Source organism: Kerstersia similis, assembly GCF_965139615.1.
Lineage (GTDB): Bacteria > Pseudomonadota > Gammaproteobacteria > Burkholderiales > Burkholderiaceae_B > Kerstersia > Kerstersia similis.
Window position 1 is genome coordinate 1 of the sequence record NZ_CBCSIQ010000015.1, and the last position, 101,192, is coordinate 101,192.

Here is a 101,192-nt window from a genome sequence, read left to right on the forward strand (position 1 = left end):
CGAGCGCCATGGAAAACCAAGGCTGCCGTGGAGTTGGCAACGTTGGAATGGGTCGCCTGGTACAACCATCAGCGTCTGCTCGGGTCCATCGGGTATATTCCTCCTGCGCAGGCGGAGGAGGTCTACTATCGGACTCAATCTGAATCTGTGCCGATCAACGCGTTACTTTAACCAAACAGCCTCCTCGATTCCCGGGACGATTCACAGGCCTTGGCCTACAGAGCCGTGATGGCAGGCATCAAAACTCGTTTCATGACCGCTGCTGACCTGATGATGCAACTGGCCACGGCCCATAAACAGGAACGTCTCCAACAATATTTCAATCGCGCGATCATCGGACCTAGACTGCTGATTATCGACGAGATCGGCTATTTGCCCTTCGGGCGCGAAGAGGCCACCCTGTTCTTCAACGTGGTGGCACAGCGCTACGAGCGAACCAGCATCATCGTCACCAGCAATTTGTCATTCAGCCAATGGGCTTCATGCTTTGCCGAGGATCAGACGCTTACCGCAGCCTTGCTTGACCGCTTGCTGCACCACGCACACATCGTGCAGATCGCAGGGGAAAGCTACCGGCTCAAGGACAAACGCAAGGCGGGAAATATCAAGGTAAGAAACTAGTTTTTCGGATGCCGGGGTGGGTCAGTTTTACTCCGACGATTCCGACAAAAGTGGGTCAGTTTTCAACCGACGTTGACACTTCCTCTACGAACCACTGGTAATTCGATACAACGTGCAAGGATAAGTGCATACACTCACCGTTTTTCAGAACAATCCGTCTTGGGTCAGAGCCTCTACATGAGCAGCCGCCTCCGGCCCGGGCGGGTCGTTGATATAATGCGCTGCATGATCTCCGCACCGCGAGCCGATGCATTAGCGAAGCGACAACAGCCCCGAGGTCATCGGTACCCAGCTTGCCGTGAGCGGTGGATGAACCATCTGGGAGTGTAAGGCTCTAAGCCGGAGAACTCTGGCAGAACGGCACCCATGGAAGCCTCGGTGTCGCAGGTCGGGATGCATGCTTTTCAATGGAATGGTTCTACAGCCGCCTCGAAACGCGGGTGATTGCAAAGGCTGGCAGCACCACCACGATAATAGGGTGCGGCCGTTGTCAGACAGGGCTTCCTGGCACACCGCCGTTCGTGGAAACGCTAAACAATGATTGAATAACCATGACATGCGTTTCCAATTCCAGTTGCTGGGAAATTTCCAGGTGGGTTAACGGCTTTCGTCTGTTACTTGCCTGGTTCACAAGTAGTAAATAGAGCTGCTAATACAGCATTTTGAGGAAATGATGGATGCTTGGGTCCCTTTAGCCTTAGGTACGATAAAGTTCATTGTGCTGGGCACATGCTGTTTCTTCGCCATCAAGTCTCATCGCGATGGGGCAAGAAAGGAGAAGGAAGAGGAGAAGGAAAGAGAGAGAAAGATGAAGGGATTGCAGTAGGAACCCGTTCCCGGTGTTCTGGCCACAAGGCTTGTGGCTCTCTGATGGGGGGGAATCCTCCCGAGGGCCTGGCAAGACCAGACCCGTGTGTCTAGATCGTGCATGCCGCCTTCAAGCAGCAGACGGTGCAGATGATTCGGGAACGGGGTCTGAGTATCGGGCAGCTTGGTCGAGGCCAGTCCCTGGTTGAGAGCGCTGTGCACTGCGGGTTGTGGCCTATTTCAATGCTGAACAAGCGGGCCAGGTCTTCCACGGTCGTCAAGATGTGACCTGTCGCAGTGACTGAAGCGCCCGAATCGACAGGCTGCGCTAGGACCCACGGGGCCAGCATCAAAAAACAAGCCCGTCTGCACCTGCCTGAACTATTTCGATCAGGCAGGTGCAGGCGGGCTTGTTTGTGTTTGGGCAGCCATGGAGAATCCGATGTTTCATCGTATTCTCCATGGCTGCCCCAACTTCGGTTCTTAGGTCGTCAGTTCTCGTCGAACGATTTCTGCACCCGCGCTCAAGGCGTGCAGCTTGCCTCGAGCCACCTGGCGAGGCAGAGGGGCCATACCGCAGTTGGTCGAAGGATAGAGTTTGTCGGCATCGACAAACTTGAGTGCTTTGCGCAGGGTGTTGGCAACTTCTTCCGGCGTTTCGACATTGTTGGTTGCGACGTCAATCGCGCCAACCATCACTTTCTTGCCACGGATGAGTTCGATCAGATCCATGGGAACATGGGAGTTCTGGCATTCCAGAGAGATGATGTCAATGCCGGATTTTTGCAGTTTCGGAAAGGATTCCTCGTATTGCAGCCATTCGGATCCGAGGGTTTTTTTCCAGTCAGTGTTGGCCTTGATGCCATAGCCATAGCAAATGTGCACGGCGGTTTCGCATTTCAGACCTTCAATGGCGCGCTCCAGGGTGGCAACGCCCCAGTCATTCACTTCATCGAAGAAGACGTTGAATGCCGGTTCATCGAATTGAATGATATCGACGCCAGCCGCTTCCAGTTCGCGGGCTTCCTGGTTGAGAATGATGGCAAATTCCCAGGCCAGTTTTTCACGGCTTTTGTAGTGGCTGTCATACAGCGTGTCGATCATCGTCATGGGGCCAGGCAGGGCCCATTTGATGGGCTGCTTGGTTTGCTGACGCAGGAATTTTGCGTCTTCAACGAAGACAGGCTTTTGCCGGGACACCGCACCAACGACCGTCGGTACGCTGGCGTCATAGCGATTGCGAATTCTGACGGTTTCACGCTTCTCGAAATCAACACCGCTGAGGTGTTCGATGAACGTCGTGACAAAGTGCTGGCGCGTTTGTTCGCCATCGCTGACGATGTCGATGCCTGCTTGCAGCTGTTCTTGTAACGAGACGCGCAAGGCATCCTGTTTGCCTTCAATCAGTTCTTCGCCTTGAAGTTTCCAGGGCGACCACAGTGTTTCCGGTTGTGCCAGCCAGGAGGGTTTGGGCAGGCTGCCGGCAGTGGAAGTGGGGAGCAATTTTTTCATGAGAGATGATTTTTTCGAGAATCAAAGGGCGTAATTGGCGGCAGACCACTGTTCAAGCGTGGCATGGTGGGGTTTGATGAAGTGTTCTTCAACAAACTTTCCTTGTTCAATGGCCAGGCGGTTACGTTCTTCTCGATCATAGAAAATTCGAGTGAGCGAATAGTCCTGATGCTTCAGGCTGGGCTGATAGGATTTGCCTGCCGCGGCGTTCGCATTATAAATCTCAGGCCGGTAAATCTTCTGGAAGGTGTCCATCGTGCTGATGGTGCTGATAAGTTCCAGATTGGTGTAGTCATTCAGCAAGTCGCCGGAGAAATAGAACGCCAGCGGAGCGACGCTGCTGGGCGGCATGAAGTAGCGTACCTTCAGGCCCATCTTGCTGAAATACTCATCAGTCAGGGAGTACTCATCCTGCTTGTATTCAACGCCCAGAACCGGGTGTTGATTTTCAGTCCGGTGGTAGGTACGGCTGCTGGACACGCTCAAGCAGATGACAGGCGCTTTCTTGAAATGACTCGTGTAAGTGCTCGAGTTGATGAAATGCTTGAACAGCTTGCCATGCAGATCCCCAAAATTTTCTGGGGTGCTGAATGCAGGCTTGTTTTTGTTGTGATCCAAGAGCAATACGCTGAAATCATAGTCGCGCACATAGGAGGAGAAACTATTTCCTACAATGCCGTCAATGCGTGTATGGGTTTTGGTGTCCAGGATATTGATTTTCAGTATTTCGATCAGGGGCAGGGAATTGCCGGCGCTGATCGTACCGATGTTCATTCCAATGGAAATGATTTCCAGCTCGACCTGGTAGCGGTCGCTCGTCGGGTTGTCCCAGCTTGCCATGGAATTGAAACGATTGTTGATCATCCTCAAGGTGTTGCGCAGGTTTTCCTGGCGGCTGCTTCCCCGTGCCAGATTGGCAAAGTTGGTCGTGAGACGCGTGTTGTCTGCGGGGTGATAGTTTTCGTCGAAACTAATGCTCTTGAGGGTAAATGTGAAATCGTTATTCATTGCGGCCGGAAATCCTAAGTCCTGAGATGAAATCTAAATCTATTTATTGTGTCGCCAGAATGTTTCGTTTTTATTTTCCGGCTTTTCACTTGAAATTGTTTAGATTGTCTATAATTGAAAACCAAGCCGCATTGTATGCCGAGTTATTGCTTGAGTAAAAGCGAATTAATTTCACCTTAGTATTAGTTCTGCTCATAGTGTGCTGGCGGGTCCCGCCTGGCGCGACCAGGCAGGCCAGGCTTCTTCTTCATGCTGCAGCGAGCGCAGCCAGATGCCGTTTCCATCCATCCATCCGTGTCACTGTAGTGCGACCTTGGCAGGCTGCTATTTGAGATTGCGCAGCGCGCGTTGGCAGATGCGGCGGGTGGCTTCACTGGTGTTGTGTTGTTGCCATTGGGCACAGATATGGCGCACCCAGTCTGCTTGATCTTTGGCGGCGTCGTTCAGCCAGTTGGCGACGGAGTCCTGCACGTAAGGGCTCGGGTCGCTGCGTAACGGTGTGAGGATGGGGAGCGCCAGTTCGGGGTGCTGTTTGAGCGGCGTGATGTGCGCACACCAGACGCCACGCGGTCGTATGGCTTCGCTGGCGAAGCGCCGTTGATTGGCTGAGCTTGAATTCGTCCATTCCGTCAGGTGTTCGATGGCATGGGGCAGCTGCTTCGCCAAATGCGGGCGGACGGACATCCAGGACCATTCGCGTACGCCGAAATGCGGGTCGTCAGCGAATATGCGGATGGCGGCCAGTCGGCTGGCGAGATCCGGGTAGGGGTGGAGGCCAACCATAAAGCATGCCCATCCGCGTACCGTGTCAGAGGGATGAGCCTGGCATTGTTCGATGCCGGCTTCTCCCAAGGCTTTGTACAGGATGGCAGCAATGCCGGACATCCGTTTCAGGATGCCGAGCTGGCTGGCCGTATCGGCAGCTTCCAGGGCGTCCGCTGGCAGCCTTGGAAAGGCCATGCGCAACAAGACGGATTGATCCAGTGCCAATCCTTCCGCCAAGGTGGCGCTGGCCAGGGTGCCGTGGGAGAGTGCTGCCAAGATGTCGGCAGGGATGTCTGCCGTGCGAGTGGCGCCTTTGCGCTGCGTGGTGGTGTTCATGATGTGGCTTCCTGCATGGCCGAGTTCAAGTTTCCTGCAACTTTGTTCAGGAGCGCGGAGAGTTGCGCGCGTTCACCGGGTGTCAGGGGGCCAAAGAGTCCCGCTATCCAGGCACTATGCTGACGGAAAACCGTTTTGGCAGTCTGTTTGCCTGCTGCGGTGAGATGGATGCGCAAGGCACGGCGATCTGTCGGGTCTGCTTGCCGTTCGATCAGGGATGCGCGTTCCAGGCCATCCAGTAAGCCGGTCACTGTGGCGCGGGTGATGCCTGCCTGTTCAGCCAGTGCATTGGGTGCCAACCCTCCGGGGGCTGCGTCCAGCAGAAACAGCAGCACAAACCGTCCTTCGGATAAGCCATGTGGGGCAAGCAAGGCAGCACAGGCTTTGTCGATGGCATTGGTGAGAGATAGTGTTTGGAAACATAGCCGGATACCTGCGACATCTGGCAACTGACGGCGAGTGGCTTCGTTCAAGAGTGCCTGATATTTTTCTTCCAGATCCATTTATTTGCTGCCATATAGTATGGTGGCTAATTATATGGGATGGCGCGCATCATGTGTAGCGGATGGGGGGCTGTCTGCTTGCAAGACACTGCCGGAGGCTATGCGGGGCGGCGGCTGGCTGTCGAATCAAGCATATCCAGCACGTATTCGGCGCGTTCCAGGACGCTGAACTTGGGCAGCACATGGACGGTGTAGCCCAAGGCGGGGTAGCTCAGCAGCAGTCTTTGATATTCCTCTTGTGCCGCCTGGAGGTCATGGCGGCGTTCAGGATCCTGTACGTAGATTTCCGGCCATGGCGGCGTCAGGAATACATGGGGATAGTAGCGATAGTTCTCGGTTACGCGCTGCAGCGCCTCGGGATCGGCTGGGAAATGCAGGGCCGTGGCAGCGTCGATCAGGCTGCGGTCAAAGAATACCCAGTGGCCGGTATGGCGGAGGGCATGGGTATAGTCCTCTTGCGCCAAGGTGATGGTACGGCGCAGAAAGGCTGGCATATCCTGCCAGGGCAAAGCATGGCCACCTCGGCGGATTTCTTCTTGAACGATACGCCTGCCGGGCTCGGGAATTACCGTGTGGCCACGTCGTGACAGTTCATCCAGCAGGACGGATTTCCCGCCGCCGGAGCAGCCGGAAAGAATGACGAATGGAATCATGGGGAGTGTTGTCTGGATAACCTTAGGGTGAATGGGGGATAGTGATCCGATGCTTGATGTTTCGGAAATTAGGATGCATGCTGGGGCGTTTCCCGGCGCGTCACACCCGTGGCGTTCGGGTTGTTTGCGGTATGTCAGACCGCTATTCCATCCAGGAAAAGGAGACGGATATGAGCAAGACTACGCTATACACCACGGCAGCGACTTCGACAGGAGATGGCCGTAACGGCCATGTTCGCAGTGAGGACGGGTTGCTGAATCTGGATCTTGCATTTCCCAAGGAGTTGGGCGGAGCGGGCGGAAAGACCAACCCCGAGCAGCTGTTTGGCGCCGGTTACGCCGCCTGCTTTCATTCCGCGCTGAATCTGGTGGCTTCCAAGGCAAAGGCGCCGGTGGGCAGTTCCACGGTGACAGCCCGCGTCAGCCTGCACCCGACGGATACCGGCGGTTTTCAACTGAGCGTCGTGTTGCAGGTGGAAGTTGCCGGGGTCGATCAGGCGACTGCCCAGGCGCTGGTGGAAAAGGCGCACCAGATTTGCCCTTACTCCAATGCTGTGCGTGGCAATATCGACGTCAGCCTGGACGTCAAGGCTGCCTGACGTTTGAGGGGATGTGAGTTGTTTTACAGGGCATGAGTTCGCCCCGTAGTTGATGCAATTGACTGCCGGTTTTTGTTGAACGGCAGTCAATTGCTGGCAGTTGATTGCTCGGTGATCAGTACAGAGAACCGAGTACCGACCGATCAAAGTCATGCAGGGCATCGGTGCGGCCTTCACGGATTTTATTGATCCATTGAGGATCGGCCAATAGGGCACGGCCCACGGCGATCAGATCAAATTCGTCACGCTCCAGCCGGCGCAGGAGATCATCCAGGCCGACGGCATGAGAGCGTTCGCCCTTGAAGGCGGCCAGGAATTCACCGGAGAGTCCGACGGAGCCGACGGAAATCGTCGGGGCTCCTGTCAGTTTTTTTGCCCAGCCTGCGAAATTCAGCCCTTGCTCGCCATCAATGTCGGGAAATTCGGCCTCCCAGAAGCGCCGTTGCGAGCAATGCAGGATATCCGCACCGGCATCGACCAATGGCTGTAGCCATTGCGCCATTTCATCAGGCGTTTTTGCCAGTTTGCAGGCGTAATCCTGTTGCTTCCACTGGCTCAGACGCAGCAGGATGGGAAAATCGGGGCCGACGGCCTGGCGTACGGCGGTCAGTATCTCCGCAGCGAAGCGCGAACGTTCGCGCAAACTCGCGCCGCCATAACGATCACTGCGTTGATTGCTTCCATGCCAGAAGAACTGGTCGATCAGATAGCCGTGGGCGCCATGGATTTCAGCGACATCGAAGCCCAAGCGTTGGGCGTCCGCAGCGGCACGGGCAAAAGCGGAGATGGTGTCAGCAATGTCCTCGTCACTCATTGCGACACCATTGGGATCGTTCGGGCCGTTCAGGCCTGACGGGCTTTCGACTGGGGCATCTGCTTGCCAGCCGCTGCTGCTGCGAGTAGCGCCGGTATGCCAAAGCTGGGGGCCCATGCGGCCGCCCGCCGCATGAACCGCCTGGATCACGGCTTGCCATCCGGCCAGTGCCGCTGCGCCATGAAAGAAGGGGATGCGCGCTTCATTGCGGGAGGCGGGGCGATCTATGACCGTGCCTTCCGAGAGAATCAGGCCGACACCGCCTTCGGCGCGGCGTTGGTAGTAGGCCGCGACGTCGGGGCCGGGGATGCCTTCGGGAGAAAAGTTGCGCGTCATGGGGGCCATGACGATGCGGTTGGGCAACTGCAGGGATTTGTACTGGAAGGGGCGAAACAGGAGGTCTAAGGCGGGCTTGGACATGGAACGGCAACTCCAGATTAAAGGGAAAAGATCGGAACCCGCAGTACCTGCCATGGCGGCGGGGCGGGCCTAATACTTTCAGTATATCTGGGGTGCCGTGGGGCGGGGTCAGCCAGTTTCAGCAATGTAATGAGCAGAGAATCCGGCAGGCTGGCGCATGTCAAGCGGCAGGCGGCTGCGCGATTTTCCAAAGCCCGGGCAGGAAGCATTCCGAGACCAGCAAAGGCTCTTGTTGCAGGCGGAAGAGAGAGCGTCTGGCCCAGAGCAGGGTTTGCGGATTCGCCTGTGCGGCATGCCCCGAGGGCGCTGACTGCTGCGTATGCGTGGTGCTGCGGCGCGGTTCCGGGAGCGGAATACTCCGGTGTGCCAGTTGTGCAATTGGATGGCGGGCATGCGGTTGCGCATACTCGAACGCGGTACGTGTAATGCGTGGGTCTTCATACAGCAGAACACCCAGCGGCGTGCTGCTGAGCGTGCGCACGTCCTGCCAGGCGTGGGCGCCGGGGTGGTCGGGCGTCAGGCTGCGGCCCAGGACGGCGGGCGTGCCATTGACGCTCATGAGTACTTCCCTCAGCCAGCAAGAGGTATCGAGTGGAACGCCCAAGGCCTGGGCTTCATCGGCAGCAGGCAGCGTATGGCCTTCATGCAGCACGGCCAGTTGAAAATCGCCCTGGGCGCGCAGGGCCCGGGTCAGTGAGCCGGGCAGGGATAGCCATTGTGTCTGAAGCAGGGAGAGGGGAGGCGAGGGAAGGCTGGCAGTCCACACGGGCTTGGGGCAGTGGCGGGCAGGCGCGCTGGGAGGCGAATGAGCCGACGGCCGCCTGCGGGGTTCTAGGATGTGGCAGATTGTACTAGCATGGGTGCGGCCGCTGTTTGGTGGTGGGCCGTGGAGGGCAGCGGCATGCTGGTGTCGTCGTTTCGCCTTGTGTACGTGATTCTGAACAGGAAACCTTATGTTGCTTGATGCCAAACATTCCCAGGTGGTGCTGGTGGATTACCAGACGAAACTGATGACAGTGATCCATGAGGCGGATTTTGTGTTGGCAAACGCCTTGCGGCTGGCAAAGATCGCGCAGTTGATGCAGGTGCCTGTCTGGGGGACGGAGCAGATTCCTGAGAAACTGGGCCACAACGAGCCGGAACTGCGGGAGTTATGCCTGAAAACGCTGAGCAAAACGCACTTCAGTGGTGTACCCGATGGGTTGCTGCCGCTGCTGCAGGGGGAAGAGGCCGTAGCTGGGCAGGGCCCAGGAAGCGTGGCTTGCCATCAGGATGGAGTGATGGCACTGCAGACCTTGCCTGAGCGCGCAAGTATTGTCGTGGCGGGTTGCGAGGCGCATATCTGCTTGCTCCAGACGGCGTTGGATCTGCTTGCCGCCGGGCTGGAGGTCTGGGTAGTGACGGACGCCTGCAGTTCTCGCACGGAACGCAATCGTGATGCGGCGTTTGATCGTCTGGCCGCAGCGGGCGCGGAATTGGTCACGACCGAAATGGTGGCCTTTGAGTGGATGCGGGATTGCCGGCATGAAGCCTTCCGGAATGTACAGCGTCTGATCAAGTAGGCAGCAGAGGCTGGATTGGCCGGTTTCGATGTGTACGCGCGGCTTACCGGCGGGGGGCGTTTGCGGGCGATACGCCAGACAGGCGCCGAGCGCGATGACGTTATGTGCGTAAGGTAGGGTGCGGCTTGTGGTGCGGGGTACTCCGACTGTTCAGCCGCGAGCCAGACGATTAGTATCTTTGTTCCGGTGTGGGCCGCATCGCTGGTGTGCGTGAATGGCGGCTCTCTCTTTTCTCCTGATGCTTCAAGGTGCATAAATGACTGTGCAGGCGACGACCGTGAATATTTCCATCAATTCACCGGACTGGCGTGGCCAGGCGCTCTCCAATTTCGGCTTGTCGCCATTCGTTTTCCATGGCCAGTTGTTTGCTTCTATTGAAGGCTTCATTCAGGGCATCAAGTTTCCTGAGTCGGATCCGCGCCGGGCGCGTGCGTTTTGCTTGAGCGGCTGGGATGCGAAGCAGCTGGGAGACGAGGCGGATCGTAGCGGCGCGTATTGGAATCAAGCGCGTCTGGCCTATGGTTCCGCGCAGCATCATCAGTTGATCGGTGATGCGATCCGGGCGCGCATTGCGCAGTCCCCTGGTTTGCAGGCGGTTCTGCATTCTACGGCCGGAGCCACGCTGGTACACGAAACTGGGCACGTAGAATCTCCGACCACCTCCTTGCCGGCGACGGTGTTTCTTGGCGTGCTCAATGAAATTCGGGATGCGCTCCTGCAAGAAGCTGCTCGCGCTTAAGCGGTATTCGTTGCCTTTGAGGCCGCGTGTTGCGCACCGGCCTGGCTGATGCCTGCGTGCAGGGCATCCAGCGTGGCGAGGAACACCTGATCCGGGTCGATGTGACTGAGTTGCGGGGCAATGCGGCGGGTAAGCGGGTACTGCGCTGCCGGCAATGTGGTGATATCCGTCAATTCTTCCGGCGTCGCGCGGCGGATAAGACCACCGATCTCTGCCATGGATAAGCCATAAACCGTGGCGTACCAGCCCAGGCAAACCGTAGGCAGCCTGTGTTCAGGCACGCCCGCCTGCGCCAGGGCGCGATAGACCATTTCAATGTGCAGGAAGTCGGAAATGCCGGTATGCAAAAAACGCTGCAGCAAGCCGAATGTCTGCGGATAGGCCAGTGCCAGTTGGCGGTATTGGTTCGCCAGGTCACATAAGCGCTGCTGCCAGGGCTGGGCTTCATCCACGGCGCGCAACCGGGCCGTCAGCCAGTCTGCCATGGCGCGTTGCAGGCCCTCTTTGGATTTGAAGTGATACATCAGGGCCATCGGGTCGCAGTGGGCCCGTTCGCCCAGCTTGCGCAGGGAAAATCCGCTTTCCTGGGCGCTTTCCATCAGGGCAATGGCCGCCTCGACCAGCGCGTCCTTATCCAGGCCGCGTGGCCCGGGCGCTGCACGTGATTTCGTGACGATAGACATGTCGCCATTCTTTCAAAACTACGCTCGGCGGGCAAGCCGCTGCCATGCAGGCCGTAACCAGACGGTAGGGAACAAGACATGCTTGAAGTGTGGCCTGCAACGCGGCGGCAGTGCTGCGTATGAAGTCTCCACCGGCTGCGCAGTTTGCTGTGCAGCGCTCTCTTGTCCGCTCTCTGTGAGCTTGGGAAAAACTAATTCTACAGTGTAGAATTAGTGGGGCTTGCCATAGAAACCTTGTCAGATCGTTCCATCCTCTTCTGGATCGGGGGCCAAGGGCGGTGGAGAGGCTGGTATGGGAAAAATAGGGAATTCGGGCGCGATATGTTGAGTTGGGTGTTTCTGCTGCTATCCAGCGGGCTGGAAGTGATGTGGGCGGCGGGCTTGAAATATGCAGCGACTCCTTTGCAGTGGACGCTGACGGTGTTTTGCATGGTGGGGAGTTTTGTCTTCATGCTGCTGGCATCGCGGCGCATGGGGGCGGCGCTGGCCTATGTGTTTTTCGTGACTTTCGGTGCGGTGGGTACGTATTTGCTGGATGTGGCCTATTTCGGCAAAGAGCCCAGGCTGCTGGCAGTAGCGGCCATTGCCGTCATCCTCTGGGCGGTAGCCCGGCTGCATCAGGTGAAATGAAATGAACTGGGTGTATCTGCTGCTGGCGGGTTTGCTGGAAATATTCGTGGTTGCCGGCATCCGGGATATGGCGCTGAAACGCTATGCGCGCGGCATTGTGGTGTATGCATTGGGCATCAGCACCTCTTTGTCCTTTCTCTATCTGGCCATGCGCAGCATTGATATGTCGGTGGCCTATACGGCCTACACCGGTATTGGCGTGATAGGCACGGTACTTGCTGGCATTCTGTTCTGGGGGGATAAGAGTGGCGCCAGGAAGTTCATCTACCTGGCCCTGATTGTGGGCGGAATCGTTGTACTGAAGCTGGCGGGCTGAGCCTGAAAGGCTGTGCCGCCAGCGGCATGGACGCCCCGTTCTTCAGTGGCCGTCATGTCACAGGCCGTCACTGATCTTATCCAGCGCGGTTGGCAGCTAGGCTCGCACGGCTGTGTTTGATAGGCCGCCAGAGCCAGGGGTGGTGTGGCGTTTTAGACGATGTCATCCACCACGCCGCCATCCACGCGCAGTGCTGCGCCCGATGTCGCACTGGCCTGTTGCGAGCAAACATAGACCACCATATTGGCGACTTCTTCTACGGTAGCTGTGCGCTGGATGATAGAACTGGGGCGGTGTGTCATGACGAACTCGCGCGCCAGCACTTCCAGCGGCTTGCCGGTGCGGGCGACTTCTTCCTTCATCATTTCGGCGAAACCATCCGACAGCGTCGGGCCAGGCAGCACGCTGTTTACCGTTACGCCTGTGCCAGCCATGCGTTTGGCCAGGCCGCGAGACAAAGAAAGCTGTGCGGTTTTGGACACGCCGTAATGCACCATATCCGCAGGAATATTGCGTGCAGATTCCGAGGCGATGAACACCACCCGACCCCAGGTCTTTTCTGCCATGGCAGGCAGCAGCGCCCGCGCCAACCGGACACCGCTCATGACATTGGTCTGCCAGTATTCTTCCCAGATATCATCGGCAGTGTCGAAGAAATCCCTGGGGCCATAGATGCCGGCGTTATTGACCAGAATATCGACGTGTCCAGGCAGTCCATCCAGCAAGGACTGGACGCCGGCCGCACTGCCTAGATCGGCCGCGACGCCGTGTACCTGAGCCTGGGGTTGTTCGGCCAGCAGGCGTTCGCGCGCCCGGCTGATGCTGGCCGTGCTGCGACCATTGAGAATCACGCTGGCACCGCTGGCCGCCAGGCCTTGGGCAATGGCGAAACCGATGCCGCCGGTCGAAGCGGTAACCAGTGCAGATTTGCCGGAAAGGTTGATGTTCATGTGATTGCTGTCTCCGTTAGCATGCTGACCCCTCAAGGAGGTCAGGGGCAAGCTTGAGCATAGCAGCTTGTCGAGCGAGAGAATCGGCCCGGGCTGCGCCAACCCCGGTGCAGCGAACCGTGTATCGCACTGTTGCCTGGTGTCAGTGCATGGGTCTGTAGCAGTTCGTGCGGAATGTGGGGGGTATGCCAGGCGGATTGCTTCGGGGGGATCCAGAACGCTGCCGAGCGCACGTTCCGGGTGGGGCCGGAGAAGCCTGGGAACGGCATGGCGGGCGATGGGCGTGTAAGGCTTGGGGCGGGGCGACTGAGGGCGTGCCAGGAAAAACCGCCAGGAAAAATAAAACCCTTGATTCTCTATTGAAAATCAAGGGTCTGTAAATTCTGGTGGCGCATCCCTGATTCGAACAGGGGACCTGCGGATTATGATTCCGTCGCTCTAACCGGCTGAGCTAATGCGCCTTTCCATCGCCACTGCCTTGAATTGCTTGCGGCAGTGAAGAATAGAAAATAATTCTACCATGAAATTTTTATCTTTGTGCAAGCCTTTGCGCGTACGGGTTCAGGCAGCGTCCATGCCGTGAGCTTGTTTGGTTGCGGTGGTGGCATCGGAGGCCAGATACGCCAGCAGTTGTCGGCCAGCTTCGGCCTGTTGGGAGCTTGCAGCAATACCGCCGGAGAAGGTCGTGACGATGGCCATGTCGTCAGGCAGCGGGCCGAGGATGTCTATGCCGGCCAGAGGCAGGAGTTCGCTCAATTGCTGGAAGCCCAGTTCCACTTCCCCTTTGGCGACCAGGCTGCCGACCGGGACGCCCGGAGGCGCCTGGATGATGCGGTCTTGCAGGTCGTCGGCAATACCCCATTGCTCGAAACGCTTGGCAAGCTGCACGCCGCTGGGGCCGGTGGAGTAGCTCAGGCTTTTGGCAGCCAGGACGGCGGCACGCACGGCGGCTTCATTGCTGATGTCCGGGTGGGAGGCGCCTGCCCGTACCGCCACAGCGGTGCTGGAGCGAACCAGGTCGGTACGGGTGCCAGCGACGATGTGCTGCTGACTGCTCAGTTTGTCGATGGCGTCGGCAGCGAGGACGACGATATCGAAACTTTCTCCTGCCGCGACCCGCTGCGCGGCAGTGACGCCACCGACCGATTCAACGCGGACGGAAATGCCGGTTTGCCGTTCAAAGTCCGCGGCCAGATCCTGCAGAATGGATTTGGTCGCCATGGATGAAATCAGATGCAGGGATGTCGCCATGGTGATAGGTCTGTTTGTCTTTTAAGTGGGGATATCAATGCGGCGGCCGTGACCACCGCCCAGTGAGGGCAACAGCATAGCGCAAGTTGAATGGGATTCCATGGGAATCAGGCAAAGGCGCCTGCGGGAGCGGGCGCCTTTGCGGGGCGGGTATCTGTGTCAGCGTTTGCTTTCAGCTGGCGGGATGGGGACCAGCTGGCCATCGGCCGAGATGCGTATCGAGCGTCCTGCGCACCAGCCGGCATAGATCAGGGTGGCGCTCAGCAGGCAGCAGACCAGCAGCGGCATGCTCCAGTTGCCCGAGAGGTCATGAATGCTGCCCAGCAGGCTGGGGCCGGTGCAGGCCAGCAGGTAGCCAGCGCTTTGCGCCATGCCGGATAGCGAGGCCGCCTGGCCAGCCGTGCTGACCCGGGTACCCATGAAAGACAGCGCCAGGATGAAGACGCCGCCGTTGCCCATGCCGAAGAGCGTTGCCCAGAAGGTGCTCCAGGAGGGGAACAGCCACAGGCCTGCCAGGCTGACTAGTGATAGCGCGCTGATGGCGACGGCCAGTTTGCGCTGGTCTGCGCTGCGGCGCACGATGGGCATCATCAGCAGCCCGATAATGGAGGCGCCGAACTGCATGATGCCGTGCGCCGTGCCTGCCGCCGCCGGGCTGTAGCCGGCGTCATGCATGATCGCGGGCAGCCAGCTCATGACGGAATAGAACAGGAAGGAGTTCATGCCCAGGAAAAAGGTGACCTGCCAGCTGATGGCATGGCGCCAGACCGGTGTGCGAGTCTGGTTGACTGCCGGGCTTGCCACCTTGTCCGTGCGTGGCCGGCGCGCCAGGGGCAACCAGCAGATCAGGCTGATGGCGGGGATCACACCGGTACACAACAGGGCGAAACGCCAGCCCAGGCCGGTCAGGTCGGCCAGCGGAATGGCGATGCTGGAGCTGAAGGCCGCGACGGTGCCCATGGTCAGGGCATAGACAGAGGTCAGAACTGCAATCTGGCCGGGGAAGTCGCGTTTGAGCAGGCTGGGCAGGAGCACGTTGCCGATGGCGATTCCGATGCCGATGGCAGCCGTGCCGGCAAAGAGCAGGGCCAACGAGCCAGCAGAGCGTACTGCGACACCTAGCAGAATCAAAACCAGGGCACCGACCAGTGCGCGTTCCAGGCCAACGCGCCGGGCTAGCAAGGGGGCCAGCGGCGAAACAATGCCGAAGACCAGCAGCGGGATGGCGGTGATGGTGCCTGCCGTGGCGGCGTTCAGGCCGAAACTTTCTTGAATCTGGGTGAGCAAGGGTGCCAGCGAAGTCATCGGCGCCCGCAGGTTGCAGGCAAACAGCAGAATGCAGATGATGAGCAACAGGCGCCCGCGAGAATCAGGATCCTGCGAGGAGGATAGTCGGGCCAGCATGCGTCCCAGACGGCTGGACGATGGCTGCGGTGCAGAGGTGGTGGACATGGAACCGTATGCAGAAAATAGGAGGATCAGCGTGAGGAATACTCTACCTTGTATTCTTCTGCATGAATTTCGATAAAATGACTTTCAATATCTAAAAACTGCCATTAGTGTTCGGCTCTGCCAAAGATAGGGCTGGCAAGGTTCAAGGCGGGCGCTGGGCCTGGAACCAGGCCCGCGTCTGGTGCCTCGGATCGTGGGCAGTATGCAAGGAAGGAATATGTATTGTCCGCAATACTTTGACCCGGACGCGGCCTCAGATGCGCTGAGCGCCTTGCGCCTGGATGTTGATGGTCATGAGCAGGAATTGCCGCTGCACCGTCATCGCAAAGGCCAGCTGGTGCTGGCGCTCAAGGGCGCGGTGGTTTGCCGTGAGCCACGCGGGTTCTGGATGTTGCCGGCCAATAGTGCAATGTGGATTCCTGGCGGCGTTGCGCATAGCAATCGCGCCCTGGGCGAGACACAGGTGTATTTCCTGTTTGTCGAGCCTTGCGCTGTCCCCATGCCTGATCAATGCTGCATGTTGCGCATGACCCCTTTGGCGCGGGAAATGGTGCTGTATCTGGCCGATGGCCGTGCTGGCGAGCCGGATAGCGTGGTGCGCCAGAGTTTTGTGCAGGTGTTGCTGGACCAGTTGTCGCGTCTGCCGGTGCAGTCGCTGTATTGTCCGGTTTCTGAAGATGGACGTTTGCAGTATATTGCGCGCTCTTTACTGGCCGATCCGGGGGATCGCAGTACCTTGCCGCAGTGGGCGGCACGAGTGGCGATGAGCGAACGCACGTTGGCGCGGCGCACCCGGGAGCTGACCGGGATGACATTTGGCCGGTGGCGCCAGCAGTTGCAGTTGCTGCACGCAGTGCAGCGCCTGGCGGTGGGAACATCCGTACAGGCGGTGGCGGCAGAGCTGGGGTATGAGTCGGTTCATGCTTTTATTACTATGTTCAAAGGGCGTATCGGCCAGTCGCCCGGACGTTTCAGCCAGAACCGGCGAATGGGGGGCGCAGCATGAGTTTCAAGGTATTCGATCTGGAATGTGAACACGGCCATGTGTTCGAGGGCTGGTTCCGTTCGCACGAGGACTATGCGGCGCAGCAGGAGCAGGGCATGGTGCAGTGTCCGGTCTGCCAGAGCACAGCGGTCAATCGGCGCTTATCGGCGCCCAGCGTTCATACGGCCAAGCGTACCGGGGCGGCCGTGCCGGCCATCAGCAGCGAGCAGGCCGAGCAGCAGCGTATCGTCAAAGAGATTTTCACCAAGGTGCGCGAACATTTGCGCCAGGTGGAAAATGTCGGGGATGATTTTGTCAGCGAAGCGCGCCGTATTCATGCTGGCGAAGCCGTGGAGCGGCCCATCCGCGGGACGGCGACGGTGGCGGAGCGTCAGGCACTGGCCGAAGAGGGCATAGACGCCCTGGCCGTGCCATTTCCTTTGGATGACGAGCCTTTGCACTGATTGGCCCGGCAAGCGCAGGCTTGATCACCAGGCCTTCAGCGTGCCTGGCCTGATGGGCAGGCACGCTGTGAGGCGCAGCGGATAATTCCGTGGCTGGAATCAGTCTTCGTGTGTATCGTGCGTTGCGCTCTTGCCGGGTTTCCAGTAGCCGGAAGCACGGATCCATTTTGCCTGCGCCGCGCGTTCGCCCAGCAGGTACTGGCGCAGCGTCTTGGCCGTTGCGCTTTCGCAGGCGACCCAGGCGTAGTAGTCGCCAGCCGGGAAGTCCAGCGTTTTCAGAACATTGAGCATGGCATCGCTTTGCCCGGCCGGCGTGCCACGGCGAAAGGCCCAGTGCACTTCCGCCCGTGCACCTGCCGTCAGCGGCAACTGGTGTTCTTCCGAATCGACTTCGATGACGGCAATGGCGCGCGCGTCGTCAGGCAGTTCTTCCAGGCGGCGGGAAATTGCAGGAATGGCGGTTTCGTCACCGACCAGCAGATGCCAGTCGAAATTCGTGGGGACGAGGAAAGAGCCACGCGGTCCGGCGATGCCGAGTTCGTCGCCGGGCTCAGCCTTGCGCGCCCAGTCGGTAGCGACGCCTTCATCATGCAGGGCAAAGTCGATGGTCAGCAGGCGTTCGGCGGCATCGAAACTGCGCGGCGTGTAATCGCGTGCCAGCGGACGCTTGCCGTCAGGCCAGGCAATGCCTTCTTCCGTAACGGTGGGGCGCGGAATTTCACCAGTGTCGGGATCTGGAAAAATCAGTTTGGCGTGATCATCGAAACCGGGGCTAAAGAAGCCTTGCAGTTCGTCGCCAGTGAAAGTCAGGCGCAGCAGGCTGGGGCTGAGCAGTTCACGGCTGACGACGGTGACGAGCCGGAAGCGCAGCGGATGCCGTTGGCGTTGGGGCTTGCGATCGTCGCTATTCGGAGAAGCAGGAATGGAATTCGTCACGGGATTGCCTTGTATGGAAATAGCGGAACAAAACTGAAGAATACGAAAAATTCCGGGTCAGCATGGCCTTGCCCAGTGCTGACAGCGTGTGCGTGATCAACCCGGCTGATGAGACAGCCATCCTGGTCATCAGCCTGGCGGCTATCCGTGGCAGGTCTGGGGATGGCGCAGAGCGGGCGAGTGCTCTCATGCGGGCGGGCCCGTGCGTTTTGCCGTCATCGTATCGCTTGCCCGTTTATCGAGAAATGCGGGCAGGCGCTGATCAGATGAGCGCATGCTGGCATGGCCGTGCCTGATGAGCCGGTGTCAAAATCATCCGTAACACTAACAGTTATTCTTATTCTCGTCTCGCTTAACCCTGGGCTGGCAAGGTTAAGGATTTGTTTCGTTGCGTATCAGTCGCCGGGACGGCCGGGAAAAAATCGCCGGAGTCATTGACAGAAGGACGCAGACAGAAGGACGCGTTGGGCAGACGGACGCGACGCCGAGCCGGGCGCGGGCAGTTCAGCGTTTGGGGAGCAGTGAGCGCGGATCAACGACACGGCCGTCTTGCCGGACTTCAAAGTACAAGGACGGCTGAGTGGTTTCGGTCTGCCCCATTTCCGCGATGGTTTGGCCCTGGCGTACCGTGGCGCCTTCATTCACCAGCAGTTTGCGGTTGTGGGCGTACACGCTGAGAAAGCCATTGGCATGGCGGATGATCAGCATATTGCCATAGCCGCGCAGCGTGTTGCCGGCATAGGCGACCGTACCGGCGGCGGCGGCCACGACTGGCGTGCCAGGCGTATTGCCAATGGTGATGCCATTGGAGCGTGCCTGGCCGAATTGCCGGATGATGTTGCCTTGCGCGGGCCAGACCAGTGCAATTTTCTTGGTGGGGGCTGTCGAAGCCGAGCTGCCGCTGGGACGGCTGGTGTTGCTGGTTGCGGGGGCCGTCGCAGTGCTGCGGGAGCCTGAGGCCGTTTTGCTGGTGCCTGTCGAGGCCGTGCCGCCAGTTGGCGCCGTGACACGCAGCACCTGGCCGACATGGATCTGGTTCGGATTGGACAGATTGTTCCAGCGCACCAGGCTGGCAACACTTTGTTTATTGGCGCGGGCAATCTGGTTGAGGGTATCGCCGGGCTGGACGCGGTAATGTCCGGCAGGTACCGGGCCGCTGGCGTTGTCGGAACCGGTTGTGCCGCAGGCGGCGAGCAGGGCTGCCGATAGCAGGACAGCGCTTACCTTGGGGCGCAGGTAACGCAGGCGGGACAGAAAGGTGGGGAAAGACCAGGATGTCATGGCGCGGCCAGCGACGGCACGATTGGATAACCCGTACAAGAGTAACAAGGCCTCTCGCCCTCATGCAATGAGTGTGGCGCCTTGCTGTTTTCCAGGTGTTACCTTTCAGGCGGCCGCAGGTTGCGGCGGGTGGTTGGGGTGCCCTGGCCCGTCCGGGTCGTTATCGGCTTCAGGGCGGCCACGCAGGGGGGCCAGGCCCAGCGCCAGACGCAGGCGCTGGCAGTCCGGATTGGGGCTGCCGTCCGCTTCCCACAGACTGAAATCGCGGCAGGGGCTGGGGCGTTGCGTGTAGATGGCACAGGAAATGCCGGGTTCGCCGACGGTGCCTTGCAGCGCCACGCAGCGTACCGGCGCATGCTCGGTGCCTTTCATGCAGACGCGGTGCGGTGTAACGGGTGTCGTCAGTTCCGCCGGCACCCAGCCGCCATTGCCGCCATCGAGCTCGCCAAAATAGAAAGAGACGCGGTAATGGGAGCAACAGGCGCCGCAATGCAGGCAGGGGTTGCTGTCAGGGTTGTCGTCGCGCAACTCTGAAGCGGCGAGATCGGCCAGCGGCAGCGGCGTGTAGGTGAGACTGTTGCTCATGGTCGGGGAGGCGTGTGCCCGTTGCGGGCCGTCGCGCCAGCGATAAGTGGGAGCAGATTTTATTGCGCAGTGCCGCGCTGGAAAACAGCTTTTTTTGTCGCGGGCCGGCAGTGTTGTGCCGTGACAGCATCCGCACCCGGCCAGGCACGGGGATGTGAAAACGGCACCGGAGCGCAGCGTGGAAGTGCTGTCTGCCGGTGCCGGGAGCGGGCGGGGGTAGGAAGGCCAGGGTTTACATCAGGCCCAGCCAGCGCCAGTAGGTCATGCCGAAGACCAACATGAGCAGGTAGCCGATCAGCGTGATGATGATGCCGACTTTGGCGAACTGGCGGGCATTGAAGGTGTCGGTGCCCAGGCACACCATGTTTTGGGGCGCGTTAATAGGCAGGATGAAGCCATAGCTCACCACAAAGCCCAGCAGCATGGACATGCCCAAGCGGTTGAATTCACCGGGCAGGGTCTGCAGCACGGTGATCAGGATGGGCAGCATGGCCGAGGTGAGGGCGGTAGCGCTGGCAAAGCCCAGGTGAATGATGATCAGGAAGGCTGCCAGGATAGCGAAAATCGCCAGCGGGCCGATCTGGTCCAGCCCGGTGTGGTTGACGACCTGGGCGCCCAGCCATTGGCCGGCCTGTGTGCTCAGCAGTGCAGTGCCCAGGCTGATGCCGACGCCAAATACGATCACGGTGCCCCAGGGAATGCGGGATTGCACATCCTTCCAGGTCATGATGCCGACGCGCGGCAGCATCAGCAGCACCAGGCCGGCATAGGTGGTCGTCGTCGTATCGAGATTGTGCAGCTTGTTCTCGGATGCCCAGGCCAGTAGCAAGAGAATCGAAACTCCCATCAGGCGTTTCTGGGCGCTTGTGATCGGCCCCAGCGCCTGCAGGGATTCCTTCACGGCCTGATCGCCGCCGGGAACCTGCTTGGTTTCCGGGGGCAGCAGCTTGAGCACCGTGACCAGCAAGACCAGCGACATGATCAATGACCACGGTGCGCCGGCGATCAGCCAGTCCGCCCAGCTGACGCGTTCGCCCAGGATCTGCTGCATGAAGCCTGCCGTCAGCAGGTTCTGGGCTGCGGCGGTCTGGATCCCGACGTTCCAGATGCTGGTGGCCTGGGCCACGACGATCATGATGCCGGCAGCGATGTTGGAGCGTTTATCAACGCCGAATGCAGCAATGACGCCCATCATGATGGGGACAACGCAGGCGCTGCGGGCGGTGGCGCTGGGCACTACCAGGCTGAGAATAATGGTGACCGCAATGGCACCGATCAGGATTCTTTTCGTGCTGGTGCCGATGCGGGACAGCGTGACCAGTGCGATGCGCCGGTCCAGCCCCGTATGCGTCATGGCTGCCGCGATGAATAAGGCGCCCGCTACCAGTGCCAGCGCACTATTGGAGAAACCTTGCAGCGCCATATTGATGGCAGATGAGGTCCCGATCAGGGTATCGGGGTCATTGATCTTGGGCGCCGTCCCCAGCAGGATTGCCATGAGCGCGGTAATCATGATGGCGCTGGCTTCGTAGGAGACGGCTTCGGTGATCCAGACGACGACGGCAAAGACCAGAATGGCCAGCATGCGGTGGCCGGCAATCGGCAGCTCGGCCGGCGTGGGCAACAGCAGCACCACGATCATCGCGATAATGCCGCCGATGAAGGCGATGGGCATGGGTTTTGGGGCTGGGCCTGGCGGGGCGGCTTGAGGGGCGGCCTGAGGGGAGGCAGATGAGACGTTCATGCGACGGCTCCTTTTGCGACGAGGTAAATGGGAATGAGTCCGCGGCAAGTGTACGCTGCGGCCGGGTTGGCGTGGGGGGCTGCCCGTGACATAAATTTGGCCTGGATCATGGCGGGCTGAACTTCATGGCCTCCGGCGGAAGGGGGGCAGGCGAGCGAGGATAGGAGGGGCTGGCATGTCTGCAGTGGGCGTGGCCCTTGGGCAAGCCGGGGGAATCGCTCTACAATGTCCCTCTTGTGCATGACGGCGGCAGGCATGGCTGGCGCACCGGGAATTCTTCCCATTAGTGCCCGGTCGGCTGTGGCCGCTGTTTTGTCCCGCTGTTTTTTCTACTTCTGACTGCTTTCCTGCACCATGGCAACCATCCTTCAGCATATTCCCGTCGGCCAGAAGGTCGGCATCGCTTTTTCCGGCGGACTGGACACCAGCGCGGCGCTGCACTGGATGCGCGCCAAGGGCGCTATTCCCTACGCCTACACGGCCAATCTGGGTCAGCCCGATGAAACCGATTATGACGACATTCCCCGCCGCGCCATGCAATATGGCGCCGAAGCGGCCCGTCTGATCGACTGCCGCGCACAGTTGGCCGCCGAAGGCATCGCCGCCTTGCAAGCCGGCGCTTTCCATATTTCGTCTGCTGGCGCCACGTATTTCAATACCACCCCCATCGGCCGCGCCGTGACCGGCACGATGCTGGTTGCCGCAATGAAGGAAGATGGCGTCAATATCTGGGGCGACGGCAGCACCTTCAAGGGTAACGACATCGAGCGTTTCTACCGCTACGGTCTGCTGACCAACCCGGCGCTGAAGATCTACAAGCCCTGGCTGGATCAGGACTTCATCGACGAGCTGGGCGGCCGCGCCGAAATGTCCGAGTACATGAATCAGGCCGGCTTCGCCTACAAGATGAGCGCCGAAAAAGCCTATTCGACCGATTCGAACATGTTGGGCGCTACCCATGAAGCCAAGGACCTGGAGCACCTGGATACCGGTATCCATATCGTCCAGCCGATCATGGGCGTGGCGTTCTGGCGCGACGAAGTCGTGATCAAGCGTGAGGAAGTGACGATCCGCTTTGAGGAAGGCGTGCCGGTGGCGATCAACGGCGAAACCTTCGGCGACCTGGTCGAACTGATTCTGGAAGCCAACCGCATCGGCGGCCGTCACGGCCTGGGCATGAGCGACCAGATCGAGAACCGCATCATCGAAGCCAAGAGCCGTGGCATCTACGAGGCACCGGGGCTGGCGCTGCTGTTCATCGCCTACGAGCGCCTGGTGAACGGTATTCACAACGAAGATACCATCGAGCAGTACCGTGAAAACGGCCGCCGCCTGGGCCGCCTGCTGTATCAAGGCCGCTGGTTCGATCCGCAAGCCATCATGCTGCGCGAAGCCAGCCAGCGCTGGGTGGCGCGCGCCGTGACCGGTGAGGTCACGCTGGAGCTGCGTCGTGGCAACGATTACTCCATTCTCAATACGGTGTCGCCCAACCTGACGTATCAGCCCGAGCGCCTGAGCATGGAAAAGGTGGAAGATGCGCCGTTCTCGCCGGCTGACCGTATTGGTCAACTGACGATGCGTAACCTGGATATCGTCGATACCCGTGACAAGCTGATGATCTATACGCAGTCCGGCCTGCTGCTGCCTGCTGGCGCAGGGGTGCCGCAATTGAAGGACAATCGCGAGGAATAAGCGTTGCCAGCGGGCCGCTCTGCCTGAGCGGCCCAGGCCTGAGCGCTGATATCTGTTGCAAGCCTGCCCCCGCAAGGGGCAGGCTTTTTTTATGGCGGGGCGGCGGCGTGAAAGTGGAGCAGGGGGGGACGTGCCGGGCTGCGGGGCGGAACAGAGTGTGCTGGTTTTTGCACACCTTTCACTGTGTTTTTATCCAGTTTTCTCTATGATTAAGACATTGCCAGATCAGCAATGTATTTTTCTTTACTTTATGCCAGGCTGGCAATGAAGACTGGAAATTCCCTGAAGTTCTCAGGTACTTGCACTTTATCTACAGAATTTTCCTTGGGCCGCCATGTATTTTCCTTCTCTCTTGCCAAGCGTTTCGTGTTTTTTTCTGAAATCACCGGATCGCCCTTATCTGGCGACAGGATGCCGGGTAGATTGCAGCCATCAATGGCCTTCCCCCGCAGATGTAATGCACACGATTCTTATTATAGAAAAATTGCCCGTCGTGCGTCTTGGCGTGCGCAATCTTCTGATCAACAGCGGTTTTCCGCAGGAGATCATCGAGTCGGTCAGCCTGCAGGCAGTGCCTGCCGAGTTGAGCCAGCCGGTGTCCCTGATCATTATTGACCCTGCCCAGGCAAGCGAAAGCGGCGACCGGCTGGTCTATCGCATTCGTCGCCGTTTTCCCGGCGTGCCTGTGCTGTTTTTCTGCGGTCGGGATATCGACATCTATTCGCCGCTGGCGGTACGTCTGGGCATCAGTGGGTTCATTGCCAAAGATGGCGATGAGGCAACGGTTGCCGCGGCGGTGCGCATGGTTCTGGCCGGGATGCAGTGCTTTCCTGTGCTGGATCCGGCAGCAGTGGAACGGCCGCGCTACCACGACCTGTCCCGGCTGTCAGTCAGGGAATTGGCTGTGCTGCGCTTGCTGCGGCAGGGTATGCGGAACAAGGAAGTGTCAGCACGTCTGTGCCTGAGTGAAAAGACGGTCAGTGCCCATAAACAGAATCTGTTCAGAAAGCTGGGGGTGCGTTCGGTGCTGCAGATATCCATCGCACCCGAAGAGGAGGGCAAGCAGGCCCTGCGCCTGGATACGCCTGCGGGCGAGGGGCAGGCACACCCAAGCTCGACCCCAGCTCCCTGAACGGCCTGGGCTTGCCTGATGGGCTATTTGAAAAATTTGACGCTCCCCACCAGATGATTCCTGAGGTTAGGCAGGGTATGGCAGCCAGCATTTTCTAATTTCATGAGAGAAGCAGATCGCCAGGTACAGCAAGGTACATAATGAATCCCGGTCGCAAGCGGTGCCTATGACGCAAGCGGCCCGGCATCCTCAGGGATGCCGTTTTTTTTGGATGAACGGTAGATAATTGCGGCTGTGCGGAGGGTGTCAACAGCCCGGCAGCCGGGATGAGGTCGCTCGGCAGTCAGAGGAAAACAGACAGGAAATCGCTTCATTGACGGTAGAAACGATGCTCTTTCTAGTTTCCGGTAAAATGCTCTGCTAAGCTTTCCGCTTTCACTCCATACTTCAGAAAAATAGGTTTTTCATGCAGCCTGTGGTTGAAACCCTCTCCGGCCTCGAGCGCCGTATTGATCTGGCCGTTACTGTGGCCGACATCGAAAAGGAAGTGCAGGCGCAAATCAAGCGTCTTGCCCGCACGGCGAAGCTGCCGGGCTTCCGTCCCGGCAAAGTGCCGCTGAACCTGCTTGAGCGCAGCCACGGCCCGAGCATCCGCTACGATGCCATCAACGCCGAAGTCGGCCGTGCGTTCGAACAAGCGGTTCGCACCGCTGAACTGCGCGTCGCCGGCCAGCCCACCCTGGAGCCCAAGGCCGAAGGCGAAGGCCAGGAAGGCGTGCTGGCTTTCAGCGCCACCTTCGAGGTCTATCCCGAAGTCAAGATTCCCGAGCTGGGCGCGCTGGAAATCACGCGTACGCTGGCCGAAGTCGGCGACGCCGAAGTCGATCGCACCATCGAAGTGCTGCGCAAGCAACGCGCAACCTACGAAGCTCGTGCCGACCGCGCCGCCACTGACGATGATCGCGTCACGCTGGATTTCAGCGGCAGCATCGACGGCGAACTGTTCGAAGGTGGCCAGGCCACCGACTTCCCGTTCGTGCTGGGCCAGGGCCGCATGCTGCCCGAGTTCGAAACCGCCGTGCGCGGTCTGAAGGCTGGCGAAAGCAAGACGTTCCCGCTGGCCTTCCCGGAGGATTACCCGGGGAAGGAAGTCGCTGGCAAAACGGCTGAATTCACCATTACCGTGAAGGAAGTTGCCGAGCCCGTGCTGCCGGAACTGAACGCCGAATTCGCCATCTCACTGGGTCAGGCAGAAGGCGATGTGGCCAAGCTGCGCGAAGACATTCGCGTCAACCTGGAACGCGAAGTCAAGCTGCGCGCCCAGGGCCGCACCAAGTCCAGCGTTATGGACGCCCTGGTTGCTGCTGCTGAATTCGATGTGCCCAAGGCCCTGGTCAACCAGGACGCACAAAGCCGCGTGCAAGCTGCCCGCGAAGACCTGAAGCAACGTGGCGTGCCCAATGCCGAGTCGCTCAATATCCCGGTTGAAGCATTCGCCGAAGAATCCACGCGCCGTGTGCGTCTGGGTCTGCTGGTGTCGGAACTGGTGAAACAGGCTGCCCTGCAAGCCAAGCCGGAACAAGTGCGTGCCCGTATCGAAGAGTTCGCTCAGAACTACGAGCAGCCGGCACAGGTGGTGGCCTACTACCTGGCCGACAAGCAGCGCCGTGGTGAAATCGAAGCGGTGGTGGTGGAAGACAACGTGGTGGAACACGTGCTGTCCCAAGCCAAGGTCACCGATGAGAACGTATCTTTCGAGCAATTGATGGGAACGGCCTGATATGCAGCGATTTACCGATTTCTATGCGTCCATGTACGGCGGTTCGTCCGTCACGCCCACCGGGCTGGGGTACATCCCCATGGTCGTCGAACAGTCCGGGCGCGGCGAGCGTTCGTACGACATCTATTCGCGCCTGCTGAAGGAGCGTCTGGTGTTTCTTGTCGGTCCTGTGAACGACAACAGCGCCAACCTGATCGTCGCCCAACTGCTGTTCCTGGAATCGGAAAATCCTGACAAGGACATCTCCCTCTACATCAACTCGCCTGGCGGATCGGTGTATGCCGGCATGGCCATCTATGACACCATGCAGTTCGTCAAGCCAGATGTGTCCACGTTGTGCACTGGCCTGGCAGCCAGCATGGGTGCGTTCCTGCTGGCGGCGGGCAAGCGCGGCAAGCGCTTCTCGCTGCCCAATTCGCGCATCATGATTCACCAGCCTTCGGGCGGTGCGCAGGGTCAGGCTACCGATATCCAAATTCAGGCGCGTGAAATCCTTGATTTGCGTGCCCGCCTGAACCGCATTCTGGCGGACAACACGGGACAACCCGTGGAGCGTATCGAGGTTGATACCGAACGCGACAATTTCATGTCTGCGGAAGATGCCGCAGCCTATGGTCTGGTCGATAAGGTGTTGAGTACGCGGGAGTGATCCTCGTCACCCGGATGGGTTCAGCCCCTCCGGGTGCGGCTGTGCTGACAGGGCCAGCCAGGCGAGACATGTTTAATAGGGAGCCCCAGGCTCCTCCCAGTGGTGTCGGAGAATGTCAGGCCTGAGGGCCCGGTGTTCTTCACTACCGATACAGAGTCCATGACTGATAAAAAAGACCTGCTTGATGCGCGCGCGCCGCGCTGCTCGTTCTGCAACAAGAGCCAGCATGAAGTCAAAAAGCTGATCAAGGGTGAGGGTTCGGTTTATATCTGCAACGAATGCATAGATCTGTCGCGCGATATCATCCGCGAAGAGTTGCAGCAGGAAGCCCGCCAGAATCAGCGCGATGAATTGCCGACGCCAGCGGAAATCAAGACTTTCATGGACCAATATGTCATTGGCCAGGATGCGCCCAAGCGCATGCTGGCAGTGGCGGTCTATAACCATTACAAGCGCATCCGTCACCGTGATCATCTTGAGGATGGCGGTGTGGAGCTGGCCAAGAGCAACATTCTGCTGATCGGGCCGACCGGCTCGGGCAAGACCTTGCTGGCCCAAACCCTGGCGCGACAACTGAACGTGCCCTTCGTGATGGCTGATGCCACCACGCTGACGGAAGCCGGCTATGTCGGTGAAGACGTCGAAAACATTATTCAGAAGCTGCTGCAAAGCTGCGATTACGATGTTGAAAAGGCACAGCGTGCCATCGTCTATATCGACGAAATCGACAAGATTTCGCGCAAGGCAGACAATCCCTCCATCACCCGTGATGTGTCGGGTGAGGGTGTGCAGCAGGCCTTGCTCAAACTCATTGAAGGGACTGTGGCATCGGTGCCGCCGCAAGGCGGGCGCAAGCATCCCAACCAGGATTTTGTGCAGGTGGATACCACCAATATCCTGTTCATCGTCGGCGGTGCCTTCGATGGCCTGGAAAAGGTGATCCGCAACCGTACGGAAAAGTCGGGCATCGGTTTCTCGGCGGATGTGAAGCAGAAGTCCGAGCGTTCGGTCGGTGAAGTCTTCACCGAAGTGGAACCCGAGGATCTAGTCAAATTCGGCCTGATTCCCGAGCTGGTCGGGCGCCTGCCGGTGGTTGCAACACTGCAGGAACTGGATGAAACGGCCTTGGTGCGCATCCTGACGGAACCGCGCAACGCCATCGTCAAGCAGTTCCAGAAACTCTTCGAAATGGAAGAGGTCGAACTGGATCTGTCATCCGAAGCCGTGCATGCCGTGGCGCGCAAGGCACTCAAGCGCAAGACGGGTGCTCGCGGTCTGCGCTCCATCCTTGAATCTGCGCTGCTGGACACCATGTATCAGTTGCCCAGCGATGCCAGCATTCGCAAGGTATTTGTGGACGCGGACGTCATAGAAAAAGGGGCCGAGCCCCGTTTCGTCCGCGAGGAAGGAAACCTGCGCCGTTCGGTTGGAAACGCCGCCTGAGAATGCAGACAGGGCATGAAAACCCTTTACTTTGAAGGGTTTTCATGAAATTTCAGGCCACCGGGCTTGTATTTTCCGATATCGTCTCCATCTCTGACTCATCACAGGAAGCTGGCGGCAGCACGCCGCCATCCCATACGCTTCCCGAACTACAGTTTCTCTCCGAGGAAGCCTAATCATGTCAGTCAGCCGGGCCTTGCCTTCAGAACCCGTTGAATTGCCGCTGCTGCCTCTGCGCGACGTCGTGGTTTTCCCACACATGGTCATTCCATTGTTCGTGGGACGGCCGCGTTCGATCCAGGCACTGGAAGCGGCAATGGAAGCCGGAAAGAGCATCATGCTGGTGGCGCAGAAGTCCGCCAGCAAGGATGATCCCACGCCGGAAGATGTCTATGAAATTGGATGCATTGCGAGCATTCTGCAGATGCTGAAGCTGCCCGATGGCACCGTCAAGGTGCTGGTGGAAGGCACGCAGCGCGCCCGCATTGCACAGATTACCGATGGTGAAGCCCACTTCACCTGCTCGGTCACGCCTATTGAATCGGATACGCAATCCAATGCGGAAACCGAGGCCTTGCGCCGTGCCGTGGTCAGCCAGTTCGAGCAGTACGTCAAGCTCAACAAGAAGATCCCGCCGGAGATCCTGACGTCCTTGTCGGGCATCGACGAGGCCGGGCGTCTGGCTGATACCATCGCTGCCCATTTGCCGCTCAAGCTGGAAGAAAAGCAGCGCATGCTGGAAGTGTTCGGTACGACCGAGCGCCTGGAAACCCTGCTGAGCCAGTTGGAAACGGAAATCGACATTCTCCAGGTGGAGAAGCGCATCCGTGGCCGCGTCAAGAAGCAGATGGAAAAAAGCCAGCGTGACTACTATCTGAATGAGCAGGTCAAGGCCATTCAGAAAGAGCTGGGCGAAGGCGAAGAAGGCGCTGATCTCGAAGAACTCGAGAAGAAGATTGCCGCTGCGCAAATGCCCAAGGAAGCGCGCAAGAAAGCAGACGCCGAGCTGAAAAAGCTCAAGCTGATGTCGCCCATGTCGGCAGAAGCCACCGTGGTGCGCACCTACATCGACACGCTCATCGGTTTGCCGTGGCGCAAGAAGAGCCGAGTCAACAACTCGCTGGATAACGCCGAGCGCGTGCTCGATGGCGATCACTATGGCCTGGAGAAGGTCAAGGAACGCATCCTTGAGCATCTGGCGGTGCAACAGCGCGTGGACAAGGTCAAGGCGCCGATTCTGTGCCTGGTGGGTCCTCCGGGGGTCGGTAAGACTTCGCTGGGGCAGTCCATTGCCAAGGCGACGAACCGCAAGTTCGTACGCATGGCGTTGGGCGGCGTGCGCGATGAAGCAGAGATCCGTGGCCATCGTCGTACCTACATTGGCTCCATGCCTGGCAAGATCCTGCAGAACATGGGCAAGGTAGGGGTGCGCAACCCGCTGTTCCTGCTGGACGAAATCGACAAGCTGGGCATGGATTTCCGTGGCGACCCTGCATCCGCTCTGCTGGAAGTGCTGGATCCGGAACAGAACCATACGTTCCAGGACCACTATGTTGAAGTGGACTTCGATCTTTCGGATGTGATGTTTGTTGCGACCAGCAACACGCTGAATATTCCGCCGGCGCTGCTGGACCGTATGGAAGTGATCCGCCTGTCCGGTTACACGGAAGAGGAAAAGATCCGTATCGCGCGTGAGCACTTGTTGCCCAAGTTGATGAAGAACAACGGGGTACGCGAGGGCGAACTGCAGGTCGAAGAGGATGCGCTGCGCGACATCGTGCGTTATTACACACGTGAAGCCGGTGTGCGTTCGCTGGAACGCGAGGTTGGCAAGATCTGCCGCAAGGTGATCCGCCAACTGATCAAACGTGTTGAGGACAAGGTCGAAGGCGCGCCCAAGATCGTCGTGGTCAACAGCGAAAACCTGGCGGATTACCTGGGTGTGCGCCGTTACAGCTTTGGCGTGGCCGAGAAGGAAAACCAGATCGGTCAGGTGACCGGGCTGGCCTGGACGGAAGTGGGCGGCGACCTGCTGACCATCGAAGTGGCCGACATGCCGGGTAAGGGTGTGATTCAGCGCACGGGTTCGCTCGGCGATGTGATGAAGGAGTCGGTCGAAGCGGCTCGCAGCGTGGTGCGTTCTCGCGCACGCCGCCTGGGTTTTGCTGACACCGTATTCGAAAAGCGTGACATGCACGTGCACGTTCCGGAAGGCGCTACGCCCAAGGATGGCCCGTCTGCAGGTATCGCCATCACAACAGCCATCGTGTCTGCCTTGTCGCATATCCCGGTGCGTGCCGATGTTGCGATGACGGGTGAAATCACCTTGCGTGGTGAAGTGCTGGCTATCGGCGGCTTGAAGGAAAAGCTGCTGGCCGCCCATCGTGGCGGGATCAAGAAGGTCTTGATCCCTGAGGAAAACGTGAAGGATCTCACCGAGATTCCGGACAACGTGAAGAACCAGCTGGAAATCGTGCCGGTACGCTGGATCGACACCGTGCTGGAACATGCGCTCGAACGCTTGCCGACGCCTCTGCCTGAGGAAGAGGCCAAGCCGGAAGAGCCGGTGGTGGCCTCCGGTTCCAAGCCGGGTGAGCCGGGTGCGGTACTGAAGCACTGATGATGCAGGCCGGGCGCAAAAGGCGCCCGAACTGAACCCCTGAATGCCCGGTGGCGTTCAGGGGTTTTTTATTGCCGCTGCATATTCAGGGGAGGGTGCCATTGTGGCTGGCGGTTGCTGTTGCTGTTGATGAAAAGGGCTTGCCAGGTCCAGGCAGGCAAGCCGTCCGCCATGTGCCGCTTTCCCTGATTTGCTGCCTGGGGGGATGGGCTGCGTTGTCGCCGGCGCTGCAGTATTGATACCGCGACGGATTTCAGCACAGGGGGTTCAGGGCTTGACGGCCTCGAAGGTGATGATGGCATCTGCGTCCGTCGGCCAGCGGCCGTGAGCATAGCCGCCCGATACCGTGATGTCGGTGAAACCGGCTGCCCGCAGTGCGGCCTGCATTTCACGCACACCCCACCAGCGCAGGCTGAAGGATTCCAGCTCAGTCGTTTGCAGCACGCCCTGATCCCAGGCTTCGTAACGCAGTAAATCTACAGAAACCTGATTGATGTGATCGGTTGTCAGGCGGTCGCAAGTGAGGGTGAGCTGCTGTGTGGCGGTGGGCTGCCAGGTACGTACCGAATGCCCACCGGCCTGGATGGCATGTGCAGGGTCCAGGTCCAGAATCAGGCGTCCCTGGGCTTGCAGATGTTCAAAGCAGCGGGTCAGTACGGCGCAGGCCGTTTCGTGGTCGGTGATGAGCTGGAACGAGCCGGCGGGAATGATGATGGCGGCGAAGGCCTGTTCGTACTGGAACTGTTCGAAGGTTTGGCACGTCATGGGAACGGCCAGGCCGCGCTGCTCGCATTCCGATTGGCACAGGGCAAGCATTTCTGCGGAAGCATCAAAGCCATGCACATCCAGTCCGGCTTGCAGCAGCGGTATGAGGATACGGCCATTGCCGGCAGCAGGTTCGAGAACAGGGCCAGGGCAATGCTTCAGGCGCTCCAGGTAGAACTCGACATCGCCGAAGGAGTGGCCGATGGGTTTGTCCAGATGATAGACCTGCGAGGCCAGGCGGCCATAGCGATTGTTTTGTGCAGACATGAGATTGTGCGCTTCTTGTGCGTCGATAGCATGGAGAAAACGGAATATATCAGCTTGATGGAGACGGCGCTCCCGGTGCTTGATGCGGCGGCAATGCAGGGGGCAGGGTTATGCAGGAAAGCCGTTGCATTGTCTGGCAATATCGGTGGATTTCTGTCCAGATGGATTGCCAGGGAGGTTTCATGGGTATGCGCGCAGGGTCGGTATCCGCGTGGGTAGCAGGTTTTCTTGCGGTACTGATTTCATATGCGGGGCCGTTGCTGATTTTTATCCAGGCAGCGCATGTCGGGAATATCGCACCGGAGATGTTGGCTTCCTGGATATGGGCCATTTCGATAGGCGCGGGTGTCAGCGGCCTGTTGCTGAGCTGGTGGCTGAAGATTCCGGTCATTACGGCATGGTCGGCGCCGGGCACGGCCCTGTTGATTACCCTGTTTCCCGAAATTTCCATGGCTCAGGTCGTGGGGGCATACATTCTGGCTGCGCTATTGGTGTTGCTGGTCGGGGTGACCGGATATTTCGATAAATTGGTGCGCGCCATTCCTCGTGGTATCGCCGCGGGCATGATGGCGGGTATTCTGTTCCAGTTCGGTACCCAGGCATTTACTGCGGCCGGAAAAATGCCCGCGCTGGTCTTTGCCATGCTGGCGGCCTATTTCGTCTGTAGGCGGCTGTGCCCGCGCTATACGGTGGTGGTTGTGGCCTTGACAGGGTTTGTAGTGGCCCTGGGCCAGCAACTGACCGATTTTTCCAGCCTGACCTTGTCGTGGACCCAGCCCATATTCGTCGTGCCGCAGTTCGACTGGGTGTCGTTCCTGAGCCTGGCCTTGCCGCTGACGATCGTCAGTCTGACGGGGCAGTTCCTGCCTGGCATGGCGGTGATGCAGTTGTCCGGTTACCAGATGCCGGCGCGGCCGGTCATCATGGTGACGGGTCTGGCGTCATTGGCCACGGCTTTCTTTGGCGGTGTGACGATTGTCCTGTCCGCCATTACTGCTGCACTGTGTACGGGTAAGGATGCTCATCCAGAGAAGGACAAGCGTTATATCGCAGGTATTGCCAATGGCGTTTTTTACCTGATCGGCGGAACCTTTGCCGGGACGATTGTCCTGTTGTTCAAGGCCGTTCCGGCCGAACTGGTCGCCATTCTTGCAGGTCTGGCGTTGATAGGCGCCATTGTTTCCAATATGACCCTGGTGGTGGAGGATGCTGCGCACCGAGAGGCAGCAACCATCACTTTTCTGGCGACGGCCTCAGGCATGACCCTCTGGGGCTTTGGTTCTGCTTTCTGGGGAATCGTCATCGGCATGCTGGCCCATGGCATCATGAGCGGCTTCAGGCACGCGAGCGAGTAGCGCGGCAGTATGCCGGCTGATGGCAGGCTGCGCTGCCATGCACCCGCCATGCCAGAAGACTGGCATGGCGGAGGGCAATCAGTGCAGAGCCTGTGCGCGGATCAGGCCGATGGCAATGCCTTCCAGGGCGAAATGCTGGCCCGGACGAATTTCGATGACGGGGTAGTCTGGGTTTTCGGGTAGCAGGCGCAGGCCTTGGCGGTCTTGGCTGAGCCGCTTGACGGTGACTTCGTCGTCGATGCGGGCGACGACGATCTGGCCGTTGCGGGCTTCGCTGGCTTTGCGTACGGCCAGCAGGTCGCCTTCCAGAATGCCGGCGTCGCGCATGCTCATGCCGCGTACTTTGAGGAAGTAGTCTGGCCGGGTGTCAAACAGGGCAGGGTCCACACGCACTTCACGCTCAATGTGCTCCGCCGCGAGTATGGGGCTGCCAGCGGCAACACGGCCGACCAGCGGCACTAGCGCGGATTCGAAATCCGTATGCTGCGCCTGGAGCGCGGGAGACTCTTCAGCCTGCGACAGCCGGATGCCGCGCGAGGTGCCAGGGGTCAGGATGATGGCGCCTTTGCGCGCCAGCGCCTTGAGGTGGTCTTCCGCTGCATTCGGGGAACGGAACCCGAGCGCCTGGGCAATTTCGGCGCGAGTGGGAGGAAAGCCTGTGCCTTCCAAAGACTGGCGGATGAAATCGAGGATCTGTTGCTGGCGCGCGGTGAGCTTGATGGTCATGATTTTGGCTGTATGGACATACAGGGCCAATTTTGTCGGACTTGCGCCCGGAAAGCAAGCCTGGATCAGGCTTTGAGGCAGTTTTTTGCCCTATCCGGCGGGGTTTTTGTCATTTTGGCGGGTTTTCCCGGTTTTTAGCGAAGATGACACGCACCGTCGGCGGTTGGCGGCGCGTGTCGGGGCCGGCGGCCAGCGACGCGACAGCGCGGGTTCAGCGCCTGTCCGGTTCCGCCAGGATGAGGTAATCATGGCCATGGCGCAGTCCCTGTTCCTGTCGGCACAGGGCATGTGCCTGGGCCCGCAGCGTTTGCACGTGTTCCATGAGTGATAGCGCCAGTTGCCTGTCTTGGATCCGGCCCAGGCGTTGCGCGCACATATCGAGCTGGCTGTCGATGAAGCGGGCGCCGTAGCGTATGGGATAGCGCTGTACATCGAGCGCCCGGAAGCCCGCAGTGCGCAATTGGCGCAAGACCCACTCCAATGGATATTCACGGTAGGGGCTTTCCCCCGCCAATAGCAGGCAGGCATCGCGCAGGCGTCCGATTTCCGTGACGGCCGCACCGGCCGGATCGTCTGGAAAGGTGGTGACATACGGTTCCAGGCCAATCACATACAGTCGGCCCTTGACCAGGGGCCGCAGACGTTCAAACAGCCTGTCCTGCCAATAGGGAGCAAAGCCTTCGATGGCACCCAGCAGGTAGTCCGCCAGGACGGTGTCGTAACGCTCACCGCGCAGCAGGTCTGCATCCATCCAGTTGCCCAGCAAGAGCCTGTCCTGGGCTCGCAGACGGCCTTCCGTGGCTGCCTGCACGTTGGCGAGCATGGCTGGCGCACCGGTGACGGCAGTCCAGGCTTCGGTATCCTGGGACAGCAGCCAGGAGATCGAGGCGCGGCCAGTGCCGGCATCGAGGAAGCGCCCCCAGGGCAGGCCGTTCTGGAGCCGTGCGACTTCCGCGTAGAGCGAGCGAGGGCCAGCGCCTGCCGGCGCTGGCGTCACAGGGGGCTGGCTCAAAACTCGATTCCTACGCCTGCCATGACGCTGCGGCCTTGGATTGGTGCCGCGCGCGAAATGAAAGAGACATGGTTGTAGGCGACCCGGTTCAAGAGGTTGCTGCCTTGCACATAAAGGCGGTAGCGCGTGCTGTCGAGCTTGCCATGGTAGGACAAGCCGGCATTGACCATGTTGTAGCCAGGAGTATCGTCTTCGTAGCTGGCGATCTTGTTCTGGCTGAATACCCGGTAGTATTCCAGGAAGCCGTGCCACTGTTGCCAGCTGGCATGGGTGCGCAGGCCCAGGCGCGCGGCGGGAATGCGTGGCAGGTTGGATTGCGGGTCGCGCAGCTTGCCGCGGATATAGTCACCAAACAGGGTGGCGCTCAAGCCTTTGCTGTATTGATAGGTCAGGTCCGCTTCCAGGCCGGTAAAGCTGGCGTCGCGCTGGGTGTATTCGATCAGGCGGAAGTCTTCGAATTGATCCAGGGTTTCGGCATAAATATAGCCATCGACACGGCTGTGGTAGGCGTTCAGTGCGAAGCTGATATCCCCGTCGTCTTTGCGCAGGCCAAACTCTACGGTGTTGGCTGTTTCCCGGCCCAGGTCGGTATTGCCGCGCTCATAGGTATTGGTCGCCAGGTGTACGCCTTTGGCATACATTTCCTGGGCGTTGGGCAGGCGTTGCGAACGCGAGAACGAGACCGTGGCGGCATAGCCGGGAGTGAAGTCCCAGATGGCAGCAGCAGATAAGGAGTTGGCGTGGTCGCTCTTGCCGGGCTGCGTCCCGGCGGTGGGGGTCAGGCGTTGCCATTCTTGGCGGGCGCCGACTTCAAAGCGCCAGTCGTCATGACGGTATTCTTCCAGCAGGAACAGGCCCGTGCTGCTGGTGCGGGTGCGCGGAACAAAACTTTCCAGGCCGGTGGATTCAAAATGGGAGCGCGCGGTTTGCAGGCCCACGACACCGTGCCAGCGGCCTAGTGGCTGATGTTGCAGTTCCAGGCGCAAGTCGCGCCCACGGTTGGTGAATGTGGTGGCCGTGATGCCTTCATCGCGTTCGTCGTGACGGTAATCGGTATGGCTGGCGCGTAGCCGCAGCTGGTCGAAACCGGGCAGGGGGTTGCGCAGTTCGCCGCGCAGGTCTATCCGTTCGCTGCGTAGGTGCGCCGTGGCTGCGTGCTCTTCTCCGTGGTCGTGAGAATGCTCATGATCGTGATCGTTGTCGTGGCTGTGGCTGCCGCAGTGCAGCGTAGCGCCATGGGGGTGGCAGCTTTCGTACTCATGGCTGTGGCCAGGCAGGCCATAGTCGTCCTCGCGGTAGGAATAGGCCAGTCCCAGGTAGCCGCGGTCGCCGATGAAAGAGAAGCCCAGGCTGCCTTGCGTGCTGTCGGTGTTGGAATTGGCGACCTTGCTGAAATCCTGGCCGGGAACGCGATAGTCGTCCGAGCGCAGCCGTGAGCCTTCAACATGCAGCGCAACATTGCCTTCGCCGGTTGTCAGGGCAAAGGCGCCAGCCCGTTCGTTCGAACCTGTGGCGCCGCGCAACTGCACCTGGCCGCTCAGGCCGTTATCGGGAATGTGCGTGGGAATTTTGTCATCCACGACATTGACGACGCCACCAATGGCGCTACCGCCGTAAAGCAGGGCCGCCGGCCCTCGCAGCACTTCCACGCGCCGGGCCAGCAGCGGATCGACGGTAACAATGTGATCCGGAGAAACCGAGGAGGCATCGAAGATATCTGCGCCATCGGACAGCACCTTGACTCGGGGCGCCGTTTGCCCGCGAATCACAGGGCGGGTGGCGCCGTTGCCAAAGCTGTCGGCGTGCACGCCGGGCAGATGATCCAGGCTCAGCCCCAGGGTGCCGCGGCGATGCCAGGCCAAGTCTTCATCCTGCAGAACCGTGCTGGCCTGGATGAGATCACCTTGCTCGCGTTGCAGGGCATCCGCGGTGATGACGACAGGGGTGAGTTGCGTGACCGGGTCATGGGTCGTCTGTGCATGCAGGAGTGCGGGGCTGCCGAGAAGGGCCGTTGCCAGTGCGGCCGACAAGGGACGAAGCCGGAGGAACATGGGAAATATTTCCTTTGCAGGGAAGGGGGGAGGAATGGATATCAAAATCTGATAATTGTTAAATGATATAACATTACATAAATGAAAGGGAAACCGGTGTGATGATCAGGGCATCGGCAGGCCAGGCGGTCAGGGCGAACGTGGCGTGGGTTTCAGGCTCGGCCACAGGTGTGGCGGCTATGCATCACGCTTGTGAAGGATAGTTGTTTTCATTATCATCGCTGCTTTTGGCGGATAAGGTCCTGGCTGATGCAGCCGGCTTTTGTCCCGACAACATTTGCTGCCGGCTTGGTCCGGCCCCGGAAGCCCATGCCAAGCCTGGCGCAGGTCGTCGAAGAATTGACGGGCGCCTACACTGAACTGAAGCGGTATCTCGGCTGGAAGCTGAACGATTCGCACAAGGCCGCGGATATTGCCCAGGAAAGTTTCGAGCGCGTCTATCACCATGCCCTGAAGGGCAAGGTGGCGCGCCCGCGTGCCTTGCTGTTCAGTGCCGCACGAAATCTGATCATCGACCAGGGGCGCAGCGAGCAACGCGATCAATCCCTGATGGAGGAGCTCGAACAGCAGGGCGGCGAAATGGCGGCTAGCGTGGAGCAGCAGATTCTGCATCGCGATCAGCTCGAACGGGTTGCTGCGCGTTTGCAGCGCTTGCCGCGCAAGCGCAGGGAAGTGTTCATCCTGGCGCGGATATACGGTTACAGTTACGCCGAAATTGCTGCGCGCATGGATATATCCGTCGCCGCGGTGGAGAAACACATTGCGCGTGCGGTGCTGGACTGCTCGGATCTGATCGAGCGGGACGACCCCGCAGGCGCGCCACGCAAATGACGGATCACTGACCATGCAACGCTCTCAAGTTGAATACGCATTGACTTTGCTGGCCCGTACATCGGGCAGCACGGGCGAGCGTGCGCGGCTGGCGGAGCAGGAACTGGTGGGGTGGCGCGAGGCCGCACCGGAAAACGAGTCGGCCTTCCAGGAGGCCTGGCGGCGCTGGCAGGCGCTGGACGCCATGAGCAGCGAGCTGCGCGGTTTGATCGCTGAGCCGCGCCTGCGGGTGCAAGGCGGTGTGCGCCGCTGGCGTTGGCCAGCCTTTGGCGTCGCTTTTGCCGGTGTGCTGATGGCTTGTGCCGGCTGGTATTACCTCGTGCCGATTGACTCACAGGGATTTGCGACTGCGCTGGCGCAGAGCGGCCGTTATGAGTTGCGCGATGGCAGTACGCTGGAGCTCAATGCCGGCAGCCAGGTGGAAATACGCTATTACCGCAATCGGCGTGAGGCCGAGTTGCTGGCCGGCGAAGCCCGTTTTCATGTGCAGCCGCAGGCGGGCAAGCCCTTCCGTGTCACTGGCGGAGGCTTGCGCGCTACGGTGCTGGGCACAGTCTTTACAGTGGGGCATCGCGGCGTCGGCGCACAAGTGCAGGTCGAAGAGGGCGTGGTACGGGTGGATGCTGTGCGCGCCTGGTGGCATCCCGACCTGACTGGCCCGGTATTGCGTGCCGGGCAGCAAGTGCGCGGCAATGGCGTGGGCCTGGGCGAAGTGCAGCCGTTGCCGGATACCCAGGCGGCAGCCTGGCGTCGTGGGCTGGCGGTGTTTGACGACACGACGCTGGCCGATGCCGTGGCGCAATTGCAGCCATGGTCAACCGTGCCGTTACGCCTGCTCGATGAGCAGGCGGGCCAGCAACGGATTACCGGTACGTTCCATCTGGATGATGTGGCTGGCGTGATTGCGTTGCTGCCACGTATTGCCGCCGTTGCGGTGGAGCAGCGCGCCGACGGCGTGGCGATCCGCAGTCTGCCGGCACGCTGACAGCAAGCCGGTCAGCAAGTCCCGGAACCGCAGCTGCCGCCGTGAGGGGGTGCAGTCTTGCTGCGCCCGGCCATGGGCAGCATAGGGAAGGGCGGGGCGGTAAGGGCGATATGGGCCGGCACATCGGGAGTGACGCCTGCATATCCAGCCTGTCGATTCGCAAATAAAAATAATTGTCGGGTTTATTTGTCATGGGTCGTCTTCATCGTGATCGCCGTAATCACGCAAGAAGTCACCGAGGACGATATGACCATGCGCATCCGCGCAACTGGGCCCTTTCGGGGCCCGCGCCAGCAAGACACCATTATCAGTAAACAGAACCTTCTGACTATGCGCGCCAGCGTGGCCGCCGTTTTGGCGGCATGCATGCTGATGACGCCGCTGGATCAGGCCCAGGCACAGTCTGGCGGGGCGCCGACGCAGCTTGATTTGCCCGCGCAACAGTTGAGCGAAGCCATCAATACGCTGGCCTCGCACAGCGGTGTGCAGATTGCTGCGCCGGCCGGGCTGCTGCGCCAGCGCCAGGCGCCCGCCTTGTCCGGGCGCTATACCGTGCGCCAGGCGCTGGATGCTTTGCTGGCAGGCAGTGATCTGGAGGTGGAAGAGGTCGGCGGACGCTATGTGATTCGCCAGCGTGGCGCCAGCAACGCAGCGACGCAGGGCGTGACGACACTGGAAACGGTGGAGGTGACAGGCCAGGTGCCGGCACGTATGGCTGTCTATGACACGCCTGATTCCGTCGCGGTGGTGACCCGGGAGGAAATCGACCGCCTGCCGCCCCGCAATGTTTCCGATGTGCTGACTGATATTCCTGGTGTTGCGACATCGCAGAGCCGCCAGAATCCTGGCGTAGCCGTCAATATTCGCGGCCTGCAGGGCTTTGGTCGCGTCAATGTGATGATCGACGGCGCGCGCCAGAACTACCAGCAAAGCGGCCATGGAGACAGTGGTTCGGTCTATCTGGACGCCGATCTGCTGGCGCGGGTAGAAGTGACCAAAGGGCCGGTGGCGGCCACGGGCGGCGCTGGCATGATAGGCGGGATGGTCAATTTCCGTACCTTGACCATCGACGATGTCGTGGAATCGGGCGAGCAGGTGGGCGGACGCGTGAATCTGGTGACCGGCAGCAATGCCTATCACTTTTCCGGCAGCGCGGCCTTTGGCTGGCGCCTGAGCGACGAGTTCGATTTGACCGCCGCCGTTTCCCGTAAAAGCGTCGGCTCTTTTCGTAAGGGTACCCGCAATACTTCGAAAAACTACGGCGATGCCGTCGTGACCGGCGGTGGGGATTGGAACGAGCAGTACCACAATGAATTGATGCAGGCCCAGATGCAGGGCGTGAGCGGCATGACGGATCAGCGCCAGCTGTCCGGCCTGGCCAAGCTGGGCTGGCGCCCCAATGCAGACCACCGCTTCACGCTGGGCTATGTCGGCTTCAAGGCTGATTATGACGAGGGCGCGCTGGATGACGACATCAAATCGGCGCCCATCAATGCCAGCAACAAGCTGAGCTCGGAAACGATTACCTTGCAGCATGAGTGGCAGCCAGTGAATCGCTGGTTCGATTGGCGTGCCAGCATGTATTTCACCACCACGGAAAACGATGCCGAGCGCCAGGCCCAACCCGCGATGAACGTGGGCTGGAGTCTTATGCACTTCGAGACCAATACCTTTGGTATGACGGCCGAGAACCGGGCGCGCTTCGGTTTGGGTGGCATGGATGTGACCTGGGCGCTGGGCGGCGAGTTCTATCGCGATTGGACGCGTCCGGGGGCCATTTCTCAGGATACCGGGGCCAACCGTGGCGACCCGGAAATCATGGTGGGCGGCACGCCGCGTGGTCAGCGGACCGTCACCAGCGGTTTTACCAACCTGACGCTGGAGCATGGCGACTGGCTGGAAGTCGGGGGCGGCTTGCGCTATGACTGGTTCGGCCTCCAGGGCGATGGGCTGATGCGCGTCGGGACGATCTACAACGGCAACGGCGCACGTCCGGAGTATTCGGCGCTATATACGGAATTTTCCACCAGCCGCCATGACGGCGAGTTCGCACCCAGCCTGCGTCTGGCCGTCAAGCCGGTCGAGCGCGTGCAGCTCTTCGCCAATTATGGCCGGGGCGTACGGCCGCCTTCGATCACCGAGTCTTTTCGCTATGGCGCGCACCCAGGCGCCGTGTCGTTTCCGTATTACCCCAACCCCAACCTGAAGGCAGAACGCTCGCGCAACTGGGAGTTGGGCGCCAATATCAAGCTTGATGGCTTGCTGGTGGCAGAGGACATGTTCCGCATCAAGGCGGCATGGTTCAACACCAAGGTGGATAACTACATGGTGTTGGCCAGCATCATGTCTCCGAGTTCGCTCAGTGCGCAAAGCGGGACGAATTCACCCATGTCCTTTATCAATCTGATGGATCCTTTCCGCACCCGCGGCCTGGAACTGCAAGCGGATTACGACGCCGGGCTGGTATTCGCGTCGGCTGGTTTTACCCATTCGCTGATAGATACCGGTGACGGACGCTATGACCCTTACCCGTTGGGCAGCCTAGTGGGTTTCCCTGCGACGACGCTGGGTCAGGGGGGGGGCGCGGATATCTGGTATCTGCTGCCGCCCAGCAAGAAGTTCACCTTCAGTGGCGGCGTCCGCCTGTTTGGTCAGCGCCTGACGCTGGGCGCGCGCATGCGCCATGAAACGCCTGCGAACAATACCAGCGCATTTTCCAGCAATGCCTATTCGCGCTCTTTCAATGTCTATGACGCCTGGGCGAGCTACGAAATCAGCAAGAACCTGACGGCACGGGTATCGGCGGAGAACCTGTTGAACGAAAACTATGCCGAGATGAATGGCATCAGCTACTGGATCGCCCCTGGCCGCACGGTCATGGCCTCGGTCAACTGGCGCTTCTGAGGCGCCCGGCTTTCTAACGATTTGAAGTGAAACCCATGAAAACTGTACGAACTGCTTTTCCCCTGAGTGCTCGCCGTGCGGCACTGGCTGCCGCTTGCCTGGGCGTTTGGACGCTGTCTGCGGGCGCGGCCGGCCTGCCTGCAGGTGACGTTTCCGGTGTCTCAAGCGTGGCGGTGACGGAGATGACGTCCTTCCACTACACAGGCGCCAGCGAAACGGGCAATGATGGCGCCAAAGGCTGGCCCAGCATCAAGGATCCTTCCTCGCCGCCCTTGTTCCTCAAACACCCGAGTTCGCAGCGCCCCTATTTGTTCGGTGGTTCCTTTGGCCAGAGTTTGCGGTCTATCGGTAGCGTCGGCTTGTGGTGGATGCAGGCGGCGCCGGGCCATTACGAGCGCCTGGAGGTGGATGAAAACCGCGTTTATGGCCTGATCCCGGGGACGCCCGTACGCACCAGCGATGGCAGCATCATGGGTGTGATCGTCAGCATGTTTGCCGAGCAATATGATGCCAGCACCACGGCCGAGACGGCGCAGTATGCCCTGGCCGTGCGCAAGGGCGCGGTATTCCGTACCGAGTTTGATGGAACCCATCTGGTGCCGATAGCCAGTACGCAGAGCAAACTCAATATGCCCAATGGCGCGCTGGTCGTAGATGCGCAGGACAATCTGTACGGTGCAGACAAGGGCGAACGCGGCCACGGGCGGATCTTCAAGGTCGATGCGAACGATCAGTTCTTGACGCTCTATGAATTCCAGGCCGGGCCGGACGGCATGAAACAGGTGCTCAATGACATCATCCTGGGGTCGGATGGCTGGATTTACGGCGTGACCGGCTACGACCGCGGGCTACCCAACGCACCGACGACGCCGCGCGCGCCGGATACGCCGACAGGGACTTTGTTCAAGCTGGATCCGGCCAACCCGGCTGGCAGCTTCCGCGTGCTGCATACCTTCCGCCTGAAGGAAGGGGAAATCAATGTGCAGTTGCATTCGGGCAATGAACAGCTGCGCTATTACCCCAGTGGCGATCTGTACGTGCCCGGTACGGCAGGGGATGTGACGATCAGCACCAATGGCGTGCAGGCCATGGTGGGCCTGTCATCCCTGGTGGAAGGCAAGGACGGGCACATTTACGGCGCTACCTCCATCAATCGTTGTCAGGTCTATACCAAGTGGAAAGCCGTACTGACGGCTTATACCGCGGTGTCTGCCGACAGCCCGCTGTGCGGCTACCGTTACCCTGGCAAGAACGTATTGCCCACCGAGTCTTTCCCTCATTATGACGGCCAGGTGGCGCACGGCGCGGTTTATCGCGTTCCGATGGATGCCGTTGATGAAGACGGGCGTTTCCAGATCCTGCATGAGTTCTCTGGGGCGGATGGCAGCACGCCGCGTGGCCCGCTGGCGCTGGGCAAGGATGGCAATATCTATGGCACGACACTCAGCGGCGGCAGTAATCGCCTGTGGTCCTTTGCCACGGGCCTGCTGGACCATGCGCCAACCTGCGAAGACCTGGGCGTCGAAATCGACCGGGCCAAGTGCCGCGCCGTGGGCGCAGAAGAGTTCGCGGCAGGGACTGGCTATAAAACGGTTGCCTGGGCCGACCAGGGCCTGACCAATGGCACCCTGTTCCGCATCGTGACCAGCGCGCTGGCTCCGGATGCGAATGGCAAGGCCACCGCCAGTGGCTTCCAGAGCCTGCATTCCTTCAAATACGACGTTGATGGGTTCCGTCCGCTGGGCGTGCGTGCAGGCGAAGACGGCCGCCTGTATGGCGTGACCAGCCGTGGCGGTTCTGCATACACCAACAACCGTGGCGAGCAGAAGGACTATGACGACAATGGCGCCGTGTTCGTGGCGGATCTGGACGGCGACCTGCCTTCGGCTTCCATCACGTTGACGGTGAGCCCGCAGGAAATCGCCTCAGGCGCAAGCGCAACGCTGACCTGGACGTCCTGGCAGACGCGCGATTGTCTGGCCAGTTCATCTCAGGGCGACTGGACCGGTCCGCAGGAAACGTCGGGCAGCCTGGAACTGACGCCAGGCAACGGTACGCTGTACTACACCCTGCAATGCACCGATAGCGTCAAGGGAACGGCCGTATCCGCAGTCGTGCCGCTCTACGTCAATTCGCCCATCATCGGCAAGGACGGCAACAAGAACGAATTCGGCAATGGCGGCGGCAGCCTGCCTGCCGGTGTTCTGCTCTTGCTGGCGATTGCCGGCCTGGCCCGTCGCCGTCCCTGATGTGATGTCGCCGCTGGCTGCCTGCTGTCCAGGCAGCCAGCGGACCACTTGCACAGATGCAATTCCTTATCTGCAGGAACACCAAGATGTCCACATTTTCCTTTCCCCGCCGCGCGTTGAACACTCATGTGGCCACGGTGCTGGCCTTGTTGCTGTCGTCTGGCGCTGCTCAGGCATTCACGGAACAGGCGCAATTCGCGCCTAAGCCTTTGCTGGTCTTTTCTGGCCCGGCGAGCAATGGCGGCAATTTTCCAGGGGCAACACCCTTTACGCCTCCAATCTACATCGCAAGCCAGAATCGTTATGTCGGCATGACACAGGAAGGCGGCGAGGATAAGTGGACGGGAAAGTTTGGCGGTCAGTTCTATAGCGGAGCTTTCTTCCAGGTCGGTGTCGATGGCAAGGGCTACCAGTACGAGATACTGACGCCGCGTTTCGGCGTGCAGATTACACCCTTGCTTCACGATATCAGGACAGGAGACATCTATGGCGGTTCGGAGTCCGCGCTGGACGAGAATGGCCTGAATCCTGGTGGTACCCTGTTTGTGATTCGTGAGGGGCAAGTGCGGCTGCTGGTCAACCATGGCGATGAGTTGTTGGCCACGGACTTCCAGCCACGTGGCCAGATGACGCAGGATGGTCAGGGCCGTCTGTTTCTGAATGGGGCCGGTGGCCTGGCAAATTGCACACCGACCCACGTCAGCCGCAACAGCAAGAACATCCTTTACCATTTTGTGCCTGGTTCGGGTCAATTGCTGCAGCCGTCGGCCAATCTGTGCGACTTTGCCGAGTCGATTGAGCGTCCGGGGGGCCGGCGCCCCGTCATTACCATTCGTCAGCACAAGGGAGCGGTGCCGCTGATGCAGGTTTGGAGTGAGGCCGACCAGGCGCTCTACGTGTTGGCGAGCAATAGCGGCAGTGAAAAGAATGTTGAGGGCGTCCCTGCCACCGATGACGAAGGCAAGCCCATCGGTACGTTGTTCCGTATCAAGGCTCAAGACCTGGCTCAGCGGCTGCAGCCTGATGAAGGCGACAAGATTGAGGTGCTGCACAATTTTGCCAAGGCCAGTGAAGGTGAAGTGCGCGCAGGCATGGATTATGTTTCCAGCATGATCGAAGTCGGTGACTGGCTTTACGGTACGGCCTATTCATCGACCTCTGAAAAATCGACCTCCTTATCGGGCGGAACCTTGTGGCGGATTCACAAACAGCGCGGCAGCGGCAGCTTCGAGGTCATACATCGCTTCGCTGACGGCGACAACAAGGTCGAGGGTGATGGCTCCAATCCCGCAGGGCCGCTGGTGCGTGCGGCAGATGGCAATATCTATGGCACGACGACTTCCGACACGCGGGTGGTCAGCGGTAGCGACAAGCAAATTACGGCCTTGGGTGCGGGTATGCTGTTTCGTATTACGACCCCGGAAGGGGATGCACCGGCCTATGAGCCGCTGGCATACTTCGATGTGGCGTCCACGGGGGCACGACCGGCAGGGCTGAGCCTCGGCCCCATCAAAACGGACAGCGATGGCAAGCGGCACCAGACGCTGATCGGTGTGTCACGGTATGGCGGCAACGAGGGGGATACCATCACGACCCGTGAATCGGTGGATGGTTTTGGCACCTTGTTCCAGCTGGATGTCCCGGTGACGGACGCACTGCTGACGCGATTCGTGAGCAACGCCAGCTCGGCCCGGCCCGGTACTCGCCCGACGCTGCAATGGAGCAGTGAAGGCACGGAGCGTTGCGTGGCTGGCGGCGACTGGGAAGGAACGTATGGCGCCAGCGGTTCCTATCGCCTGCCTGCGCTCAATGAACTGCGCGATTATGTCTTTACGCTGCAATGCAGCGGCTATACCGGCCAGACGGAAACCAAGCGCCTGACGGTGAAGGTCATCGACGGTTCTGGTACCGGAGACAGCAGCAACGGTGGCGGCGGTGCGCTGGCGGGTGGCTTGCTGGTGGTGTTGGCGGCCTGGGCGGCCCGCCGCCGTTGGCTGCCAACGGTTTAAAACAAGGTAAACCGCAGGCTTCATGACTGGCGGCAGGACTTACACTAGACCTTCTTGCTGTGCTGGCAGGCCAGTATTTTCCGGTCTGGCGGACGGTGGCAGCGGCTGGCGGCATGAGCGCCTGCCGCTGTCCTGGCTGCGCTGGCGTAGTGTCATAGTGTTATTGATGCCGAGATCGGAGGTATTTTCATGAGCTTGCTCGATTCCCTGGGTTCCCTGGTTGGTGGCAGCAAGTCCGGCCCAGCCGCGCTGCTGCCGGTGTTGCTGGAACAACTTAAAAAATATCCGGGTGGCCTGGCCGGACTGGTCGATAGTTTCCGCAAGGGTGGACTGGGCGACATCATCACATCCTGGATAGGCAATGGCCAGAACCTGCCCGTTTCCATCGACCAGCTGCGCAAGGTTTTGCCGGCGTCGCTGGTGGGCAGTCTGGCGCAGGAATCGGGCCAGGATGACAATACCGTGCTGGGCCTGCTGAGCAAGCTGTTGCCGGAAGTGGTGGACAAGGCGACGCCTGATGGGGAAGTGAAAGCTGGCCAGGGCTTTGATGCTTCGGGTTTGTTGGGTTCCTTGTCGGGGCTGCTGGGCAAGCTCGGTTAAGCAGCATGCCACCGGGAACAGCTTGCGCGCCTTGCGCAGGCTGCCTCTCCGGTTTCCTGGAAGAAAACCCTGGCTATCGGCGCCATGCCGCGAGCCAGGGTTTTTGTTTTTTTGCCGTTGCCATGGCAGACAGGATGGCCAGCGTTTTTCATTGCGTCATTAGCTTATGTCCTGTGCCATGACTGCAAGAGGGGCGTTCCGTTTTACTATGGCTGTTGGTCAGCCCGCTGCCCATATCAATACCCATGCTGGAGCCGGGCAGCTGGCTTGCTATGGCTGTTTTTTCACTCAGGAACACGACGACAGATGAAATACCGCAAACTTGGACGTACCGATATCGACGTCAGCCTGATCGGTCTGGGCACGATGACCTGGGGCGAACAGAATTCCGAGCAGGAAGCTCACGAGCAGCTCGATTATGCGCTGTCACAGGGGGTGAACCTGATCGACGCTGCGGAAATGTACCCGGTGCCGCCCAAGCCAGAGACACAGGGCCGCACAGAGGCATATATCGGTTCATGGCTCAAGCGCAGTGGCCGCCGCAATGAAATCGTGCTGGCGACCAAGGTGGTTGGCCCTGTGCGCCAGGCGCATCAGAAAGGACATATCCGCGACGGCAAGACCTCACTGGATCGGGCCAATATCACGGCGGCGCTGGATGCCAGCCTCCAGCGCCTGCAGACGGATTACATCGACTTGTACCAGTTGCACTGGCCGGATCGCAGCACGGCGACTTTTGGCCGCCTTGGCTATCCCTGGATCGAGAATGAATCGACAGTCCCCATCGAGGAAACCCTGACGGTGCTGGCGGATCTGGTGAAAGCGGGCAAGGTGCGCCACATCGGAGTTTCCAATGAAACGCCATGGGGGGTCGCCCAGTTCCTGCGTGCTTCTGAAAAACTGGGCCTGCCGCGCATTGTCAGCATTCAGAATCCCTACAGCCTGTTGAACCGCACGTTTGAAACCGGTTTGTCGGAATTTTCACATCACGAGCAGATCGGCCTGCTGGCCTATTCGCCGCTGGCTTTCGGGGTGCTGACTGGCAAGTATTTGAATGGCGCGCGCCCGGCAGATGGCCGTATCAGCCTGTATGAGCGTTTTGCGCGTTACAGCAATGAGCAGGCCCAGGCGGCGACGCGCGATTATGTCTATGCGGCGCGTCGCCGGGGCTTGTCGCCCGCGCAAGTCGCCCTGGCATTCATCAATAGCCGGCCGTTCGTGACCAGCAATCTGGTAGGGGCGACCAAGCTGGAGCAACTCAAGGAAAATATTGCTTCGGTGGATCTGACGCTGGATGAGGATCTGCTGGCAGAGATCGAGCATATCCATCAGCGCCAGCCCAATCCGGCTCCCTGAGGCGCTGTGGGCTGAACGCAGTGGCCGGGGCAGTGCGATGCTGGTCCCGGTTCGGGCATGATCCGGCCTCGTCCCTGAAGGGATGGCAGGGCCAAGAAAAAACCAGGTCGGAAGCGCGCTTCCGCCTGGTTTTTTTACCCTCCGTACGAGGTGGTTGACCTGTCAGGGCGTCTTTGCCGGACGCGTTTGTTCGGTCAGGCGCTCAGCGCACGCGCAGTACACGCATGGCACGTTGCTTGCCGGCCTCATCCAGGACGCGGACAGTGACCTGGCGAGCCTGGAAACCAGCAGGCAAGGGGTTGTTGCTCATCAGGGTCTGGTAGCGCGTCATGTCAATCGGCGGTCCTTCCAGGCGCAGGACATCGTTGCGGCCGCTACTGTTGCGGCCGTCTATCACCAGTTCGAGCGTGCCTTTGAAGGCAGCAGGCGTATTACCGGGTTGCAGAAGGACGACCTGATAGTCCAGCGCATCATCCTTCTGCGCGAATCGCGCGCCGCTGATGCCGGGAGAATAGCCGCGGGGGTCGGCGGGCAGCAGTTCGATCAGTGCGTCGATTTCCTGTTGCAGCGGGCCGGAGAGGGCTTCGGCGCGATTGGCGCGGGCCTGCCATTGCTCTGCATTGGCACTGACGCTGCTGTGCTCACTGTTGAGCGCGTCCAGTTCGTCGCGCAGGCGCTGGGCTTCCAGCCGTGCCGCATTGAGTTCCTGGGTCAGTTGCTGAGATTCCGTGACAGTCAGCCGCTTCGGGCCATAGCTGTTTTGCAGGAAGTACCAGCCCGCAGCACCGATGATGGCGCCGAACAGCATTTGCGCCAGCCAGCGCGGCATGCGGTGACGGCGTTTGCCGGTGTCGTAGGGGGAAGGCTTGAAAACCGGACGTTTGGAAGAACTGAACATTGCCATGCGTTAAATCCTAGCTGGGTGTGTGCGGCCCGCATGTGAGGCCGGCAGTTGCAAGCGGGTTCGGCTGCGCTGGCTGCCGAATTGCCGGGATCGCTGCGTCGCCGGCAGGCGACAGTGTATTACGCTTGGCGGCTGCTGGAGAATGCAAGACGTTTCCGGGAGTTAGGGCTTGGTACGGTTTTGTGTCAGGTATTCGTCAAGTTCAGACAATCGCTCCGGGGTGCCGACGTCTGTCCAGCGTCCGGTATGGTGGCTGCCGGTGATGCGCTGGCTGCCCATGGCATGCCGTAGCAGCGGGGCCAGGGGCGCAGCTACATCGCCGGAAACACCTGCGAACAGGGCAGGGTGAAAGACACCGATGCCGGCATAGGTCAGGGCGCCCTTGTCTGTGCCACGAGGGCGCAGCACGCCATTTTCATCCCGAATGAAGTCGCCTTCCGGGTGGTGCGCAGGGTTGGAGACCAGCAGCAGCCAGGCTTGCTGCGAGTCGCCGTCCAGGCGGGCGGCAATGGCAGCGGCGGCCGCCGGCTGCCAATCACACCAGACATCGCCATTGAGCACCAGAAACGGATCGCGGCCCAGCAGCGGCAGCGCACGGGCGATACCGCCGGCGGTTTCCAGCCCGCGTTCGCCCTCGGCGGAGTACTGGATGCTCAGCCCCCAGCGCGAGCCGTCGCCCAGGGCATCGACCAGGCGCTGGCCCAGCCAGGCATGGTTGATGACCACATCGCGGATGCCCGCGTTGGCCAGCGCCTGCAGGTGCCAAACGATCAGCGGCTGGCCGCCGACGGACAGCATGGGCTTGGGCAGGGTATCGGTCAGCGGGCGCATGCGTTCACCGCGTCCGGCCGCAAGGATCATGGCACGCATCAGAAGGTATAGCCGACAGCAGGGGTGATCTGATCCACGCGATCCAGGATGCGCAGCAAGGGGGTGAACTGGCGGTAGCGCCCGCAGACCTGGCGTACATAGCCGTTCAGGCGCGGGAGGTGGGAGAGATACCAGGCTTTGCCGTCACGGTGATTCAGGCGGGAGAACACGCCGAGGATGCGCAGGTTGCGCTGCAAACCCATCCATTCATAATCCTGATGCAGCACGGCGAAATCGTCCGGCACCGGCAGGCCGGCGCGGCGGGCCTGTTCCCAATACCGGATGCCCCAGTCCAGTTGCCGGGCTTCATCCCAGCTGGTGCGGGCATCGAGCAGCAAAGAGGCCAGATCGTAGGAGATGGGCCCCAGGCGAGCATCCTGGAAGTCGATCACGCCGGGCTGCTGGCTGCCTGCCGCGGGAAGCATCAGGTTGGGAGAGTGGTAATCGCGATGCACCAGAACCTGAGCCTGGGCGACATTGTGCGCCGTCAGGGTCTGGAAAATTTGTGACAGGACATTGCGTTCAGTGTCGGAGAGTGTCACGCCGTGATGCCGGTTCAGGTACCACTCTTCAAAGACCGACAGTTCCGCCAGCAGGGTCGCCTGATCAAAAAGCGGCAAGCCCTCAGCCGGTGCCTGCTGGATTTTTACCAGCGACTCGATGGCGCCTTGGTACAGCGATTCGATTTCAGCGTCACCGGGTTGATGTTGCAGACGTTCGAAATAGGTCTGGGTACCGAGGTCGCTCAACAAGAGCAGGCCTTGTACCGGATCTTTTGCCAGGATGACGGGTACGTGTACGCCTGCCGTCTGGAGGCGCTGGCAGATGTCGATGAACGGGCGGCAGTCTTCCTGCGGCGGCGGGGCATCCATGACGATCAGCGTGCCGTGTACACCGCTGTCCAGGCGGAAGTAACGGCGGAAGCTGGCGTCGCTGGAGGCGGCGCGTAGTGTATCGGTTGCCAGTTCTAGGCTGGCGGGCAGGGTGGCAAGCCATTGGTGTACCAGGTTCAGCCTGGCATCAGTGGGAATCGTGGCGTTCAAAGCAGGTTCCGAAAGGCATTCAACAGGGCAAGAGGGCATGGTACGGCAAGGCCGGAAGGGAATTGCAAAGGAAATCCACAGACATGCCCGTAGAACCGATGTTCTATATCTCTATAATACCGGCACGATATTCTATGGCGGTTTCCTTTTCGTGCGTTTGTTCTTATCCGTCGCCCTGCTTGCCGCAGGCTGTCTGCCTGCTGTCCAGGCCCAGGAGGGTCTGGCTGGCGATGAGTCGCGTCCCCAGGCATTGCGTGAATCTTCTCTGCTGATTGACCGTACACGGCTTGGCGAGGAGGACATGCCTGTCTTTTCCAACAGCGCTAAAACCGAAGGCCGGCCTGACTCGCGGGTCATCATGCAGGGCGATGCGGTGCTGCGCCGCTATGATTCCGTGCTCAAGGGCAATTACATCGACTATGACGGCGCGAGCGGTCAGGTCGAAGCGCGCGGGGATGTACGCCTGATGCGAGACGGCGGGCGCATCGAAGGCCCGGGCCTGCGCTACAACTTTGAAACCGATGTCGGCGAAATCGAGCAGCCGTCTTTCCGTATCGGGCCATCAGGGGGATCGGGCAAGGCCGCCCATGCGGAGATATACGGTCGTAACAACATGCGCCTGAACGAGGTGATCTACAGCGGTTGCCCGTGCCCGGATCCTGCCTGGTTCATCGAAGCCGAACGGGTGGACATCGACTACGACGCCAACGACGGCGAGGCGCGCAATGCCGTGCTGTATTTCAAAGGCGTGCCGCTGCTGGCATCTCCCTACCTGACGTTCCCGGTACGCAAGGCGCGCAAGAGCGGTTTGCTGTTGCCGACGTATGGTACGACCACCAAAGGTGGCGTGGATATTTCCGTTCCGTACTATCTGAACCTCGCGCCGAACTACGATATGACCCTGACGCCGCGCCTGCTGACCAAGCGTGGCATGATGCTGGGCAGCGAGTTCCGCTACATGGGCGAGTCCTTCCGGGGCGAAATGACCGGCGCTTATCTGCCGAATGATCGCGTGACGCGGACGGATCGCTGGGTGTACGGCTGGAAGCATGCCCAGGAACTGGGCTACGGTTTCAGTGCCGATTGGGATGTCAACCGTGCTTCCGATGACAATTATTTTCGTGATATCTCTGCCGTCGGGCTGAGCGAGGCCAGCCGTACCTACTTGCCGCGTAATGGCCGCGTCGGCTGGGGCGATGGCTACTGGAGCGCCGGGGTGGCGGTAGAGTCCTACCAGACGCTGCAGGATCCCGATGCGCCCTTGATTCCGCCCTACGATAAGCTGCCGGAACTCAGTTTCAAGGGCATACGCTATAACTGGCGGGGCCTGGATCTGAGCTGGGATAACACCGCAACCTGGTTCCAGCGGCCGATCTATGATGGTCAGCGCACCGGCCCGCAGGGGCAACGTTTCGTTTCCTACGCCACGATGGCCTATCCCATCGAGCGGGCAGGCTGGTACATCACGCCCAAGGCCGGGATGCACGTGACGCGCTACGATACCCGCTGGGGCGGACAGAACTGGTACAGCCTGCCTGGCGGCCTGTCCTCTTACCGGACGGTTGCCAGCCGGGCGCTGCCTATCCTGTCGCTGGACAGCGGCATGGTGTTCGAGCGCAACACGACCTTGTTCGGCAAGCCGGCGCAGCAGACCCTGGAGCCGCGCCTGTACTATCTGTATGTGCCATACCGCTACCAGGATGATCTGCCGACTTACGATACGGCGCTGGCATCCTTCAATATGGCGCAGGCCTTTGATGAGAATCTCTATACCGGTGGCTGGGATCGCATTGCCAATGCCAACCAGGTCACGTTGGGCCTGACGTCGCGCTGGATGGATGCCAGCAACGGCTTCGAGCGTGTCAGCCTGTCGGTCGCACAGCGCCTGTACTTTGAAAACCAGCGAGTTGCCTTGCCGGGAGAGGTGCCGCGCCAGAACCGCCGTTCCGATCTGCTGATGGGCGCGACAACGGCCTGGACGGATACCTTCAGCACCCAGGCGGTGCTGCAGTATGATCCGCACCAGGAGCGCTGGATGCGTTCGACCCTGAGCGCCCGCTGGCGTCCGCAGCGTCTGGCCTCTATGACGCTGGCGTACCGCTATCAGCGCGATCCGACGGTGGATGCCCAGTATCAGCTGCAAGGGCGTGAACAAATCAGTTTTGCCGGCCAATGGCCGTTGAGCAACCGTTGGTACGGAGTGGGCCGCATCGACTATTCCATGCTGGATAGCCGGGTGACGCAGTCCATTGCCGGACTGGAATACAAGGGTGATTGCTGCTGGGCCGCGCGTGCGGTATTCCAGCGCTATGCCGTGGCTTCCAACGACACCAATACCACTTTCTTCCTGCAACTCGAGCTGACCGGACTCGGCTCGCTGGGAACGGATCCGCTGGGTCTGTTGTCCAGAAGCATACCGGGCTATGAGTCCGTGAATCCGAGTGTGCCGCAGGGCACGCGCTTTGATAGGTACGAATAAACACATGCTGAACGTGAGACTCAAGCAATTGCCGTTGATGGCGGCGCTGGCGCTGGCCTGCCTTGGTACGGCGCAGGCGCAAACCAGCCCGGCTGGTGCCCCGCAAGCCCGTTCCGGGGCAGAATCGGTCGTCGATGGCATTGCAGCGATCGTCAACAATGATGTGATCACGCTGCGCGAACTGAATCAGCGCACGGCCCAGGCGCAAGGCGAATTGAATGCGCAAGGCGTGGCCTTGCCGGATCCTGCCGTGCTGCAACGGCAGGTGCTGGAGCGCATGATCAGCGAGCGCCTGGAAGACCAGGAAGCACAGCGGCTCAACCTGAGCGTAAGCAACGCCGAATTGAACTCGGCGGTTGCGACCATCGCGCAGCGCAACGGGTTTACCGAAGAGCAGATGCGTCAGCAGGTGACGGCGTCGGGCCTGAGCTGGCCGGGCTATATGGAAGTACTGCGGCGCGATATCCTGATGGATCGGCTGCGTCAGCGCGTCGTGGATTCGACCATCATGATTCCGGATTCCGAAGTGGATGCCTTCATCCGCGACGAACGCACCAAGAGCCAGAGCGGCAATGGGGCGGCTGTAGCGGCCTCCGGCCCGGTAGCGCTGGCACAGATTCTGGTGCGTGTGCCGGAAAACAGTTCGCGTGAAGAGGAAGCTGCGGCACGTGCCCGCGCCGAGGCGATCCTGGAACGGGTGCGTGGCGGCGAGGATTTTGCTGCCGTGGCAGCAGCCGAATCGCAAGGCACGGAGGCCTTGCAGGGCGGCCTGATGGGCGAGCGACCGCTGAACAGCTGGCCGGATCTGTTCGTTCGTGCCGTGGCTGCCGTGCCGCAAGGGCAGGTGAGCGAACTGGTACGCAGTGGCCTGGGCTACCATATTCTGAAGGTTGTGGCCCGCAATGACCAGGCGACGCCCCAGCAGCGCATGGGGGCGGATCATGGTGTCGATTTCAATTCCCAGGCACCGATGCCCGTCACGCAGACCAAGGCTCGCCATATCCTGATCCGTACCAGTGCGGTCATGAGCGACGAACGGGCCAAGCAGCAGCTGGATCAGCTGCGCCTGCGCATCCTCCAGGGCGGCGAGTCTTTCGAAGACTTGGCGCGCCGCTATTCCAAGGATTCCAGCGCACCCCAGGGCGGCGATCTGGGTTGGTTGTCGCCGGGCGAGACCGTCCCCCAGTTCGAGCAGGCCATGGATGCCTTGTCCGAGGGCAATATCAGCCAACCGATCAAGTCTCCGTTCGGCTGGCACCTGATCAAGGTGGATTCGCGCCGCACGCAGGATATGGCCGAAGCCTATCAACGCATGCAGGCCCGCCAGATTCTGTTTGAGCGCCGCGCTTTGCCGGCGTTCGAAGAGTGGCTGGAGCAGCTGCGTGAGCGCGCCTATATCGACAACCGCCTGGAACGCCGGCAACGGCTGGAACAGGAGTAAGCAGGATGGCAGCACATCAGGCGCGCAAGCGCTTTGGCCAGCACTTTCTGAGTGATCTGGCGGTGGTCGATGAAATCGTGCGCGCCATCGCGCCCGAACGCAACGACCTGATGGTGGAAATCGGTCCTGGCCTGTCTGCATTGACCCGGCCATTGCTCGAACGCCTGGATCATCTGCATGCGGTCGAAATCGACCGTGATCTGGCCGGGCGTCTGCGGCGTCAGTATCCCGCCGACAAGCTGACTGTGCATGAGGCTGACGCGCTGACGGTGGATTTTTCCACTTTCGGCCAGGGCGTGCGCATCGTAGGCAATCTGCCCTACAACATTTCCAGTCCCTTGCTGTTTCACCTGATGGCCGTTGCCGATCAGGTGCGTGACCAGCATTTCATGCTGCAGCGCGAAGTCATTGACCGTATGGTGGCCAAGCCGGGTACGGCGGACTATGGCCGTTTGTCGGTCATGCTGCAATCGCGCTACCGCATGATCAATCTGTTCGATGTGCCGCCCGAAGCCTTTGACCCGCCGCCGCGTGTGATGTCTGCCATTGTGCGCATGCGCCCCTTGCCGGCAGATCGCCTGCGGCCGCAGAGCGAGACGGCATTTTCCACGGTCGTGGCCCGCGCATTTTCGCAACGCCGCAAAATGCTGCGCCGTGTTCTGGCGGATTGGTCGGAGGATATTCCGTGGGATGCCTTGGGCATTGCACCTACCGATCGTGCGGAAACGGTGACGGTAGCGCAGTACATCGGCATGGCAGATGCCTTGCTGGCCGCTGGCCGGGTGGCAGATGCAGACCTTGCTGCCTTGGCTGGCGGCGCGTCGTCCCAGGCCGAGTAAGGGGAAGCAGAGGGCTGGCCAGCTGTGGGTGCGCCCTCGGCTTGCAAGCCCTGATCCGTCAGTAAAAACAGGCCTTGCCCATGGATTGCATCCAACAGCGTGGATGGATATCCCGCTCGTTGGGGGCAGTGCAGAACGCGGGCCTGTTTTTCTTCAGCCGAAGAACCAGTAGCACACGGCGATGGCGGCAATGACGCCTGCCAGATCGGCAATCAGGGAGCAGCCTACGGCATGGCGGGCGCGCTGGATACCGACCGAGCCGAAATAGACGGCCAGTACGTAGAAGGTGGTTTCCGTGCTGCCTTGCACGGTCGCGGCCAGCAAGCCCTGGAAACTGTCCACGCCAAAGTGTTGCATGGTTTCCAGCATCATGGCGCGCGCGGCGCTGCCGGAAAATGGCTTGGTCAAGGCGGTGGGCAAGGCATCGACAAAACGCGTATCCATGCCGGCGGCGGCCACTAGGTAGCGGATGCCGTCCAGCAGATAGTCCAGTGCGCCGGAAGCACGCAGCACGCCGATGGCGCACAGCATGGCGACCAGATAGGGCAGCAGGTTTTTCGCAACCTCGAAGCCTTCCTTGGCGCCATCGACAAAGGCATCGTAAACCGGCACTTTGCGCCAGGCGCCAACCGCGACGAAGGCGACGATTACACCGAACAGGGTCAGGTTCCCGGCCAGCGAGGATAATGCGGCCAGGGCCGTGGCCGAAAGCGTCATGGAGAAGGCCATGATGCCACCCAGGATCAGGCCGATCACGGCAAACCAGAGCAGCACGACAGGGTCGTGTAGCCGCAGCCGCTGCATCCAGGCGACGGCAAGCAGGGCCGTCAGTGTGGATGCGCTGGTGGCAAGCAGAATGGGCAGGAAGATCAGGGTAGGGTCGGGCGCGCCTTGCTGGGCCCGGAACATGAAGAGAGTGACCGGCAGCAGCGTCAGCGACGATGCATTGAGTGTCAGGAACAGTATCTGGGCGTTGGTCGCGGTATCCGGACGGGGGTTCAGCGTTTGCAGCTCGCGCATGGCTTTCAGGCCGATGGGGGTGGCGGCGTTGTCCAGACCCAGGCCATTGGCGGCGAAGTTCATGGTGATGAGGCCGATGGCCGGGTGGCCGCGCGGCACTTCAGGCATCAGGCGGGCGAACAGCGGCCCCAATAGCACGGCCAGCTTTTCGATCAGGCCGGCGCGTTCCGCGATGCGCAGGAACCCCATCCAGAGCGTCAGCGTGCCGAACAGCACGATCATGATGCTGACCGAGGTTTCCGCCATGGAAAAGAGGCTTTTGACCAGGCTGGAAAAGACTTCGGCGTCGCCATAGGCCAGCCAGCGTATGCCCGCAGCCAGGGCGGCGATGAGGAAGAAGGCTAACCAGAGCGTGTTCAGCATGGCGGCAGGAAAAGGGTGGGCGATGGCCGTGGCTATGGGATCGGGGGGCGGGAATCCCTACAGCACCGGAATATCACCAGGATGGTGGGAGCGCAAGGCGGCGCGTGCCGGTTCATAATCGGGAATGATGCGGCTGACTTCATGCCAGAAGTCGGGGCCATGATTCATTTCCCTCAGGTGCGCCAGTTCATGCGCAATGACATAGTCGATGATGGCCGGCGCGAAGTGCACCAGACGCCAGTTCAGCATGATACGGCCATCACTGGTGCAGGAGCCCCAGCGCGTACGCGCAGCTGATAGCCGCAGACTGCGTACGCGCAGGCCATGCGCGGCAGCCAAGGCCTGCAGGCGTTGCTGGAACAGGGCAGCCGCCTGGCGTTGCAGCCAGGCTTCGGTGATTTCGCGGATGCGCGAGCTTTCGGCATCCATGGGCAAACTGAGATGCAGCACATCACCCGCTGAGGGCTGTTCAGGGTCACCCTGATAGCTTTGCTGGCCTTGTTGCCCTGCGGCCGGGGCGGCACCCAGGGCAATACGTACACTGATGCCCAGAAACGGGAATTCGCCACCGTGCTGCCAACGGGTATGAGCCATGGAGAGCTGTGTGCGCCGTTGTTGCCAGGCTTCGAGCTTGGTGACGATCCAGCGGGTTTTCTGTCGTACGGCGTCGTCGATCTGCGCCTGGCTCGCCCAGGAGGGCGCCGTGACACGCAGGCCATCATCACTGATGAGGAAACCGATGGTGCGCCGGCGCGAACGCATCAACGTGTAGCCCAGACGCTGGGAACCCGAGAGCGTTTCACGCCATTGGGCGCCTGGCGGCAGCTGCACGGGCCGATCCATGATCAGGCGGCCGGCTTGCTGTTGCAGGAAACCGGCGCTGGCGTCCGGTGTGCTGTGCGGCAGGTCGGCAGGCGCGTTACCGTGAGCCGTGATGGACTGGGTCGGCGCAAACAAATCGCCTTGAAGCGGGGAAGAACGAGGCATGGCCTGGAGTGTATGTCACGCGGCCTGGTTTGAGCCAGGGTAGTGCTGCGGGCTGATGCGGCGCATTTCTGCTTCGATCCAGGCTTCTACACGGGCGTTCAGTTCGGTACTGCTCAGCCCGGCAGAGTCGATGGCGGGGCCGATGGAGACGGTGATCAACCCGGGATACTTGAGAAAGGAGTTGCGCGGCCAGCAGTCGCCGGCATTCAGGGCGATGGGGATGACGGGTACCCCGGCTTCCGCCGCCAGGCGGGCGCCGCCCATTTTATAGCGGCGATGCTGGCCGGGAGGCACGCGGGTACCTTCCGGGAACAGCAAAGGCCAGCGGCCTTCCGCCAGCCGTTGTTGGCCGACGCTCAGTACCTGGCTGAAGGCATCATGGCCTTGCTTGCGGTCGATGGGAATCATACGCAGCAATGCCAGGCCCCAGCCGAAGAAGGGCACGTAGTGCAGTTCTTTTTTATAGACGTAGCAGACCTGGCGCGGCATCTTGGCCGGAAAAAACAGCGTTTCCCAGGCGGATTGATGCTTGGACAGCAGGACGGCAGGGCCATCAGGCAGATTTTCCTGCCCTTTGATTTGCCAGCGGATGCCGCAGATGGTGCGAGCGCCCCACAAGGCCAGCTGCGCCCAGCCGACGGTCAGTTTGTAGCGCGGGCCCCTGGGCAGTGGCGCCCAGAGCAGGCAGGCCAGTGCATAGGGAATGACGGTGACAGTCAGGAAGACTGCATAGATCAAGGAGCGTAGCCAGATCATGGGGTATCGTGTTCGGCAAGCAGCGTATCGACCACTGCGGTGAGATTGTCGGCAATCCGGGTGCCTGGCGGCAGTTGGCTGCTGGCGGCCGTGGCCTGCCCGTTGCCGGTGCGTACCAGCCAGGGTTGCGCGCCTGCTGCCGCAGCAGCTTGAAGGTCGCGCAAGGAATCGCCGACAACCGGTACGCCTGTCAGGGGCGTATCGAAGCGGCGGCTGATATCCGTCAACATGCCAGGCTCCGGCTTGCGGCAGGCGCAAGACTCTTCCGGGCCGTGCGGACAGATGAAAATGGCGTCCACGGCGCCGCCCAGACCTGCCAGCGCACGCCGCATTTTGGCATGCATGGCATTGAGGGTTTCCATGTCGAACAGGCCGCGAGCCAGTCCGGACTGGTTGGTCGCAATGGCGATGCGCCAGCCGGATTGTGACAGGCGGGCCATGGCTTCCAGGCTGCCAGGCAGCGGCAGCCATTCGTCAGGTGATTTGACGAAGGCTTTGCTGTCCTGGTTGATGACGCCGTCGCGGTCGAGGATGATCAGTTTCACTGGGCCAGTCGGGAAAGGTCAGCCACCTGGTTCATCAAGCCGTGCAAGCGTGCCAGCAGCGCCAGCCGGTTGGCGCGCACTGCCGGGTCTTCGGCCATGACCATGATGTCATTGAAGAAGGCATCGACGGCGGATCGGGCTTGCGCCAGGGTGCTCAGGGCTGCCCCGAAGTCACCGGCGGCGAACTGGCTGGCAACGGGGCCGGAGAGCGTGTCCAGCGTGCTGGCCAGGGCTTGTTCGGCGGGTTCCGTCAGCAAGGCGGGATTCAGCGGGGTATCCGTACGTTCTGCTTTTTTCAGCAGGTTGCCGATCCGTTTGTTGGCGGCTGCCAGGCTGGCCGCTTCCGGCAGCTGGGTGAATTGGGCCACAGCCGCGACGCGCGCGCCTACCTGATGCAGGGGCGGGTGCGTGGCCAGGACGGCGTCCACCACGCTGCGGTCATGTTCCTGGGTCAGCTGATTGCGCAGGCGTTCGTAAACGAAGGTTTCGATCTCAGGCAACACGCTGGCGGGAATGCGCTCGGCGGGGAAGCTGTCCAGGCTTTGGCGCAGCAGTTTGCCCAGCGTCAGTGCGCTGTTTTCGCGCACGGACAGCCAGCCGCCGGCAGTCAGTTGCTCAAATGCGCTGATCAGGCCTTGTGCGGCGCGGCGCAGGCCGAAGGGGTCGCGTTCGCCCGTGGGTGCCAGGCCGATACCCCAGATACCGACCAGGGTTTCGACACGGTCGGCAATGAAAAGGATGGCAGCGGTGATGCTTTCGTCCGTGACGGCCTGTTCCAGGCGGATGCGGTACTGTTCGCGCAGGGCCTGGGCCACGCTGGCGGGCTCGCCGTCGCCTTCGGCATAGTAGGCACCCATGACACCTTGCAGCTCGGGGAACTCGCCCACCATATTGGTGGTGAGGTCAGCCTTGGCCAGCAGCGCGGCGCGATCTGCATCAGAGACCGGCGCGCCCAGCGTTTCGGCCAGCCAGCGCGAGAGCGTCCGTACGCGTTCGACGCGTTCGAGCTGGGTGCCCAGTTTATTGTGATAAACGATGCTCTCCAGCTGGGGTACCCGGGCGGCCAGCGGAGTCTTGCGGTCGGTTTCGAAGAAGAATTCGGCGTCAGCCAGGCGCGGGCGGACGACGCGTTGATTGCCTTCGATGATATGGCGAGGGTCTGCCGTCAGCGTATTGCTGACAATCAGGAAACGGTGCGTCAGCTTGCCGCTTTCCGGATGGAACAGCGGGAAGTATTTCTGGTTCAGGCGCATCGTGAGAATCAGGCATTCCTGCGGCACGGCCAGGAAGCGCTCCTCGAATTCGCCGACATAGACCACCGGGTATTCGACCAGCGCCGTGACTTCGTCCAGCAGGGCCGCCACTTCGGGGTCTTCGTCGCCCAGCGAGGCGTTCAGGCGTTCGGCCTGATCACGCAGCTGGCCGTCGATCAGTGCGCGGCGCTCATCGAAGGACACCAGCACTTTGCCATTTTCCGCCATCAGCGCAACATAATCGCCAGCGGCGGGCAGATCGAAGGGCTCGGGCGCCAGGAAGCGATGGCCGTGCAGCTGGCGGCCAGCTTGCAGGCCCAGCGCCTGCACCGGCACGATGTCGCTGCCGTGCAGCGCTACCAGGCCATGGGCCGGGCGGACGAACTTGACGGAAGTGACCCCATCGGCCAACTGGTAGCGCATGACTTTGGGGATGGGCAGATGCGTAATCGCGGCATCCAGCGCCTGTTGCAGGCCATGGGCGAGCGTGGCGCCGGCAGCCTTGCCGTTGGCGACCAGATAGTCTTGTTTGCCGTCGGATTCGCGCGCCAGAGCCAGGACATCCAGGTGTTCCAGGCCCTTGGCTGCCAGTTTTTTCTGCAGGGCAGGGGTGGCCGCGCCATTGGCGTCCAGGCCGATTTTCACCGGCATGAGCTTTTCGGAGAACTCGCGGTCGGGTGCCTGCGCCAGCACTGCGGGCAGGAATGCGCCCAGGCGGCGCGGTGTCGCATAGGGCGTGGCGGCAGTATCGCCCACCACGAGCCCGGCCTGGCGCAGTTCGGCTTCGAGGCGCTCGGCAAAGGCAATGCCCAGTCGGCGCAAGGCCTTGGGCGGCAGTTCTTCGGTGAAGAGTTCGACCAGCAGCGGTGCGGTAGTTACTTGGCTCATGCCTGCACCTCCTTGTTGGCCAGCATCGGGAAGCCAAGCTTTTCGCGGGATTCGTAATAAGCCTGGGCCACGCTGCGCGACAGGTTGCGGATGCGGCCGATATAGGCGGCGCGTTCGGTCACGCTGATGGCGCCACGGGCATCGAGCAGGTTGAAAGTGTGGGCCGCCTTCAGCACGTTTTCGTAGGCGGGCAGCGCCAGGGGCACGGCGATCATGCGCTTGGCCTCGTTTTCGTAATCATTGAAATGAGCGAACAGCATATCGGTGCTGGCATGCTCGAAGTTGTAGGTGGATTGTTCCACTTCATTCTGGTGAAAAACGTCGCGGTAGAGCACGCGGCCACCGCCGGCGCCGCCTTCGGTCCAGACCAGGTCATAGACGCTTTCCACGCCTTGCAGGTACATGGCCAGGCGCTCCAGGCCGTAGGTGATCTCACCGGTGGCGGGCGTGCAGTCAATACCGCCGACTTGCTGGAAATAGGTGAACTGGGTGACTTCCATGCCATTGAGCCAGACTTCCCAGCCCAGGCCCCAGGCGCCCAGCGTGGGGTTTTCCCAGTCGTCTTCGACAAAACGGATGTCGTGCACGGTTGGGTCGATACCCAGCGTTTTCAGTGAGCCGATATACAGATCGAGAATATCGGGAGGCGCGGGCTTGAGCACGACCTGGTACTGGTAATAGTGCTGCAGGCGGTTGGGATTTTCGCCGTAACGGCCATCCTTGGGACGGCGCGAGGGCTGCACATAGGCGGCGCGCCAGGGCTCGGGGCCGATGGCGCGCAGGAAAGTCGCGGTGTGCGAGGTGCCTGCGCCGACTTCCATGTCGTACGGCTGCAGCAGCGCGCAGCCTTGTTTGTCCCAGTATTCCTGGAGCCTGAGGATGATTTGCTGGAAAGTGAGCATGAGTAATGAAGGTCGGACAGAGTCGCCGCCAGCCCCGGTGGCGCGGCGCGTAATTTTTGATTTTAACTGTTGTGGCGAATTGCTGCGGGGTGGAACGGTCACGCACCGGGTTCGCAGAGGACTGGATGGCCGGATCAGGTCGTATCGCTGCCTGTATGGGCCGTTCCATCCGGGCTGCCGAGGCGTTCAATGCGCTGATCGCCGCAGGCCGATAGCCATTGCTGCAGGCTGGCGCGGGAAACGGGCAGGCAACGCCTGCTGTCTTGATCCTGGGCGGCCGGCGGCAAGACATCCAGTAGCGGCATGAGCGCAAAGGCGCGTTCATGCATGCGGGGGTGGGGCAAGACCAGGCGCGGGGTATCCAGGGTCAGGTCGTCATAGAACAGCATGTCCAGATCCAGCGTGCGGGGCGCGTTGCGGTAGGGGCGCTCACGGCCGTGCTGCTGTTCCAGTGCCTGCAGCAGATCCAGCAGGGCCAGCGGTTCCAGGCGAGTCTCCAGGCGTGCGGCGGCATTGATGAAATCCGGGCCGCCGGCATCGACAGGCGCAGTACGGTAAAACGCCGACACTTCCAGCGCCCCGGTGCTGGCGTGGGCAGCCAGTTCCGCGAGAGCCTGGCGCAAGGTGGCCTGGGCATCGCCCAGGTTGGCGCCCAGGCCAATATAGGCGCAGTGCAGCATGTCCATACCGCTTTATTCCGCGCTGTCTGGTGCACGGCCGGGTGAGTTGCCCGGAGCGCCATCGGCAGCGTTGCCGGCCCGTGCACCGCTGGAGCGGCGGCGCCGGCGACGTGGCTTACGGGCTGCCGGCACATCATCGGTCTCACGCGGCGACTGGGCCAGCCCGTCTATCAACTCGGCACGCAGGCCGTCGTCGGCATTGGCCAGATCCATCCACCATTGGGCATCGACACTGTCGATCTCGCCAGCGGCAGCACGCAACTGCAGGAAATCGCAGGCCGCACGAAAGCGCGGCTGCTCCACCAGGCGCCAGACGGCGCGCCCCGGACGGCGCACCATGCGCGGCTGCATGAACCAGATATCGCGCATGTCGGCGGTGAAACGGCGCTGGATCGCCAGCTTGCCGGTCTGTTCTTCCAGCACGGAGTCCGCTGCCTGCACCAGTGCGGGAATACGGTGCTCGCCACGGGCTTCCAGCTCGTTCCAGCGTGAAGCAACCTGTTGCCACAGCAGGGCGGCGAAGAGGAAGCTCGGGCTGACCGTTTTGCCGGTACGGACACGCGCGTCCGTGCGCTCCAGCGCCAGGGTGACGAAACGTTTGCCGTTGGGCTGTTCCAGCACCACATCCAGCAAAGGCAGCAGGCCCTTGTGCAGGCCGGCGCGGCGCAACTGCTGCAGGCAGTCCATGGCATGCCCGCAGGTCAGCAGCTTGAGCATTTCATCGAACAGCCGCGAGGCCGGGACGTTTTCGATCAGCACAGCCAGGTCGGGAATGGGCGCCTGGGTAGCGTCGTCTATCCGGCCACTGATCTTGGCCGCAAACCGCACGGCGCGCAGCATGCGCACGGGGTCTTCGCGGTAGCGCGTAGCAGGGTCGCCGATCATGCGGATGACGCGCTGCTTCAGATCCTCGACGCCATTGTGATAGTCGATGACAGTCTGATCCAGCGGATCGTAGTACAGCGCATTCATGGTGAAGTCGCGCCGTACGGCATCCTGTTCCTGATTGCCGAACACGTTGTCGCGCAGGATGCGGCCATGCTCATCGGTTTCCTGCTCGCCGCTGGAGGGTGCGCGGAAGGTGGAAGTCTCGATGATTTCGCGGCCAAAGACGACATGTACCAGCTGGAAGCGGCGGCCAATGATGCGGGCGCGGCGGAACAGCGGACGTACCTGTTCGGGCGTGGCGTTGGTGGCCACATCGAAATCCTTGGGCTCAAGCCCGAGGATCAGGTCGCGAACCGCGCCGCCCACGATATAGGCCTCATAGCCATGATCGCGCAGCGTTTCGCAGACTTTCACCGCATTGCGCGAAACATGGCGCGGATCTATCCCATGCCGTTCGACAGGGATACGCGCCGGCCCGGCCGGACGGCGCAGGCGGCTCACGAAGCGTTTGATGGTTTCTGTGATCATTCGGATGTCAGGATTTCTGGTCGGCCAACTGCGTGAACAGATCAATGATGCGCCATTTCCGCTCGGTAGCGATATGGCGCAATTCGTCACTGGGGTTGGCGGCCACAGGATGCGACACGACCTCCAGCAGCGGCAGGTCGTTCATGGAGTCACTGTAGAACCAGGTTTCCGGATAGTCTTCCAGCTGTTGGCCCAGGGTGGCGAGCCATTGCTGGACACGCGTGATCTTGCCTTCACGGAAGCTCGGCGTGCCGAGGATGCGGCCGGTATAGCGGCCGCCGATGTATTCGGCTTCGGTAGCGACCAGATGCTGGACGCCCAGCGCCCGGGCAATCGGAGCGGTAACAAAGCTATTTGTGGCGGTGACGATGGCCACCAGATCGCCGGCTTCCAGGTGCTGGCGTACCAGCGCCAGCGCATTGGGCTGTATGGCGGGCCAGATCATTTCACGCATGAAGTCTTCATGCCAGCGCGCCAGATCGGTCGGGTGATGGGGGGAGAGCAGTCCCAGCATGAATTCAGCCGACTGTTCCGCAGTCAGGTTGCCTTCGTTGTAGCGGACCATCAGGTCCTCATTGCGCTGGCGGGCGATCTCCGGATCGCCAGCGCGTCCGGTGCGCGCCAGGAATTCGGCCCATTGATAGTCGCTGTCCAGCGGCAGCAGCGTGTGATCCAGGTCGAACAGGGCAAGGCGTGTCGGTGAGTTGGGCTTCATTGTCGATTGGTATTCGGGTCTGCGAGCATGGTCCGCAGCAGGGGAATGGTGATGGGCCGGCGTGCAGATAGCGAGTAGCGGTCGAGTTCGTCGATCAGGCGCGATAGCTTGCGCATGTCACGCTCAAGGTGCGTCAGTATCCAGTTGAGCACTTCCGGTGTCAGATTGACGCCACGGCTTTCCGCCTGCAAATGCAAGGCGGCCAGCTTGTCGGCGTCGGAAAGCGGTTCCAGGCGAAAGACCAGATCCCAGCCCAGCCGGGTACGCAAATCTTCGCGTAGCGGCATGGACAGCGGCGCACGGTCACCAGCCAGCACCAGCGAGAAAGCATGCGGGGAAGCGGCGGTTTCGCGCCAGCGATTGTACAGGGCGAATACGGCAGCTTGCGCGCCATCATCAAGCTGCTGAACGTCGTCGATGGCAATCAGGTCTGCGTGCCGGCCGTCGCTGTCGGCCAGTTGATGCAGAAAGTCGGTCGAACCGGCAGCAGGAAAATAATGGCGGCTGCCGGGCAGGGATGACAGGCCGCGGAGCAGGTGGCTGCGCCCGGAGCCGTCTGCACCCCAGAGGTACAGCGCACGGCCCGGCGCCAAATCATTGGCAGCTTGCAACGCAGCCAGATTCGGCCCTGGAATATAGTTTTCCAGAGAGGGAGCAGGCGCCGGCAGCACGTCCAGCAGGAGCTGACGGCTCATGCCAGCGATCCTTTCTTGACGGAATTCAGGGTGATTGCGCGGCGCAAGTGGCGGTTCATCGTAAAATCAACTTCTTATTCAGCGAAACGCTGCGATTTTTACATATTCGACGGTTTTTTCCATGGCCCAGACAAACAAGTCCTCCCTGACCTATCGCGACGCAGGCGTCGATATCGACGCCGGAGATGCGCTGGTTGATCGCATCAAACCCCTGGCAGCGCGCACCATGCGCGCTGGCGTACTGGGAGGCATAGGGGGCTTTGGCGCCCTGTTCCAGGTTCCCGGCAAATACCGCGAGCCAGTGCTCGTATCGGGAACGGATGGCGTAGGCACCAAGCTGCGCCTGGCTTTTGAATGGAACCGCCATGATACGGTAGGCATCGACCTCGTGGCCATGAGCGTCAACGATATCCTGGTGCAAGGCGCCGAACCGTTGTTCTTTCTTGACTATTTCGCCTGCGGCAAATTGTCCGTGGATACGGCTGCAGCCGTGGTGGGCGGCATTGCCAAGGGTTGCGAAGAGTCCGGTTGTGCGCTGATCGGTGGTGAGACGGCGGAAATGCCGGGCATGTACCCTGACGGCGAATATGACTTGGCGGGTTTTGCCGTCGGTGCTGTCGAGAAATCGAAAATTATCGACGGCAAGTCGATTACGGCAGGTGATGTCGTGCTGGGGCTGGCTTCCAGCGGCGCGCATTCCAACGGCTATTCGCTGGTGCGCAAGATCATCGAGCGCGCCGGCGCCCGGCCGGAAGATGATTTCCACGGCAAGCCGTTTGCCGACGCGGTCATGGCGCCGACCCGCCTGTATGTGAAGTCGGTGCTGGCAGCGCTGGAGCAGCATGGCGAAAAAATCAAGGGCCTGGCACACATCACGGGTGGCGGCCTGCTGGAAAACGTGCCGCGCATTCTGCAGCCGCAATGGCAGGCCGAGCTGCATGCCGATGCCTGGCAGCGCCCGGCGCTGTTCGATTGGCTGCAGCGCGAAGGCGGTGTGGATCACCAGGAAATGCATCGTGTATTCAACTGCGGCATCGGCATGGTGATCGTGGTCGCTGCAGACCAGGCGGAGGCGATTGCCGCGACGCTCGCTGCACATGGCGAACAGGTCTTCCGTATCGGTGAAATCAAACCGCGTGCGGAAGGCGCGCCGGGAACCGTCGTTCTCTGAGCATCCTGAGCAGACAGGGGCAGGGCCGCCCGCAACTGGCGGGCAGCGCTGTCATCATGTCCGGCTGAACGGCGCGCCTGCGAGCGCGTACGCAGCCGGCGGGCCGTATCCACAACTACACCGTTATGTTGCGAATCCGTCGATTCTGGCGTTACGTTACCGACAACATTGTCGCGCCAACCCAGCCGACCGCAGGACAGCTGCTGTCGCTGGCGTCGCCGATGGGGTTGCCGTTGTCGATACGGCGGCATGCGGCGTCCGTGATTGCGGCCCGCATCCAGTTGTTGTCCGTTCTGTTCTTTATCCTGGTGCCGCTGTGCGGGATCATCGACCTGATCGTGTTCCCCTTGCCGGTGGCCCTGGTGCTGATACTGCTGCGCCTGGCGGCTGGTGCCGTGTTTTTCTACATGGCCAAGCCGCGTGAGCTGTCGCCCAGCCATCCGTACAAACGGGCGTTGGGGATGCTGGCCTGTATTCTGATCGTGCCTTGTCTGTTTTACCTGGCGGCCTTGCGCCTGACCAGCAGCATGGCATTGACGGATACCCAGTTTCTGATGATGCAGATTTATGCGCTGATGCCCACCGTGGTACTTGGCGGGCTGGCGATTTTCCCGTTGTCGGCGTTGGAAGTCCTGTTGTTTGCCATACCCGCGCTGGGGACGGCGCTGCTGGGCATGACCATGGGTGACGCCAGGGAGCTGTCCTGGGCGCAACATGGGGCAACGCTCTGGTTCATGGCCTTGATGACAGGGATTGCCATGTTTTCCAGCATGAGCCAGCTGCACTACATGAAGAGCCTGGTGCACCGGGCCAATACGGATCCGCTGACCGACGCCCTGACGCGTCGTTCCGGCGTGGAAAGCCTGGAACGTTTATTCATGCTTTCAGCCAATGCCGATACCCCGCTGGCACTGGCCTTCATAGATATCGACCATTTCAAATCCATCAACGACCGTTTCGGACACGATGCTGGAGACCGTGCACTTTGCAGCCTGGTACGCGCCTTGCGCAGTTACCTGCGCAGCAGCGATGTGCTGGTCCGTTGGGGCGGGGAAGAATTCGTCCTGATTCTGCCGAATATGTCGGTGGCCCAACTGCCTTATTTTGTCGAACGCATGCGCCAGGGTGGCCTGGGCACCAGCGAGAATAGCGAGCCATTGATGGCGTCCATCGGCGTGGCCGAGCGCATGCATGACGAGGTGCTCGATTGGCCGACCTTGGTCGAGTTGGCCGATCAGCGCATGTACCGGGCCAAGAACGAAGGCAGGGCGCGTATTCTTCTGCCGGACGAAACCGTGATCCTGCTGGCGCGGCCTGAAGTTCAGGCTGGCAGCGCGCGCGCCAGTTGATTGAGCCAGGGAGCGGCAAGGTCCACGACACTGATCTGAGCGTTTGCCGCCAGGCAATCCACGATCTGCCGTTCCGGTTGGGCGCGCAACCAGGTGATTTGCCGTTTGGCGAGCTGGCGTGTGGCAGCGATGGCCTGTTCGCGCGCCTGGGAGGGTGAAATTTCACCTTCCAGCCATGACCACATCTGGCGATAGCCGACACAACGCACGGACGGCAGGCCGGCATGCAAGTCTTTGCGCTGGTGCAGTTGCTGTACTTCGTCGGCAAAACCTTGCGCCAGCATCTGATCAAAGCGCTGCGCTATCCGTTGATGCAGGGCCAGCCTGTCGGAAGGCTCCAGACTGATGGTGTGAAAGAGATAGCTCGGCTTGGCGCCAGGGGAATCCGCTTTGTTGCGTTGCTGGCCCAGCAGTGCAGACATCGGCTGGCCGCTGAGCAGGCAGACTTCCAGCGCGCGCTGGATTCGCTGGCTGTCATTGGGGGCCAGGCGCGCCGCGGTGACTGGATCGAGCCGGGCCAGTTCCGCGTGCAAGGCGGGCCATCCCAGCGAGATGGCCCGGGTTTCGAGTTCCGCCCGCAGGGCCGGGTCGGCCTCTGGCAGGTCATCCAGGCCATCCCTCAGCGTTTTGTAATACATCATGGTGCCGCCAGCCAGCAAGGGCAGCCTGCCACGTTGCAGGATTGCGTCGATCAAGGCCAGGGTATCGGCGCGGAAGGCGGCAGCGGAATAGCTCTCTGCCGGGTCGAGAATGTCCAGCATATGCTGGGGCACCTGGCTGCGTTCGGCCAGGCTGGGTTTGGCGGTACCGATGTCCATGCCGCGGTAGATGGTAGCGGAATCGACATTGATGATTTCCAGTGGCCAGCGTTGCGCCAGCGCCAGCGTTGCGGCGCTTTTGCCTGCGGCGGTAGGGCCGGCCAGGCAGAGAATGGGAAGAGGGGAGGCGTTCATGAAAAGACGTTATTGCCCGCGCAGGAACAGGCGATCCAGTTCGGGCAGGTTCCACTGTACCCAGGTGGGGCGGCCATGGTTGCATTGGCCGGCGCGCTCAGTCGCCTCCATGTCGCGCAGCAAGGCGTTCATTTCTTCCCGGGTAAGTTTACGGTTGGCGCGCACAGAACCGTGACAGGCCATGGTGGAGAGCAGTTCGTTACGTTTTTCCGTGAGGTGACGAGAGATGCCGACGCTGGCTAGGTCTGCGAGCACGGCGCGCGCCAGCGCCTCAATATCGCCGTCGGCCAGCGGTGCCGGCACACTGCGTACGGCAACCGCGCTGGGGCCGGCCGGGCGCAGCTCAAAGCCGAACTCCGTCAGCAGCGCGTCATATTCTTCCAGCAGCGCAACGTCCTTTTCCGGCGCGCTGAATACCACGGGAACAAGCAGATCCTGGCGTGGCAGGCCATTCTGATCCATGGCATTTTTCAGGCGTTCATAGACGATGCGTTCATGGGCGGCATGCATGTCCACCAGGATCAGGCCATGGCGATTTTCAGCCAGGATGTAGATGCCATGCAACTGTGCCAGGGCAAGGCCCAGCGGCAGCTCGTCGCCCGTGCTTGGCAAGCCCGGCGCTGCTGTCGCGCGAGACATCAGGCCCGCAGGTGCAAAGGTGGGCAAGGGAGCGGGCACGGGGCTTGCGGGCACACGGTTTGGGTCGGGCAGCTGTGTCGCAAGCCCGGCAGGACGGGTGGCTGCTCCGAGGGCAGCGGTTTCGGTCGAGTCGTCGTCCAGTGGCCGATAGTGCTGTTGCCAGTTGAAGCCGCCCGCATCGTAGCGGCGTTGCGGCTCGGCCAGGTGCAAGGGCGCCTGCTGCGTGTAGCGGGCAGGGCCGGGAGTGGGTGCGGCCGGGTGGGGGGCAGGCGAGGCAGTCTCGTCGCCTGCCGGATGGGTGGCTTCAGGCTGCGAGGGCATACCGCCAGGCCCGGCCGCATCTCGCTGGCCCGGTTCGCCGGCTGTCGCCGGGGCAGTCACTGCGTCGCCACGCTGCCCTGCGCCGTGCGCCAGCGCCTGGCCGACCTGCTGCATGACGAAGCGGTACACCGCACCGCTGTCGCGAAAACGGATTTCGCTTTTGGCCGGATGCACATTGACATCCACGCTGGCAGGATCGACATTCAAAAATAGCACATAGGCTGGTTGCCTGTCGCCGTGCAGGACATCGGCATAGGCGCTGCGGATGGCATGCGACACCGTCCGGTCCCGCACAAAACGGCCATTGACGTACAGATACTGCCGGTCAGCACGAGCGCGTGCGGCAGTGGGCTCCAGCACAATGCCGGAGAGCGCGGCCGCGCCCGTGTCGGCGTGCAGGGCCAGGCCCTGACGGGCAAAATCCTCGCCCAGGACATCGCGGATGCGTTGCATGGGGTCGGTTTGCGGCCACTGGCGTACCGCCCGCTCATTGTGAAAGAGCTGGAAGGCAATATGGGGGTGCGCCAGCGCGATGCGTTCGAAGGCATCGACACAGTGGCCGAACTCGGTCTGTTCGCTGCGCAGGAATTTTCGGCGGGCGGGGACGTTATCAAACAGCTGGCGCACATCCACCGTGGTGCCGCCGGGCCCGGCGGCGGGCTCAGCGTGGCTTTGCAGCCCCAGTATCTGGTAGGCGTGACTGGCGTGAGCCGTGCGCGAAGTCAGGGTCAGATAGGCGACGGATGCGATGGAGGCCAGCGCTTCGCCACGGAATCCCATGGAGGCGACGGATTCTAGGTCGGCCAGCGAGCCGATTTTGCTGGTGGCATGGCGGGTCAGCGCCAGCGGCAGTTCTTCTGGTGGAATGCCGCAGCCATCGTCCGTGACGGCAATCCGCCGGATGCCCCCGCCGTCCAGGCGTACGGTAATGGCGCTGGCGCCCGCGTCGATGGCGTTTTCCAGCAATTCTTTGAGGACGGAGGCAGGTCGTTCGATGACCTCGCCTGCCGCGATCTGGCTGATCAGCAGATCGGGCAGGGCATGGATAGTGCGGCGTTCTTGCATGAACGCATTTTTAACTGATTTCGCGATCCAGTGCTGCGATGTGCGGATTGGCAGCGTAGAAGCCCTGGATGCCGGTATGGATGGCCGCCGCGATCTTCTGCTGATGGGCCGAAGTGCGCAGCAGCCGTTCTTCGCCGGGGTTGCTGATAAAGGCCGTTTCCACCAGTACCGAGGGAATGTCCGGCGCCTTCAGCACGGCAAAGCCTGCCTGCTCTACATTCTTCTTGTGCAGCGTATTGATTTTCTCCAGTTCGCGCAGCAGGGTGCCGCCAAAGCGGAGTGAATCATTGATCTGTGCCGTGGTGGACAGTTCCAGCAACACCTTCGCGACGTTGGCGTCCTGGCTGCCGAGGTTGACGCCGCCGATCAGGTCGGCAGCGTTTTCCTTATTGGCCAGCAGGCGCGCCATGGTGCTGCTGGCGCCGCGTTCAGACAAGGCGAAGACGGAGGTGCCGCGTGCCGTCGGACGGGTCCAGGCGTCGGCGTGGATGGAAATGAACAGATCCGCCTGCACGCGCCGGGCTTTCTGCACGCGCACGTGCAGCGGGACGAAAAAGTCTGCGTCGCGCGTCATGAAGGCGCGCATGCCGGAGGTGCCGTCGATGCGCTGGCGCAGCATATGGGCGATGCTCAGCACGACATCTTTTTCACGTGTGCCGCCCGGGCCGATCGCGCCAGGATCTTCGCCGCCATGGCCGGGGTCCAGCGCGATGGTCAGCGGGCGCCTGCGTCCGGAAGTATGCACGGCCGGCGCCCGCCCGCCTGTGACGGGCGTGGGGCGCGCGGGGACAGGGGCCGGGCGTGTCGGTGCCGTGGCAACTTGCGAGCCGGCGCCGGGTTGGGGCGATGCCGGCAAGGGCTGCTGGGCCGGCGTGCCGCCGGGGCGGCTCGACAGGTCTTCGAGAATTCGAGCCAGCGGATCGTCTTCGCTGGGCAGGCTCTTGCTGTTCATCATGGCCAGCAAAGGATCCTGCGCAACCTTGGGGTACAGATCCAGCACCAGACGGTACTGGTATTCGGCGACCGGCTTGAGCGTAAAGACCTGGGGGGCGATCGCCTGCTTGAGATCGAACACCAGGCGCACGATGTCCGGGCGGTTCTGGGCCACCCGGGCGCTGGCGATATAGGGATCGTCAGGCTTGATCTTGGCGACCAGCTCGTTGAGCGCCTGATCGAGGGTCAGCCCTTCGATATCGACAACGAGGCGGTGAGGATTTTCCAGCGTGAAATGCTCGGCCCTCAGGGCGCTATCGAGTTCCAGCGTGATGCGGGTGTAGTCATCCGCAGGCCAGGTGCGCACGGCCAGGATGCTGGCAGCATGCGCCGTGCGCGGAATCACGGGAACGAGCAGCAGCGTCATGGCGCTGCCAAGCAAACGGCGACGCGTAGCGTCAGCCGGTATCAGGGGCCGGGTGAGAGGATTGCGTTCAGCCATTTAAGCCCTCTTTCGGTGTGTGCCGACAGATCCGCGCGGCGTCCATCGTCCAGATAATCCAGTGAAATTTCTAGATCTGGCGGGCTCAGGAGATTGCCTGCGCGCTCCGGCCATTCGATCAAAACAACGGCATCATCACGCAGAATTTCCCTGAATCCGGCGTCCAGCCATTCTCTTGATTCGCTAAATCTATAAAAATCAAGATGATACAAGTATAAGTTAAAAACTTTATAAGATTCAAGCAGCGCGTAGCTCGGACTCTTGATTCGGCCACTGATGCCGCATGCGCGCAACAGTGCGCGGGCAAAACTGGTTTTTCCTGCCCCAAGATCGCCGCGCAGGTGTATGCGACCGCCGGCCAGGGGGCCTGGCGGTTCGCTGGCATACTGGCGGTCGCAAACCAGTGGCGCCAGGCGTTGGGCCAGGGCTTCGGTAGCGGTTTCGTCGGGTAACAGAAGCGAATGCTGGGCAGGAAATGACATGGCGGCTCCGGAGGGCGCTGCGGACAAGGCGGCCATTATAGGGACGGATAGGTGCTGCCGCGCTGCCCTGGTGCGACGCGGCCGACAGAAAATGGCCAGGGTTTGCGCAGGCGCAGGGAAAGCAGGCATGCAGGCCGGCATCCAGGTCTTGTCGCCCTGTGCTGGAACCGGGTTCTGGTGATATCCGATGCCGGCATCTGCTATCCTAGCGGGCGTTAGGTTCATCCGTCGTTCCATTCTCATTCTCAATGAACGCGGCCTGGCGCCTGTGCCTGGTCGTACCCAGTGGAGTCAAGTCAACAAATGAGCACCCGCATCGAAAAAGATACCTTCGGTCCCATCGAAGTCCCTGCAGAACACCTGTGGGGTGCGCAGACCCAGCGCTCGCTGCATTTCTTCTCGATTTCCACCGAAAAGATGCCGGTTGCACTGGTTGAGGCGCTGGCCCGCGTCAAGCGCGCTGCCGCGCACGTCAACGCCGAACTGAAGCAGATCGACGCTGGTCAGGCCGATGCCATCATCAAGGCAGCCGACGAAGTCATCGCCGGCAAGTGGCCCAACGAATTCCCGCTGTCCGTCTGGCAGACCGGTTCGGGCACGCAAAGCAACATGAACATGAACGAAGTGCTGGCCAACCGCGCTTCGGAACTGCTGGGTGGCGAGCGCGGCGAAGCCCGCAAGGTGCACCCCAATGACCACGTGAACCGTGGCCAGTCGTCCAATGACGTGTTCCCCACCGCCATGCACGTGGCGGCTGCGGTTGAAGTCGAGCGCCACCTGCTGCCCTCGCTGGCCAAGCTGAAGGCCATTCTGCAAGAGAAGAGCGAAGCCTTCCGCGACATCGTCAAGATCGGCCGCACCCACTTGCAGGATGCCACCCCGCTGACGCTGGGCCAGGAAATCTCGGGCTGGGTTGCCCAGCTGGAAATCGCTGAAAGCCAGATCCGCGCCACGCTGCCCGTGCTGCATGAGCTGGCCATCGGTGGCACGGCTGTGGGTACCGGCCTGAACGCCCACCCGGAATTCAGCAAGCGCGTTGCCGACGAACTGGCACGTGACACCAAGGTGGCGTTTGTTTCCGCTCCGAACAAATTCCAGGCGCTGGCCGGCCACGAAGGCATCCTGTTTGCCCACGGTGCGCTCAAGACCCTGGCTGCCGGCCTGATCAAGATCGCCAACGATGTCCGCTGGCTGTCCAGCGGCCCGCGTTCCGGCCTGGGTGAAATCAGCATCCCGGAAAACGAACCCGGTTCCTCGATCATGCCGGGCAAGGTCAACCCGACCCAGTGCGAAGCGCTGACCATGCTGGGTGCGCAGGTGCTGGGCAACGACGTCGCCATCAATATCGGCGGCGCCAGCGGCAACTTCGAACTGAACGTGTTCAAGCCGCTGGTGATTCACAACTTCTTGCAATCGGTGCGTCTGCTGGCTGATGGCATGGCTAGCTTCGGCGAGCATTGCGCAGTCGGTATCGAGCCGAACCGCGACCGCATCACCGAACTGGTGAATCGTTCGCTGATGCTGGTCACGGCGCTGAACCCGCACATCGGTTACGACAAGGCTGCCCAGATCGCCAAGAAGGCCCACAAGGAAAACCTGTCGCTGCGTGAATCGGCGCTGGCGCTGGGCTTCCTGACGGCCGAGCAGTTCGACGAGTGGGTGGTGCCGTCGCACATGACCAACCAGAAGTAATTTTTGCTTCATGCGGAATGGAGGATGTCAGGCTGCCGATGGGTGCCTGATGTCCTCGGACAAGGCATGCCGGGTGTTGCGCCGGGCATGCTTTTTTTTGTCCATGCAAGTCAGCTGCCGGGCAGTGCTGGATCGGGCAAGGGCTGTAAGTTTGAGGGCGAGGGAAAAACGTGAGTCGAAATAGGGGGGCGATGCCGTTGCCGGACGCAGAGGCATGCAGGCAGGCGAATGTGGATGATGCGGCGCTGGTGCGACTGGGCCAGGCCATACAAAGCGATATCGACACCGGCCGCATCTACGGCGCGGCATTTGCCGTGGCGCGGGCGGGGCGGGTGCTTTACCGGGCGTCGCTCGGGCAGGCAGCGCCAGGCCGGCCGGCCGCGCTGGACGATATCTATCTGCTGATGTCACTGTCCAAATCCTTCACCGCCGTCCTGGTATTGCAGGCAGTGGCGCGCGGCCAGTTTGCGCTGGATGACAAAATCGCAGACAGGTGGCCAGCCTTTGCTTGCCACGGCAAGCAGAACATCACGGTGCGCCAGTTGTTGACACACCAGGCTGGTATGCATGTCGGCCTGATGCCGCCGGTGGCATTGCAGCCTGAGCAGGGTTTTGACCTGGCCCGTTTCGCTGCCGCGCTGGCGGTGTTGCCGCCAGCCTATCCGCCGGGCGCACAGGTTTACTACAGCCCGACAGCGGGCTATGCGGTGCTGGGATACCTTCTGGTTCTGACAGATCCGCTGGGGCGCTGCTTCCGCGACATTGCGCGGCAGCAGCTCTTCGAGCCGCTGGGCATGTGCCAGACCGCCTTCGGCATGGGCATCGAGGTATCGCGCCGGGTGCCCATGTCCTATACCGCCGCCATGGCTACGCCGGAAGGCGAGGGGGTCGCTGGATTGCTGAATCGCTGTCTCGACGAATATGCCGAGCTGCCGGCAGGTGGGGCGTTGGCCACCTTGGATGATGTGCTGTGCTTTGCGGAGGCACTACGCCAGGACGGCACGGGAAATGGCGTGCGAGTGTTGCCGGCCGGCATGGTACGAGAGGCCAGCCGCAGCCATACCGGAACCGCGTCCAATCAGGGCTGGGATGCCTACCGGCAGCAATATGGCCTGCCCGAAACGCCGGCGCACTACACTTTATTGGGAGGGCAGTCACGGGGGCCGGGGATGCATCTCAGCGCAGCGGGAACCTTGGCCAGTGCTGACGCCTTTTACGCCGTGGGGCGTGGCAGCACCCTGTGGATGGTGGATCCGCAGCGGGACTTGAGTTTTGTGTTCCTCAGTGCAGGCGTGGTGGAGGGGCTCGCCCACATTGAACGTTTGTCGTGCTTGAGTGATCGGGTTGTGGCCGCTTGTCGCTAGCAAAAAAAAGACCGGAAGAAATTTCCGGTCTTGGGCTTGCGTGAGGGCTGCTTAGTAGCTGTAGCTCAAGGACAGCTGGAAGTTACGACCGGCTTCGGTGTACATATCCAGGCCGGCGCTGGTGCTGCTGATATCCTGGACGTTGATGCTGCGCCAGTATGTCTTATCGAAGAGGTTGAACACGCCAGCCTGCAATCTCAGGCCTTTGGCTTCCGGCGGCGTGACCCAGCCAATCAGATCCAGGGTGCCATAGCCGGGTGCCTGGAACGTGGTGTCGTCCTTCACCTTGTCGCGCTTGTGAGCCAGTGTGAGAATGCTTTCAGCACCCCAGTTTTCCTGGTTGTAACGCAGGCCCAGCACCGCTTTCAGCGGCGAAATGGAGTTCAGGTACGAATTGTCTTCACGGTTGCGGCCGTGCGACCAGACCAGCGAGCCCCAGACGTCCCAGTTGCGGGCGAATTGCCATTGCCCCTGTGCTTCGGCGCCATAGATCCGCACGCGGTTCACGTTCTGGAATTGGTAGTGGGTGAAAGCAGGATTGCTGCTGTCCGCCCAACCTTCCATATTGATGAAGTTCTTGTAGCGGGTGTCGAAGAATGTCAGGCTGGCGTTGGCCTGGCTGCTGTTCCAGCGCGCCCCGACTTCATATCCCGAGCTGGTTTCCGGTTTCAGGTCAGGGTTGGGGTGCAAGGTATAGCCATAGTACGGGCTGCTCGTATTGCTGAACTGGCCGTTGACTTCGACCAGGTTGGGTGCACGGAAGCCCTGAGCATATTGCGCGAAGAGGGTGACGTTGTCGTTCGCGTACCAGGTAGCCAGCAACTTGGGCGAGAAACGGGAATCCTTTTGTTTGACGGAATCGCCCTGTTGTTGCTCAAGGATCTTGTCCTTCAAGGGATTCTGCTCGTAATGGTCGTAGCGGATACCGGGAGTGAGCGAGAACTGGTCTTGCAGGAATCCGATCTCGTCCTCAACGAAGAGGCCAAACTGCGTGATCTTGGTCTTGGGGACGGTACGCAGATTGATCGTGCTGCTGGCGGGGTAGCCCGCAGCGAATTCCTCGGTACGCGATTGCCACCACTCACCGCCCGCGCTGATGCGGTTGCTGACAGTGCCCGTCAATTGCTTGGAAGCCAATGCTGACAAGCCGTACAGGGATTGGCGGTATTGGCCATTGCGTTCGTATCGGGGGGCATTGCTGCGCACCTGATGGTCAAACTGGTCACTATCCAGGCGCGAGTAATAAACGCGGGCAGAGGCCAGGTCGATCATCTTGTCCTGATCCGGTGCCTTGTAGTCGTACTCCATCGACAGGCGATAGCGTTTTTCGCTGTCATCCGTGTGACTGGACAGTATTTGCGTGGGGGTGCCCATGACGGAGCCCAGCGCATTCAGTCGGTCCGAATGGTAGTTGGTCTTGCGATATTCGCCAGTCAACCCGAGCTTGTGGCCCCCTTCGAAGTCATGCTGCAGTTTGCCCAGCACATTGCTGCGGCTGTTCTTCTGGGGATTGGGCTTGGTTCGTGATGCGCCGGTGGAATCATCCTTGCCCTGGTTTTCGTATTCATGGCCTTTCCGGCCGCCAGCCTGCAGCAGCCATGCGGTATTGGCATTGTCGAAAAGACCTGCCAGCGCGACGTTCAAGCCGCGGCTGCCATCGTCACTGCGATAGTCCACCACGCCGCGGGCGCCGAAGCTGTCACCCGGACGGATGACATCGGACGGATCCAGGGTGCGCAGGCCGACGATGCCAGCCAGGGCGGAGGAACCATACAGGGTCGAACCGGGGCCGCGCACGATATCCACTGATTTCAGCGAAGTGAAATCCACCATGTCCTGGCCGATGCTGTCCCGGCCACTGAATTCAAAGACATCAGGCAGGCGGATGCCATCCACAAGCGTCAGGACGCGGGCGCCTTGCAGGCCTCGGATGTTGATTTGCGTGTTGCCGTTGCGCAGGCTGCGGCCGGCTTCGATGCCAGGTTCGGCGCGCTGGCCGAGATCCTGAAAATTGTGGATGAAACGCTCGTCCAGGGTTTCGCGCGAAGTGGTCGTTGCCGAAGGGGGAATGCCGGCAGCGTCTTGTTCGAAGCGGGTAGCCGTAATAACGGTGGGGGTGAGAAGCCTGACCGTGCTTTCCTGAACGGTATCAACTTGACTGGCGTTTGCGTCGTCTGAAACCGTGCTCTCCGCCGCCATGGCGAGATTGGAGCCGGTCAGGGCCGTTGCGATCAAGCTACTCAGTAGCGTTGGACGAAGCGTGCGCATCTGTAAATCCACGGAGCTTGCAAGCGAAACCCGATGCGCGAAGCTGAAGAGGGCGGCGCGTCGGGCAACGCAATGCGGATGATTCGGAAATGGATGATGGATAGGCGGCAATGACTGCGTTTGCCACCGAAGCCAGAGAACTTAAATGATTAGAATTCTTATGTCTATGTTGGAAAGTCTTTATTTTTATGGGGATAAGTCCCGAAAAATCTCTAAAACCTTAGTTTTCCTAGATGTTTTCTATTTAAGTCCATAGAAAATACATGTTTCATGACTGTAGGTTGTTGTATTTTTTCGTCATGTTTGGCGGGCTGGCGGAACGAGCGCGGGCCTGCCGTATCGAGATACGTTGAGGGCGTTTCGGCATGCTGGCGAGCTGCCATTGCCTGCGGGTATGGGGGCTCGCCTGCGCCCCGCGGCCCGGCGGGCTAGAGGCCCGGTACGGTCGTGAAACCGCCGAAGAACGCGCATTGGCCGGGAAACCCCGGGCGGGCGTCGCAGGCTTTCAGGCAACCCGGTTTGTTTTCGGCAAACTGTGCCGCCACCGACATCTCAAAGCCGTAGGTGGGAGTGGTGACGTCGAAACGGCTTTCGCAGACCGCTTTGTCACTGTAGGAAAACGTCATGGCCTCGTTGCGGCCGTTGATGGAGAAGGCGATCTGGAAACTGTCCAGGCTGCGCCATCCGGGCCGTGGCAACACCAGGAAGCGGTAGCGTTTCTCGTCCAGGCGCTCACCGAATATTTTCAGCATGGCCGTGGCTGAATCTGTTTTTGGCGAGGGGTAGGGCAGTGCCAGCAACGCGCGTGGGTCGCCCAGCACGCCCAGGTCGAAACCGATGCCCTTCTGATAGAAAGGAATCTCGATATTCGGGTAGCCCGAGATCGCCAGGTGTTGGTTGGGCGCCAGGCCTTGCCTGGATTGCGGCGCATAGTCCGGTGCGCGGGCAAACGTCACTTCCAGCGTCATCACGGCTTCGGCGGGGTTGGCTTCTTCGCTGCGGATGTCATCCAGGCGGTTGGGGCCGTGGCTGGCGCAGCCCGCCAGCAGCAGTGCCGACAAGGCCAGTGGTACGAGGCCTGCGCGGTGTGCCAGGAAGGACATCGGGTTCATGTCACTGCTCCTGCTGGACCGGGATGGGAACCAGGTCTTGCCCATGGAACTGCCAGCCATCTTTTGATTTCTGCCAACGGAAGTTCCGATTGATCCATTCGACTTTCATGTTCTCGTACAGGCGACGCTGGTCGATTGTTTTGCCGGCTTCTCGTTGTTGCCTGGCGATCGCATAGGTTTCGTTCCAGATCGGCTGGAAGACCTTGTTTTGCATGTTTCGGGTGAACGGCAAGCGGGCATAGACCCCGGAGCCAGCGGCGCTGAGCCGAATTTCGTTGTCCAGCAGCAGGGCGGCGCTGAGGTTGTCCGGGGAGACCGAAACCAGATGCGAGACCGGGATTGCCTGCTGTCCGGGCAGGCGGTCTTCGAACCACAGCACTTGCCCGGTAGAAGTGACCAGCGCGCGCGAACCTGCAGTGAACAGCAGCAGATCCTGGCGGCCCGGTTGTGCCAGGCCCAGGTCTGGATCCCGCATGTTGACGACCGGGCTGAGAACCCGCGCCAGCGGCGTATCGTTCTGCACCGAAATCAGGATCGTGCCGACACCCATGAAGTCGCTCGATGCCGCCAGTAATACGGGTTGCCCGCCTATCGTCGGGCCCAAGGCCCTGACATGGACGAATTCGAAGGCGTTCAGGGGGCGATAGGGCTGGCCGCGATAGCTGATGGTGTGCAGCTGCGACCCTTGGCGCTTGTCCAGTTGGAATGCACCGATTGTTTCGCTGCCATGGCTGTCGGCCATGGATTGGGCCGGGGCGGCCGTTTGCGCGCCAGCGGCCCTGGGCGCCAGCGTCACCGCCAAGGCCAGGCTAAGTCCTACCAGCATGGCAGGCCAGGAAATACAATCGGTTCGAGAGCACTGCGCCACGGCTTCCCCGGTAGTTTCTGCCTGAGTGGATACTTGCGGATTCTATCGTATGCAGTTCTTGGCCGACGCCATGCGGCAGCCTGCCAGCGGGCATTTCAGGTAAGCAGTTCATTCAATCGGTATGCGGAGATGTCAGCAGGCATCATCCAGGGCATCAGCGTTGCGGTGTCGTTGGCCGTTGCCGCGTATGATAAGCAGGTGAGTCAGTCCAAGGCTGCGCCGCCGTTCTTGACGGTTCATGGTCATTGATCCAGAATCAGGCGCTTTGATTTTTTAGCAGGGCCGGAGGCCTTAGACACGATGGCTCCAGGCGGGCAGGCAGCAGGCGAGACGCCGCTGATAGACCATTTCATTGATGCCCTGTGGCTGGAAGACGGGCTGGCTGCCAATACGCTGGCCGCTTACCGGCGCGATTTGCGTGCTTGGTCGGCGTGGGTGCAGGAAGCCCGGGCCAAGGCGCTGGCCGACGCCAGCGCTGCCGATGTGTCGGCCTGGTTTGCTGCCAGCCATGCCGATACCCGCCCCAGTACGGCGAACCGCCGTCTGGCAACGTTGCGGCGCTTTTATGCCTGGGCCTTGCGGCAGGGGCATGTCCATGCCGATCCCTGTCTGAATATTCCCAGCGCACGCCAGGCCGAGCGCTTTCCCAAGACTTTGTCCGAAGGCCAGGTGGAATCGTTGCTGGCGGCGCCGGATTTGCGCCAGCCAGCGGGTTTGCGCGACCGCGCCATGCTGGAAACCCTGTATGCCACCGGCCTGCGGGTGTCGGAGCTGGTGTCGTTGACGGTGCTGGATGTCAGCCTGAATGAAGGGGTGGTGCGGGTGCGCCATGGCAAGGGGGATAAGGCCCGGTTGGTTCCGCTGGGCGGGATCGCAGCCGATTGGCTGCAGGATTACCTGGATCAGGCCCGCAGTGTGATCCTGGCGGGCAAGGTCACGGATGCCTTGTTCGTGACCCGTCTGGGCGCAGGCATGACACGCCAGGCGTTCTGGCAGCTGGTGCGCAAGTACGCTTTGCTGGCTGACATCCATGCGCCGCTCTCACCGCACGTATTGCGCCACGCTTTCGCCACGCACCTGCTCAACCATGGTGCGGATCTGCGGGTGGTGCAGATGCTGCTGGGACATGCCGATATTTCCACCACGCAGATTTATACTCACGTTGCCCGTGAGCGCCTGAAAACGCTGCACGCACAACATCACCCCAGAGGTTAGCCAGTGAAGTCCCGCCACGTATCGGAAACGCCCGCGACACAGTTCCTCAAGCGCCATGGCGTTGCCTTCGAGGAGCGTGTCTATGATTATGTCGAACACGGTGGCACGGCCGAAGCGTCGCGGCAGCTGGGCATGGATCCGCATGCCGTGATCAAGACGCTGGTGTTCGAGGATGAGAAGGCCCAACCCCTGATCGTGCTGATGCATGGCGATTGCGAGGTGTCGGCGAAGAACCTGGCGCGCCAGATCGGAGCGCGCAAGACCGCCCCGTGCACGCCTGAAGTGGCGCAGCGCCATTCAGGTTACTTCGTCGGGGGAACGTCGCCATTCGGTACCCGCAAACGCATGCCTATCTGGGTGCAGCAGAGCATTCTGGCGTTGCCTCGCATTCTGATCAATGGCGGGCGGCGCGGCTATCTGCTGGAAATCGACCCCAGGGTACTGGTGGCGGTGCTGGATGCCAAACCGGTGGATGCCGCTCTGAGCCACGACGAAAGCTAGGGGGGACAGGCCGGTTCCGGCGGCTGGCGCAGTGGTGCCGGCGTTTGGTGATGTTGTCCCGCGATATGGCCGCCGGGAGTCCGGCCAGTCTGGTAAAGTAGCGTCCTCGCCCTGCGGCTTGCCTGGCGGATTGGGTGCCCGGCTGCAAAGGCAATGGTCGTCTGGCGAACCCGAGGCAGGTACGGCCAGCAGCGGCCCACGCCTCTCTTGAGGCAGCTGGCGCAGCCCCAGCGAATCATCAAGCCTTGCCGGCACAGGCTCCTTGCAGGGGCTTGCCGCCAGGCGTCAGCAACAGGCAAGACGGAAGAATTTATGGCAGTTTCCGGCGATGCCGCACCCAGCGGCCGCTATCAGCGGGTTTCCGGAGAGAAAGCCGGCGGCGCAACCTATACGCCGGGCGTGCTCTCGGATTTCGTCGCCGCACGCATGGTGGAAGTCCTGGCGCAATTGCCGCAGGGCAGGCGCCTGCGCGTGCTCGACCCCGGCGTGGGGGAGGGCGAACTGCTGCTCAGCCTGCTGGCGGAACTGCAGCGGCGTGCCATCACTGATATAGATGTGCATGCTTTTGAAACCGATGCTGCGGCCTTGGCCGTGACCCGGCAGCGCCTGGAAACCGCATTCCCGCAGGCCACGCTGCATATGGTTCATGGCAGCTTCCTGGATTATGCCTTGGCTCAGCCGGACGATCAGGCAGAGCATGGGAGCGCCTACTTTGATCTGGTGATCGCCAATCCGCCCTATATCCGTACTCAGGTGCTCGGAGCTGTCCAGGCGCGCTGGCTTGCCAATCAGTTCGGGCTCAAGGGCCGGGTCGATATGTACCATGCCTTTGTGGCGGGCATTGCGCGGGTGCTGCACGTAGGGGGCCTGGCTGGCCTGATCGTTTCCAACCGCTTCATGAGCACGCGTTCGGGCGCCGTGGTAAGGGCCATGTTGCGGCGTCATTTCCGTATCCGCCATGTCTGGGATCTGGGTGATACCCGCTTGTTCGATACCGCGGTGCTGCCCGCGGTACTTTTGCTGGAACGGGGGGCGCCGGACGCTGGAGCGGCGACGGCCGGTTTTGTATCGGCCTATGAGGCAAGCGCAGACGTGGATGAAAAAAGCCGGCGCGTGCCCGATGCGATTGCAGCATTGCTGCGTCCGGGGCTGGCGCAGTTGCCGGATGGCCGCCAGCTGCGCGTCACCCATGGCAAGCTGGATGCCGGTATCCGTCCTCAGGATAACTGGCGCATCGCGACCGGTGCGGGGGATGATTGGCTGCGTACGGTCGCGGCCCATACCTGGAAGCATTTTGGCAATCTGGGCAAGATCCGGGTGGGGGTCAAGACCTGTGCCGACAAAGTCTTCATTCGTCAGGACTGGCAGCAGGCAGCGCCTGGCGGCCTGCCCGAATTGCTGCGGCCGCTGACGACGCACCATATCGCCCGGCGGTTCCGCGCCGAAGCGCCGGCGCGGCAGCGGCAGATCCTTTATCCCCACGGTTCGCGCGAAGGCCGGCGCATTGCGCTGGATCTGGCGCAGTTTCCCCGCAGCGCGGCCTACCTCGAGCAGCATCGTGAGACGCTGACGGCACGCAGCTACGTGATGGAAGGGGGGCGCCATTGGTACGAAATCTGGGTGCCGCAGGATCCGGCGCGCTGGGCCTTGCCCAAGCTGGTGTTCCGCGATATTGCCGAGGCACCGACTTTCTGGGTTGACCTGGAGGGCAGCGTGGTCAATGGCGATTGCTACTGGCTGGCGGCGGAAACCCCGGAAGCGGAAGATTTGTTGTGGCTGGCGGCGGCCGTCGCCAATTCCTCATTCATCGAGCGTTTCTACGATGAAAACTTCCAGAACAAACTGTACGCCGGCCGTCGCCGTTTCATTACCCAGTATGTCGAGCGGTTTCCTCTGCCAGACCCGGCGTTGCCCCTGAGCCGGGAAATCGCAGCGGCGGCCAGGCGCATCCATGAACTGGCGGGCACTCCCGAGGCCGACGCGCTGGCGCACGATCTAGACCAGCAGGTCTGGCGCGTGTTCGGTGTCGGCCCTAAAAAAACCGGCCGGTAAGGGAATCTGCAGCTTCTTGTTCAGACCTTTGCCCTGGAACTGCGTAAAGCGGGTGAAGAAGTCTGCGCCGGTGCTGACAATCAGGTGCGTCAATGTCACCGTGCGCCCATCGGTACGGGCATAGAACACGGCGTAGCGGACATCACAATGGCGTGGCTGGTGGCCGTCGAGCTGCGGAACATCCAGCAGGTCCGGCCCGGAGGGCAAGGCCAGGCCCAGGTCTATCGTCGGGCTGGTCTGCAGCTTGACTTCCAGCAGTTGCTGCCGCACATCGGGAAACTGGCCGTCATCCTGGTAATGCTGATAACCGAGCTGGCGGCAGACAAGTTCATGCAGGCCGGCGCCACGGTTGCGTTCCTGGTCGGCGCCCAGGTCGGGGAAGCTGTTGCCGACCAGCGGCGCGAGCCGCTGGAACACCTCGGCGATGGGCAACAGGGCGCCGGCGCTTGGGTAGGAGACCGGCGTAACCGAGGAAAGCAGCAGGCCGGGCCGGGTCAGGGGGGCGATGGCGGCCGTGTCCCGCAGTGAGACCAGTTCGGCCGTGTTCTCGCCGACCAGACAGCGCGCCTGGTATTTCTGGGTCAAGGTGCCCGTGGTGTCCAGTTGCGCCAGCGTGTCGCCCGTCACCACGCGTACCTGGCTGATGCAATCGGCACCGTTGACGCGGATCAGCACGTAGCGGCGCGAGGGGGAAAGCTCTTCGTTCCAGACCTGCAGGTTATTGGCTTTTTGCACATAGGTATCGAACCATTGTCCTGGGAAACGCGGCTGCACCTTGCGGAATGAGGGGGGCAAAGGGTAGCCCAGGGCCTGGCAGACATATTGCTTGGCAACCTTGGAGCGGGTGCGCAGCGGCAAGCCCGCCAGCGACATGCCGCGCAACGCATCATCCAGCAAAATCTCAAGGTCGGGGGTGGGAATCCAGAGCGCCGGGTCGCCGATGGCGATAGGGTCGTAGATGCTCAGACCGGCGGCGCGTATGTTTGCGACATAAGGAATGGCTGGGCGGGTGGCGGCGGTAACTGACATGGATGAAACGCTCATGAAGCAGCGGGACGGACGGGGGGGACGCAGGTGCAGGCCCCGGAGCCGGCATTGTAGGACAGTGCTGTTGAATCATATGCTCATGCTTGTGCCGCTGGAACGGAAAGCGATAATCTAGGCGATTGACCACGTGCGCGTGCCGGTCAGGTCCAGCGTTTGGGCGTTCAACGTTCAGCGTTCCGCTTTCGGCGCTCGGTTCGGGGCCGGGGTTATTCATTTGATTCATCGGGATATCGACATGAGCAAGAAAAAAGTAGTTTTCATTACCGGCGCAACCTCGGGTTTCGGCCGTGCCACGGCACGCCGCTTCGCCGATGCCGGTTGGGCTCTGGTATTGTCCGGGCGGCGCTACGAGCGCCTGGAGGCGCTCAAGCAGGAACTGCAAGACAAGGTGCCGGTGCATATCGCAGCCCTCGATGTCCGCGATGCCGAGGCAGTCAGCGCAATGGTCGCCGCTGTTCCAGCGGAATTTCGTCCGATTACCACGCTGGTCAACAATGCCGGCCTGGCCCTGGCGCCGGAGCCTGCCCAGAAGGTGGCGCTGGAAGACTGGCACACCATGATTGATACCAACGTCAAGGGTCTGGTCAATGTGACGCATGCCTTGTTGCCGCAACTGCTGGAAACCGGCGCCGGGGCAAGCATCGTCAATCTGGGGTCGGTGGCGGGCGAATGGCCGTACCCTGGCAGCCATGTCTATGGGGCGTCCAAGGCATTCGTCAAACAGTTTTCCTACAATTTGCGCTGTGACCTGATTTCCACGGGAGTACGTGTGACCGACCTGGCGCCGGGCATGGCGGAAACGGAGTTCACGCTGGTGCGCACCCGGGGAGACCAGGGCGCATCGGAAAAACTGTATCGAGGGACGCATCCGTTGTCGGCGGAGGATATCGCCGAGCAGATTTTCTACATTGCGACGCTGCCGCCGCACATCAATATCAATCGCCTGGAAATCATGCCCAGCCGTCAGGCCTGGGCACCCTTCGCGGTGGATCGCGACCCGGCGTGAAGCGCAGCAGGGCGAATCTCTCCAGATTGAGCCTGTCCGTGCGCACTTGCCGCGCTCGGGCAGGCATTGCAGGGGCTTTCATGCGCTGGCGCAAGTCGGTGCCGGTCGTTATGATGATTTGCTGGCCGCTGCTAGGCGGCGGCATGTCCTTCCTGCCAACTGGAGATAGACGGCATGAAACTCTACTATATGCCCGGCGCCTGCGCGCTGGCACCCCACATCGTCGCCAATGAGCTTGGCATCAAGCTGGATCTGATCCGGGTCAGCATGTCCACCAAGCAGACCGAGCATGGCGAAGACTTCCTGGCCATTAATCCCAATGGCTATGTCCCGGCGTTGGTGCTGGATGATGGCCAGGTGCTGACGGAAGTGGCGGCGCTGGTTCAATATCTGGCTGACCAGAAGCCGGAAGCAGGGTTGCTGCCGCCGGTTGGCCAGTTGGCGCATTATCGTGTGCTGGAAGCTTTGTCTTTTGCCGGAACGGAACTGCACAAGGCATTTGCCGCGTTCTTCCGGCCCGGAACGCCGGAAGAGACCAAGGAGGCCAGCCGCGAACTCCTGAAAAAACGTATCGGTTTCGTTGACAACCTGTTGGCGAAACAGGCGTATATCGCAGGTGAGACCTATACGATTGCCGACGCTTACGCCTGGGTCGTGTTGAGCTGGGCACGCATCGTCAAATTTGATCTGTCGGCGTTTGCGCATGTCCAGCGCTGGCAAGCAACGATTGCTGCCCGGCCGGCAGTGCAATTGAGTCTGAAGGAAGAGGGCCTGGCCTGATTCCGGGCAGGCGGATGCCAGGATGCGTCATTGGCCGGTCTGGCCGTGTCACCATGCATCGCCGCCGCCCGCGTTCTGCGGGTCAGGCGGCCTGTCAGGCAAAGGCAAAGACAAGGGCAAGGTGGGCGGCCCGGAGCATGCCGTGCCAGCAGCGTTGGCGCTGACCGCATCATCGGTTCATTGCCATGCGTTACACCGGTGTTTGGCATGGCCGATAAGGTGGCTACCCGGTCTGGCCCACGATCAATGGTTAGCTGCCGGCTGATTTTTGTCAACACGCAAGAACTTGAAATCTGTCGATAAGCGTCCTGCAAGGTTAGAATGACCCGAAATTTGTGATGATTTGGCACGTGAAGGCCGTTAGGCCGGCGCGTGCTCTGCTTATCTTGCCTGCCTCATGCCAGATCCCGTCAGCATTTTGATCGTCACCATTATCTCGGCCCTGTTGAGCCTGGGCGTGCTGGGCTCCATGCTGAGCGCCAGGGTGGCAGGGGTGCGCGATTGGGTTGTAGGCTGTTCCCTTTCCATCGTTTCCCTGCTCCTGGTTTGCACACAGGCATATGGGTGGCCCAGGGCCATATCGGTCGTGGCCTCGAATCAGTTGCTGATGCTGGGGCTCTTGATCATTTTGCAGGGTTGCCGGAAGTTCGCCGGCATCAAGCCGGGACGGCAGGCGGAATATATCGCGTGGCTGCTGGTGCTGGTGGGCATGTGGTACTGGACATACCCTAGCGATAATCTGAATGCACGTGTGGTTCTGGTTTCCGCATTCCACTCCTATATCTATTTTTCTGTGGCGTGGGTCTGTTACCGCATCCGGCCCGAAGGGCATTTCTCCTACGCTTACAGCTTTGTCTGCGTGGCGACATGCATCGGCGGGTTGACGCATGCGGCACGCGGCCTGGCTTATGGCCTGGGTATGCTGCATCAGACGCATTTACTGGAAAGTTCTGCCGCCACGACCTTGTTCCTTGGGTTGGGGGTGGTGGCGCTGCCGTGCCTGGCTGCCGGCATGGTCATGCTGGTACATGACCGCCTGGTCCGGCGCCTGGAGCATCTGGCCAGCGTCGATGAACTGACAGGCGCGCAGATGCGCCGTTCCTGCCTTGTTCAGGCTGAGCGAGCCCTGCGCATTGCAGTACGCACCGGCCGCCCCTTGTCCCTGGCAATGATTGATCTGGACCGCTTCAAGGCCATCAACGATAGCCGTGGCCATGCGGCAGGTGATCGTGTGCTCAAGCATTTTGGCGGGTTGGTCGGCGGCAGTCTCAGGGCCAGCGATATTTTCGGACGCCTGGGCGGCGAGGAGTTCATCGTCATTTGCCCGGAAACAACGCAGCTGGAAGGGGTGAAAATGCTCGAACGCATGCAGCGTCTGATTCAGACGGTGCCCTGCATGGTCGATGGCGAGGAGTTGCCCTACACCTTCAGCGCTGGCGTCGGCATCTACAAACCGGGCGAATCCCTGGCGGATTTGATGGCCCGGGTGGATGAAACGCTGTATGTGGCCAAGTCCCGGGGGCGTGATTGCATTGTCGAAGCCCCGCCGGACTGGCGGGTGGACAAAGCGACAACCGTAGGGGCTGATGCCCGTTCGCCGGCTGCCGGATCGGCCGTGGAAGGCAAAGCCTGAGCGCTGCATTTGCTCGCAATCTTTTCCGCTGTGTTACGACATCGTCCCGGCAGCGTGCGGAACGGGAGAAATCGAAGTGGCATACTGCCGTCGTCACGGCATGCATACGCATATGAGCATGCCGGTTTTCCCGATGATGTTCATGCAGCTGTAAGATGACTACGAAAAATCCTGTTTATCAAAGACGCCTTCTGTTGGGTTCCACCGGGGCATTGTCAGGCCTGCTCTGTTGGTGGCTGAGCATGCGGCTGGAGGCGTCCGAGACGCAGCCTTTTTGGGTGCTGGCGCTGGTGGCCGCTGCGACGCTGAGCCTTGCCGGTCTCTCATTGTTGCCCAGGCTGCCGTTGCGCCGGGCGTTGCCGGCAGCCGGGGGGCTGGCCGTGATTTGTGGCGGCCTGGCGGCTATCGGCATGGGGGACTACCAGGATGTCCGTGCTTTTGCCGCTGCGCCGCAAATGTGGGCAGGGTTGGGACTGTTGCCCGTGATTGCCGTGCCTTTTCTGGCGGCCGGGTTGGCGCAGCCTGGCGGTTGGCGCAATTATCGGCTGTTGTTTGTGCATAGCTGGGATATCCTGTGCGCCTGGGCGGCGGCAGCGGTCTTCGCGGGAATTGCCTGGCTGGTTCTCATGGCCAGCAGCGCGTTGCTGGGCTTTGTCGGGATTGATGTTCTTGGCCAAGTACTGACGCAGGCACCGGTAGCCGCCTTGGTGACTGGCGTCTTGATCGGCCTGGGGCTGGCTGTCTCGTCCGAATTGGGCAGTTATGTATCGCCGGTATTGCTGCTGCGTTTATTGCGTTTGCTGACGCCGTTGCTGCTGGTGGTCATGGTGGTGTTCATTGTCGCCTTGCCGTTTCGCGGCACGGTGGGCCTCTCATTGGCTGCGCTATGTGTATGCGCCGTCTTTGGCGCTGCGACACTGGTGTCGGCGGTGATTGCCGAAGATGATGAAAACGCCAGTCCCTCACCCTTGCTGCGTTACGCCGCGCGTGGTTTGGGCGTGGTCATGCCCATCTTTGCATCGGTGGCATTGTGGGCCATGTACTTGCGCATTGCCCAGCATGGTTTGACGCCGCAACGCGTTTGCGGCCTGACGGCCATCCTGGTGGCGGCGGGCTATGCGTTTGGCTATCTTTGGGCGGTTTGCCGTGACCAGGCCTGGATGGCGCGGGTGCGCCAGGCCAATATTGTCATGGCTCTGGCCATGGTGGCGCTTGCCGTATTGTGGCTGACGCGGCTGTTGTCGCCGGAAAGCCTGTCGGTATGGTCGCAGGTGTCCCGTGTCGAAGCTGGCCGGCTGGCTCCTGAAGACCTGCCTCTGGGGCAGATGCAATCCGCCTGGGGCAAACCCGGCCAGCAAGCGTTGGAACGCCTGAGCGCGCCGGGCGGTCCTTTGGAAGGCAAGCGTTTCGTGGACGAAGATGCAACAGAGGACGAGGAACTCAGCGAGGAGGAAATTGCCCGGCGTCTGCAGGAGCAGTTGCCCAGCCTGCCGGCTGAGCATCCCTTGCTGGCGGGGCTGGCGCAGAACTATCCGGGTTGGGACGCGGCGTATGTGTTGCGCTCTTGCAAGACCTTGACGCCTGCGGGGCATCCGGGGTGTCTGGTGGTTTTCGCGGCCTTGGATCCTGCGCGGCAAGAAGATCAGGCCATTGTGCTGGCGGTAGGCAGCCCGCAGGGCATCAGTGTGTTCTCCCGCTCCGGCGAAGATGGCGCCTGGCAGCGCGAGCGGGAATGGTTGTACAGCATGAAGCAGGACGATATGGCGGCAATGATTGATGAGTTGCATGCCACGGGCGTGCAACTCATCACACCCCCGATCAAGGCGCTGCAGATAGGTGAAGGGTATATCAGCGTCATGCCGCAACGCTGAATCGGCGGTGGGGGAGCGGGGCCCCTGGCCGCCCAGGAGAAGCCAGGGCCACCCCTCCGTTCAAGGCTATGTTGCCGCAGTGTTTGTGCGAGGTGTGGCGAAGGCTGCGGTGTGGTCCCGCGGCTCAACGCTGGCCGGGCAAGGACTTGCCGGCTGCTTGCAGACGCATGCTGGCAACTTCCCGTACCGCTTGATCCAGCTCTCCTGCCGGCAGGTCGATGAGCGGCGTTGCCCCCATCTTTTCCTGCACATCAGCGATCTTGTCAGCCAGGGCGCCCACGAAACCCAGTTCGTTATAGGTGGCCGCCACTTCCCGCATTTCCGCAGCACGACGCGTACCGTGATGTAGCGTGCGTTCAAACATATAGCGCGCACTGTCCGGCCAGCCCAGGCCCGGGAAGGTCTCTGCGAGGGAGCTGAGGACGCGATCCAGGCACCCGGTGGCCGCAGCCGCCAGCAGGGTTTCCACGGTCAAGGCTTCCAGGCCTTTGACAAACATGGAACGTACCATTTTGATGGCGGTGGCGGTACCCGGTTCGTCACCGACCCGCTCGAATCGGAAACCCAGGTTTTCCAGCGTCGGTGTCAGGGCGCAGGCCTGTGCGCCAGCCACCAGCACGGGTGTGGCGTGCCCCCTGGGGAGTACCGGAGCCATGACCGCCATATCCAGGTATTGCCCCTGGTGTTTAGCGACCAGTTTTGCCGATTGCTGTTTTCGGCCGGGAGAGACGGAGTTGATGTCGATAAACAGCTGGCCGGGTTCCAGGCTGTTCAGCGCGCTCTGCGCTGCATTCAGACTTTGGTCGGCCGTCACGGCGCTGATGATCCAGTCGGCGCCGGCAATGGCAGCGGCGACCGTGTTTTCGAAACGTAGCCCACGGCTCAGCGCCGCTTGGCGCATGGCATCGTCCTGGCGGACATCGTAAGCGGCGATGATGCTGACGGCCGGCGCGCTGGCCAGGCTATCCGTGAAGGCGCGTGCTGCTTCGCCGAATCCGATAAACGCAATTTTCATGTCTTTCCTCTCAAACAACCTTGGGTGCAGTGATGCATGGTGCGTTGTCCTCCCCGCAGCCCGGCAGGCGGGAGCGCACGGCGCTTCGGTATGAGCGGGGGGTGAGTGGATTTTAGGAGCGTGGACGGCCGGGGCGTCTTATCGGAAGTTTGTCACTTGATATAAGTAATAGGGGAAGTTGATTTTTTCATTCTTCCAGTGGCCCCACGTTTTCAATCAGGACGGAGTAGAAGTTTTCCAGGAAAATCAAATGGCTGTTGGAGGGGTGCCAGTCCTGGCGGGTACTCAGTCCGATACGTCTTCCCGTGGAAGCGATGGAAATTGGCAGGGCGGTCAGCAAGCCTGCGCGCTCTTCGATGGTGATCTGCCGGCGTGACAGGATCGCCAGGCGATCGCTGTCCAGCAGAATGGATCGGGTGAGCGACAGGGAAGACGTCTCGACCGCGACACGCGGCGCCAGATTGGTGCCAATGAAGATGGATTCAAGCGCTGCCCGTACGGGTGTGCCTGGTTTCTGCACTACCCATTCGTATTGCAGTAGTTCGGCAGCCTGGGCTGCGTGGCCATCCAGCGGGTGGCCTTTTCGGGCAATGATGGCATAGGGGTCGGTAAACAGCAGGCGCTCATGGACATCGTTGGCGGGCGAGGGGCGTCGCAAGGCGCCGATCAGTAAGTCGATTTCACCATTGCGCAGGGCTTTGAGCATGGTGGCGTAAACGCCTTCCTGCACTTCGAAGCGCAAGCCTGGCGCTTGAATAAGCGTACGGTTGATGGCCAGGCCCAGCAGCGAACTGCGAATCATGGGCAGTGTGCCGATCAGTATCTTGCCGTCGGGCTGCCCGGAAAGACTGCGGATTTCTTCTTCTGCGATGGCAATTTCACGCAAAGCGATCTGCAGTCGGCGCGCCAGCTCGGCGCCGCTGTGGTTGACGTTGAGCCGGTTGCGCGCCTTGGAGAACACGGCATAGCCCAGATTGTTTTCGATTTCCTTTGCCGCCCGGTGCATGGCGGAGACTGACACCCCTTCGTGGTGGGCGGCGAGCCAGAGCGAACCGTGATTGGCAACGCCGATCAAGGCGGCAATCTGGCTGACTGTCAGGCGGCCTGCCAGTGTTGCTGCCAGCTGTGCGCCAGGGGCAGCGGCACGTTCAGGTGCCTGCATGATTGCCGCATGAATCTGACGGAAGAAGCGTTCACAGCGGCTATGCAGAATTTGCCCGGCCGGCGTGGGCAAACTGCCTTCCCGATGCCGTGACAGCAGCGCCGCACCGAAATGGATTTCCAGTTTGGCGATGGCTTGCGTAATGGCGGGCTGGGCGACATGCATGGCGCCCGCCGCGGCATTGATGCTGCCCAGTTCACAGGTGGACATAAACATCCGCAGATGTCTAAGGTTCGGTGTTTTTTCATCTGTTTTCATTAAATCTTATGTCCATGTGCGATGTTCCTATTATCTCCTCAAACGGCTTTTGGCAGACTATGTGCCACAATCAGTCGCCATAAAAGTGCTTTTTTTCAAGCATTAGCTATCGCTATCTGGTGAATGAGGCCAGGTGTCGCCAGGCATCAAACAAATAAAAAAGATGGGTTCATTGCGGAGGAGCAAAGATGTCATCATCAAATTCTTATCACGGTTCGGCGGTGCTTGGGTTCACCGGTCCTGATCGTTCCGGGGAGGAATAGCCATGTCATTCATCGCTGACGCCCTGGGCGTTATTTTTTCGCTGGCGGGCCTGGCAGCGCTGGTGGCGGGTACGGCGATAGGCATCGTCGTCGGTGCATTACCCGGCTTGGGGCCGTCCATCGGTATCAGTCTGCTGATTCCATTCACTTACAACATGTCCCCGGAAATCTCGATGTTGCTGCTGATTTCCCTGTACATGGCAGCAGAGTACGGCGGTTCGGTCAGTGCAATCCTGTTGTCAACGCCGGGGACGGCTGCTGCGGCAGCCACGACCATCGACGGCTTTGCCATGACGCAGAAAGGCGAAGCCAACCGGGCGCTGGCGATTTCACTGTCGGCCTCGACCGTGGGGGGGCTGGTGGGTGGTTTGGCGCTGTTGTTTCTGGCTGCGCCCTTGTCCACGCTGGCGCTGCAGTTCGGTCCGGCCAGCTATTTTGCCGTCGGCCTGTTTGGCCTGACTTCGGTGGCAGCTTTGTCTGGTGGCTCGCTCATCAAGGGGCTGCTGGGTGCAGCACTGGGCCTCATGCTGGCATTTGTCGGTATTGACCCCATCAGTGGTTTTCCGCGGTTCACCATGGGTGAAGTGGCGCTGTTCGAGGGGGTGCCGATGCTGGCGGCCTTGATAGGCCTGTTTGCGGTATCGGAAGCGCTGCTGCTGGCCGAAAACGCCATGCGCGAGCGCAAAAAGGTGGGGCGCGGTGCGGTCAAGAGCGTCATGCTGAGCCTGTCCGACTGGAAACATCTGATAGGCACGATGCTGCAAGGTTCGGTGATCGGTACCTTGCTGGGCATTTTGCCGGGCGTTGGCGGCAATATTGCCTGTTGGGTCGCGCGGGATGTGGCGGTACGCCGCAACCCGGACTTGAAGTTTGGTGAGGGCGAAGGGCGTGGCGTGGCCGCACCGGAATCGTCCAATAACGCGACCGTCGGGGGTGCCATGGTGCCTTTGCTGTCGCTGGGCGTGCCGGGTTCGCCGACGACCGCCGTGATCGTGGGGGCGCTGGTAATGCATGGTTTGCGGCCCGGCCCGCAGCTGTTCAATGAGCAGCCGGTTCTGGTTTACAGCGTATTGCTGGGCCTGTTGTTGTCCAGTGTCGTGATGTTCATCGTCGGTTCGCTGGCCTTGCCCTGGCTGGCGCGGGTCGTGAACCTGTCTGACGCTGTGCTGGCAGCTGGCATCATTGTCTTTGCCATCCTGGGCGCGTACGCGTTGCGCAATCTGCAATTCGACATCTGGCTGACCTTGGGTTTTGGCGCTTTGGGTTATCTGATGAAAAAGCTGTCATTTCCAGTGGCGCCTGTCGTGCTGGCGATGGTACTGGGCTATATGGTCGAGTCCAACTTCCGGACGGCCCTGGTGAGCTCGCAAGGTTCCTATGACATTTTCATCAACGAGCCGGTCAGTGCCGTATTCCTTGCCCTGAGCGTGCTGAGCATCGCATTGCCCTTGTGGCGCCATATGCGCCGACGCAAACACACTGATGCCGCGCAGTCATAACACTGGAAGGAGACATTCCATGAAAAATACATTCACTCGTCGTACCCTGCTCAAGAGCCTGGCTGCCGCACCGCTGGTGCTGACCGTTTCCAATGTGTTGGCGGCGGAATATCCTTCCAAACCCATCAACCTGATTGTCTGGTCCGGGGCTGGCGGTTCGCTGGACACCTACGGCCGCAAGCTGGCGGAGTTGCTTTCGCGCGAGATGGGCTGGACTGTCAATGTGCAGAATCGTCCCGGTGGCTCCGGCGCTGTCGGTGTGTCGGCCATCATGGCCCAACCGGCTGATGGCTATAACATCCTGGTGCTGACAGGCACGCTGACTTTTGGCATAGCGCAAGGCCTGATTCCCTTCCCGCTGGATTCGATGCGCCTGGTGCGTGCCATGCAGGCTGAGCCATCGTCGCTGGCCGTGCGCAAGGACAGTCCCTTGCAAACGGTGCAGGATTTCGTTGATTACATGAAGGAACATCCCAACGGTTTGAAGGTGGGAGGTCATGCGCCTGCGGGGTTCCATCAGTACGTCTTGTTCCAGCTGATGCAGCAGGGAGGCTTCAAGAGTGGCTGGATTCCGCATGATGCGTCGGGCAAGATACCGCTCGCCTTGCTGGGGGGGCATATCGACGTTGCTGTCATGACGCCATCCAGCGGGCTCGACCAGGTGCTCAATGGCGACATCCGTCTGTTGGGCGTGACCACCGAAGAGCGTTCAGCCTTTTTTCCTGAGGTTCCCACGTTCAAGGAGCAGGGCTTCGATATCGTCGATTCCATTTGGCGCGGGCTTGCCATCAAGAATGGCACGCCGGAGAACATCGTGGAAACGATTCAGGCCGCAGTGGACAGAGTAGAAGCCAGCCCGGACTGGCTGGCTTTTCAGGAGCGTGAAAAACAGGAGAACATCAATCTTGCGGAGCAAGGCTTTACGGAGATGGTCAGCGCGCAGATTGCTGGACAACGCGAATTCCTGAAGTCTATTGGCCTGATCAAATAAAGCAGCCCAATCAGCGGGCCGTCTGCTTGGCCCGCTGGTGCTGCTGCGATGGAGAATACGATGTTATTTGTCCAGAAAATCGTGATGGGGGTGTTACTCCTTGCGTTCAGCCTGATGATTTACAGCGTGGCGCTGGGGATGCCGGATATTCGCAGCATGGGAGATGTCGGGGCTGCGTTTCTGCCTAAAGGTGTCGCCTTGTGCAGCGCTGTGCTGGCGCTGCTCTATCTCCTGATGGTGATACGCAAGCAGGATCCGGGCGGAGAACGGGTCAGCCTGAAAAGCCTGGCGCTGTTGCTGCTGTTTGTGGTCACCATCATGCTGGTACAGTGGCTGGGCTTGCCGGTGGCCTCGGGCTTGGGGGCGGCAGCGACAGTATTGTTGCTGGAGCGTGGTGGCCGCTGGGGCTCGGCGCTGGCCACTGGTGTGTTTTTCGGGCTGCTGACGCACTTCGGCTTTGGTGAGCTGCTGGGCGTACCGTTACCCTGAGCCATCCTCGGGCCTGTCAGGGTTCATGTGCAGACGGCCAGTACTGGCGGGGCAGGTACTGGCCGGGGCGAGGGTTCCCGCGCTATGCGGCATGGCCTGTGAGGCAACTATCTGCCGTTTGCGCTCATTTCATGCTGCCCATGTCGCGGTCGGCATCCGCACCTTCAAGCATTAGCGTGGTTTCCTCGATGCGAGCGAAGCGGCCGTCGGCATTCATTTCCGCGAAGAGATATACCTCCTGCACAACGGTGGAACCGTCGCGCTTGATGATATGCACACGATGGCGATCCGCATAGCGCTTACCATCGCGCAGTTCGTCCAGTACCTCAATACGGGCCGATGCCACGACTGCGCGCAGCTTTGTCGCATGATGCGCGAAGGCGGCACGGTCATCCCATGTCCCGTTGGTGCGCTGACGGTAATCAATGCTGAAATGACGGTCCAGCACGTCTTCCAAGGGAATTTGCTGCTGGTTCAGGATGTCATCCAAAGCGGAATGGATATCGGTGGTTTGCATAATGTTGGGTCCTGGTGGCGAATGGATGTCATCACTATAGGCAAGCCAGAATGGCGCATGTACGGTATAAAAGTCATTGAATACGTATTTCACGCCAAATATGTCCGATCCGATGATTCCCTTGGCGCAGGCCGCCGCCACTGAGGGCCCGCTGCTTCAGGCAGTGACCAAGCAGTCTCGCACCGAGCGGGTAACGCGCCGCCATCAGCATGCACGCGGCCAATTGCTGGGGGCAGCCCAGGGTTTGCTATCGGTGGATGCTGGAATCAGCCGCTGGGTCGTGCCCGCCACACATGCTGTCTGGATACCTCCAGATGTGCCGCATGGACTGCACTCGCACGGGCCGTTTGTCGGGTGGAGCGTCTATGTTGCGGCATCTGCCTGTGTGGATCTGCCCGAGGAACCCTATGTACTGGCTGTGTCGGGTTTGTTGCGCGAAGCAGTGGCGAGGGCTGCCATGTGGACGGGAAACGTGCTGGACGCGTCGCAGACTCGGCTGGCGGGCGTCATCCTTGACGAGATCCGTTCAGCCTTGCCGGCGGCCCTGGGCCTGCCCATGCCAGGCGATGCGCGACTGCTGAAGATCGCCCAAGCCTTGTCAGCGCGGCCGGATGATGGACGGCGGCTGGATGAGTGGGCCCGATGGGCGGGCATCGCGCCCCGGACGCTGACCCGCCGCTTCATTGCCGAGACGGGATTTTCTTTCACGGAGTGGCGCCAGCGTGTGCGTTTGCTCAAGGCGCTGGAGTTGCTGGCGTCAGGCAAGCCGGTGACGGCGATTGCCTTGGACTTGGGCTATGACAACGTGAGCGCGTTCATTGCCGTGTTCCGCAGGGTCTTCGGCGTAACGCCAGGACGCTACCCGGCACTGACGGCCTGATGCAGCCTGCTGCGGCCTGCTGCCGCAGGTAGGGCACTCAGGCGCTGGGCGGGCGGCCGGCCGTCAGGTCAGCAAGCCCCGCTCACGCAGGATGGCGAACATCTTCAGGACACCCGGCACCTGGATGGGTTGCTGACGGTACTCGGGATAGGAGAAATAACGCGCGTCTCCGATTTCCTGGCTGGCATTGAACTGATCGTCCTGGGCATCGTACAAAAAGCAATCTTGCTCCATCACGACATTTGCAGCTTCTCCGTAGGCTGGCGCGGAGACATGGCAGAGGAACTGCAAGCGTCGCGTATCCAGTTTCAGGGAGAGTTCTTCCTCGATTTCGCGCAGCAGCGCCTGCTGCGCATTTTCTCCCGCATCTATTTTGCCGCCGGGCAGGTACCAGGCTTGTTTGTTGTTGCTGAAGGCCAGTAGCAGGCGCGGCGCCTGCACGACGACCAGGGCAGCGGTGGGCAGGGCGATGGCGGGGGGCGAGGCAGGGATGGAAAGGGGGCCGGAGGCAATATCCGGCCGCTGTGCGGTGGTCATACTGGGCAGCAAACAAGAAATGGGTGTCGGCCTATTCTAGCCTGCATGAGCATATTCCCCCTGAAAGGGTGGGATGGCGCGCCCTGCTATGGGGGCTTGGGTGGCCTGGCGGCTGCGCCGCTTATTTTCAGTCAGCTAGACCACGAGCGTGAGGGCCATGGATGGCGATCTACACAGAATGATCAGTGCGCGTCAGCCGTATTTTTTCCGACCCGGTAATAGGTGGGTGGAGGGGTGCCGTTCACGGCGAAATCGCCGACCTGGCGCTCCCGGTACACGCGTGGATTGTGGGATGAAATGGTGCGCGCATTGCGCCAGTAGCGATCCAGGCCGGCCTGACGCAGCGTGGCGGAGGCGCCCAGCGCATCAAACAATTCCGTGCTGGCTTCCAGCACCAGCCGGGTCAGGACAGACACGGCCTGATCTACTTCCACATGGGCGAGGGCGGCCGCCTGCTCATGCGCGTCACTGCCATCCGTCCGCTGCAGGTGGGCATCGTGGCTGCGTTGTATGGCCTGCGCGGCATGCAGGGTCAGTGCGCCTGCGGTGTAGGCGGCGGCATGGGTGCGTCCGACCACTTGCAGGAGCTGCGGATCCTGGGCGGCGCTTGCACTATTGCCGTGGCTGTAGATCCTGTCGCGCTGGCGCAAACGCAGGGCGACATCGCCGGCCAGCGCGCGTCCGATGCCGGCCAGCGATGCCAGGTGTACCAGTTGATAGAACGGGACGGCGTAAGGAAAGCGGGTAGCTTCGGGTTTGATCCAGATGCGCTCGACGGCAACCTGATTGAAAATTGCCGTTCCGCTGGCCGTCAGTGCCTGGCCGAACCCATCCCAGTCATCTATGACCTCCACGCCAGGCGCATGGCGATCCACCTGCAGGTAATGCGTGTTGCCTGCATCATCCTGGGCGGCGACGGAGATCCAGTCTGCGAATAGCGAGCCCGTGGTGTAGAACTTGCGCCCATTCAGGCGCAGCTCGTTGGCATGAGTGCTCAGGCGTGTGGCAAAACTGCCGACTGGTGCTGGGCCGGCTTCGGAAAGCCCGGCACCGATCAGGTCTCCCTGGGCCAGTCTTTCCAGCCAGAAATCCCGCCAGTCAGAGGGGGCGGCGCTCAACACTTCCTCGGTGAACCCCAGGTGGGCGCGTAATGCGTTGACGACGTTGGTGTCAGCTGCTCCCAGTTCCACCAGCAGGCCGAACAGCTCAGGCAGTGAAGCGGCCGCGCCGCCTTGGGCGGCAGGCAGCCGCAAGCGCGTGAATCCTGCGGCGCGCAGCCAGCTGATTTCTTCGTGAGGCAGGCGGTGTTGCACATCGCGTTCGACGGCGCTGGCCCGAATGCGGGCAAATACAGGCCGCCAGGCTTGCGCCAGCGCTTCATAGCGCTCACTGGGCGGGGTTCCCCACGCAGTGTAAGACGGTGGCAGGGCGGGGTTGGCGGCAGGTGGCGCGGACGATGCGGCAGCAGCGGGGGCGGGATGTTCCAGAAGATCGGACATGGCGGTCTCGGATAGGGGAAGAAGGGAAGATGGACGGATGCAGCGCGAAGATCCGGCTGCTGGCACCATCACGCTTCAGCGGCCTGGTGAAGAGCGGATGACGTTGCCGTCCGTGTGGCAGGATGGGCCGGGCGCTTGAGCCCCAGGTGTTCGCGCAGTGTGTTGCCTTCGTAGGCAGTACGGAACAGTTTGCGACGCTGGAGCTCCGGGATGACATGGGTGATGAAGTCGCTCAGGCCACCGGGCAGCCATGGCGCCATGATGTTGAAGCCATCGGCGGCATCGGACTCGAACCAATGCTGCAGAAAGTCGGTCACCTGGCCGGGGGTACCCACGATTTGCTGGTGGCCACGCGCGCCGGCGATGCGCAGATACAGTTGGCGTACATTCAGGCCATCGCGGCGGGCCAGATCCAGCAATAATTGCTGACGGCTTCTGGGGCCGTTGGTTTCCGGCAGGGCGGGAACCGGGTCATCCGGGCTCAGACCGGACAGATCGACGTTACCCAGCGTATTCGAGAGCAAGGCAATGCCGACGGCGGGATCGACCAGTTCCTGCAGTTGCTCGAACTTTTCCTCCGCTTCCGCCAGGCTTGCGCCAATGACCGGGAAAATGCCGGGCATGATTTTGACCTCATCCGCCTGGCGGCCATACGCGGGCAAGCGGTTTTTGATGTCCGCATAGAAAGCCTGGGCTTCTTCCAGTGTCTGGTGCGCGACAAAAATGACTTCCGCGGTGCGCGCCGCCAGCGCACGGCCGGCTTCGGATGCGCCCGCTTGCACCACGACCGGGCGGCCCTGGGGAGAGCGCGCCAGATTGAGCGGGCCCCGAATGCGGAAGTGCTTGCCGCGATAGTCCGGCAGGTGCAATTTGGCGGTATCCAGATAGATGCCGCTGGCCTTGTCACGCGTAAAGGCATCGTCTTCCCAGCTGTCCCATAGACGCAGTACTGCATCATGGAATTCCGTGGCGCGTTCATAGCGCAGCGCATGGGCTTCCAGCTCATCTCTGTTGAAGTTCTGCGCTTCCGTGCGGCCGCTGGAAGTGACCAGATTCCAGCCGGCGCGTCCGCCGGAAATATGATCCAGCGAGGCGAATTTGCGTGCGACGTTATAGGGTTCGTGAAAAGAGGTGGACACGGTGGCGATCAGGCCGATTTTCTGCGTGACGGCGGCCAGTGCGGACAGCAAGGTGACGGGTTCGAAGAAATCGCTGCGGGCGGTGCGCGCCAGGGAGGCCTGGTCCGTGCCGCGTATGCCGGATGAATCAGACAGAAACAGGGTGTCGAAATGGGCTGCTTCCGCCTGCTGTGCCAGGGCGACATAGTGCTGGAAGTTGCTGCCGGCGTCTGCCTGGGCAGCCGGGTGGCGCCAGCCGGCAATGTGGTGGCCGGTCTGCATCAGGAATGCGCCCAGGCGGATTTGACGAGGTGCGTGAGACATGTGGTTCCTAGGACGGACAGAGGGGGGCGGAAAGGGGC

85 protein-coding genes, 1 tRNA gene and 2 pseudogenes are annotated in these 101,192 nt (G+C 61.0%); 41 read left to right on the top strand and 47 right to left on the bottom strand.

The features are described 5' to 3' along the window. Both ACNA1V_RS10420 and ACNA1V_RS10425 read left to right on the top strand, forming a co-directional pair. Positions 1 to 171: pseudogene (locus ACNA1V_RS10420) on the top strand (IS3 family transposase); the annotation flags it as partial. Positions 172 to 207: 36 nt separating this feature from the next. Continuing rightward, positions 208 to 621 (top strand): annotated as a pseudogene (locus ACNA1V_RS10425) (ATP-binding protein); the annotation flags it as partial. A 1,290-nt stretch (positions 622 to 1,911) separates the two neighbouring features. On the opposite strand, the gene ACNA1V_RS10430 reads toward ACNA1V_RS10425, so the two are convergent. The 5 genes from ACNA1V_RS10430 to ACNA1V_RS10450 all read right to left on the bottom strand — a co-directional run bounded on the left by ACNA1V_RS10430 (position 1,912) and on the right by ACNA1V_RS10450 (position 6,205). Next, on the bottom strand, positions 1,912 to 2,940 hold the full coding sequence (locus tag ACNA1V_RS10430) for a methionine synthase (protein ID WP_415833555.1): 1,029 nt from the start codon (positions 2,938 to 2,940) through the stop codon (positions 1,912 to 1,914). A 21-nt stretch (positions 2,941 to 2,961) separates the two neighbouring features. Next, a complete protein-coding gene (locus tag ACNA1V_RS10435) occupies positions 2,962 to 3,948 on the bottom strand; it encodes a DUF1852 domain-containing protein (RefSeq protein ID WP_415833556.1) in 987 nt (328 codons plus the stop codon). A 324-nt stretch (positions 3,949 to 4,272) separates the two neighbouring features. Continuing rightward, entirely contained in the window at positions 4,273 to 5,049 is a 777-nt protein-coding gene (locus tag ACNA1V_RS10440; protein WP_415833557.1) for a DNA alkylation repair protein, read from the bottom strand. Next, on the bottom strand, positions 5,046 to 5,552 hold the full coding sequence (locus ACNA1V_RS10445) for a MarR family winged helix-turn-helix transcriptional regulator (RefSeq protein WP_415833558.1): 507 nt from the start codon (positions 5,550 to 5,552) through the stop codon (positions 5,046 to 5,048). The genes ACNA1V_RS10440 and ACNA1V_RS10445 overlap by 4 nt, the downstream gene beginning before the upstream one ends. A 98-nt stretch (positions 5,553 to 5,650) precedes the next feature. Continuing rightward, entirely contained in the window at positions 5,651 to 6,205 is a 555-nt protein-coding gene (locus ACNA1V_RS10450; RefSeq protein WP_415833559.1) for an AAA family ATPase, read from the bottom strand. A 170-nt stretch (positions 6,206 to 6,375) separates the two neighbouring features. Between ACNA1V_RS10450 and ACNA1V_RS10455 the strand changes: the two genes are divergently transcribed. Beyond that, positions 6,376 to 6,804 carry an organic hydroperoxide resistance protein gene (locus ACNA1V_RS10455; RefSeq protein ID WP_415833560.1) on the top strand — a complete coding sequence of 143 codons (429 nt, stop codon included), beginning with the start codon at positions 6,376 to 6,378 and terminating at the stop codon, positions 6,802 to 6,804. Between the two features lie 115 nt (positions 6,805 to 6,919). On the opposite strand, the gene ACNA1V_RS10460 is transcribed toward ACNA1V_RS10455, so the two are convergent. Continuing rightward, positions 6,920 to 8,038 (bottom strand): NADH:flavin oxidoreductase, encoded by a 1,119-nt coding sequence (locus tag ACNA1V_RS10460; RefSeq protein ID WP_415833561.1) that lies wholly within the window; start codon positions 8,036 to 8,038, stop codon positions 6,920 to 6,922. 160 nt (positions 8,039 to 8,198) lie between these two features. Then, positions 8,199 to 8,804: a chorismate--pyruvate lyase family protein gene (locus tag ACNA1V_RS10465; RefSeq protein ID WP_415833562.1), complete on the bottom strand. Its 606-nt coding sequence runs from the start codon at positions 8,802 to 8,804 to the stop codon at positions 8,199 to 8,201. A gap of 187 nt (positions 8,805 to 8,991) precedes the next feature. Between ACNA1V_RS10465 and ACNA1V_RS10470 the strand changes: the two genes are divergently transcribed. Then, complete coding sequence (locus tag ACNA1V_RS10470; protein WP_415833563.1) at positions 8,992 to 9,600, top strand: isochorismatase family protein; 609 nt, start codon at positions 8,992 to 8,994, stop codon at positions 9,598 to 9,600. Between the two features lie 256 nt (positions 9,601 to 9,856). Then, the gene (locus ACNA1V_RS10475) at positions 9,857 to 10,339 is read left to right on the top strand and encodes an NADAR family protein (RefSeq protein ID WP_415833564.1); all 483 of its coding nucleotides are present in this window, start codon (positions 9,857 to 9,859) and stop codon (positions 10,337 to 10,339) included. Here ACNA1V_RS10475 and ACNA1V_RS10480 read toward each other — a convergent pair. After that, on the bottom strand, positions 10,336 to 11,022 hold the full coding sequence (locus tag ACNA1V_RS10480) for a TetR/AcrR family transcriptional regulator (protein ID WP_415833565.1): 687 nt from the start codon (positions 11,020 to 11,022) through the stop codon (positions 10,336 to 10,338). The two genes, ACNA1V_RS10475 and ACNA1V_RS10480, sit on opposite strands and share 4 nt — an antisense overlap. A gap of 321 nt (positions 11,023 to 11,343) precedes the next feature. Here ACNA1V_RS10480 and ACNA1V_RS10485 point away from each other — a divergent pair, with 321 nt between their 5' ends. Both ACNA1V_RS10485 and ACNA1V_RS10490 read left to right on the top strand, forming a co-directional pair. Continuing rightward, positions 11,344 to 11,652, top strand: a complete 309-nt coding sequence (locus ACNA1V_RS10485) for a DMT family transporter (protein WP_415833566.1) — start codon at positions 11,344 to 11,346, stop codon at positions 11,650 to 11,652. A 1-nt stretch (position 11,653) separates the two neighbouring features. Then, complete coding sequence (locus ACNA1V_RS10490) at positions 11,654 to 11,968, top strand: DMT family transporter (RefSeq protein ID WP_415833567.1); 315 nt, start codon at positions 11,654 to 11,656, stop codon at positions 11,966 to 11,968. Between the two features lie 152 nt (positions 11,969 to 12,120). Here ACNA1V_RS10490 and ACNA1V_RS10495 read toward each other — a convergent pair whose 3' ends face one another. The 4 genes from ACNA1V_RS10495 to ACNA1V_RS10510 form a co-directional block, all read right to left on the bottom strand. Next, on the bottom strand, positions 12,121 to 12,918 hold the full coding sequence (locus tag ACNA1V_RS10495) for an SDR family NAD(P)-dependent oxidoreductase (RefSeq protein ID WP_415833568.1): 798 nt from the start codon (positions 12,916 to 12,918) through the stop codon (positions 12,121 to 12,123). A gap of 384 nt (positions 12,919 to 13,302) precedes the next feature. Continuing rightward, positions 13,303 to 13,379, bottom strand: a tRNA-Met gene (locus ACNA1V_RS10500). Between the two features lie 100 nt (positions 13,380 to 13,479). Then, on the bottom strand, positions 13,480 to 14,169 hold the full coding sequence (locus ACNA1V_RS10505) for a substrate-binding domain-containing protein (protein ID WP_415833569.1): 690 nt from the start codon (positions 14,167 to 14,169) through the stop codon (positions 13,480 to 13,482). Between the two features lie 159 nt (positions 14,170 to 14,328). Beyond that, positions 14,329 to 15,621: an MFS transporter gene (locus ACNA1V_RS10510; protein ID WP_415833570.1), complete on the bottom strand. Its 1,293-nt coding sequence runs from the start codon at positions 15,619 to 15,621 to the stop codon at positions 14,329 to 14,331. A gap of 217 nt (positions 15,622 to 15,838) precedes the next feature. Between ACNA1V_RS10510 and ACNA1V_RS10515 the strand changes: the two genes are divergently transcribed. Both ACNA1V_RS10515 and ACNA1V_RS10520 read left to right on the top strand, forming a co-directional pair. Next, positions 15,839 to 16,627, top strand: a complete 789-nt coding sequence (locus ACNA1V_RS10515; RefSeq protein WP_415833571.1) for an AraC family transcriptional regulator — start codon at positions 15,839 to 15,841, stop codon at positions 16,625 to 16,627. Continuing rightward, positions 16,624 to 17,070 (top strand): DUF1178 family protein, encoded by a 447-nt coding sequence (locus ACNA1V_RS10520; RefSeq protein WP_415833572.1) that lies wholly within the window; start codon positions 16,624 to 16,626, stop codon positions 17,068 to 17,070. Before ACNA1V_RS10515 ends, ACNA1V_RS10520 begins: the two co-directional genes overlap by 4 nt. A gap of 99 nt (positions 17,071 to 17,169) precedes the next feature. Here the strand turns inward: ACNA1V_RS10520 and ACNA1V_RS10525 are convergent, their stop codons facing one another. The 4 genes from ACNA1V_RS10525 to ACNA1V_RS10540 form a co-directional block, all read right to left on the bottom strand. Then, entirely contained in the window at positions 17,170 to 18,006 is an 837-nt protein-coding gene (locus ACNA1V_RS10525) for a siderophore-interacting protein (RefSeq protein ID WP_415833573.1), read from the bottom strand. 504 nt (positions 18,007 to 18,510) lie between these two features. Continuing rightward, a complete protein-coding gene (locus tag ACNA1V_RS10530) occupies positions 18,511 to 19,287 on the bottom strand; it encodes a peptidoglycan DD-metalloendopeptidase family protein (protein WP_415833574.1) in 777 nt (258 codons plus the stop codon). A 105-nt stretch (positions 19,288 to 19,392) separates the two neighbouring features. Continuing rightward, positions 19,393 to 19,872 carry a YkgJ family cysteine cluster protein gene (locus ACNA1V_RS10535; protein ID WP_415833575.1) on the bottom strand — a complete coding sequence of 160 codons (480 nt, stop codon included), beginning with the start codon at positions 19,870 to 19,872 and terminating at the stop codon, positions 19,393 to 19,395. Between the two features lie 232 nt (positions 19,873 to 20,104). After that, a complete protein-coding gene (locus ACNA1V_RS10540) occupies positions 20,105 to 21,616 on the bottom strand; it encodes a DASS family sodium-coupled anion symporter (protein ID WP_415833576.1) in 1,512 nt (503 codons plus the stop codon). A 354-nt stretch (positions 21,617 to 21,970) separates the two neighbouring features. Here ACNA1V_RS10540 and argG point away from each other — a divergent pair, with 354 nt between their 5' ends. From argG to lon, 6 genes are all read left to right on the top strand, one after another. Then, positions 21,971 to 23,308: an argininosuccinate synthase gene (gene argG / locus ACNA1V_RS10545; protein WP_415833577.1), complete on the top strand. Its 1,338-nt coding sequence runs from the start codon at positions 21,971 to 21,973 to the stop codon at positions 23,306 to 23,308. Between the two features lie 457 nt (positions 23,309 to 23,765). After that, complete coding sequence (locus tag ACNA1V_RS10550; RefSeq protein ID WP_415833578.1) at positions 23,766 to 24,440, top strand: LuxR C-terminal-related transcriptional regulator; 675 nt, start codon at positions 23,766 to 23,768, stop codon at positions 24,438 to 24,440. Between the two features lie 406 nt (positions 24,441 to 24,846). Next, entirely contained in the window at positions 24,847 to 26,160 is a 1,314-nt protein-coding gene (gene tig / locus ACNA1V_RS10555) for a trigger factor (protein WP_415833579.1), read from the top strand. A gap of 1 nt (position 26,161) precedes the next feature. Beyond that, positions 26,162 to 26,809, top strand: a complete 648-nt coding sequence (clpP, locus tag ACNA1V_RS10560) for an ATP-dependent Clp endopeptidase proteolytic subunit ClpP (protein ID WP_415833580.1) — start codon at positions 26,162 to 26,164, stop codon at positions 26,807 to 26,809. Between the two features lie 159 nt (positions 26,810 to 26,968). Further along, the gene (gene clpX / locus ACNA1V_RS10565; RefSeq protein ID WP_415833581.1) at positions 26,969 to 28,252 is read left to right on the top strand and encodes an ATP-dependent Clp protease ATP-binding subunit ClpX; all 1,284 of its coding nucleotides are present in this window, start codon (positions 26,969 to 26,971) and stop codon (positions 28,250 to 28,252) included. Positions 28,253 to 28,430: 178 nt separating this feature from the next. Continuing rightward, complete coding sequence (gene lon / locus ACNA1V_RS10570) at positions 28,431 to 30,872, top strand: endopeptidase La (protein WP_415833582.1); 2,442 nt, start codon at positions 28,431 to 28,433, stop codon at positions 30,870 to 30,872. A gap of 267 nt (positions 30,873 to 31,139) precedes the next feature. Here the strand turns inward: lon and ACNA1V_RS10575 are convergent, their stop codons facing one another. After that, entirely contained in the window at positions 31,140 to 31,904 is a 765-nt protein-coding gene (locus ACNA1V_RS10575) for a class I SAM-dependent methyltransferase (protein WP_415833583.1), read from the bottom strand. A gap of 182 nt (positions 31,905 to 32,086) precedes the next feature. On the opposite strand from ACNA1V_RS10575, the gene ACNA1V_RS10580 reads away from it, so the two are divergent. Next, positions 32,087 to 33,259 (top strand): benzoate/H(+) symporter BenE family transporter, encoded by a 1,173-nt coding sequence (locus ACNA1V_RS10580; RefSeq protein ID WP_415833584.1) that lies wholly within the window; start codon positions 32,087 to 32,089, stop codon positions 33,257 to 33,259. 78 nt (positions 33,260 to 33,337) lie between these two features. Here the strand turns inward: ACNA1V_RS10580 and lexA are convergent, their stop codons facing one another. The 3 genes from lexA to ACNA1V_RS10595 form a co-directional block, all read right to left on the bottom strand. Then, a complete protein-coding gene (gene lexA, locus ACNA1V_RS10585; RefSeq protein ID WP_415833585.1) occupies positions 33,338 to 33,985 on the bottom strand; it encodes a transcriptional repressor LexA in 648 nt (215 codons plus the stop codon). A gap of 211 nt (positions 33,986 to 34,196) precedes the next feature. Further along, positions 34,197 to 34,997 carry a class I SAM-dependent methyltransferase gene (locus tag ACNA1V_RS10590; protein WP_415833586.1) on the bottom strand — a complete coding sequence of 267 codons (801 nt, stop codon included), beginning with the start codon at positions 34,995 to 34,997 and terminating at the stop codon, positions 34,197 to 34,199. Continuing rightward, entirely contained in the window at positions 34,994 to 37,048 is a 2,055-nt protein-coding gene (locus ACNA1V_RS10595) for a TonB-dependent receptor domain-containing protein (protein ID WP_415833587.1), read from the bottom strand. Before ACNA1V_RS10595 ends, ACNA1V_RS10590 begins: the two co-directional genes overlap by 4 nt. A gap of 309 nt (positions 37,049 to 37,357) precedes the next feature. Between ACNA1V_RS10595 and ACNA1V_RS10600 the strand changes: the two genes are divergently transcribed. The 7 genes from ACNA1V_RS10600 to ACNA1V_RS10630 all read left to right on the top strand — a co-directional run bounded on the left by ACNA1V_RS10600 (position 37,358) and on the right by ACNA1V_RS10630 (position 47,982). Beyond that, positions 37,358 to 37,879, top strand: coding sequence for an RNA polymerase sigma factor (locus ACNA1V_RS10600; RefSeq protein WP_415833588.1), 522 nt, complete (start codon positions 37,358 to 37,360; stop codon positions 37,877 to 37,879). Positions 37,880 to 37,892: 13 nt separating this feature from the next. After that, positions 37,893 to 38,864: a FecR family protein gene (locus ACNA1V_RS10605; RefSeq protein WP_415833589.1), complete on the top strand. Its 972-nt coding sequence runs from the start codon at positions 37,893 to 37,895 to the stop codon at positions 38,862 to 38,864. 366 nt (positions 38,865 to 39,230) lie between these two features. Next, a complete protein-coding gene (locus ACNA1V_RS10610) occupies positions 39,231 to 41,768 on the top strand; it encodes a TonB-dependent receptor (protein WP_415833590.1) in 2,538 nt (845 codons plus the stop codon). Between the two features lie 35 nt (positions 41,769 to 41,803). After that, positions 41,804 to 44,017, top strand: coding sequence for a choice-of-anchor tandem repeat GloVer-containing protein (locus ACNA1V_RS10615; protein ID WP_415833591.1), 2,214 nt, complete (start codon positions 41,804 to 41,806; stop codon positions 44,015 to 44,017). Between the two features lie 86 nt (positions 44,018 to 44,103). Further along, complete coding sequence (locus ACNA1V_RS10620; RefSeq protein WP_415833592.1) at positions 44,104 to 46,026, top strand: hypothetical protein; 1,923 nt, start codon at positions 44,104 to 44,106, stop codon at positions 46,024 to 46,026. Between the two features lie 183 nt (positions 46,027 to 46,209). Then, the gene (locus tag ACNA1V_RS10625; RefSeq protein ID WP_415833639.1) at positions 46,210 to 46,626 is read left to right on the top strand and encodes a YidB family protein; all 417 of its coding nucleotides are present in this window, start codon (positions 46,210 to 46,212) and stop codon (positions 46,624 to 46,626) included. Positions 46,627 to 46,932: 306 nt separating this feature from the next. Then, complete coding sequence (locus ACNA1V_RS10630; RefSeq protein ID WP_415833593.1) at positions 46,933 to 47,982, top strand: NADP(H)-dependent aldo-keto reductase; 1,050 nt, start codon at positions 46,933 to 46,935, stop codon at positions 47,980 to 47,982. Between the two features lie 202 nt (positions 47,983 to 48,184). On the opposite strand, the gene ACNA1V_RS10635 is transcribed toward ACNA1V_RS10630, so the two are convergent. The 3 genes from ACNA1V_RS10635 to ACNA1V_RS10645 all read right to left on the bottom strand — a co-directional run bounded on the left by ACNA1V_RS10635 (position 48,185) and on the right by ACNA1V_RS10645 (position 50,838). Beyond that, the gene (locus ACNA1V_RS10635) at positions 48,185 to 48,886 is read right to left on the bottom strand and encodes a hypothetical protein (RefSeq protein ID WP_415833594.1); all 702 of its coding nucleotides are present in this window, start codon (positions 48,884 to 48,886) and stop codon (positions 48,185 to 48,187) included. A 162-nt stretch (positions 48,887 to 49,048) separates the two neighbouring features. After that, positions 49,049 to 49,756: an N-acetylmuramate alpha-1-phosphate uridylyltransferase MurU gene (murU, locus tag ACNA1V_RS10640; RefSeq protein ID WP_415833595.1), complete on the bottom strand. Its 708-nt coding sequence runs from the start codon at positions 49,754 to 49,756 to the stop codon at positions 49,049 to 49,051. Beyond that, positions 49,756 to 50,838, bottom strand: a complete 1,083-nt coding sequence (locus ACNA1V_RS10645) for an aminoglycoside phosphotransferase family protein (RefSeq protein WP_415833596.1) — start codon at positions 50,836 to 50,838, stop codon at positions 49,756 to 49,758. Before ACNA1V_RS10645 ends, murU begins: the two co-directional genes overlap by 1 nt. Before the next feature lie 112 nt (positions 50,839 to 50,950). Between ACNA1V_RS10645 and ACNA1V_RS10650 the strand changes: the two genes are divergently transcribed. The 3 genes from ACNA1V_RS10650 to rsmA are packed head-to-tail and all read left to right on the top strand — an operon-like array spanning position 50,951 to position 55,558. Continuing rightward, entirely contained in the window at positions 50,951 to 53,278 is a 2,328-nt protein-coding gene (locus ACNA1V_RS10650; protein ID WP_415833597.1) for an LPS-assembly protein LptD, read from the top strand. A 4-nt stretch (positions 53,279 to 53,282) separates the two neighbouring features. Further along, positions 53,283 to 54,719 carry a peptidylprolyl isomerase gene (locus ACNA1V_RS10655; RefSeq protein WP_415833598.1) on the top strand — a complete coding sequence of 479 codons (1,437 nt, stop codon included), beginning with the start codon at positions 53,283 to 53,285 and terminating at the stop codon, positions 54,717 to 54,719. 5 nt (positions 54,720 to 54,724) lie between these two features. Then, positions 54,725 to 55,558, top strand: a complete 834-nt coding sequence (gene rsmA, locus ACNA1V_RS10660) for a 16S rRNA (adenine(1518)-N(6)/adenine(1519)-N(6))-dimethyltransferase RsmA (protein ID WP_415833599.1) — start codon at positions 54,725 to 54,727, stop codon at positions 55,556 to 55,558. 153 nt (positions 55,559 to 55,711) lie between these two features. Here rsmA and ACNA1V_RS10665 read toward each other — a convergent pair whose 3' ends face one another. The 10 genes from ACNA1V_RS10665 to hda form a co-directional block, all read right to left on the bottom strand. Beyond that, positions 55,712 to 56,941: a nucleoside recognition domain-containing protein gene (locus ACNA1V_RS10665; protein WP_415833600.1), complete on the bottom strand. Its 1,230-nt coding sequence runs from the start codon at positions 56,939 to 56,941 to the stop codon at positions 55,712 to 55,714. A 57-nt stretch (positions 56,942 to 56,998) separates the two neighbouring features. Continuing rightward, positions 56,999 to 57,928 (bottom strand): M48 family metallopeptidase, encoded by a 930-nt coding sequence (locus tag ACNA1V_RS10670; RefSeq protein ID WP_415833601.1) that lies wholly within the window; start codon positions 57,926 to 57,928, stop codon positions 56,999 to 57,001. Between the two features lie 15 nt (positions 57,929 to 57,943). After that, entirely contained in the window at positions 57,944 to 58,684 is a 741-nt protein-coding gene (locus ACNA1V_RS10675) for a lysophospholipid acyltransferase family protein (protein ID WP_415833602.1), read from the bottom strand. Next, on the bottom strand, positions 58,681 to 59,229 hold the full coding sequence (gene gmhB / locus ACNA1V_RS10680; protein ID WP_415833603.1) for a D-glycero-beta-D-manno-heptose 1,7-bisphosphate 7-phosphatase: 549 nt from the start codon (positions 59,227 to 59,229) through the stop codon (positions 58,681 to 58,683). The genes ACNA1V_RS10675 and gmhB overlap by 4 nt, the downstream gene beginning before the upstream one ends. Continuing rightward, on the bottom strand, positions 59,226 to 61,370 hold the full coding sequence (gene glyS, locus ACNA1V_RS10685; RefSeq protein ID WP_415833604.1) for a glycine--tRNA ligase subunit beta: 2,145 nt from the start codon (positions 61,368 to 61,370) through the stop codon (positions 59,226 to 59,228). The genes gmhB and glyS overlap by 4 nt, the downstream gene beginning before the upstream one ends. Further along, positions 61,367 to 62,272, bottom strand: a complete 906-nt coding sequence (glyQ, locus tag ACNA1V_RS10690; RefSeq protein ID WP_415833605.1) for a glycine--tRNA ligase subunit alpha — start codon at positions 62,270 to 62,272, stop codon at positions 61,367 to 61,369. The genes glyS and glyQ overlap by 4 nt, the downstream gene beginning before the upstream one ends. Before the next feature lie 134 nt (positions 62,273 to 62,406). After that, positions 62,407 to 62,958, bottom strand: coding sequence for a 2-amino-4-hydroxy-6-hydroxymethyldihydropteridine diphosphokinase (folK, locus tag ACNA1V_RS10695; RefSeq protein ID WP_415833606.1), 552 nt, complete (start codon positions 62,956 to 62,958; stop codon positions 62,407 to 62,409). Positions 62,959 to 62,964: 6 nt separating this feature from the next. Continuing rightward, a complete protein-coding gene (pcnB, locus tag ACNA1V_RS10700) occupies positions 62,965 to 64,368 on the bottom strand; it encodes a polynucleotide adenylyltransferase PcnB (protein WP_415833607.1) in 1,404 nt (467 codons plus the stop codon). Positions 64,369 to 64,375: 7 nt separating this feature from the next. Beyond that, positions 64,376 to 65,083, bottom strand: a complete 708-nt coding sequence (locus tag ACNA1V_RS10705) for an HAD family hydrolase (protein WP_415833608.1) — start codon at positions 65,081 to 65,083, stop codon at positions 64,376 to 64,378. Then, the gene (gene hda / locus ACNA1V_RS10710; RefSeq protein ID WP_415833609.1) at positions 65,080 to 65,778 is read right to left on the bottom strand and encodes a DnaA regulatory inactivator Hda; all 699 of its coding nucleotides are present in this window, start codon (positions 65,776 to 65,778) and stop codon (positions 65,080 to 65,082) included. The genes ACNA1V_RS10705 and hda overlap by 4 nt, the downstream gene beginning before the upstream one ends. Positions 65,779 to 65,899: 121 nt before the next feature. On the opposite strand from hda, the gene purM reads away from it, so the two are divergent. Together purM and ACNA1V_RS10720 are read left to right on the top strand one after the other, a co-directional pair. Beyond that, positions 65,900 to 66,949, top strand: coding sequence for a phosphoribosylformylglycinamidine cyclo-ligase (gene purM / locus ACNA1V_RS10715; protein WP_415833610.1), 1,050 nt, complete (start codon positions 65,900 to 65,902; stop codon positions 66,947 to 66,949). 125 nt (positions 66,950 to 67,074) lie between these two features. Then, on the top strand, positions 67,075 to 68,298 hold the full coding sequence (locus ACNA1V_RS10720) for a GGDEF domain-containing protein (protein ID WP_415833611.1): 1,224 nt from the start codon (positions 67,075 to 67,077) through the stop codon (positions 68,296 to 68,298). Here the strand turns inward: ACNA1V_RS10720 and miaA are convergent. From miaA to tsaE, 4 genes are read right to left on the bottom strand one after another with little or no spacing between them, the layout of a single operon-like run. Then, positions 68,271 to 69,251, bottom strand: coding sequence for a tRNA (adenosine(37)-N6)-dimethylallyltransferase MiaA (gene miaA / locus ACNA1V_RS10725; protein ID WP_415833612.1), 981 nt, complete (start codon positions 69,249 to 69,251; stop codon positions 68,271 to 68,273). The two genes, ACNA1V_RS10720 and miaA, sit on opposite strands and share 28 nt — an antisense overlap. Positions 69,252 to 69,260: 9 nt before the next feature. Further along, the gene (gene mutL / locus ACNA1V_RS10730; RefSeq protein ID WP_415833613.1) at positions 69,261 to 71,276 is read right to left on the bottom strand and encodes a DNA mismatch repair endonuclease MutL; all 2,016 of its coding nucleotides are present in this window, start codon (positions 71,274 to 71,276) and stop codon (positions 69,261 to 69,263) included. 10 nt (positions 71,277 to 71,286) lie between these two features. Beyond that, entirely contained in the window at positions 71,287 to 72,711 is a 1,425-nt protein-coding gene (locus ACNA1V_RS10735; RefSeq protein ID WP_415833614.1) for an N-acetylmuramoyl-L-alanine amidase, read from the bottom strand. After that, the gene (gene tsaE, locus ACNA1V_RS10740; RefSeq protein WP_415833615.1) at positions 72,678 to 73,193 is read right to left on the bottom strand and encodes a tRNA (adenosine(37)-N6)-threonylcarbamoyltransferase complex ATPase subunit type 1 TsaE; all 516 of its coding nucleotides are present in this window, start codon (positions 73,191 to 73,193) and stop codon (positions 72,678 to 72,680) included. Before tsaE ends, ACNA1V_RS10735 begins: the two co-directional genes overlap by 34 nt. Positions 73,194 to 73,496: 303 nt before the next feature. Here tsaE and fumC point away from each other — a divergent pair, with 303 nt between their 5' ends. Continuing rightward, positions 73,497 to 74,885 carry a class II fumarate hydratase gene (gene fumC, locus ACNA1V_RS10745; RefSeq protein ID WP_415833616.1) on the top strand — a complete coding sequence of 463 codons (1,389 nt, stop codon included), beginning with the start codon at positions 73,497 to 73,499 and terminating at the stop codon, positions 74,883 to 74,885. A 170-nt stretch (positions 74,886 to 75,055) separates the two neighbouring features. Continuing rightward, entirely contained in the window at positions 75,056 to 76,249 is a 1,194-nt protein-coding gene (locus tag ACNA1V_RS10750) for a serine hydrolase domain-containing protein (RefSeq protein WP_415833617.1), read from the top strand. Between the two features lie 51 nt (positions 76,250 to 76,300). On the opposite strand, the gene ACNA1V_RS10755 is transcribed toward ACNA1V_RS10750, so the two are convergent. The 3 genes from ACNA1V_RS10755 to ACNA1V_RS10765 form a co-directional block, all read right to left on the bottom strand. Beyond that, the gene (locus ACNA1V_RS10755; RefSeq protein WP_415833618.1) at positions 76,301 to 78,517 is read right to left on the bottom strand and encodes a TonB-dependent hemoglobin/transferrin/lactoferrin family receptor; all 2,217 of its coding nucleotides are present in this window, start codon (positions 78,515 to 78,517) and stop codon (positions 76,301 to 76,303) included. A 428-nt stretch (positions 78,518 to 78,945) separates the two neighbouring features. Next, on the bottom strand, positions 78,946 to 79,629 hold the full coding sequence (locus tag ACNA1V_RS10760) for a hypothetical protein (RefSeq protein ID WP_415833619.1): 684 nt from the start codon (positions 79,627 to 79,629) through the stop codon (positions 78,946 to 78,948). A gap of 1 nt (position 79,630) precedes the next feature. Next, positions 79,631 to 80,455 carry a hypothetical protein gene (locus ACNA1V_RS10765; protein WP_415833620.1) on the bottom strand — a complete coding sequence of 275 codons (825 nt, stop codon included), beginning with the start codon at positions 80,453 to 80,455 and terminating at the stop codon, positions 79,631 to 79,633. Between the two features lie 342 nt (positions 80,456 to 80,797). Here ACNA1V_RS10765 and xerD point away from each other — a divergent pair, with 342 nt between their 5' ends. The 3 genes from xerD (at position 80,798) to ACNA1V_RS10780 (ending at position 84,265) form a co-directional block, all read left to right on the top strand. After that, positions 80,798 to 81,712 (top strand): site-specific tyrosine recombinase XerD, encoded by a 915-nt coding sequence (gene xerD / locus ACNA1V_RS10770; RefSeq protein WP_415833621.1) that lies wholly within the window; start codon positions 80,798 to 80,800, stop codon positions 81,710 to 81,712. A gap of 3 nt (positions 81,713 to 81,715) precedes the next feature. Beyond that, a complete protein-coding gene (locus ACNA1V_RS10775; RefSeq protein ID WP_415833622.1) occupies positions 81,716 to 82,213 on the top strand; it encodes an aminoacyl-tRNA deacylase in 498 nt (165 codons plus the stop codon). A 312-nt stretch (positions 82,214 to 82,525) separates the two neighbouring features. Beyond that, the gene (locus ACNA1V_RS10780) at positions 82,526 to 84,265 is read left to right on the top strand and encodes an Eco57I restriction-modification methylase domain-containing protein (RefSeq protein WP_415833623.1); all 1,740 of its coding nucleotides are present in this window, start codon (positions 82,526 to 82,528) and stop codon (positions 84,263 to 84,265) included. Here the strand turns inward: ACNA1V_RS10780 and ACNA1V_RS10785 are convergent. After that, positions 84,209 to 85,294 (bottom strand): hypothetical protein, encoded by a 1,086-nt coding sequence (locus ACNA1V_RS10785; RefSeq protein WP_415833624.1) that lies wholly within the window; start codon positions 85,292 to 85,294, stop codon positions 84,209 to 84,211. The two genes, ACNA1V_RS10780 and ACNA1V_RS10785, sit on opposite strands and share 57 nt — an antisense overlap. Before the next feature lie 253 nt (positions 85,295 to 85,547). Between ACNA1V_RS10785 and ACNA1V_RS10790 the strand changes: the two genes are divergently transcribed. From ACNA1V_RS10790 to ACNA1V_RS10805, 4 genes are all read left to right on the top strand, one after another. After that, positions 85,548 to 86,318 (top strand): SDR family NAD(P)-dependent oxidoreductase, encoded by a 771-nt coding sequence (locus ACNA1V_RS10790; protein ID WP_415833625.1) that lies wholly within the window; start codon positions 85,548 to 85,550, stop codon positions 86,316 to 86,318. 174 nt (positions 86,319 to 86,492) lie between these two features. Then, the gene (gene gstA, locus ACNA1V_RS10795) at positions 86,493 to 87,098 is read left to right on the top strand and encodes a glutathione transferase GstA (RefSeq protein ID WP_415833626.1); all 606 of its coding nucleotides are present in this window, start codon (positions 86,493 to 86,495) and stop codon (positions 87,096 to 87,098) included. 397 nt (positions 87,099 to 87,495) lie between these two features. After that, positions 87,496 to 88,731 carry a GGDEF domain-containing protein gene (locus ACNA1V_RS10800; protein WP_415833627.1) on the top strand — a complete coding sequence of 412 codons (1,236 nt, stop codon included), beginning with the start codon at positions 87,496 to 87,498 and terminating at the stop codon, positions 88,729 to 88,731. Positions 88,732 to 88,886: 155 nt separating this feature from the next. After that, positions 88,887 to 90,602: a DUF4153 domain-containing protein gene (locus ACNA1V_RS10805; protein WP_415833628.1), complete on the top strand. Its 1,716-nt coding sequence runs from the start codon at positions 88,887 to 88,889 to the stop codon at positions 90,600 to 90,602. A gap of 124 nt (positions 90,603 to 90,726) precedes the next feature. On the opposite strand, the gene ACNA1V_RS10810 is transcribed toward ACNA1V_RS10805, so the two are convergent. Continuing rightward, entirely contained in the window at positions 90,727 to 91,617 is an 891-nt protein-coding gene (locus ACNA1V_RS10810; protein WP_415833629.1) for an NAD(P)-dependent oxidoreductase, read from the bottom strand. 187 nt (positions 91,618 to 91,804) lie between these two features. Then, on the bottom strand, positions 91,805 to 93,037 hold the full coding sequence (locus ACNA1V_RS10815) for a LysR family transcriptional regulator (protein WP_415833630.1): 1,233 nt from the start codon (positions 93,035 to 93,037) through the stop codon (positions 91,805 to 91,807). 265 nt (positions 93,038 to 93,302) lie between these two features. On the opposite strand from ACNA1V_RS10815, the gene ACNA1V_RS10820 reads away from it, so the two are divergent. Genes ACNA1V_RS10820 through ACNA1V_RS10830 form a run of 3 tightly spaced genes read left to right on the top strand, consistent with a single transcriptional unit; the run spans position 93,303 to position 96,279 of the window. Next, on the top strand, positions 93,303 to 94,799 hold the full coding sequence (locus tag ACNA1V_RS10820; protein WP_415833631.1) for a tripartite tricarboxylate transporter permease: 1,497 nt from the start codon (positions 93,303 to 93,305) through the stop codon (positions 94,797 to 94,799). A gap of 19 nt (positions 94,800 to 94,818) precedes the next feature. After that, entirely contained in the window at positions 94,819 to 95,790 is a 972-nt protein-coding gene (locus ACNA1V_RS10825) for a Bug family tripartite tricarboxylate transporter substrate binding protein (protein WP_415833632.1), read from the top strand. A 60-nt stretch (positions 95,791 to 95,850) separates the two neighbouring features. Continuing rightward, positions 95,851 to 96,279 carry a tripartite tricarboxylate transporter TctB family protein gene (locus ACNA1V_RS10830; RefSeq protein ID WP_415833633.1) on the top strand — a complete coding sequence of 143 codons (429 nt, stop codon included), beginning with the start codon at positions 95,851 to 95,853 and terminating at the stop codon, positions 96,277 to 96,279. A gap of 124 nt (positions 96,280 to 96,403) precedes the next feature. Here the strand turns inward: ACNA1V_RS10830 and ACNA1V_RS10835 are convergent, their stop codons facing one another. Then, complete coding sequence (locus ACNA1V_RS10835) at positions 96,404 to 96,889, bottom strand: nuclear transport factor 2 family protein (protein WP_415833634.1); 486 nt, start codon at positions 96,887 to 96,889, stop codon at positions 96,404 to 96,406. 7 nt (positions 96,890 to 96,896) lie between these two features. On the opposite strand from ACNA1V_RS10835, the gene ACNA1V_RS10840 reads away from it, so the two are divergent. After that, positions 96,897 to 97,676, top strand: coding sequence for an AraC family transcriptional regulator (locus ACNA1V_RS10840; RefSeq protein WP_415833635.1), 780 nt, complete (start codon positions 96,897 to 96,899; stop codon positions 97,674 to 97,676). Positions 97,677 to 97,739: 63 nt separating this feature from the next. Here the strand turns inward: ACNA1V_RS10840 and ACNA1V_RS10845 are convergent, their stop codons facing one another. From ACNA1V_RS10845 to ACNA1V_RS10855, 3 genes are all read right to left on the bottom strand, one after another. Further along, on the bottom strand, positions 97,740 to 98,213 hold the full coding sequence (locus ACNA1V_RS10845; protein WP_415833636.1) for an NUDIX hydrolase: 474 nt from the start codon (positions 98,211 to 98,213) through the stop codon (positions 97,740 to 97,742). Between the two features lie 182 nt (positions 98,214 to 98,395). Then, a complete protein-coding gene (locus ACNA1V_RS10850; protein WP_415833637.1) occupies positions 98,396 to 99,712 on the bottom strand; it encodes an acyl-CoA dehydrogenase family protein in 1,317 nt (438 codons plus the stop codon). A 68-nt stretch (positions 99,713 to 99,780) separates the two neighbouring features. Continuing rightward, positions 99,781 to 101,154 (bottom strand): LLM class flavin-dependent oxidoreductase, encoded by a 1,374-nt coding sequence (locus ACNA1V_RS10855; RefSeq protein ID WP_415833638.1) that lies wholly within the window; start codon positions 101,152 to 101,154, stop codon positions 99,781 to 99,783. Positions 101,155 to 101,192 lie beyond the last annotated feature (38 nt).

Bases quoted from the DNA above. Each gene is read 5' to 3' on its own strand.
- ACNA1V_RS10815 (WP_415833630.1), bottom strand. From the start codon at position 93,037: ATGAAAACAGATGAAAAAACACCGAACCTTAGACATCTGCGGATGTTT.
- ACNA1V_RS10470 (WP_415833563.1), top strand. From the start codon at position 8,992: ATGTTGCTTGATGCCAAACATTCCCAGGTGGTGCTGGTGGATTACCAG.
- ACNA1V_RS10445 (WP_415833558.1), bottom strand. From the start codon at position 5,552: ATGGATCTGGAAGAAAAATATCAGGCACTCTTGAACGAAGCCACTCGC.
- argG (WP_415833577.1), top strand. From the start codon at position 21,971: ATGGCAACCATCCTTCAGCATATTCCCGTCGGCCAGAAGGTCGGCATC.
- ACNA1V_RS10675 (WP_415833602.1), bottom strand. From the start codon at position 58,684: ATGATCTGGCTACGCTCCTTGATCTATGCAGTCTTCCTGACTGTCACC.
- ACNA1V_RS10655 (WP_415833598.1), top strand. From the start codon at position 53,283: ATGCTGAACGTGAGACTCAAGCAATTGCCGTTGATGGCGGCGCTGGCG.
- clpX (WP_415833581.1), top strand. From the start codon at position 26,969: ATGACTGATAAAAAAGACCTGCTTGATGCGCGCGCGCCGCGCTGCTCG.
- ACNA1V_RS10820 (WP_415833631.1), top strand. From the start codon at position 93,303: ATGTCATTCATCGCTGACGCCCTGGGCGTTATTTTTTCGCTGGCGGGC.
- glyQ (WP_415833605.1), bottom strand. From the start codon at position 62,272: ATGCTCACTTTCCAGCAAATCATCCTCAGGCTCCAGGAATACTGGGAC.
- ACNA1V_RS10520 (WP_415833572.1), top strand. From the start codon at position 16,624: ATGAGTTTCAAGGTATTCGATCTGGAATGTGAACACGGCCATGTGTTC.
- ACNA1V_RS10735 (WP_415833614.1), bottom strand. From the start codon at position 72,711: ATGGCTGAACGCAATCCTCTCACCCGGCCCCTGATACCGGCTGACGCT.
- ACNA1V_RS10705 (WP_415833608.1), bottom strand. From the start codon at position 65,083: ATGAAGCCCAACTCACCGACACGCCTTGCCCTGTTCGACCTGGATCAC.
- ACNA1V_RS10615 (WP_415833591.1), top strand. From the start codon at position 41,804: ATGAAAACTGTACGAACTGCTTTTCCCCTGAGTGCTCGCCGTGCGGCA.
- ACNA1V_RS10790 (WP_415833625.1), top strand. From the start codon at position 85,548: ATGAGCAAGAAAAAAGTAGTTTTCATTACCGGCGCAACCTCGGGTTTC.
- clpP (WP_415833580.1), top strand. From the start codon at position 26,162: ATGCAGCGATTTACCGATTTCTATGCGTCCATGTACGGCGGTTCGTCC.
- ACNA1V_RS10435 (WP_415833556.1), bottom strand. From the start codon at position 3,948: ATGAATAACGATTTCACATTTACCCTCAAGAGCATTAGTTTCGACGAA.
- purM (WP_415833610.1), top strand. From the start codon at position 65,900: ATGGCCCAGACAAACAAGTCCTCCCTGACCTATCGCGACGCAGGCGTC.
- ACNA1V_RS10785 (WP_415833624.1), bottom strand. From the start codon at position 85,294: ATGTCAGTTACCGCCGCCACCCGCCCAGCCATTCCTTATGTCGCAAAC.
- ACNA1V_RS10495 (WP_415833568.1), bottom strand. From the start codon at position 12,918: ATGAACATCAACCTTTCCGGCAAATCTGCACTGGTTACCGCTTCGACC.
- ACNA1V_RS10805 (WP_415833628.1), top strand. From the start codon at position 88,887: ATGACTACGAAAAATCCTGTTTATCAAAGACGCCTTCTGTTGGGTTCC.
- fumC (WP_415833616.1), top strand. From the start codon at position 73,497: ATGAGCACCCGCATCGAAAAAGATACCTTCGGTCCCATCGAAGTCCCT.
- ACNA1V_RS10830 (WP_415833633.1), top strand. From the start codon at position 95,851: ATGTTATTTGTCCAGAAAATCGTGATGGGGGTGTTACTCCTTGCGTTC.
- ACNA1V_RS10510 (WP_415833570.1), bottom strand. From the start codon at position 15,621: ATGTCCACCACCTCTGCACCGCAGCCATCGTCCAGCCGTCTGGGACGC.
- ACNA1V_RS10635 (WP_415833594.1), bottom strand. From the start codon at position 48,886: ATGGCAATGTTCAGTTCTTCCAAACGTCCGGTTTTCAAGCCTTCCCCC.
- ACNA1V_RS10610 (WP_415833590.1), top strand. From the start codon at position 39,231: ATGCTGATGACGCCGCTGGATCAGGCCCAGGCACAGTCTGGCGGGGCG.
- gstA (WP_415833626.1), top strand. From the start codon at position 86,493: ATGAAACTCTACTATATGCCCGGCGCCTGCGCGCTGGCACCCCACATC.
- lexA (WP_415833585.1), bottom strand. From the start codon at position 33,985: ATGACCATCAAGCTCACCGCGCGCCAGCAACAGATCCTCGATTTCATC.
- ACNA1V_RS10505 (WP_415833569.1), bottom strand. From the start codon at position 14,169: ATGGCGACATCCCTGCATCTGATTTCATCCATGGCGACCAAATCCATT.
- ACNA1V_RS10450 (WP_415833559.1), bottom strand. From the start codon at position 6,205: ATGATTCCATTCGTCATTCTTTCCGGCTGCTCCGGCGGCGGGAAATCC.
- ACNA1V_RS10430 (WP_415833555.1), bottom strand. From the start codon at position 2,940: ATGAAAAAATTGCTCCCCACTTCCACTGCCGGCAGCCTGCCCAAACCC.
- ACNA1V_RS10530 (WP_415833574.1), bottom strand. From the start codon at position 19,287: ATGACATCCTGGTCTTTCCCCACCTTTCTGTCCCGCCTGCGTTACCTG.
- xerD (WP_415833621.1), top strand. From the start codon at position 80,798: ATGGCTCCAGGCGGGCAGGCAGCAGGCGAGACGCCGCTGATAGACCAT.
- ACNA1V_RS10780 (WP_415833623.1), top strand. From the start codon at position 82,526: ATGGCAGTTTCCGGCGATGCCGCACCCAGCGGCCGCTATCAGCGGGTT.
- ACNA1V_RS10535 (WP_415833575.1), bottom strand. From the start codon at position 19,872: ATGAGCAACAGTCTCACCTACACGCCGCTGCCGCTGGCCGATCTCGCC.
- ACNA1V_RS10575 (WP_415833583.1), bottom strand. From the start codon at position 31,904: ATGTCTGCACAAAACAATCGCTATGGCCGCCTGGCCTCGCAGGTCTAT.
- lon (WP_415833582.1), top strand. From the start codon at position 28,431: ATGTCAGTCAGCCGGGCCTTGCCTTCAGAACCCGTTGAATTGCCGCTG.
- mutL (WP_415833613.1), bottom strand. From the start codon at position 71,276: ATGCAAGAACGCCGCACTATCCATGCCCTGCCCGATCTGCTGATCAGC.
- murU (WP_415833595.1), bottom strand. From the start codon at position 49,756: ATGCGTGCCATGATCCTTGCGGCCGGACGCGGTGAACGCATGCGCCCG.
- tsaE (WP_415833615.1), bottom strand. From the start codon at position 73,193: ATGTCATTTCCTGCCCAGCATTCGCTTCTGTTACCCGACGAAACCGCT.
- ACNA1V_RS10515 (WP_415833571.1), top strand. From the start codon at position 15,839: ATGTATTGTCCGCAATACTTTGACCCGGACGCGGCCTCAGATGCGCTG.
- ACNA1V_RS10755 (WP_415833618.1), bottom strand. From the start codon at position 78,517: ATGCGCACGCTTCGTCCAACGCTACTGAGTAGCTTGATCGCAACGGCC.
- ACNA1V_RS10475 (WP_415833564.1), top strand. From the start codon at position 9,857: ATGACTGTGCAGGCGACGACCGTGAATATTTCCATCAATTCACCGGAC.
- ACNA1V_RS10480 (WP_415833565.1), bottom strand. From the start codon at position 11,022: ATGTCTATCGTCACGAAATCACGTGCAGCGCCCGGGCCACGCGGCCTG.
- rsmA (WP_415833599.1), top strand. From the start codon at position 54,725: ATGGCAGCACATCAGGCGCGCAAGCGCTTTGGCCAGCACTTTCTGAGT.
- ACNA1V_RS10645 (WP_415833596.1), bottom strand. From the start codon at position 50,838: ATGCCCTCTTGCCCTGTTGAATGCCTTTCGGAACCTGCTTTGAACGCC.
- ACNA1V_RS10850 (WP_415833637.1), bottom strand. From the start codon at position 99,712: ATGTCCGATCTTCTGGAACATCCCGCCCCCGCTGCTGCCGCATCGTCC.
- ACNA1V_RS10810 (WP_415833629.1), bottom strand. From the start codon at position 91,617: ATGAAAATTGCGTTTATCGGATTCGGCGAAGCAGCACGCGCCTTCACG.
- ACNA1V_RS10580 (WP_415833584.1), top strand. From the start codon at position 32,087: ATGGGTATGCGCGCAGGGTCGGTATCCGCGTGGGTAGCAGGTTTTCTT.
- ACNA1V_RS10665 (WP_415833600.1), bottom strand. From the start codon at position 56,941: ATGCTGAACACGCTCTGGTTAGCCTTCTTCCTCATCGCCGCCCTGGCT.
- ACNA1V_RS10845 (WP_415833636.1), bottom strand. From the start codon at position 98,213: ATGACCACCGCACAGCGGCCGGATATTGCCTCCGGCCCCCTTTCCATC.
- ACNA1V_RS10620 (WP_415833592.1), top strand. From the start codon at position 44,104: ATGTCCACATTTTCCTTTCCCCGCCGCGCGTTGAACACTCATGTGGCC.
- ACNA1V_RS10600 (WP_415833588.1), top strand. From the start codon at position 37,358: ATGCCAAGCCTGGCGCAGGTCGTCGAAGAATTGACGGGCGCCTACACT.
- glyS (WP_415833604.1), bottom strand. From the start codon at position 61,370: ATGAGCCAAGTAACTACCGCACCGCTGCTGGTCGAACTCTTCACCGAA.
- ACNA1V_RS10765 (WP_415833620.1), bottom strand. From the start codon at position 80,455: ATGCTGGTAGGACTTAGCCTGGCCTTGGCGGTGACGCTGGCGCCCAGG.
- folK (WP_415833606.1), bottom strand. From the start codon at position 62,958: ATGGACATGCTGCACTGCGCCTATATTGGCCTGGGCGCCAACCTGGGC.
- ACNA1V_RS10605 (WP_415833589.1), top strand. From the start codon at position 37,893: ATGCAACGCTCTCAAGTTGAATACGCATTGACTTTGCTGGCCCGTACA.
- ACNA1V_RS10550 (WP_415833578.1), top strand. From the start codon at position 23,766: ATGCACACGATTCTTATTATAGAAAAATTGCCCGTCGTGCGTCTTGGC.
- ACNA1V_RS10720 (WP_415833611.1), top strand. From the start codon at position 67,075: ATGTTGCGAATCCGTCGATTCTGGCGTTACGTTACCGACAACATTGTC.
- ACNA1V_RS10595 (WP_415833587.1), bottom strand. From the start codon at position 37,048: ATGTTCCTCCGGCTTCGTCCCTTGTCGGCCGCACTGGCAACGGCCCTT.
- ACNA1V_RS10855 (WP_415833638.1), bottom strand. From the start codon at position 101,154: ATGTCTCACGCACCTCGTCAAATCCGCCTGGGCGCATTCCTGATGCAG.
- ACNA1V_RS10800 (WP_415833627.1), top strand. From the start codon at position 87,496: ATGCCAGATCCCGTCAGCATTTTGATCGTCACCATTATCTCGGCCCTG.
- ACNA1V_RS10485 (WP_415833566.1), top strand. From the start codon at position 11,344: ATGTTGAGTTGGGTGTTTCTGCTGCTATCCAGCGGGCTGGAAGTGATG.
- ACNA1V_RS10825 (WP_415833632.1), top strand. From the start codon at position 94,819: ATGAAAAATACATTCACTCGTCGTACCCTGCTCAAGAGCCTGGCTGCC.
- ACNA1V_RS10440 (WP_415833557.1), bottom strand. From the start codon at position 5,049: ATGAACACCACCACGCAGCGCAAAGGCGCCACTCGCACGGCAGACATC.
- miaA (WP_415833612.1), bottom strand. From the start codon at position 69,251: ATGAACGCCTCCCCTCTTCCCATTCTCTGCCTGGCCGGCCCTACCGCC.
- ACNA1V_RS10670 (WP_415833601.1), bottom strand. From the start codon at position 57,928: ATGCCTCGTTCTTCCCCGCTTCAAGGCGATTTGTTTGCGCCGACCCAG.
- ACNA1V_RS10630 (WP_415833593.1), top strand. From the start codon at position 46,933: ATGAAATACCGCAAACTTGGACGTACCGATATCGACGTCAGCCTGATC.
- ACNA1V_RS10840 (WP_415833635.1), top strand. From the start codon at position 96,897: ATGTCCGATCCGATGATTCCCTTGGCGCAGGCCGCCGCCACTGAGGGC.
- tig (WP_415833579.1), top strand. From the start codon at position 24,847: ATGCAGCCTGTGGTTGAAACCCTCTCCGGCCTCGAGCGCCGTATTGAT.
- pcnB (WP_415833607.1), bottom strand. From the start codon at position 64,368: ATGATCACAGAAACCATCAAACGCTTCGTGAGCCGCCTGCGCCGTCCG.
- ACNA1V_RS10490 (WP_415833567.1), top strand. From the start codon at position 11,654: ATGAACTGGGTGTATCTGCTGCTGGCGGGTTTGCTGGAAATATTCGTG.
- ACNA1V_RS10760 (WP_415833619.1), bottom strand. From the start codon at position 79,629: ATGAACCCGATGTCCTTCCTGGCACACCGCGCAGGCCTCGTACCACTG.
- ACNA1V_RS10460 (WP_415833561.1), bottom strand. From the start codon at position 8,038: ATGTCCAAGCCCGCCTTAGACCTCCTGTTTCGCCCCTTCCAGTACAAA.
- ACNA1V_RS10540 (WP_415833576.1), bottom strand. From the start codon at position 21,616: ATGAACGTCTCATCTGCCTCCCCTCAGGCCGCCCCTCAAGCCGCCCCG.
- hda (WP_415833609.1), bottom strand. From the start codon at position 65,778: ATGAGCCGTCAGCTCCTGCTGGACGTGCTGCCGGCGCCTGCTCCCTCT.
- ACNA1V_RS10455 (WP_415833560.1), top strand. From the start codon at position 6,376: ATGAGCAAGACTACGCTATACACCACGGCAGCGACTTCGACAGGAGAT.